Here is a 115,343-nt window from a genome sequence, read left to right on the forward strand (position 1 = left end):
TGACTTAGGTTTTTTTGTGTTTATTTTTATTTATCGAATGTTATAATCCATAAATTTAATAACGCTAAAGACGAAAAAAGAATGAAATAGAGACTGTTTAAAATAATAGCAATGATTTTTTGTGTTCCGGATTTTCCTAATGCCGCTAAAGTAATACTTAAAATAGGACACATTATTTCTATCATAAGTATATGTTTTAAATAATGAGATGCTATAAATAAGTATTCAATAATTACAACAATTACTGCGATAGAAAAAATAAATAGGATAATAGCGTAGTTCTTTCTTTCACGTTTATCCTCCTTAGAAATTAAATCGTTATAATAAAAGTTCTATTGATGTGTAGAATACAAGATTGTACATATTGTGATTTAAAACATACTGAAGTACTATATAAACGATTATAAGTAAATAGATCTCTAGAAATATATATTCTAATTCCCTTTTCTTCTTGCATATAGTTGCAATTCTTCTTTTGAATATAACTAAAACACGAACGTTATTGACTACTAATAAAAAAACATTCGATTATTTATTGACATCGTTTATGAAATATTGTTAATATAGCCATAGAAACAATAATATAAGACCTCATATAATCGCGGGGATATGGCCTGCAAGTCTCTACCTAACGACCGTTATTCGTTAGACTATGAGGGAAAGTCACTCGGTATTTTTCTATTCACAAGGGATACGTATGCCTGGGTAGAGCGCTTTCTCTCATAGTAAAAGAGAAACTGTTCTATTTCAGGCTTTTTTTATTTGAATCGGGGGGATTCTAATATGAAATCACTAGTTGGAGTCATAATGGGAAGTACATCAGACTGGGAAACAATGAAATATGCTTGTGACATTTTAGATGAATTAAATATACCGTATGAGAAAAAGGTTGTATCCGCTCATCGGACTCCGGATTATATGTTTGAATATGCAGAGACGGCTCGTGAACGTGGATTGAAAGTTATTATTGCTGGAGCTGGTGGAGCAGCACATTTACCAGGAATGGTTGCAGCGAAGACAAATCTTCCTGTAATTGGAGTTCCAGTTCAATCAAAAGCATTAAACGGCTTAGATTCATTATTATCCATCGTCCAAATGCCAGGAGGTGTTCCAGTTGCAACTGTTGCAATTGGTAAAGCCGGTTCAACGAATGCTGGATTACTTGCTGCACAAATACTTGGATCATTCCATGATGATATACATGATGCATTAGAATTGAGACGAGAAGCGATTGAAAAAGATGTGCGTGAAGGTAGTGAGCTAGTATGACGAGAATCATTTTACCTGGAAAAACAATCGGCATTATTGGAGGCGGCCAGCTAGGAAGAATGATGGCATTGGCAGCCAAGGAGATAGGATATAAAATTGCTGTTTTAGATCCTACAAAGCATTCACCATGTGCACAAGTTGCTGATATTGAAATTGTTGCACCGTATGACGATTTAAAGGCAATTCAGCATTTAGCAGAGATAAGTGATGTTGTCACATATGAATTTGAGAATATTGATTATAGATGTTTACAATGGCTTGAAAAACATGCTTACTTGCCACAAGGTAGTCAGTTGTTAAATAAAACGCAAAATCGTTTTACAGAAAAGAATGCAATTGAGAAGGCTGGGTTACCAGTAGCAACGTATAGATTAGTTCAAAATCAAAATCAGCTTACAGAAGCAATTGCTGAGTTATCATTCCCTTCCGTCTTAAAAACGGCGACAGGTGGATATGATGGGAAAGGGCAAGTTGTTTTAAGAAGTGAGGCTGATGTTGAGACAGCAAGAGATCTTGTGGATAAAGCAGAGTGTATTTTAGAGAAATGGGTGCCTTTTGAAAAAGAAGTATCCGTTATTGTGATTCGTAGTGTAAGTGGTGAAACGAAAGTATTTCCGGTAGCGGAAAATATTCATGTAAATAACATTTTGCATGAATCTATCGTTCCAGCTCGTATTACAGAAGAGCTTTCTCAAAAAGCAATTGCTTATGCAAAGGTACTTGCGGATGAATTAAAACTTGTGGGAACACTAGCTGTAGAGATGTTTGCTACAGCTAATGGTGAGATTTACATTAATGAATTAGCACCAAGACCTCACAATTCAGGACACTATACACAGGATGCATGTGAAACGAGCCAATTTGGTCAACATATTCGAGCAATCTGTAATTTACCTCTAGGAGAAACAAATTTGTTAAAACCAGTTGTCATGGTAAACATTTTAGGCGAACATATAGAAGGGGTCCTAAGACAAGTGAATAGATTAACCGGGTGCTATTTACACTTGTATGGAAAAGAAGAAGCAAAAGCACAGCGAAAAATGGGGCATGTTAATATTTTAAATGATAATATTGAAGTCGCTCTAGAAAAAGCGAAGAGTTTGCATATTTGGGACCATCAAGAACAACTGTTGGAGGGAAAAAGATGATTAGTCGTTATACACGCCCTGAAATGGGTGCGATTTGGACGGAAGAGAACAAATTTAAAGCGTGGTTAGAAGTTGAGATTTTAGCTTGTGAAGCATGGGCTGAGCTTGGCGATATTCCAAAAGAAGATGTTAAAAAAATTCGTGAACATGCATCATTTGATATTGATCGTATTTATGAAATTGAAAAAGAAACACGTCATGATGTAGTTGCATTCACTCGTGCTGTATCAGAAACGCCAGCACTAGGCGAAGAACGTAAATGGGTTCATTACGGTTTAACATCTACAGATGTAGTAGATACAGCATTATCTTACATCTTAAAACAAGCGAATGAAATTATATTAAAAGACTTAGAGAACTTTGTAAGCATTTTAGCTAACAAAGCGAAAGAGCATAAATACACAATCATGATGGGAAGAACACACGGTGTTCATGCAGAACCAACAACATTCGGTTTAAAACTTGGTCTTTGGTATGAAGAGATGAAACGTAACGTAGAGCGTTTCAAACAAGCTGCTGATACAGTTCGTGTTGGTAAACTATCTGGTGCGGTTGGTACATATGCAAATATCGATCCATTCGTAGAAAAATATGTTTGTGAAAATCTAGGATTAGAAGCAGCACCAATTTCAACACAAACATTGCAACGTGATCGTCACGCACACTACATGTCAACACTTGCATTAATCGCAACATCTATCGAAAAGATGGCAGTTGAGATTCGTGGCTTACAAAAGAGTGAAACACGTGAAGTTGAAGAAGCTTTCGCAAAAGGCCAAAAAGGTTCTTCTGCAATGCCACATAAGCGTAATCCAATTGGATCTGAAAATATGACTGGTTTAGCTCGTGTTATCCGCGGTTATATGATGACAGCTTATGAGAATGTTCCATTGTGGCATGAGCGTGACATTTCTCACTCTTCAGCAGAACGCGTAATTTTACCAGATGCTACAATCGCATTAAATTACATGTTAAATCGCTTTGGTAATATCGTTAAAAACTTAACTGTATACCCAGAGAATATGAAACGCAATATGACAAGAACATACGGCTTAATTTATTCTCAGCGCGTAATGCTTACACTAATCGACAAAGGTATGGTACGTGAAGAAGCTTATGATATCGTACAGCCTAAAGCGATGGAAGCTTGGGAAACACAAGTACAATTTAAAGAGCTTGTAGAAGCTGATGAGCGCATTACAAGCAAGTTAACACAAGAAGAAATTAATGAATGCTTCAACTATGAGCATCATATGCAACACGTTGATACAATCTTTGAACGCCTTGGATTAAACGAAGCGTAAAATTTCATATGGCACAGAATAGAGTCATTCTGTGCCATTCTTTATAAAAATATTATTCACATTTTTCAAACTACAGGGGGCTTGCGAAATGCAAAAGCTAGAATTGCTGTATGAAGGTAAGGCAAAAAGAATTTATCGTACAGAATCAGCAGATATGGTTTGGGTAGAGTACAAAGATAGTGCGACTGCTTTCAATGGGGAGAAAAAAGAGACGATTACAGGAAAAGGTCGTTTGAACAATGAAATTACAACTTTATTGTTCAGAAAGTTACAAGAAGTAGGAATTAAAACACATTTTGTTGAGAAGTTATCTGAAACAGAACAACTTGTTAAAAAAGTGAGTATTATTCCTTTAGAAGTTGTCACAAGAAATGTAATTGCAGGAAGTCTTTCAAAACGATTAGGAATGGAAGAGGGAACTGTACTTGCAGAACCAATCGTAGAATTTTACTTCAAAGATGATAATTTAGGAGATCCGCTTGTAACGGAAGATCATATTCGTGTATTAAACGTTGCATCGCCAGAGCAAGTAAGCGTATTACGAGATATGGCTCTACAAATCAATCAAGTGTTGATTGATCATTTCGCAAGCTGTCGTGTAAGATTAGTAGATTTCAAATTAGAGTTTGGTGTAACGGAAGAGGGAGAAATCATATTAGCGGATGAAATTTCACCAGATACTTGCCGTTTATGGGATGAAACGAGCAATGAGAAGTTTGATAAAGACGTATTCCGTCGCGATCTTGGAAATTTAACAGATGCTTATGAAGAGATTTTAAAACGTTTAGGGGGAATTTCACATGTATAAAGTTAAGGTATATGTAACATTAAGAGAAAGCGTATTAGATCCACAAGGAACAGCGGTAAAAGGAGCTCTTCATAGTCTTTCATTCACAGAAGTACAAGACGTTCGAATCGGAAAGTACATGGAACTAACAATTGATAAATCTGTATCTGACTTAGATAGCAAGGTAAAAGAAATGTGTGAAAAACTATTAGCGAACGTTGTAATGGAAGACTTCCGTTATGAAGTTGAGGAGGTTGTCGCACAGTGAAATTTGCCGTAATAGTATTTCCAGGTTCGAACTGTGATGTCGATATGTTCCATGCAATTAAAGATGAGCTTGGCGAAGAAGTAGATTACGTTTGGCACGATATAGAGAATTTAGATGAATATGATGCAATTTTACTACCAGGTGGATTCTCTTACGGTGACTACTTACGCTGCGGTGCTATTTCTCGCTTTGCTAATGCAATGAAAGCAGTACAAAAAGCTGCTGAGCAAGGAAAGCCGATTTTAGGTGTATGTAATGGATTCCAGATTCTTGTTGAATCAGGATTACTACCAGGAGCATTAATGAGAAACGAAAACTTAAAATTTATGTGTCGTACTGTTCAGTTGCGTGTTGAAAATAATGAAACGATGTTTACATCACAATATGAAAAAAATGAAGTAATCAATATTCCAATCGCTCATGGTGAGGGGAATTACTATTGTGACGAAGAGACTCTTAAACAATTAGAAGAGAATAATCAAATCGCATTCCGTTACGTAGAAAATCCTAACGGTAGCGTTTCAGATATTGCTGGTATTGTAAACGAAAAAGGAAATGTACTTGGTATGATGCCACATCCAGAGCGTGCTGTAGATGAATTACTTGGCGGTGCTGAAGGGTTAAAAGTCTTTCAATCTATCTTAAAACAGTGGAGGGAAACATATGTCGTTAATGCTTGAACCAAATCCAACACAAATTAAAGAAGAGCGTATATATGCGGAAATGGGGCTAACAGACGAAGAGTTTGCCATGGTTGAAAAGATTTTAGGTCGTCTGCCAAATTATACAGAAACAGGATTGTTCTCTGTAATGTGGTCTGAACATTGTAGTTATAAAAATTCAAAACCAGTTCTTCGTAAGTTTCCAACGACAGGTGAGCGCGTTCTGCAAGGACCTGGAGAAGGCGCTGGAATTGTAGATATCGGTGATAATCAAGCAGTTGTATTTAAAATGGAAAGTCATAACCATCCTTCAGCTATTGAACCATATCAAGGAGCAGCAACAGGTGTTGGTGGTATTATTCGTGACGTATTCTCTATGGGAGCACGTCCGGTAGCTCTATTAAACTCACTTCGTTTCGGTGAATTACAGTCACCACGTGTGAAATATTTATTCGAAGAAGTAGTAGCAGGAATTGCAGGATACGGTAACTGCATCGGTATTCCGACTGTTGGCGGCGAAGTACAATTTGATCCATGTTACGAAGGAAATCCACTTGTAAATGCAATGTGCGTAGGTTTGATTAACCACGAAGACATTAAAAAAGGGCAAGCGCACGGTGCTGGTAACACAGTAATGTACGTAGGAGCATCAACTGGTCGTGACGGTATTCACGGTGCAACATTCGCGTCGGAAGAACTATCTGAAAGCTCAGAAGCGAAACGTCCAGCGGTTCAAGTAGGGGATCCATTTATGGAAAAACTTCTTATTGAAGCGTGTTTAGAATTAATTCAATCTGATGCACTTGTTGGAATTCAAGATATGGGTGCGGCTGGTTTAACATCATCATCTGCAGAAATGGCAAGTAAAGCAGGAATGGGTATTGAAATGTACTTAGATGATGTACCACAACGTGAAACAGGAATGACACCATATGAAATGATGCTGTCTGAATCACAAGAGCGTATGTTAATTGTTGTGAAAAAAGGTAGAGAACAAGAAATAGTAGATTTATTTGAGAAGTATGGTCTCGCAGCGGTTACGATGGGGAAAGTAACGGAAGATAAAATGCTTCGTTTATTCCATAAAGGTGAAAAGGTAGCTGAAGTTCCAGCAGATGCTTTAGCAGAAGAAGCACCAATTTATCATAAACCATCAAAAGAAGCAGCATACTTTGCTGAATTCCAAGCAATGAAAATGGAAACGCCAAAAGTAGAAAATTATAAAGAAGCGTTATTCGCTCTATTACAGCAACCAACAATTGCAAGTAAAGAGTGGGTATACGATCAATACGATTATCAAGTTCGTACAAGCACAGTGGTTACACCAGGTTCAGATGCAGCAGTTGTACGTGTACGCGGTACAGAAAAAGGATTAGCAATGACGACAGATTGTAATTCTCGCTACATTTATCTAGATCCAGAAATGGGCGGTAAAATTGCAGTAGCAGAGGCAGCGCGTAATATCGTATGCTCTGGCGGTGAGCCACTTGCAATTACAGATTGCTTAAACTTCGGTAACCCAGAAAAACCAGAAATCTTCTGGCAAATTGAGAAATCAGTAGACGGTATGAGTGAAGCTTGTCGCACATTACAAACACCAGTTATCGGCGGAAACGTATCGATGTATAACGAACGTAGTGGCGAAGCTGTATATCCAACACCAACTGTTGGGATGGTCGGACTTGTACATGACTTAAAACATGTAACAACACAAGAGTTTAAGCAAGCTGGTGATTTAGTTTATATAATCGGTGAGACGAAAGCTGAGTTTGGCGGAAGTGAATTACAGAAAATGATTCACGGAAAAATTTTCGGTCAATCACCAAGTATCGATCTAGATGTAGAATTAAAACGCCAAAAACAAGTATTAGAAGCAATTCAAGCTGGTCTTGTTCAATCTGCACATGATGTTGCTGAGGGTGGTTTAGCAGTTGCAATTTCAGAAAGTGCAATTGGTGCTAACGGCTTAGGTGCTACTGTGAAATTAGATGGAGAAGCAACAGCAGCATTATTCGCTGAATCACAGTCTCGCTTCGTGATAACTGTAAAACGTGAAAATAAAGAGGTGTTTGAGAAAGCGGTAGAAGCAATCCAAGTTGGAGAAGTAACAAGTACAAATGAAGTAACAATTCATAATGAAGAAAATGAAGTATTACTTACAGCAAATGTAGATGAAATGAGAAAGGCTTGGAAAGGGGCAATCCCATGCTTGCTGAAATAAAGGGGTTAAACGAAGAATGTGGCGTTTTCGGAATTTGGGGGCATGAAAATGCAGCACAAGTTTCATACTACGGATTGCACAGTTTACAGCACCGTGGGCAAGAAGGCGCAGGCATTGTCGTAAATAATGGGGAAAAAATCGTCGGTCACAAGGGGTTAGGTTTAATATCAGAAGTGTTTTCAAGAGGTGAGTTAGAAGGATTAAATGGAAAATCAGCAATCGGACATGTACGATATGCAACAGCTGGTGGAAGTGAAGTTGCTAACGTTCAACCATTGTTGTTCCGTTTTTCCGATCATAGTATGGCGTTAGCTCATAACGGAAATTTAATTAACGCAAAAATGCTTCGTCGTGAATTAGAAGCAGAGGGAAGTATTTTTCAAACTAGTTCAGATACAGAAGTACTTTTACATCTTATTAAACGTAGTACGAAAGACTCTTTAATTGAAAGTGTAAAAGAGGCTCTAAATAAAGTGAAAGGTGCTTTTGCGTATCTTTTACTAACTGGAAATGAAATGATCGTTGCGTTAGATCCAAATGGATTCCGTCCGCTTTCAATTGGAAAGATGGGGGATGCTTACGTTGTAGCATCTGAAACATGTGCTTTTGATGTAGTAGGTGCAACATACATTCGCGATGTAGAACCTGGTGAATTACTTATCATTAATGATGAAGGAATTCACGTAGATCGTTTCACAAACGATGTAGAACATGCGATTTGTAGTATGGAATATATTTACTTTGCACGACCAGATTCTAATATTGCTGGTGTTAACGTTCATGCAGCGCGTAAAAATATGGGAAAACGTTTAGCAGCGGAAGCTCCTATTGAAGCGGATGTTGTTACTGGTGTACCAGACTCTAGTATTTCAGCTGCGATTGGCTATGCGGAGGCAACAGGCATTCCGTATGAATTAGGATTAATTAAAAATCGTTACGTTGGACGTACTTTTATCCAGCCTTCTCAAGAACTGCGTGAGCAAGGGGTTAAGATGAAGCTTTCCGCAGTAAGAGGTGTGGTTGAGGGGAAACGAGTTGTTATGATTGATGACTCTATCGTAAGAGGAACGACAAGTAAACGAATTGTTCGTATGCTTCGTGAGGCTGGAGCGACAGAAGTTCATGTAAGAATTGCTTCACCACCTCTGAAATATCCATGTTTCTATGGCATTGATATTCAAACGAGAAAAGAATTAATTGCAGCAAATAATACAGTAGAAGAAATCCGCGAAATGATCGGAGCAGATTCTTTAACATTTTTAAGCGAAGATGGATTAGTAGATGCAATTGGACGTCCATATGAAGGGAAATATGGCGGCCTATGCATGGCTTACTTTAATGGGGACTATCCAACAGCTCTTTATGATTATGAGCAAGAGCTTTTAGAAAGTATGAAATAAGAAAAGTGAAAAAAGCTTCTACTTCTTTTGCTGTAGAAGCTAGCTTTTTTCTTAAAACGGCCCGCCCTGGATGGGGAGAAATTAAAAGACGAGGTGTAAATAACGATGGCGAATGCATATAAGCAAGCAGGAGTAGATATTGAAGCTGGATATGAAGCGGTATCTCGCATGAAAAAACACGTACAAACAACTATGAGAAAAGAAGTACTAGGCGGTTTAGGCGGTTTTGGAGGTATGTTTGATCTATCAAAATTTGCATTAGAAGAACCTGTATTAGTATCTGGAACAGATGGCGTGGGAACAAAATTGATGCTCGCTTTTATGGCAGATAAACATGACACGATTGGTATTGATGCAGTAGCAATGTGTGTAAATGATATTGTTGTCCAAGGAGCAGAGCCGCTTTTCTTCCTTGATTATATTGCTTGTGGTAAAGCTGAACCTAGTAAAATTGAAAACATCGTCAAAGGTATATCAGAGGGCTGTCGCCAAGCTGGTTGTGCATTAATCGGTGGAGAAACAGCTGAAATGCCAGGAATGTATTCTACGGAAGAATATGATTTAGCTGGTTTTACAGTTGGGATTGTTGATAAAAAGAAAATTGTAACAGGTGAAAAGATTGAAGCTGGTCACGTGCTAATTGGCTTAGCATCTAGCGGTATTCATAGCAATGGTTACTCTTTAGTACGAAAAGTGTTACTAGAAGATGGAGAACTATCTTTAGAGCGTATTTATGGACGCTTAGAACTACCTCTTGGTGAAGAATTATTAAAACCAACGAAAATTTATGTCAAACCTATTTTAGAACTATTGAAGAAGCATGAAGTATACGGTATGGCGCATATTACAGGGGGCGGATTTATTGAAAATATCCCACGTATGTTGCCAGAAGGAATTGGTGCTGAGATTGAACTAGGATCTTGGAAAATTCAGCCGATCTTCCATTTACTTCAAGAAGTTGGGAAACTGGAAGAGAAAGAAATGTTCAATATTTTTAACATGGGTATTGGTATGGTAGTAGCAGTGAAGGAAGAAGATGCAAAAGATGTTGTCCGTCTTCTTGAAGAGCAAGGAGAAACGGCTCGTATTATTGGACGTACTGTACAAGGAGCTGGCGTTACTTTTAATGGGGGCAAAGCACTATGAGTAGATTAGCAGTTTTTGCTTCTGGAAGTGGATCTAACTTTCAATCTCTCGTTAATGCGGTAGAAGAAAAAAGATTGGATGCAGAAATTAGTTTATTAGTATGTGATAAACCAGAAGCACGTGCTGTTGGGCGAGCGCATTATCATCATATTCCGTGTTTCGCTTTTTCAGCGAAAGCATATGAGTCCAAAGAAGCGTTTGAAAAAGAGATATTAAAGAAGCTAGAAGAATATGAAATTGATTATATTATTTTAGCTGGATATATGCGTTTAATCGGGCCGACGTTACTAGAAGCATACGGCGGAAAGATTATTAATATTCATCCATCATTACTACCGAGCTTTCCGGGTAAAGATGCTGTCGGTCAAGCGTTAGAAGCAGGTGTGAAAGTAACTGGAGTAACAATTCATTATGTAGATGCAGGTATGGATACAGGGCCAATTATTGCGCAAGAAGCAGTGGTTGTTTCTGAAGGGGATACGAGAGAAAGCTTACAAAAGAAAATTCAGCAAGTTGAACATAAATTATACGTAAATACAGTGAATCAAATTGTTCAGTCTGTGAAAGAAGCAACTGTTAACTAACATACAACCAGGGGTGAAGGATAAATGAAAAAGCGTGCATTAGTAAGTGTTTCAGATAAAACAGGAGTAGTAGAATTTGTTAAAGGGTTACTAGAGCAAGGGATTGAAGTTATTTCAACAGGTGGTACGAAAAAGTTACTAGAAGAAAACGGCTTACAAGTAATTGGTATTTCTGAAGTAACTGGTTTCCCTGAAATTATGGATGGTCGTGTGAAAACTTTACATCCAAATATTCATGGTGGTCTATTAGCAGTTCGTGATAATGAAACACATGTAGCGCAAATGAATGAATTAGGTATTCAAGCAATTGATTTTGTTGTTGTTAACTTATACCCATTTAAAGAAACAATCGCTAAGCCTGATGTAACATTTGCTGATGCAATTGAAAATATTGATATCGGTGGCCCGACAATGATTCGCTCTGCTGCGAAAAATCATAAATTCGTATCTGTAATTGTAGATCCAGTAGATTATGATATTGTGTTAGCAGAACTGAAAGAGAACGGTGAAGTAGCAGAGGAAACGAAACGTAAACTAGCAGCGAAAGTATTCCGTCATACAGCAGCGTATGATGCGTTAATTTCTAACTACTTAACAGAGCAAATGGGTGAAGAAAGTCCAGAAACATTAACTGTGACATTTGAGAAAAAGCAAGACTTACGTTATGGCGAGAACCCACATCAAAAAGCAACTTTCTATAAAGCGCCATTCGCAGCAACTTCTTCTGTTGCATACGCAGAACAATTACACGGTAAAGAATTATCGTATAACAATATTAATGATGCAGACGCAGCGCTTAGCATCGTAAAAGAATTTACAGAACCAGCAGTAGTAGCAGTAAAACATATGAATCCATGTGGTGTTGGAGTAGGAACTAATATTCACGAAGCATATACTCGTGCTTATGAAGCAGATCCAGTATCAATCTTCGGCGGTATTATTGCAGCAAATCGTGAAATTGATAAAGCTACAGCAGAAAAGTTACATGAAATTTTCTTAGAAATTGTTATCGCACCTTCGTTCTCGCAAGAAGCTTTAGAAGTGTTGCAAAGTAAGAAGAACTTACGTTTATTAACTATAAATATTGAAAAAGCGACAAGTGCAAGCAAAAAACTAACTTCTGTACAAGGTGGACTTCTCGTTCAAGAGGAAGATACGTTATCATTAGATGAAAGTACAATTTCAATTCCAACGAAACGTGAACCTTCAGAGCAAGAATGGAAAGATTTAAAACTAGCTTGGAAAGTTGTAAAACATGTGAAATCAAATGCAATTGTTTTAGCGAAAGATGACATGACAATTGGTGTCGGTGCGGGACAGATGAACCGTGTAGGTTCTGCAAAAATCGCGATTACACAAGCTGGTGAAAAAGCACAAGGTAGCGCGCTTGCATCTGATGCTTTCTTCCCAATGCCAGATACATTAGAAGAAGCAGCAAAAGCGGGAATTACAGCAATCATTCAACCAGGCGGATCAATCCGTGATGAAGATTCTATTAAAGTGGCAGATACGTATGGGATTGCTATGGTGTTCACTGGCGTACGTCATTTCAAACACTAATAGAGGATGTTTAAAAAGTCCGGTCAAGATAACCTTCGCATGTCGTCGTTGCATCGCCAGTGCGGTACTCATGTAGGAAAGCTACACTCCGTGTCCTCCTGGCAAATGCGCCTAGACCTGCTCGGTGCTCTTGATCCTCCTTTTTAAACCTTTATTGAGATGGATGTTTAAAAAGTCCGGTTAAGATAACCTTTTATTGATATGAAAAAGCAAACTAGGAGCATAGCTTCTAGTTTGTACTTATTTAATTATTGGGGGATGAAATATGAATGTTTTACTAATTGGCCGCGGTGGGCGTGAGCATGCTTTAGCTTGGAAGTTTGCACAATCTGCAAAAGTGAAAAAGGTATATGTAGCACCAGGTAATGAAGGTATGCGAGATGTTGCAATACCAGTTGATATTGATGAAAATGATTTTGATGCATTAGTTTTATTTGCCAAAGAGAATAATATTGAGTTAACTTTCGTTGGACCAGAAATTCCACTTATGAATGGAATTGTTGATCGTTTTAAAGAAGAGGGACTTCGCGTATTTGGTCCGAATAAAGCGGCTGCTGTTATTGAAGGTAGTAAAGCTTTTACAAAAGAGCTTATGAAAAAGTATGATATTCCAACTGCGGCGTACGAAACTTTTACCGATTATGAAGAAGCAGTACAGTATATTCAAAAAGTTGGTGCACCAATCGTTATTAAAGCTGACGGATTAGCTGCTGGTAAAGGGGTAACGGTAGCAATGACGCTTGAAGAGGCATTACAGGCTGTGAAAGAAATGCTACAAGATGTGAAGTTCGGCGCGGCAAGTAAGAAGGTTGTTATTGAAGAGTTTTTAGATGGACAAGAATTTTCATTAATGGCATTTGTAAATGGAACAACTGTACATCCGATGGTAATCGCTCAGGACCATAAACGAGCTTTTGATGCTGATAAAGGCCCAAATACAGGCGGAATGGGTGCATATTCTCCAGTACCACAAATTCCAGAATCAGCAGTCCAAGAAGCGATTCAAACCGTATTACATCCAACTGCTCAAGCAATGCTCCAAGAAAATCGATCGTTTACAGGGATTTTATATGCAGGGCTTATTTTAACAAATGATGGTCCAAAGGTAATTGAATTTAATGCACGCTTTGGTGATCCTGAAACAGAAGTTGTATTACCTCGCTTAGAAAATGATTTAGTTGATGTATGTAACGCTGTATTAGATGAAAGTGAGTTAGTGTTAGAGTGGTCAGAGGAAGCAGTAATTGGTGTTGTACTCGCTTCAAAAGGATATCCAGAAGCGTATAAAAAAGGTGAAATTATTACAGGATTAGATCGTTTAGAAGATGCTATTGTCTTTCATTCAGGTACAGCGATGAAGCATGGGGATTTTGTAACAAATGGTGGCCGTGTACTATTTATTGCTTATAAAGCGAAAGACTTACAAGAAGCGAAAGATAGAGTGTATAAAGAAATCGCAAAGATTGAGAGCGATGGCTTATTTTATCGTAGTGATATAGGATATCGTGCGATTGGGCATGAGATTACGCGAAGCTAACATATGTTAGCTTCTTTTTTTATAGGAAATAGAGTATAGTACGTTGAATCTTTTCAAGAGATTATAAACTATTTGTATCTATATACACTTTTTCTCTACCTGCTTACATCTTATTTCTCCAATTAATAATAGTAGTATTGAGATGATTAACGTAAGAGCAGCGACAAGGAGTGGGAGGGAAAAACTTTGCATTTGCTCCGCAATAATACCTGTAAAGATTGGACCGATAATTTGGCCAATCCCATAAACACCTGTCGTATAACCAATGATTTTATTACTTTCATTCGGTCTTATTCGTTTTGCTTCTGTAGTTGTTAAAATTGTAATTCCGACGAATGTAGCACCTAGAAGGAATGCACTTAGAAATGCCCCAAAAAGGTTTGGAATAAGGAGTGGAGAAAGTACACTTATAATTTGTAACATATAGGCGGATGTAAGAGCTCGTGTTGGTCCGTACTTCCGAGCAACAGTGGACCAAAGGTAACTAGATGGGATGACAGCAATACCGACAATAATCCAGCTACAAGATGCATAGAAGGGTGATAGTGTAATTCTTTCTACAATGGTGACAAGGAAGGTCCCTGTAATGATATAGCCAAATCCTTCGAATCCGTAAGCTAAAATAAGCCAAAATAAATAGCTTTTTCTATGAGATGTAGCTTGTATAGTACTTTTTGGTTGCTGTATAGTATGTCTACTGTCCTCTCTTAACCATTTCCATACAAGGATAGCTAAACTAAAACTAATAATTCCTAACCCAATCCACGCACCTTGCCAATTCCAAATTGAGTTGAATAAAGGTGCGAAACTTCCAGAGAAAATAATGCCAATTCCAACACCGCTATAAATCATGCCACCTAGCATGACTTTATTACTTTGAAATAAATAATCTAAAACAATACTAGAGGCAAGAACAAATACAATTGCACTTGTGAAACCACCGATAAAGCGAAGGGGAAACCATAAAAAGATATAAGAGGTTAAGCCCATACAAAGAGTTGAAAGAACATTGAAGAATAAACAGTGGTGTAATATTTTTTCACGATTTTTTATCGTAATAAATCCAATAAAGAATGCCCCAAGTAAATAACCAAGATAATTACTGGACGCTAAATATCCAGCGAGGTCATCTTCTATATGGGCTTGTTTTTCCATAAAAGAAATAATCGGTGTGTAGGCGAACCGACTAATACCCATGACAGCTATTAAAGAACATATCCCAGCTATAATCATTTTCCATGTTTTTGTTTCTTTCATATAATCTCCCTTCTTGAAATATCTTCTAATATATATGATAGAGGAATATATATGGGGCGTAAAATACTGATTTTTTATATGTAATATCAAAATTAATGATATGAACGAAGGGATATGAACGAATGAACTTACAAGATTTTGTAGCTTTTTATATGGTCGCGCAGGAGAAAAGTATTTCAAGAGCAGCTATTCGGTTGAATTTTGTTCAATCAAACATAACAGCAAAAATAAAACGGCTAGAAGCTGAATATGAAACACAATTATTTTATAGGCATCGAGATGGAGTTACATTAACACCAGCCGGAGAAAAGTTGTTAACATACGCTGAAAAAATGATTCAATTATTAAATGAATCAAAAAGGCAAGTGAAACATACAGCGGAGCCTGGAGGAGTATTGAAAATTGGAGCGATGGAAACAGCAGCAGCTGTTAGATTGCCCACGATTTTAGCTAATTATCATATGCGCTATCCAGAAGTGGAAATTATGTTGCAAACGCACAATACGGAAGAATTAACGAAGAAGGTACTCTTATATGAAATAGAGGGGGCATTTGTAGCTGATTGTATAGCTGATCCAGCTTTAGAAAAGATAGAAGTATTCCAAGAGGAAATGATGTTACTTTCAAAGCGGAATGTTTTGTGGGATAACGGATATTCGGAATCGCAGTCTTTTATCGTTTTTCAATCAGGTTGTTTTTATAGAAAAGTTTTAGAAGAATGGTTACTATCTGAAGGGATTGTTCCAAAAAAAATAATGGAATTAAATTCTTTAGACGGTATTATTGGATGCGTAAAAGCTGGACTTGGGGTGTCTATGTTACCACGTGAAGTAGCAGAGCAATTTGATAGCCATAAAGAACTTATTCATACACCGTTAGTACATGAAAACAGGTTTATTCCGACTTATTTTATTTATCGGAAAGATAGTGTGAGAACAGCAGCGTTAAGCAAGTTTATTGATGACTTGCTTTGTATAAAAACAGCCCGCTGAAAATTCAGTGGGCTGTTTGTTCATGCATCTTTATCTTTCTTCAATTTTCCTTTTTGCTTTGCCATTTCTCGAAGTAAATACTCGATGTGTGCATTGACGCTACGAAACTCATCATTTGCCCATTTTTCGATGACTGCGTGTAATTCAGGATCAATACGTAATGGAAAGCTTTTCTTTTTAGCCATAATTACTTATAGCCCTTAGTATAGGCTTCCTGTATTAATAACTGGTTGCGCACCTTTATCTGAAACGATGGCAACTAATAGGTTGTTTACCATATTCGCTTTACGCTCGTCATCTAATTCAAGTACGCCTTCCTCATCTAACATATGGATTGAATCCTTCGCCATCTTCACAGCACCTTCAACAATCTCTTTTCTAGCAGCTAATACCGCTTTTGCTTGTTGACGTTGTAGCATCGCATGGGCAATTTCTGTTGCATAAGCTAAATGTGTTAAACGAGTTTCTAATACTTCTACGCCTGCGATTTCAAGGCGCGCTTCTAACTCACGCTTTAATTCTTCAGAGATTTCTTCAGTATTCCCGCGTAACGTAATGCAAGTTTCATCTTGGAAATTGTCATAAGGATATTTTGTTGCGACGTGGCGGATTGCTGTTTCACTTTGAATTTCTACAAATCGATCGTAATGTTCAACACCGAACATCGCTTTTGCAGAATCAACTACTTTATATACAATAACAGCTGCAATTTCAATCGGATTTCCCTCAACATCGTTTACTTTTAATTTCTTACTATTAAAGTTTTCAACACGTAACGAGACAGTTTGACGGAATGCGAATGGAATTGTTAAAAATAAACCATTTTGACGAATTGTTCCTAAATAATTACCAAAGAACGTAATAACTTTCGCTTGATTCGGTTGAACAATACCGATACCTGTAGCGAGAATTGCCGCTAATATAATAGTTAGTGCTGCTCCTACGAAAATTTCTTGTGCAAAGAAAAATACACCGATAGCAGCTAAAATCAAAATTCCAATAATACCGAGAAAACCATTTACATAAAATACTTGTTTTTCTTTCATATGATCGCCTCCTGATATAAAAATGATATCACTTTTATATCATTTTAAGCAAGGGGTATGCACCTAATTTTCTGAAATTTATTGATTGATATCTTTTATGTACATTTTAAAGTTAGAAATAAGAATATACGTTCTGTTTCGTGGTAAAATAAAGAAGACTTAACCGCCCACTGCAGCAGCTAAGTCCCTTTGAGAGCATCTTGCATCGTGACAAATGATTCAAAGCGGTTTTGCCAGGATTATTTCTTCAATCGCTGACTCAATCTCTTTGTCAGAAGCGTCATAACTTCCCTTTGACTTTGGCTTGTCATGAGCGGAAGTTTGATTCACTTCTTCTTTAGCATGTCCTTTTTCAGTAAAATTCATGCCAGGCATTTTAAATGCACCCATATTCATGTATTTTCCAAATTTCCACGCTTCAACAATAGGGCAGAAGCGAACAATTCCCTCTGCAACTTTCATTGCACCAATCCATAGAAAAATGTTAGACCAAGTGCACCACGGCTTGCGTACAAGTTTAGTTGCACTACATCCGAAGAGGACAAGCCCAAGTGTAATTCGAATTAGAGCGTTTATTGTCCCGATGTTTTGCTTCATTAGAAAAACACTCCTTTTTATGAAAATTGAAATAGTAAATACTACTTCTCTTATTAGTATCCCGTGTGATTTTTGGGATATGTAATCCAACATTTGACGTTGAAAAAGATGTTGGAATCGGCGTGTGTGTCAGTAGCTTTTTTTGTTATAATGAAAGAATGCATAAAAAGAAGGTGAAATTAAATTCTTCTTTTTGAAAAATATTTAATAGCTATTTTAAAAAATCAAGATAAAAACTAACTGTTATTTTAAACAGAACTATAGATATAACTAGAGAAAAGGAAGGGTGTTTTCATGTACGATATTTCCGGATGGAAACATGTATTTAAGCTTGATCCAAATAAGGAGTTAAGCGATGAATATTTAGAAATGATTTGTGAGTCTGGAACGGATGCTGTTATTGTAGGCGGAAGTGATGGAGTTACAATTGATAACGTATTACACATGCTAGTTAGCATTCGTAGATATGCAGTTCCTTGTGTATTAGAGGTTTCTGATGTAGAAGCAATTACACCAGGATTTGATTTTTATTACATCCCAAGTGTTTTAAATAGCCGAAAAGTAGAATGGGTAACAGGTGTTCATCATGAGGCATTGAAAGAATTTGGGGATATTATGGACTGGGACGAAATTTTTATGGAAGGGTATTGTGTTTTAAATCCCGAAGCGAAAGTAGCCCAGCTTACAGATGCGAAATGTGATTTAACAGAAGATGACGTTATTGCATATGCGCGTTTAGCAGACAAGTTATTACATTTACCGATATTTTATTTAGAATATAGCGGTACGTATGGAGATGTTGAACTTGTTAAAAATGTAAAAGCAGAATTGAAACAAGCCAAGTTATATTATGGCGGTGGTATTTCTAATGCAGAACAGGCGAAAGAAATGGCGCAATATGCTGATACAGTAGTTGTTGGAAATATTATTTATGATGATATAAAATCGGCGTTAAAAACAGTTAAAGCAGTAAAAGGAGAGTAGGTGCAGGCGTATATGAGTATGACAGATAAGTTATTAAACGGTTTAAATCCACAGCAACAAAAAGCAGTACAAACAACGAATGGACCACTGCTACTAATGGCAGGTGCAGGTAGTGGTAAGACACGCGTGTTAACACACCGTATTGCGTATTTGCTTGGTGAAAAAGGTGTAGCACCATGGAATGTACTAGCTATTACCTTCACAAATAAAGCAGCTCGTGAAATGCGCGAGCGTATTGATAAACTTGTGGGACCAGAAGCAGAAGATATTTGGATTTCGACGTTCCACTCTATGTGTGTACGTATTTTACGACGCGATATCGATCGTATTGGTATTAATCGTAACTTTACAATCTTAGATTCAGGTGATCAGCTAACTGTAGTCAAAAAAATTATGAAAGAGCGCAATATTGATCCGAAGAAATTTGAGCCGCGCTCTATTTTAGCGGGTATTAGTAATGCAAAAAATGAACTGTTATCTGCGGATAAATATGCAAAAAAAATTACAATGGCTGATCCATATGAAAAATTAACGAGCGATGTATACACAGAGTATCAAAAACGTCTTTTGAAAAATAATTCATTAGACTTTGATGATTTAATTATGACGACGATTCAGCTATTTGAACGTGTTCCAGAAGTATTAGAGTTTTATCAGCGTAAGTTCCAATATATTCATGTTGATGAGTATCAAGATACGAACAAAGCGCAATATCTTCTTGTTAAACATTTGGCAGCACGTTTTAAAAATCTTTGCGTTGTAGGTGACTCTGACCAGTCTATTTATCGCTGGCGTGGTGCAGATATTTCTAACATTTTGTCATTTGAAAAAGACTATGAGAATGCACAGGTAATTTTGTTAGAACAAAACTATCGTTCGTCACAAAATATTTTAAATGCAGCGAATGCTGTTATTGAAAAAAATACGAATCGTAAACCGAAGAAATTATGGACAGACAATCAAGTTGGAAGTAAAATCTCGTATTATCGTGCCGCAACTGAAAAGGACGAAGCATATTTTGTTGCGAAAAAAATTCGTGACGATCTTCAGATGGGGAAACGAAAATACACTGATTTTGCAGTGCTATATCGTACGAATGCTCAGTCTCGTATGGTCGAGGAGATTTTCCTTAAATCTAACATTCCGTACAAAATTGTCGGGGGAACTAAGTTCTACGACCGTAAAGAGATTAAAGATATTTTGGCGTACTTACGTTTAATCGGTAATCCAGATGATGAAATTAGTTTTGCACGTATTATTAACATGCCAAAGCGTGGTATTGGTGCGACTTCTATCGATAAAATTATTAATTATGGTGTGCAAAACGGAATTTCATTAACTGCTGTATTTGATGAGATTGAGCATGTTGGAGTAAGTGCAAAAATTACAAAGGCAGTAAAAGAATTCGCAAGTTTATTACACAACTGGGTAAATATGCAAGAGTATTTATCTGTTACAGAATTAGTAGAAGAAGTTATTGAAAAAACAGGCTATCGCGATATGTTGAAAAATGAGCGTTCTTTAGAAGCGGAAGGTCGTTTAGAAAACTTAGACGAATTCTTATCTGTTACGCAAACATTTGAATCTCAAAGTGAAGATAAGAGCCTTGTTGCATTCTTAACAGATTTAGCACTTGTTGCTGATATTGATCGTGTAGATGAAGACCCAACTGCTGGTGAAGAAGTTATTTTAATGACGATGCACTCAGCAAAAGGATTAGAGTTCCCGGTTGTCTTTATTGTTGGTTTAGAGGAAGGGATATTCCCTCATACTCGTTCTCTTATGGAAGAGGATGAAATGCAAGAAGAACGTCGTCTTGCTTATGTAGGTATTACTCGTGCAGAAGAAGAGTTATATTTATCTAATGCGCAAATGCGTACTTTATTTGGTAGAACAAGTATGAATGCTGCGTCTCGCTTCATTACAGAAATCCCGGCAGAACTAGTGGAATCATTAAATGAAACAGCGCCGAAGCGTGAAAATTCGTTTGGTGCAAAAAGCAGAACAGCAAGTAGCAGTAAAATGACAACGACAACCACAACACGCTCTCGTTCAGCTTTCGCGCGTCCAGCAGCGAAGACGACAGGCGGTGAGCAAATTGGCTGGGCAGTAGGCGATAAAGCTTCCCACCAAAAATGGGGAATCGGTACAGTTGTAAGTGTAAAAGGTGAAGGTGATGCAAAAGAATTAGATATTGCGTTCCCAAGCCCGATTGGTGTTAAACGTTTGTTAGCAAAATTTGCACCTGTGACGAAACAATAGAAAGGAATGAGGATATGTCAAAAGAGATAGCAAAAAAACGTATAGAAGAACTGCGTGATTTGTTAAATACATTTAATTATCAATATCACGTATTAGACAATCCTTCTGTTTCTGATGCGGAATATGACCGTGATATGCAGGAGCTTATAAAATTAGAAGCAGAGAACCCAGAGTTTATGAGTGAAGATTCTCCCTCCGTTCGCGTTGGGGGAACTATTCTTGATATATTTGAAAAAGTAACACATAAGTCACCAATGTTAAGTTTAGGGAATGCATTTAACGAAGGGGATTTGCGTGATTTCGACAGAAGAGTATGTCAAGGAATTGATGGTGCGAATGTAAGATATATATGTGAATTAAAAATTGACGGGCTTGCCGTTTCGCTTCATTATGAAAAAGGACGCTTCATTCAAGGGGCGACACGTGGTGATGGTGTAACGGGTGAAGATATTACTCAAAATTTAAAAACGATTAAAGCTATCCCACTTCGTTTAAATGAAGAAGTAACGTTAGAAGCACGAGGCGAAGCTTATATGCCGAAGCGTTCATTCGTTAAACTAAATGAAGAAAAAGAGCAAAATGGAGAAGATGTATTTGCGAATCCGCGTAATGCAGCAGCAGGTTCAATACGTCAACTTGATCCGAAAATTGCAGCGAAGCGTAACTTATCTATGTTTGTGTACGGTCTTGCGAATGTAGAAGAAAAAACAATTCCATCGCACAGTGAATCGCTTGATTTCTTAGGTGAACTCGGATTTAAGACAAATCCAAATCGCCGTACATGTGAAACAATCGAAGAGGTTATAGCTTATGTAGAAGAATGGCAAGAAAAACGTCCGCATCTTGATTATGAGATTGATGGAATCGTTATAAAAGTAGATGATGTTGCTCTTCAAGAAAGTCTAGGAACTACAGCGAAGAGTCCACGATGGGCGATTGCTTATAAATTCCCAGCTGAAGAAGTTGTAACGAGACTAACAGGCATTGAATTAAGTGTTGGCCGAACAGGGGTTGTAACGCCGACTGCAGAGCTAGAGCCAGTGAGAGTTGCTGGTACGATTGTTCGCCGTGCTTCTTTACATAACGAAGATTTGATTCGTGAAAAAGACATTCGAATTGGTGACTACGTTGTTGTGAAGAAGGCTGGAGATATTATTCCTGAAGTTGTGAACGTTATTTTTGATAAGCGTACTGGTGAAGAAGAAGAATACCGTATGCCAACGCATTGTCCAGCATGTGAGAGTGAACTTGTTCGTTTAGAAGAAGAAGTAGCACTTCGATGTATAAATCCGACTTGTCCGGCTCAAATTCGAGAGGGATTAATCCATTTCGTTTCAAGAAATGCGATGAATATTGATGGACTTGGAGAACGTGTCATTACACAACTCTTTGATGCAGATTATATTCGTACATTTGCTGATTTATATGCATTGACGAAAGAGCAATTATTACAGTTAGAACGTTTTGGTGAAAAATCAGCAACAAACTTAATACAAGCAATTGAAAATTCTAAAGAAAACTCGTTAGAGCGATTATTATTTGGTCTTGGAATTCGCCACGTTGGAGCGAAAGCAGCACGTACATTTGCAGAGCACTTTGAAACGATGGATGAGCTTGTAAAAGCAACAGAAGAAGAACTAAAAGCAATTAATGAAATTGGCGAAAAAATGGCTCAATCTGTTGTGACATATTTTGATAATGAAGATGTATTAGAATTATTACAGCAGTTTAAAGAGTATGGCGTGAATATGACATACAAAGGTATAAAAATTGCAGATTTACAAAATGTTGAATCTTACTTCGCAGGAAAAACGGTTGTTTTAACAGGTAAGCTAGAAGTTATGGGACGAAGTGAAGCGAAGAAGAAGATTGAGGCATTAGGTGGAAAAGTAACAGGAAGTGTTAGTAAGAGTACGGATTTGGTTGTTGCAGGTGAAGCAGCTGGTTCGAAATTAGCACAAGCGGAGAAACATAATGTTGAGGTTTGGAATGAAGAGAGGTTCTTACAAGAGCTAAATAAGTAAGAGGTGCAAACTTACCATGAAAAAAATAGCATTAGCGATATTAAGCCTGGGCCTACTTGTAAGTGGGTGTAGTGCAGGTGCCGACAAAGATGAAAAAGTGGCTGAGAAATCGGGGAAAGCAAAAGAACAATCAGTTGTTCCAAAATACGCTATTTCGGATGAATATTATAAGACGACTATTCCATTTGATGGTGGAAATGCACGTGGTTTAGTGGTGCAAGGGCTAAATAGTCGTCTTGATATAGATGAATTTGAAACAGGATTAATGCGAATTGCAAAAGAATCATTTAATACGAAAGATAATTTTTTAAAAGGCGGAAGTGCTCTAGATACTCAAGTGATACAGATGCTTGTTAAAAGAAAACGTACAGATGCTGAACAAAAGGAACTAGAGGACAAATTAAAAAAAGATGCAGTTAAATTTCCTAATATAGGATTAAACCCTGCGTTAGGAACGGGATCCGAATCACTAGAAGTGAAAAATAAAAAAAATCCAATATATATTTCAAATATTTTAGAGCATGATTATTATGTGAAAAAAGGCGATAACAGCGAGGAACGTGTTGGTATGGTAGTTGGATTAGCAATGAATTCTGTTCAATATTTTAACGAAGAGCATGGTTATCCACGTGAAGCTGCCATCCCGGATGAAAAGATGTTAGCTGAAGGGAAAAAAATGGCGCAAGAAATTTTGAAAGTCATACATCAAAAACAACCTGATACAAAAAATATTCCGATAACATTTGCGATTTATCGCCAAGCTCCAAAGTCTTCGCTCGTACCAGGTAACTTTGTTTCTTATGCAAATGTAGAAAAAGGTAGTGAAACGGTTGAAGATTGGAAACAAATTAATGAGAAATACTATTTGTTCCCATCAGAGCAAGCGAAAACAGATAATAAACGTGAAGATCTTGCAAGAGTATCCAACTTTAAGGCAAAACTAAGCGATTATTTCCAAGGCGACTATACAGCTGTTATTGGTACTGGTATGTATAGAGATGATGAATTAAGAGAAATGAAGCTTGATATTCCTGTCCAGTTTAATGGAAAAGCTGAAATAATTGGTTTTACACAATATGTGGCAGGGCTTGTTATGGAATACTTCCCGAATTATATGAAAGTACAAGTAACGATTAAATCTGTAGAACGCCCAGAAGCTATTATTATACGTGAAGCAAAACAAGATGAACCACTTGTGAAAATTTTAGATTAAATATGAAGGCTGTTCCTCTATGGAACAGCTTTTTTTCTTATGTAATTTTGTTATAATTTAAAATGTTGTAAATAATAGGGGTAAGGGGTAAAGTTCATGGAAGAATTAAGTTTTCAAGTCATTATTTTATTAATTGCATTCGGTTTTTTAGCAGCTTTCATTGATTCCGTTGTTGGAGGAGGAGGGTTAATTTCGCTTCCTGCGCTTATGTTTGTTGGCTTATCGCCGGCTTCAGCAATTGCAACGAATAAATTAGCGGCAACAATGGGGACGTTTACGAGTGCGATGTATTTCATTCGATCAGGAAAAGTTGATTTTAAAATTGTAGGAAAGTTAATCCCGTTAACTATTGTTGGAGCTGTTGCAGGTGCTTTAGTAGTAAAATTTATTCCATCGGATATTTTACGCCCATTAGTACTTGTAATGTTGGTATTTATTTCTATTTATATTATTGCAAAAAAGAATTGGGGAAGTGTGTCTACCTATAAGAAGATGACGCAAAGAAAAACATTAATATTTTTCTTTGTTATTTTAATGATAGGATTTTATGATGGATTTTTTGGACCAGGGACAGGGTCATTTTTAATTTTTGCATTTTTATTAATTGGTTTGGATTTTATTCAAGCGGCAGCATCTGGAAAACTTTTGAACTTTGTTAGTAATATTGTATCTTTAATTACTTTTTTATTTTTAGATATAATTCATTTTGAATACGGTATTATCATGGGATTATCAATGATCTTAGGTGCTTATTTTGGATCGAAGTTTGCGGTTCAAAAAGGCGTTGGATATGTAAGGACTTTATTTTTATTAGTTACTATATTATTGATTGGGAAAAATGTTTTGGAATATACTCATATTTTGTAGATTCATACGCATGTATGAATCTCTTTTTTTTATTATATTTTAAAAATTTATTAATTTTTAAAATATAAGTCTAGGAATATTTGAATAAATCTAAATTATCGTGTAGAATAATGTTGTAAAATGTAAACGTTTTTCTAAGGGGAGGCTAAAAAAATGGTAGTAGCATACAAACATGAGCCATTTACAGATTTTTCAGTGGAGGCTAACAAATTAGCGTTTGAAGAAGGTTTAAAGAAAGTAGAATCTTATCTTGGACAAGACTATCCATTAATTATTGGGGGAGAAAAAATTACTACAGAAGACAAAATTGTTTCTGTAAACCCTGCAAATAAAGAGGAACTTGTTGGTCGTGTTTCAAAAGCAAGCCGTGAGTTAGCTGAAAAAGCAATGCAAGTAGCGGATGAAACATTCCAAACTTGGAGAAAATCAAAGCCAGAAATGCGTGCAGACATTTTATTCCGTGCTGCAGCAATCGTTCGTCGCAGAAAACATGAATTCTCTGCTATTCTTGTAAAAGAAGCAGGTAAGCCATGGAATGAGGCAGATGCTGATACAGCAGAAGCAATCGACTTTATGGAATATTATGGTCGTCAAATGTTAAAATTAAAAGACGGTATTCCAGTAGAAAGCCGTCCAATTGAATATAATCGTTTCTCTTACATTCCATTAGGAGTAGGTGTTATCATTTCTCCTTGGAACTTCCCATTCGCAATTATGGCAGGTATGACAACAGCTGCTTTAGTTTCTGGTAACACAGTATTACTAAAACCAGCTAGTACAACTCCTGTAGTAGCAGCGAAATTTATGGAAGTATTAGAAGAAGCTGGCTTACCAGCTGGCGTAGTAAACTTCGTTCCAGGTAACGGTTCTGAAGTTGGTGACTACTTAGTAGATCATCCTCGTACACGTTTCGTAAGCTTCACGGGATCTCGTGATGTAGGTATCCGTATCTATGAGCGTGCAGCGAAAGTAAACCCAGGCCAAATTTGGTTAAAACGCGTTATCGCTGAAATGGGCGGTAAAGATACAATCGTTGTTGATAAAGAAGCAGATCTTGAATTAGCAGCTAAGTCTATCGTTGCATCAGCATTCGGATTCTCAGGACAAAAATGTTCTGCATGTTCTCGTGCAGTAATCCACGAAGATGTATACGATCACGTATTAAATCGTGCTGTTGAATTAACAAAAGAATTAACAGTTGCTAACCCAGCAGTATTAGGTACAAACATGGGTCCTGTTAATGACCAAGCTGCATTCGATAAAGTAATGAGCTATGTTGCAATTGGTAAAGAAGAAGGTAGAATCTTAGCAGGTGGCGAAGGAGACGATTCTAAAGGCTGGTTCATCCAACCAACAATCGTTGCTGATGTTGCAGAAGATGCTCGCTTAATGAAAGAAGAAATCTTCGGACCAGTAGTAGCATTCTGTAAAGCAAAAGACTTCGATCATGCACTTGCAATTGCAAACAATACGGAATACGGTTTAACAGGTGCTGTTATTACTAACAACCGTGACCATATTGAAAAAGCACGTGAAGACTTCCACGTTGGTAACTTATACTTCAACCGTGGATGTACTGGTGCAATCGTAGGTTACCAACCATTCGGTGGCTTTAACATGTCTGGTACAGACTCTAAAGCTGGTGGACCTGATTACTTAGCACTTCACATGCAAGCAAAAACTACTTCTGAAACTTTATAAGAAATAGTAGAGGAGCTCTTCACAAAATGTGAAGAGCTCCTTTTAAAATTGAAACCCCATATATTACCGTCGTTCGAAGAGAATGAGCTAAAACCTATTAATAGCGGGATAAACATGTAAACAGAAATAAAATAATGAGAAAAGTTGACGTATTAGTCATATTTTTTAGTATTCATTTTGAGAATTTCCTGTATAATACAATTTGAAAGAAAATCTATGGTTCGACAAGGAACACTCCTTTCGGTTTTGCTCACTGAAAGGAGTGTTTTTTATGTAGCTAAAAATTCTTTCGTGCTTATTACATTTGCATATACGCCATTTAAACTAGCTAAAATTGTATTGTGAATATAAACAGCTGGTATAGTAGCGTTCTTAAAAGAAAGGTCTTTTGTAGCACAAGCATCGTGTATAACGGTACATTGAAATCCAAAATCAAATGCAGCCCTTACTGTAGCATCAATACACATATGAGTCATCATCCCGCATACGACGACATGTTCAATGTCTAAACGCTGTAATTGCTCTAGAAGATTAGTTTCTCGGAAGCTATTTGGATAATGTTTGAGTATAACTGTTTCTTCTCTAAGTGGACGTACGCTTTCGTGAATATGTACACCTTCTGTATTAGGTAGGAAAAAAGTAGCGTTATCTTTTATAGCTACGTGTTGGATATGAAAAATAGGTTCGCTGTTTGTTCTAAAGTGTTGTAATAACTGATTAGCATATTCGCTTGCTTCTACTGGATTACGCAATTCCATCTTTCCATTTGGAAAATAATCGTTTTGAATATCGACGAGTAAAAGAGCTGTTTTCATATATTTATCTGCCTCCGAGTTTCATATTCAAATAAATTTATTCAATTTGTAGAGAGGATTCTCCTGTTTAAAAATATGAGGAAGAAGAATTTTAAATAACCTTGAAAGTTACTATTTTCTCATGAATTTTCATCTGAAAATTTTAATAAAGGAATAATTAATATTTTTCTAAAAAATGTATTGACTCTTATTATTCTGAGTTCTATAATGAGAATTAATTAAATGACAATTAAATCGATACATTCTTATCCAGAGAGGTGGAGGGACTGGCCCTATGATACCTCAGCAACGGGTTTTTTAATACCGTGCTAACTCCAGCAAGCCATATAAAGGCTTGGAAGATGAGAAGATGTGAACGAGTACATATAAGTGCTCTCCTTCTTATCTTTATGGTTGATAAGAAGGAGAGCACTTTTTATTTTACCTCGAAAGCTCTACTTCAAGTTTTTACAGCATATAGGAGGGGGAAAAATGATTTCTTTTAACAATGTAAGTAAAGTGTATGAATCAGCTGGGCAATCTGTTCATGCGGTGGAGGATGTAACATTATCAGTTGAGAAAGGCGAAATTTTTGGCATCATCGGTTTTAGTGGCGCTGGAAAGAGTACATTATTACGCTTAGTAAATATGTTAGAGAGACCAACGTCAGGAACGATTGCAATAGATGATAAAGATATTACATCATTATCGACAAAAGAATTACGCAAACTAAGACAAAGAATCGGAATGATTTTTCAAAGCTTTAATTTATTTAATTCAAGAACAGTGTTTGGGAATATTGCTTATCCATTAAAGTTAGCGAAATTGCCAAAGAACGAGATAAAGGAACGAGTGAATGAACTGCTGAAGTTTGTAGGGTTAGAAGATAAAGCAAACTATTATCCAGAACAGCTATCAGGGGGACAAAAGCAACGTGTTGGTATTGCTAGAGCACTTGCGACATCGCCAGATATTCTTATATGTGATGAGGCAACATCAGCCTTAGATCCAGAAACGACGACAGAAATTCTAAACTTATTAAAGAAAGTAAATCGAGAATACAATTTAACAATTCTTCTTATTACACATGAAATGCATGTTGTGAAAGAAATTTGTCACCGTGTAGCTGTAATGGAGAAGGGAAAAGTTATTGAAGAAGGAAAACTGTTCGATGTTTTCACGCAACCAAAAACAAAGACGACTCAAAACTTTGTACGTTCTGTTATTAATGATCATTTACCAGAAAGTGTTCTAGCGAAAATTCAAAATGGTGGTCAAATTTATCGTCTAACATTTACTGGTGAGGAGACGGGACAGCCGGTACTATCATATATCGCAAAAAACTATAACGTCGATGTAAATGTACTGTACGGAAATATTATTGAACTTCAAAATGTGCTATTTGGAAATCTGCTTGTAGAATTGCAAGGTGAGCAGAGGGAAATTCAAAAAGCATTGCAACATCTAAGACTGCAAGTGCAGCTGAAGGAGGTAGAAGCTCATGCGAGTTGATTGGAGTATATTTTGGCCGCGCATACTAGATGCGACGGGGGATACCCTCTTAATGGTAATTGTAACCCTTATATTCGCTACAATTCTGGGTATACCTCTAGGTTTACTTTTATATGTAACGAGAAAAGGAAACTTTTTAGAAAATAAATGGGTCTTTTCTATTCTTAACATCATAATTAATACAATTCGTCCGGTACCATTCATTATCTTTTTAGTAGCGTTAAGTCCACTAACGAGAAGCGTTATTGGAACGACGATTGGAACAGCAGCAGCAATTTTCCCGATGACGTTAGTCGCATCAATTGGTATTGCTAGAATGGTTGAAACAAATCTTGTTTCCGTTCCGAAAGGAGTAATTGAGGCAGCACAAGCAATGGGCGCCTCGCCAATTAGAATCGTTTTTGAAATCCTTGTACCAGAAGCGTTAGCACCATTAATCTTAGGTGTCACATTTATGACAGTTGGTTTAATTGAATTTTCTGCAGTTGCTGGGCTTGTCGGTGGTGGCGGTCTTGGTGACTTGGCAATGACATATGGTTATCAACGTTTTGATACATCAGTTATGTTTGTAACGGTTGTTTTACTTATTATTCTCGTACAGATAGCTCAAAATTTAGGAAACTACTTTGCGAAAGTCTTGTTACGTAGATCATAAAAAGGAAGAGAGGAAAAGAAAATGAAGAAAATTTTAGCATTTGCATTATCAGCGATTGTAGCAGTCTCAGCATTAAGTGGCTGCTCAAGTGGAGACACGGGTGCAGGAGCGAAAGAAAAAGTAGTTCGCGTCGGTGTAACTGGAACGGATGGAGACGCTTGGGAAATTTTGAAGAAAAAAGCTGAAAAAGAAGGGATTAAGATTAAACTGGTGGAGTTCTCTGATTATACAACTCCAAATAAAGCTTTAGCTGATGGAGATATTGAATTAAACTCATTTCAGCATATTGCTTTCTTAGAGCAATTTAAAAAAGAGCATAAGTTAGATATTACAGCTGTTGGTACAACACAAATTGCGCCAATGGGTTTATACTCTGAAAAATATAAGAAGGCAAATGAAATTCCAGATGGTTCAGAAATTGCAATTCCAAACGATCCAACGAACCAAGCACGTGCATTAAAACTTCTTGATGCAGCTGGAGTATTAAAGCTTAAAAAAGATTTTGGCTTATTTGGAGATCCAAGCGGCATTGCTGAAAATCCGAAGAAATTAAAAATTACACCGGTTATCGCACAGCAAACACCTCGTGTGTTAAAAGATGTAGCGGCATCAGTTATTAATAACGGTGTTGCTGGTCAAGCTGGATTAGATCCAGCGAAGGATCCTATTTTCTTAGAAGATCCAAAGAATGAAAATGCGAAGCCATATATTAATATTTTTGCAGCTCGTACGAAAGATAAAGATGATCCAACACTGAAAAAAGTAATTGAACTATACCATTCAAAAGAAGTAACAGATGCAATTAAGAAAGAAACAAATGATGGTTCAATTTCAGTTGATCTTTCACTTGAGGAGCTTGAAAAAATCGTAAAATAATGATTGAGTTTAATGGACTAACAGAAGGAACCCCTCCGCTGTTAGTTCGTTCAACATATAATCTACTTAACAAACGAATCCTAATTCTGTACCTTCCAATTTTGTATAACGTAGAATCCAATGTTTGTTAAGTAGAGTAATGGACCAGGAGTTTTCCTGGTCTTTTTTTATGAATGAAAGTAGCTAGCGAACAGTAAGGTAATCCAAATTATAATGGGATAAGAAAATAAGCTGAAAAGGATTGTAATTACGAATTGCTTTTGATGAATTAAGTGTTTTTTTGATAAAAAAAAGAAAATAGCAAAGAGAGTAATGAAAAATGCTGATATTACGCCGGGGTTATAGGAGCGATAAATGAAAAACAAAATAATATGTTGAACAGAGTTAAAGAAGATGGCCCCTTGTATAAAAATAATCCAGCATATAGAAGACAAGAAGTTAAGTTGATATAGAAAGACGATAAGTAATACAAAGATTGTTAATACGGAAATGGCAATGAAAAATTGTTGGCTAGTTATAAGACGGATTGAAAATTGATTAGCAAGATATTGTGGCATTTGGAAAGCTTCTTCAAGGTTATGAATGAAAAATAATAAGGGAATGATCCAGAGTATAGTAGTGGAATGCTTTTTCATCAACTTACATCACTCCAATAAAGTATAGAAAGCCTAAAAAAGGCCCTCTATACAGAGATAGTTATTCAATTATGATATTTTTTAAATTAACTTCATGATGATCTCGTTCTTTCGGATAAGCAGCTAGTTCCTCTTGTAAAATATTTAATATTTGCTTAGCTGATTGCTGGATTGGATTAGGTAGCTCTTCTAATATATGCATCCCGACTTTTACTTTTGTACGAATTACCCTTCGTAGTAATTCCTCATGCATGTACTACACCTCCAAACCGAATATTTAGTACATCTTCTTCAAATTTTGCTCCTTGAATAGAAAGGTGTGTTAATGTTTTTGGTAACGTGATGTTCCGTTTAACAGAACCCGCTCGAATAATAAGTTCATCACCTTTTTGATTTAAGGAAAGTTCACTTTTGTTTGAGAAGGGAATAGAAAGAATGAAAATATAATCATCGCCATCCTTTTTTACATATTGTGTGCGCCCGTTAAATTTCACTTCAGTAGGACAATGATCAGTTTTAAATAAAGCATCGCCTACACGCTCTAACATAGGTAAACCAACAACTTCTTGTTCAAACATTGGAGCTTCGTAAATAGGAAGTGGATCAAAACTATTTTGAATTAATGTTTTATATTTCTTTTGTGTATCTTTCCATGCTTGAAAATAAGGATCGGTGACGGTGTTAGGGATGACGCGATTAATCATAATGGCATCTACGTTATAATCGTATAAATTTAAATAAGTAAAGCTACGCTGAGCTTCTTTAATGACCATTTTTTCAGGATTTACAACGATGCGGATACTTGTTACTTCTCGGTTTGATAAAATATCTCTCATTTCTCCGAGCTGTTCAAGTGTATTTGTTAATTCGTCCATAATATCGTCGGTTGGAAGAGGGACACCAAGGAGTGGTTGAGCTACAGGACGAACGACTTTTAAAACTTTTCTTTTAATAGGAAACAATTTTTCCATCCACCAGCCGAGCATGTCTGGAAAACTTAGCATTGCTAATGTTTCTCCTGTTGGAGCGCAATCAATGATGATAACATCATATGTGTTTTGTTTATAATAATCGAGTACGCGAAGTAAGCTAATTAAATCTTCCATACCAGGAAACATCGTTAATTCTTCTGTTGTAATATCATCAGCTGCTTTGGAAGTGAATAGTAAGGTAATGTATTTCTGTAACTTTCCCCAACCTTTTTCCATTTCATAAATCGTATTAATTTCTTGTGCCCATAAATTTTCACGGATTTCTAATGGCTCAGAAGATAACTTTATACCAAATGAATCTCCTAAACTATGAGCAGGATCTGTACTCATTACTAAAGTTTTTAATCCTTGCTTCGCACTTTGAAGTGCTGTTGCTGCTGAAATGCTAGTTTTTCCTACGCCGCCTTTACCTGTATACAAGATAATTCTCATCATTCATATCCCCCTTGTTTCGAATGTCGAATATTACGAGTATCGAAGTAAATGGTTGAATAAAAACCCAGATAGGGTTTTATTCAATCGGAATGTTTTTCATTTTAGGTGTAGAAACCTTTTCTTCTGTTTTTTGCTGTGAGGTAGCAATTTGATTCATAATCTTTTGGAAGATTTGTAGTAAGAATGCTTTTTCTTCTTCTGACAATGCTTCTGTCACTAAGCTAAAGTAATGGGCTGCATTTTGTTTTACTTCTTGAACGAGCATTACGCCGGTTTCTGTTAACCGAATTAATACAATACGTCGGTCGTTTTCATCACGGTAGCGTTCAATATATCCCTTTTTTACAAGGCGATTTACAACGCCCGTCGTTGTACTCATCGGTATATCAAGAAGATCAGCAATTTTTGTCATTGTAATCTCTGTATTTCGTTCCATCCAAAGTAAACAAAATACTTCTGTTTTGGAAAGTGTTAAATCAAGGCTTACCCATTCTTCAGGATAGAAAAGTTTCTTGGCGTTATCTAGCAGTAAGTCTAAAAAATGTTCATATTGCAACAATTAATTCCACTCCCGTATATTTCGAGGTTCGTAATATTTATTTTTATTTTATGCAGAATAGAAATAAATGTCAATCATTTTAATTGTTTTTTCAGATTAGGCAGAAAACTTTCTTTAAAATAGTATTCTTTTATGATAGATTTATAAATATAAAACTAGAATTTACATAAAAATCCATCATGGTAAATATACTTATCTATAATGGGTATACAGCTAACGAGGGGGAGAACGATGAGAAGACGTAATACGCAAGCGTTCACGTTTTTAGCATGGACTTCATTTGTTTGTGCGCTTTCAGGTATGCTAATTGGGATTTATACGTTAGATGAAACGCTTAGTGTAAAAGGATACTATTTAATTGGAACATTATTTTTAACGATGTCTTGTTTTGTATTACAAAAAACAATTCGTGATAATGAAGAAGATAACGAGAGATTTCCGAAAAATAAACCGTTAGATAAAGAGTAAATTGTAAAGAAAGGCATTTGCCTTTCTTTTTTTATGTAAAAATGGCGTAAGTACTCTGTGTTGACTTGCTTGAAGTACTGAAAATTTGGTATCATCAATAGTATTGTAGATTGAACGATATATTATGGAGGTGGCCTAGCCGTGTCAAGAATTTCCGTTGAGAATGTAAAGCACGTAGCACATTTAGCACGTCTTGCAATTACTGATCAAGAAGCAGAAAAATTTCAAAAACAACTAGATGCAATTGTTACATTTGCAGAACAGTTAAATGAATTAGATACAACAGATGTAAAACCAACAACTCATGTATTAACTATGAAAAATGTTATGCGTGAAGATGTACCAGAAAAAGGTTTACCAGTCGAAGAAGTATTAAAAAATGCACCGGATCACAAAGATAATCAAATCCGTGTTCCAGCAGTATTAGAATAGAGGAGGGGAATTTCGATGTCATTATTTGATCATTCAGTATCAGAGTTACATAAGAAGTTAAACAACAAAGAAATTTCCGTTACGGATTTAGTAGAAGAATCTTACAAACGTATTGCGGATGTTGAAGATAACGTAAAAGCTTTTCTTACATTAGATGAAGAAAATGCACGCGCAAAAGCGAAAGAATTAGATGCAAAAATCGGCGCTGAAGATAATGGTTTATTATTCGGTATGCCAATTGGTGTAAAAGATAACATTGTAACTAACGGTCTTCGTACAACTTGTGCGAGCAAAATGTTAGCAAACTTCGATCCAATTTATGATGCGACAGTTGTGCAAAAGCTAAAAGCTGCTGACACAATTACAATCGGTAAATTAAACATGGACGAGTTCGCAATGGGTTCTTCAAATGAAAACTCAGGATTCTACGCTACGAAAAACCCATGGAACTTAGATTACGTTCCAGGCGGATCTAGTGGTGGTTCTGCAGCAGCTGTAGCAGCAGGAGAAGTACTATTCTCTCTAGGTTCTGATACGGGTGGTTCTATCCGTCAGCCAGCTGCATATTGCGGTGTTGTAGGTTTAAAACCAACTTACGGACGCGTATCTCGTTACGGATTAGTAGCATTCGCATCTTCACTTGACCAAATCGGACCGATTACACGTACAGTAGAAGACAATGCATACTTATTACAAGCTATTTCAGGTATTGACCGCATGGATGCAACTTCTGCAAACGTTGAAGTTGGAAACTATTTAGCTGGTTTAACAGGCGATGTTAAAGGTTTACGCATTGCTGTACCGAAAGAATACTTAGGCGAAGGTGTTGGCGAAGAAGCTCGTGAGTCAGTACTAGCTGCTTTAAAAGTATTAGAAGGTATGGGCGCAACTTGGGAGGAAGTATCTCTTCCACACTCTAAATACGCTCTAGCAACGTATTACTTACTATCTTCTTCTGAAGCATCTGCTAACCTTTCACGCTTTGATGGCGTGCGTTACGGTGTTCGTTCTGATAATGTAAATAACTTATTAGATCTTTACAAAAACACACGTAGTGAAGGTTTCGGTGATGAAGTTAAACGTCGTATTATGCTTGGTACATTTGCTCTTAGCTCTGGTTACTATGATGCATATTACAAAAAAGCACAACAAGTACGTACATTAATTAAGAACGACTTTGAAAATGTATTTGCTAACTATGATGTTATTATTGGACCAACAACACCAACTCCGGCATTTAAAGTGGGAGAAAAAGTTGACGATCCAATGACAATGTATGCAAATGACATTTTAACAATCCCAGTAAACTTAGCGGGTGTTCCAGCGATTTCAGTTCCATGTGGATTCGGTACTAACAACATGCCACTTGGTCTACAAATCATTGGTAAACACTTCGATGAAGCGACAATTTACCGCGTTGCACATGCGTTTGAGCAAGCAACAGACTATCATACAAAAAAAGCAAGTCTGTAAGGAGGCGAGCATAGATGAATTTAGAAACAATTATTGGTTTAGAGGTTCACGTTGAGTTAAAAACAAATTCGAAAATTTTCTCTGCGAGTCCAACAGAATTCGGAGCGGAGCCAAATACACAAACAAGTGTAATTGACTTAGGATACCCAGGGGTACTTCCTACTTTAAATAAAGAAGCAGTTAACTTTGCAATGAAAGCTGCAATGGCATTAAACTGTGAAATCGCAACGGAAACGAAGTTTGACCGTAAAAACTATTTCTATCCAGATAACCCGAAAGCTTACCAAATCTCTCAATTTGATAAGCCAATTGGTGAAAATGGTTGGATTGAAATCGAAGTAGACGGTAAAAAGAAACGTATCGGTATTACACGTCTTCATTTAGAAGAAGATGCTGGTAAATCAACGCATACAGCTGATGGTTCATTAGTAGACTACAACCGTCAAGGTATGCCTTTAATCGAGATCGTATCTGAGCCAGATATGCGTACGCCAGAAGAAGCATATGCATACTTAGAGAAGTTAAAATCAATCATTCAATATACTGGTGTATCTGATTGTAAGATGGAAGAAGGTTCCTTGCGTTGTGATGCGAACATTTCTCTTCGTCCAGTTGGACAAGAAAAGTTCGGTACAAAAGCGGAACTGAAAAACTTAAATTCATTCACTTACGTACAAAAAGGTCTTGAGCATGAGCAAGTGCGCCAAGAAAAAGAATTGTTATCTGGTGGCATCATCCAACAAGAAACACGTCGTTATGATGAAGCAACGAAGAAAACAATCTTAATGCGTGTGAAAGAAGGATCTGACGATTACCGTTACTTCCCAGAGCCAGACTTAGTTGAACTTTACATCGATGATGAGTGGAAAGAAGCAGTTCGAGCTTCTATTCCAGAACTTCCAGATGCACGTAAAGCTCGCTACGTTGCAGAACTAGGCTTACCAGCTTATGATGCACACGTGTTAACATTAACGAAAGAGATGTCTGATTTCTTTGAAGCAACTGTTGCAGACGGTGCTGATGCGAAATTAACATCGAACTGGTTAATGGGTGAAGTACTTGCATACTTAAACAAACAACAAAAAGAATTAAAAGACGTTGCATTAACGCCTGCTGGTTTATCTAAAATGGTTCAATTAATTGAAAAAGGTACAATTTCTTCTAAAATCGCGAAGAAAGTATTTAATGAATTAATTGAAAAAGGTGGAGACCCAGAAGAAATCGTTAAAGCGAAAGGTCTTGTTCAAATTTCTGACGAGGGTACACTTCGTAAAGTTGTAACAGAAATTCTTGATAATAATGAGCAATCTATCGAAGACTTTAAAAACGGTAAAGACCGTGCAATTGGCTTCTTAGTTGGTCAAATTATGAAAGCTACAAAAGGACAAGCAAATCCACCGCTTGTTAACAAAATCTTACTTGAAGAGATTAATAAGCGATAATAGTAGTGACTTTTAAAGATTAAGCAGAAAAACACCCGTACATGGGTGTTTTTCTAGGTTAATCAAACGTTTGTTTAAATGAGACAAAATCGTTTAAACAAACGTTTGATTAACTGTCAAAAGTGGAAAAATGTTTGTATAGCAACTATGGTATGATAGTTGCAAAAAGGTGGGAATAATGATAAATCTAAACATAGAGGTTTTTTTCATCTCATGAAATAATAGATAGTTATTATTCGTTATATGCAAATTTTTATGGAAGAATGGATAGAAATAAAGTGAAACTTTAATCAGTAGGAGGTTCATCCAACACTGATTATGAGCCCTCACCAATCGGGCATTTACTGCCCGCAAATAGCGGGATAAATTTTTTGGTCAAATAAAAAAACCATTGAAATGAATATTTACTTTTGATGGACTACACGAATCGGGTTCTTACTGCCTGTTTGAGCGGGATAAAAGAAGGATAGCAAGATGAGAGGAGGTAGGCATGGGAATACTGAATAGAAGTTCAGTATGTTCTTTTTCGATACATAAAGAAATTTCCTGTGCTAATAAATGATGAAGCGAGCAAGAATTATTTATAATCCTACTTCTGGGCGTGAGCTATTTAAGAAGAGCTTACCAGAAGTATTACAAAAATTAGAACAAGCTGGCTATGAGACATCTTGTCATGCGACAACGGGTCCTGGAGACGCTACTGTGGCGGCGAGGCAAGCTGCGGATCGTAAGTTTGATGTTGTTATTGCGGCTGGTGGCGACGGTACGTTAAATGAAGTAGTAAACGGTTTAGTTGGGCATGAATTCCGTCCGAAATTTGGAATTATTCCAGTTGGAACGACAAATGACTTTGCACGTGCGATTGGTGTACCTCGTTCTATTGAAGAGGCAGCAGATATTATTTGCGAAGGAAAAACAGTGCCATTAGACCTTGGTAGAGCGAACGATACATATTTTATTAACATCGCTGGTGGCGGTCGTATTACAGAATTAACATACGAGGTACCGAGTAAGTTAAAGACAGTATTAGGACAACTTGCTTATTACCTAAAAGGTATCGAGATGTTACCATCATTACATCCAACATATGTTGAAATTGAGTATGATGGAAAATTACTACAAGAAGAAATTACGATGTTTTTAATTACGAATACTCGTTCAGTAGGTGGATTTGAAAAGGTAGCACCGTATGCATCTATTAACGATGGGTTATTTGACCTATTAGTACTGAAAAAAGGTTCTATCGCTGATTTGATTAAAGCAGCAACACAAGCACAACGTGGTGAACATATTAACAATCCAAAAGTGTTATATACACAAGCGAACCGAATTAAAGTACATTCACCAGATAAACTAATGATTAATTTAGATGGTGAGTATGGTGGAGATGCACCGATGGAATTCGAAAATATATATCATTGTTTAGAACTATTTGTTCCTGAACATCAAGAGGATGCCCTGTAAAGGCATCCTTTTTTACTTTGTTAAAATGAATTGTAAATTGGGAGTTAGTTTGATTTTTATGGTATTTTTACAATTCTTTTATTTTACATCCATATTTTATTGATACACTGGAGGAGATAAGAAACGAGAGGTAGGATGCTATGGAGAAGGTAAAAGCAATACTATTTGATAAAGATGGGACATTAATGGATTTTCATTCAATCTGGATAAAAGTAGCTGAAGAACTTGTAGCTGAATGTATAAGTTTATATCATTTACCAAGTGCAATAGGGCAGACCTTATTAGAAGAGATTGGTGTAGAGGGAGCATTTGTTAATCCGAGGAGTGCAATAGCTGCTGGAACAAGCCTTGATGTAGCGAAGGGGCTTTGTAATTATATTGAGTCTGCTAGAGAAGAAGAGATGCATCAGTGGGTAAGTGAGAAGTTATTTTCCCTTATGTATGAGCATCGTTCGCATATGAAAATGACAGCGGATTTACCGAAAGTGTTACAGGCATTAAAAGATAAAGGATTTATATTAGGGGTTGTCACGGCGGATGATTTCGCACCAACAGAATTATTTTTAAAACAATATAAGTTGGAGAACTTTTTTGATTATATTATAGCCTCGGATACATTCCTTGCGCAAAAACCAGATAAAAAGATTATAGAAGTGTTTTGTGAGAAATTTAATTTAGAATCATGTGAGGTTGCGGTTGTTGGAGATACGCCAACTGATTTACATTTAGCTAAAAATGGCGATTGCTATGCAATTGGGGTGCTATCTGGTACGGGAGACCGTCCAACATTAGAACCACTTGCTGATTTAGTGTTAGATTCTGTTGGAGAGTTTATTTCTCAATCGGGTGAGTTTTTCTGGGAGAAAGAAAAGTCTAATGTGTAAGGAAAATAAGTCTATAAAGACTCTTAATGAGTCTTTATAGACTTATTTTTTATGACTGGATACAAAGAATATAGGATAAATGCTAGAAAAGAAAGTTGGCATATATTTTGCAATAAGAAGAGAAAACAATGTAAAGAAAAGGATGGGGTACGCAATGAACACAAAAAAATTTGCTAAAGTAAATGAACAAATTCCAGGACCGAAAGCGGCATCTTTATTAGAACGCCGTCAAAATATAGTACCAAAAGGAGTAAGTAACGGCATCCCAACGTTTGTACAATCTGCAAATAGTGCTCTTGTAACAGATGTTGATGGCAATCAGTACATTGATTTTGCAGGAGCAATCGGGACAATTAACGTAGGACATTGTCATCCAACGGTTAAAGAAGCGCTCCATAAACAAGTCGATCAATACATTCATACTGGATTTAATGTCATGATGTATGAGCCATATATTGAATTAGCAGAAAAGCTTGCGGCATTGGCACCAGGAAGTTTCGATAAGCAAGTCCTGTTTTTAAATAGTGGTGCAGAAGCAGTTGAGAACGCGGTGAAGATCGCTCGTAAATATACGAAGAGATCTGGTATTATTGCATTTTCTAAAGGCTTCCACGGGCGTACATTAATGACAATGACGATGACAAGTAAAGTGAAGCCATATAAATTTGGGTTTGGTCCATTTGCTCCAGAAGTATATAAAGCGCCATTTCCATACGAATACCGTCGCCCAGAGGGATTAACGGAAGAGCAGTATGATGATTTTATTATTGAAGAGTTTAAGAACTTCTTCATATCGGAAGTAGCACCAGAAACAATTGCAGCTGTTGTAATGGAACCTGTTCAAGGGGAAGGTGGATTTATCGTCCCAAGTAAGAAATTTGTTCAAGAAGTACGCCGCATTTGTTCAGAGAACGGCATCTTATTTGTAGCGGATGAAATACAAACAGGCTTTAGTCGTACAGGAAAATATTTTGCAATTGATCACTATGATGTCGTTCCAGATTTAATTACAGTGTCTAAATCATTAGGGGCTGGTGTACCGATAAGTGGTGTCATTGGACGTAAAGAAATTATGAATGAATCTGCACCAGGTGAACTTGGTGGAACGTATGCAGGAAGTCCATTAGGATGTGCAGCTGCATTAGCTGTTCTCGATGTAATAGAAAATGAGAAATTAAATGATAGAGCGATAGAATTAGGAAAAGTCGTAATGAACCGATTCGAAGAGATGAAAAATAAATATCATTGCATCGGTGATGTGCGTGGGTTAGGAGCAATGTGTGCATTTGAGGTCGTTCAAGATCGTAAGACGAAAGCACCTGACAAAACGTTAACGGCTAATCTATGTGCAGAAGCAAATAAGCGTGGGTTACTTTTATTATCAGCAGGAACGTATGGAAATGTTATCCGTGTGTTAATGCCTTTAGTTATTACAGATGAGCAACTTGAAGAAGGTTTAACAATAATTGAAGAATCATTGCAAGCTTGTTATGAGCAAACGAACATCGCTCGCGTTTAAAAACGGAAGTATAAATAGCAAACATTCTAGCTGACTCTATATTAAATGCAGAAAATTCACTTTATAATAAAGATAGTGAAGTGGATCGATGGATTTGAAGTTAGGGGTGGCTAGGATGGTTGCAGAAAAGGAACGAGTGTTAATGGATTTAAAAGATGTATTTGAATATGCGTTTGACGAAATTTTTGTTACAGATGAGCAAGGGATCGTTGTGCGTGTAAATAGTACATGTGAAAGGCACTACCAACTAGCTGCAGAAGAGTTAGTTGGTAAGCATGTAAAAGAACTACAAAAGGATGGAATCTTTTATCCATCAGCGACATTAGAAGTGATTGAAAAAAAGAGGCCAATTGAACTCGTTCAAACTACAAAATCAGGAGAGTATTTACACGTTCGTACAAGGCCTGTTTTTGATGATGAGGGAAATTTAAGAAGAGTGATTAGTTATTCTCGCGACCTTACTGAACTCTATCAATTACGTCAAAAGGTAGAGGAAATGGATAATCAGCTAAAAACATATAAAAAAGAATTAAGAGAAACATATGAGCATGAAGGACTTATTTTTAAAAGTCTAGCTATGCAAAAAATAGTCGATACAATCAAAAAAGTATCTGTAGTGGATAGTACTGTTCTCGTTTTAGGCGAGACTGGAGTAGGAAAAAGTCGATTAGTACGCCATTTACATGAAGTGAGTCATCGGAAGAATGAAAGTTTCTATGAAATTAATTGTGCGGCATTACCAACTAATTTAATTGAATCGGAGCTCTTTGGATATTCAGGTGGATCTTTTACAGGTGCGAATCGTGAAGGGAAAAAGGGACTATTAGAATCCGCGCATAAAGGAACTCTTTTTTTAGATGAAATCGGTGAAATGCCGATTGAAATTCAAGCGAAGCTTTTGCAAGTATTGCAAGAAAAAACATTTCGTCCTATAGGCGGAAGAGAATTAAAAAAAGTAGATGTTCGAATTGTGGCGGCAACAAATAGAGATTTAAGCGAGATGGTGAAACAAGGAACATTTCGGAAAGATTTATACTATCGTCTGAATGTCATTCCAATTGTAATTCCCCCGCTTAGGGAGAGAACAGAAGATATTTTACCGCTTATTTATCATTACTTGCAGCACTTTAATAAAAAGTACGGACGTGATGTGAAACTAGCACCGGGTACATTACAAATGTTTGTCGGATATCCGTGGGAAGGAAACAATAGAGAGATAGAGAATGTAATTGAGAGAATTGTTATTACTGTCGATGATGTTGTAACGGTAGAGGATTTGCCACTCTCTATGCAAGAGGCTGCAGTTGAACAATCGGGGCAAAGCCTTTATAAAATGCTGGAAGAGGTAGAGAGAAATATTATTCTTAAAGCGTATAAAACGTATGGATCAAGTTATAAAGTGGCTGAGTTTTTGCAAATTAGTCAATCTGCTGCTACTAGGAAAATTAAGAAGTTCATAGAGGAGGAAGAAAACATTGGATAAAAAGGCGACTTTCGTAAGTATAGATAAAAAGGCGATGTATATAAATGGTGAGTGGATTACACTACAAGAACAAATTGAAGTAAATAATCCTGCGACGAAGGAAATATTTGCAACTGTACCAAAAGGCGGAGTAACAGAGGCAAAGCAAGCTGTTGATGCTGCGCATGAAGCTTTTAAAACGTGGTCTAAGTTAACGGCAGCAGATCGTGCCACGAAGTTAAAAAAGTGGTTTACGCTTATTGATGAAAATAAAGAAGAGATCGCAGCGATTATGACGAAGGAACAAGGAAAGCCGTTTGCAGAAGCGCTTGGTGAAGTAAATTATGCAAACAGTTTTGTTGAATGGTATGCAGAAGAGGGGAAACGCGTATACGGTGAAATGATTCCTGCTTCTCATCCGAATAAGCGCATTTTAGTTATGAAGCAACCAGTTGGCGTTATGGCAGCTATTACACCTTGGAACTTCCCAGCTGCTATGATTACGAGAAAGGTAGCCCCAGCGCTTGCAGCAGGCTGTACAGCCGTTGTGAAACCGGCAAGTCAAACGCCATTAACTGCATTGAAATTAGCTGAATTAGCCCATGAAGCAGATATTCCAAAGGGTGTAATCAATATCGTAACAGGTAGTGCAAAAGCAATTGCTGATACATGGATGGAAGATGGTCGCGTTCGAAAAGTGTCCTTTACAGGGTCAACGGAAATCGGGAAAGAGTTAATGGCTAGTGCGGCGCAAACGATGAAAAAAGTTTCGCTTGAGTTAGGGGGACACGCTCCGTTTATCGTAATGAATGATGCAGATTTAGATAAAGCAGTAGAAGCGGTGATTGGTTCGAAATTCCGTAATGCAGGACAAACGTGTATATGTACAAACCGAGTATTCGTTCAAGAAGAAGTATACGAAGTATTTGTAGAGAAGTTCCAAAAGGCAGTAGGGCAGTTGAAAGTAGGAGACGGTTTCGGTGACGGAACGACTGTCGGGCCACTTATTGATGAGAATGCAGTTTCAAAAGTACAAGAACATATTGAAGATGCTATTCAAAAAGGTGGAACAGTTTTATATGGTGGTCAAAAGGTCGCAGAGTTAGAGGGACATTTCATTCAACCGACTGTAATTGGGTTGGCAAATGATACGATGCTTTGTATGAATGAAGAAACATTTGGGCCAGTGGCACCAGTTGCGAAATTTAAAACAGTTGATGAAGTAATTGAACGTGCAAATAATACACCATACGGTTTAGCTGCGTATATTTTCACGAAAGACATTAGCCAAGCATTCCAAATTAGTGAAGCGCTAGAGTACGGTATTATTGGTCTAAACGATGGTCTTCCATCAGTTGCACAAGCACCATTCGGTGGATTTAAAGAAAGTGGTATCGGCCGTGAAGGAGGCCATTTTGGCATCGAGGAATATTTAGAAATTAAATATATTTCATTAGGACTATAAGTAGTATACTAGAATCTCTATAAGGTAACAGAGAAGGAGATTCTAGTATGGTATATTGGCTATTATTACTTGTTACAATTATTTTTGAAGTAGCTGGAACAATCGCAATGAAACTATCAAATGGTTTAACAAAGCTCGTTCCAAGTGTACTTATTTTCGTATTTTATGGAATTTGTTTCAGCGTGTTTGCTATCGTCGTTAAAAAGATTCATTTAAGTATTGCTTATGCCATTTGGTCTGGCGTTGGAACGTTACTTATTACAATCATTAGTGTTTACTTTTTTAAAGAGCATATTAGCTTATTCCAAGCATTTTGTATTCTCTTTATTGTTTTGGGTGTCATTGGGCTTAAGGTTTCATCGGCATCATGAAAGCTATCTTTTGTAGAAGATAGCTTTTTTCTATTTGTGCAGTTAGCAATTAATACGACAAAATATGACAAGAAAGAGTAAAGCGTTTTGTTATGATACATATGAAATATTGTCTTATGTGGAGGAAAGAGTATGTTAAAAAAGGTGAGTCAAATTGTTTTAATTTTTGGCATAGCTTTTAGTTTAAGTGCTTGCACTGAGACTAAAGATAGTAATGAAAGTAAACAAGAAGATGTTCAAGATAAAGTGTATAAAATAGGGGAGACAGTAGACGTAGATGGTTTGCAAGTAACTATCGATTCAGTTGAATTAGGATATCCGGATTATGATGAGGATAAAAAGAAAGAAGAGATTTTGGGGGTTGTTTTCAAAGTGGAAAATAATAGTGAAAAGGAAATACCTTTTGCATTTTATGAATTTGAGATTACCGATAAGAAAGGTACAAGATTTAAAGAATATAATAACCCTGATAGCTTTATTAGTAAAAAGTTAGCACCAGATGAAAAAATCCAAGATATCATGCTATTTGATGTAGCGAAAGAAAATACGTATATCGCTACGTATAGACCGGAGTTTACGCGTGAAAATAGAACGATAAAATTTGAATTGAAACCAAATAAATAAAAAACACATTGGATTATCCAATGTGTTTCTTATGGTAATTAATTTAAAACGCCCAGTTACCTTTACGGAAGATAGGCTCATGTCTGCCATCAGCTGTAATACCATCGATATCAAGCTCAGCGGATCCAATCATGAAGTCGTTGTGTGTAATACTAGCGTTTGCGCCGTTTTCAGCAAGTTCTTCTTTAGACATTGTTTTTCCGCCAACTAAGTTAAATGCATAAGCATTTCCGATTGCAAGGTGGCAAGATGCATTTTCGTCAAATAGTGTATTGTAGAATAAAACATTTGTGTTTGAAATTGGTGAGTCATGAGGTACTAAAGCTACTTCTCCTAAGAAGTGAGAACCTTCATCTGTTTCTACTAAATGTTTTAAAGCTTCTTTACCAGCTTCAGCTTTATAGTCTACGATACGTCCGTTTTCAAATGTTAACGTGAAATTATCGATAATATTACCTGCAAATACTAACGGTTTTGTACTAGAAACTTGGCCGTTTACACCTGTTTTAAGTGGCATTGTAAATACTTCTTCAGTTGGAATATTAGCCATAAATGGTACGTTCTTTTCATTTAAGCTACCAGCACCAGCCCATACATGTTTTTCTGGAAGTTCGATTGTTAAATCTGTTCCAGGACCTGTATAGTGAAGAGCTTTATAATGCTTTTCGTTTAAGTAATCCACTTTTGTATGTAATGTTTCATCATGTTCTTTCCATGCTTCTACAGGATTTTCTAAATCAGCGCGAGTAGCTTTGAAAATAGCATCCCATAACTTTGCTTCTTGTTCTTCTGGCGCTACGTCAGGGAATACTTTCGCAGCCCATTCTTTCGTAGGAACAGAAATTACACACCAGCTTACTTTATCGGCTTGTACGTAATCACGGTATACTTTCATCGCTTCTCCAGCTACTTTATGAGCTGTTGCGATACGTGTTGCTTCTACACCTTTTAATAAATCAGGGTTTTCTGCATAGATAGACATAAATGCAGCGCCTTCTTTTGCTAATTCTTCACGAGCATGTGCTTTCCAAGAAGGGAATTCAGAGAAAGCTTCTTCAGGAGCTAGATCGAACTTTAAGCGTGTTAACGTCTCATCATTCCAATCCACATATACGTGTTTTGCACCAGATTTATATGCTTTCTCTGTAACGAGGCGTACAAATTGTACAGCTTCAAGAGGTGCACTAATTGATAAAGTTTGTCCAGGTTGAATATTAACACCAACATTAACTGCAAGAGCAGCATATTTCTCTAACGTTTGTTCAAATGACATATGTATAATCTCCTTTAATTTGAAAGATTTCTTACTATATATAATACAAGAAAATTCTAAAAATATATATAAATATAAAGTAAAAAGAGAGCTCAAAATGTATTGAGCTCTTACATTTACTTAATTGAAGAAGCAAACTGCTCTACAGTCGTTGTATGGTGTATACGAACGCGCTTCATCTTTAACAATTCATCAGGTTCACCCTTCGTAATGAATTGCCCAGGCTTTGTCGTCGTCGCAAATTGATAATACTTCTTCGTTTCTGCAACAACCTTATCATCTACATGACCGAATGGATAAGCAATCGCGATAACAGGCTTACCTGTTATTTTTTCTAGCTTTTCTTTTGAACCTTTTAACTCTTCCTCATAGTTTGTAATTTTCGGCAAGTCTGCATGTGTTGCAGTATGAGATTGCACCGAGAAAATGCCGGAATCAACCATTTCTTTTATTTCAGAAGTAGACAATGCTCCTTCTACATCAACGTTATCAACAATCATATATTCTGTTGCTGCCGGTTTAAAAGTATCATCTTTTAGCTTTTGTAAAACGCGAAATGCATTCATATTATTTTTCATACCGTCATCAAATGTAACGAAAATCGGCTTATTTACTTTATTTATATCGCCCCAGCGTTCAAACGTTAACAGCGTATAACCATTGTCCTTTAAATGTTTCATTTGTGCTTCAAAGTTAGCTGGTGATACGAATAAGTCTTTAATACCTTGACCATGATAATCATCAATTGCGTGATACATAAGAACAGGAACCTTTTGTTCGAAAGTAATAGTAGATTTCGTAAGCGGGATTGTTTTCCCAGCTTCTTTCATTCCTGTTGCTTCAATTTGGAACTCACCGCGTTTTCCTTCAAATTCCTTTATATCAAAAGGAAGTGTGAATTGTTTCTCTTTTTCTTTAGAAGAAAAAGATTTAGCACTTTCCTTGCCATCAGCTGTGCGCCAAATTTTATATTGTACTTCATTTAAAGAATCTTTTATGTCTGTAATATGAATACTTGTGTTTGTAGATTCGTGTGTAACTGCATTATATGAGATTTTACCTTGTTTTTGCACAGTCTCTTCTTGTTTCTTAATCCCTTGAGCCGTTTTCTCTTTTTTAGGTTCTGGACTTACATTGTTAGTATTACAGCCTGCTAGAATGGCAGACGTACATAAAGCAATTGCTGCGTATTTTCTCATGAAAATCACCTTCTATTGTGTAGTATGTTGCATATTGACATTAAAATCCCCACCGCTATAAGAGTGGTGGGGATATACCCTTGTTCATCATATCATTTGAAGAAAATGAGGGGAATATGATTTTTAGGAGGCTATTAAGGTAATAGATTAGTGACTTTGAATAGATGTATTTTTTTGTTTCTTATGAGAATTAATAATAATATAACCGACTACAAAGATAAGAGGAATAACGAAGACATAGATAGGCATTCCCCATACATAATAGCTTTTCAGCGTTAAGACTAGTAAATGTAAGAAATCGAAAATTGCGTGGGCTTTCATAATATCCTCCAATGGTTTTTTTGAAAATTATAACATTTTAAACTTGTTATTTGTATAATTTGGAAAGTGATTTAAGCTAATTTTAAAGTAAGAAGAAGACTTATTAATATGCAATTTTGCATACAGATATGGATTTTATTAAAATATAAAGATTTTATACTATAATAAAAACCGCTATAAAACTAAGTAAGAATAATGTATGGAGTGGAGAATAGAAATGAAATATAAAAAAATAATATATATCTTTTTCATATCACTATTTATAGTTGGTTGCCAAAGTGAAGTGAGTAAAGCGAATAGTGTGGAAGAGTATATTCCATCGCATCTTATGAATGCGGAAGTGACGGCGGATATTATGACACTAGAGATGGATCGTGATACACGTAAAAAAGTAGAGGTTATTACTAAAAAGATGAGTGATCATGTGAAGAATGATAAAGAGTGGTACGTAAACTACATATCAGGGCATATAGATAAACAGGTGAAGCCGTATCATCCTAACTTTGGTATTACAGAAGAAGAATATCACTTTTTTAGAAACGCCGTTGAGAATAGTAGTTTATCTAATACAAGTGATGGAAAACTTCAATTTAAGCAAAAAAGTAACCATGAAATTGAAATTGTTTCAAGTAGAAACCTAGAACTATTCCAGCATCTAGTAATTGATACAGAGAAGAATATAATAAAAACTTCTTTTGGAGAATGTCAGTATGTTGGAGAAATAAAGCCATCTTCAGAAAAAAGAATATTAGGTCGAGTGAATGGAAAACAATGGATGTTACAAAAAGGAAATTTAATCTATTTATTCTCTTTAGGAAAGCTTGAAGGAGAAGATAAATCTGTTATGGTTATTTCAGTAAAAGGCATACACGAAGGAAAACTTATTAGTAACGAGGAAGTAGTCGAATTCCGTTCGATTTCATAAAGAATCAAAAAAATCACCTTACTCGTTAAAGTAAGGTGATTTTTTATTAAATAAACAATCCAGCGATTGTCGCAGATAAAATAGAAGCAAGTGTTGATGCAAATAGCATTTTCCAACCAAATTTAGAAACAACGCTTCCTTGTTTTTCAGAAAGGGCACGGATTGTACCAACGATTGCACCAATTTGGCTAATACTTGCGAAGCTAATTAAGAATACTGTAACGATTCCAACTGTACGTGGAGCTAATGTTGTAGCTGTGTCTTTTAAATCAAGGATTGCTACAAACTCATTTAAAACAATCTTCGTACCCATAATACCACCAGCTGGGATAATATCTTGAGTTGGAATACCCATTAAGAATGCGAATGGAGAAAGTACGTAACCGAAGATTTGTTGTAAAGTAACAGCATGTCCCATTGCGCCTGAAGCTGCACTAATTACGTAGTTTACAACTTCCATCACACCGATAAAGGCGATCATTAATGCGGCAACGATACCAGCGACTTTTAAACCATCAAGCGCACCGTTAATCATTGCGCCGATAAAGCTGTCTCCGAATAGAGTTCTATCAAATTTCTGAATCACTTCATCTTCTTTTTTCGTATCAACTGGTGTTAATAACGAACAAACGATTAAGCTTGAGAATAAATTTAGCGGAAGAGCTGCTAGCACGTATTTTGCATCTAACATCATTACGTATGATGCTGTAACAGAAGCAGAAACGGAGCTCATCGCAGAACAACAAATGATAAACATACGGTTTTTATTGAAATGCTGTAAATCGTTTTTAATAACGATTAACGCTTCACTTGAACCGAAGAATACAGAGTTTACTGCATGGAATGACTCAACGCGTGGCAAACCAGTAATTTTTGAAATTGCACCGCCGACAACACGAACGATGAATGGTAAAACACCTAAATAACTAAAGATTGAAAGTAGTGCTGAGAAAAATACGATAATTAATAATACGTTTAAGAAAAAGACAAAATCTCTGTGAATTCCATTAAAGAGAAAATCGACACCTGTCGTACCAAGTTTAATTAGTTTGTTGAAAACTTTACTAATGAAAATAATGATTTGTTGACCAACCTTTGTAGCAAACATAAACCAACCGATTAAAATTTGGAAACCAATCATAATTGCAATTGCACGGAAGTTGATTTTACTTTTGTTGTTTGACAAAGCAAAACATAAACCTAACACGGCAAGAATACCGATAATGCTCATTACATATTGCATGTAGTTGCCCCTTTCAGAAGTTCGTATAAAGTTTGTACATAAAACGCTCGTTATATTACTAAAAATAAAAGAACGAGGTTTTATGTCATACGTAAGATGTCTGACCTTTTAGAAAAATAAAAAAAGACCCATATGGATTCACTTTCATCTATGAGAGAAAGCTAATCAATATGAGTCCTTTTTTGCGCATAGGCTAATATTCATTAGTTTTCCCCATAGTCCAGCAATTTAAGGTTGCCGGGTAGAAACTCTCGATCCATATTATCAAGTATATATGAGGTAACATCGTCCGTATTAAATTAGTAGTAGCGTAACATTAACAGAGAAGTATCGTCAATAGCTTTTTTTCTTCCAATAGAAAAAGACCATATAAGTATGATAAAATGTAACGCAGTGTTATGAAAAAGAGAGGTCGGAAAATGAGTACTAAAATGACGCCACCAGTTGAGAAAAACGAGTTTATAGATGTAGTATTTGAAGATTTAACACATGATGGTGCCGGTGTTGCGAAAGTAAAGGGCTATCCTATTTTCGTTAAAAACGGATTACCAGGTGAAGAAGCGCAAATTAAAATTATTAAAGTGAAGAAAAACTTCGCATTTGGTCGTTTAATGAAGCTTCATACAGAAAGTCCATATCGTAAAGATGCAGAATGCCCAGTATATAACCAGTGCGGCGGTTGTCAGCTTCAGCATTTAACTTATGGAGGACAGTTACAAGCGAAAGAAAAACAAGTACGTGACGTTATGCAGCGTATCGGAGGACTAGGTGATGTTCCTGTTCATCCTGTACTTGGCATGAAGAATCCGTGGGTATACCGTAATAAAGCACAAGTACCAATCGGAGAACGTGAAGGCGGACTTGTAGCTGGTTTTTATCGCCAAGGAACGCATGATATCATTAATATGGAATCATGCTTAATTCAGGCAGAAGAAAACGATACATTAATCCAAGAAGTAAAACGTATTTGTGAAAAGCACGGTATCACTGCGTACAACGAAGAGCGTAACAAAGGAACACTTCGTCACGTAATGGCTCGTTACGGACAAGTAACAGGGGAAATTATGCTTGTCTTCATTACGCGTACAGCAGAATTGCCGAACAAAAAAGCAATCATTGAAGAAATTGCAGCGAAATTCCCAGAAGTAAAATCGATTGTTCAAAACGTAAATACGAAGCGTACGAATGTAATTTTCGGAGACAAAACTACAGTACTGTACGGATCAGAATATATTTATGACTTTATCGGTGACATTAAATTTGCGATTTCAGCACGTTCATTCTATCAAGTAAATCCAGAACAAACGAAAGTGCTATACGATAAAACGTTAGAATACGCAAAATTAAATGGTAACGAAACTGTAATCGATGCCTATTGCGGAATCGGATCAATCTCGTTATTCCTAGCGCAAAAAGCGAAAAAAGTGTACGGCGTTGAAATCGTCCCAGAAGCAATCGAAGACGCAAAACGAAACGCAGCACTAAACAACATGACAAACGCTGAATTCGGCGTAGGAGAAGCAGAAGTAGTCATTCCAAAATGGTACAAAGAAGGCGTAATCGCCGATACAATGGTCGTAGATCCACCGCGTAAAGGCTGTGATGAAGCATTACTAAACACAATCATCGACATGAAACCAAAACGCGTCGTATACGTATCGTGTAACCCAGCAACATTAGCACGTGATTTAAAAGTACTAGAAGAAGGCGGATATAAAACACAGGAAGTACAACCTGTTGATATGTTCCCGCATACGACGCATGTGGAGTGTGTGGCTTGGCTTAAGCTAGTATAATAGGAAAGCAGTTGATATAGAAAAAATCTATACCACCTGCTTTTTGGTTTACAAAAATACCATTCATAAGCGATTTTAGTTAAAATAAATATTGCTGATTTTCACAAATTATAAATTGAGATTTTGAAATTGTATTCATAGTGAGAGGATTTGAATTTGAAATGATAGATAATTTTTGGCGTGAATTACCACGACCATTTTTCGTACTTGCACCAATGGAAGATGTGACAGACGTTGTTTTCCGTCACGTAGTAAGTGAAGCAGGTCGTCCGGACGTATTCTTCACAGAGTTTACAAACTCGGATAGCTATTGCCATCCAGAAGGTATGAAAAGTGTACGTGGCCGTTTGATTTTTACAGAAGATGAACAGCCAATGGTGGCACATATTTGGGGAGATAATCCTGAATATTTCCGTCAAATGAGTATTGGTATGGCAGAACTAGGATTTAAAGGCATCGATATTAATATGGGTTGCCCAGTACCGAATGTAGCATCAAGAGGGAAAGGTAGTGGCCTTATTCTACGTCCAGACGTTGCAGCAGAACTTATCCAAGCAGCAAAAGCGGGCGGACTACCTGTCAGTGTAAAAACAAGACTTGGCTTTAAAGAGTTAAGCGAGTGGGAAGATTGGTTAACGCACATTTTCAAACAAGATATTGCAAACCTTTCTATTCATTTACGCACAAGAGAAGAAATGAGCCAAGTAGATGCGCACTGGGAACTAATTCCAGAAATAAAAAAATTACGTGACCGTATTGCGCCAAATACGTTAATAACAATCAATGGAGACATCCTTGATCGTAAAATGGGACTGGAACTTGCTGAAAAATACGGCATTGATGGCGTAATGATCGGACGAGGCATCTTCAAAAATCCATTTGCGTTTGAAAAAGAGCCAAGGGAACATAGCAGTAAAGAACATCTAGATCTTTTAAGACTACAACTTGATTTACAAGATCAATATGCAGAAGTACTGCCACGCTCAATCACAGGACTTCATCGCTTCTTTAAAATTTATGTAAAAGGCTTCCCTGGAGCTGCTGAATTGAGAAATCAATTGATGAGTACGAAGTCGACCGATGAGGTGCGTGGGTTGTTGGATAAGTTTGAGGATAGTGTTGGTATGGCTCAGGATAGTGAGACGGTTTAACGCTCTGAAGATAGAGGGAAATGGACTGTATTAATTTGTGGGTAGTTATTTTATTTAGTTTTGAGTTTTTTTGTGAATGTAACTTTTTTTGTTGATACAGTCTGCTTGCTGAAAAAAGAAGTCTTTGAGAATATAATGAACTAACGAATACTCGTAAGGAGAAAAATGACAAGAGCTGGAGTAGAGTACATTAGGCTCTATCGAGGTATGAAATGTAATCTGAATAATAGACAGAAATAAAAAATCTCTTTATTTGAGCATGGCCATCAAGTTAAGAAAATGTATGATTTTTATCTAAATAGGACCTCCTTACATGCAGAGTGCATGTAAGGAGGTCCTATTTTATGTTCAAATTAATTAATTTAACAGCGGGAAAATTAAATCTGAATTTCCGATTATAAAAATATTGTTTTTCGACTTCTTTCGACATAATTTATAAAGTTAATTATTTAGTATTGGTATGAAGATCTTTTGAATAATAGTTATTTTTAAATATTCGATAATAATTTTAGAGTACTGTGGAATTTTCTTCTGATTTGAAGATTTTTTCTTATAGGAGCTACCAGAATTTTTTTATTTTAATTGGAGGGAAATTATGAAGAAAGTATTAATAGCTTTACTTACAGCAGGATTAATTACATCGGGTTGTCAAAAATCAACAGAATCAGTACCAACAAAAGAAGTAAGCCAAAATGTTAAGCAAGATGAGAAGAAAATTATGACGAATGAGAGCAATGATATTTCGACTTCAAATTTAAGTGGAATAGCAATGTACCTAAAAAAAAACTATCGACTTGAAGATTTAGAGAGAACGCTTTCATCTCCGAGAACAAAAGAGGAAACTAGATGGTTATATGTAGATAATTATGCTAAATATACATTTGAAAGTGATGGGAAAATTATTAATCATATTAAGATTGAATTATTAGAGCCAAAAGATTTGAAGTATAAGGATGCCTTCAAATTATTAGGTCTTGATATTATGTTAGGTACTAAAATTGAATCAGAAGGCACTGAGGCGGAAGGGTATGCAAAATATGATGTTCGAGGAAATGATGCGGAAAGTGTGCAGATTGAGAAGTTTTCAGGAACTGGGGGCGGTAGCATATCTGTAAGTGTGGATGGGGCTTTCAAAAATAAAGAAGGTACTGTTTGGTTGGATTGTGACCGGGATGGTAATGTGAAATTTATTGAAATGAATTATAAGGGTAAGGCGGTAGGAAATGAAACAAGTGTTGCTAACGAGAAATTAGAACCCTTTGATGCAGAGGCAGGATCGGAAGTAGGAAAGAATATTGCAAATATAAAAGTTTATGATACGAAGGATTTACTTATTGAACAAACCGGATTAGCCCCATTTTTATTTCAAGCAACGCTGTATGATAATCCAAATATGTATTATACAGCTGATTTTCCGATAAAAGTTCGAGTTGATAATAAGTCTACGGTAGAAGAAGCTGTGAAAATCGGAAATGAAATTAACAATTTAGTGGTAAGTGCTGTAAATAAAAAGTTTCCACATAAAAATTTTAGAGTCAAAACGTACATTTATCATACAGAATTGGATTCATCAGGTAATTTTAATGCTACTACATCAAAAAAATTGAAAATAATAGAAAATTAATATGTGAAACTTTGGGGATTTGATTTTAATAATAGGGCAGGGAGAAATAAAATAATGAATTGTACAGCATGTAATAAGAAATTATTGAAAACAAATAAGTACTGTACTAGTTGTGGTACAGAGAGAATAAATTTGGATGAATCAGAAGAACTATTTGATAATGGAGAATTCCATAACGATATTACGCCCCAAAATAGAAATGATAAAAACATAAAATTAATAAGAATTGCAAAAAAATCTCCTTGGTACGTGTGGATAATTGGGATTGTGTTTATAGTTATATTAGTTAACGTTCTAATTCAAAATAATAGTCCACAAGAAACAGTAAAAGGCTTTTTTAAAGCTCTTGAATCAAGAGATTTAAACAAAGCAGGTGAGTATATACATCCGAGTCTCCCTTGGGATGTAGAAGCTGGAAAACGTATTGGAATTCCAAAAAATGCGTCAATAGATATATTGAATATAGAAGAAAGAAAAGTTGGAGATAGAGCAAAATTAAAAGTTACGATAGATATCTCTCCAAAACCTTTATACGGCCCTAATCCTGACAATATTACTATTGATTTGAAGAAAGTTGACGGAAAGTGGCTAATTTATGATATGCAATAGTCTCCTATATGGATAAAATTCATCGAAACCCATAAACTCTAGTTTGTATAGAAGAAATATAATAATGTAAGAGACGAGCAGTGTATTTGAGGAATCAATGCACTGCTTTTATAGTTAACAAATATAAAATAGAATGTAGATCTAATGAACTAAGAAAAAATGAACCGAAAAGTTACTGTAACCCTTCTATAGAATCAAATTATTGCTTGGATTGTAGTATAGCCTCTATAATCATAAATTTGGTTAAGACTACAAAACCTCCCCCTAAAATGTTAAAGTAGTAACTTAACGACATTAATTTACACATGCTAAAAGCATTACTATAATCAACATTTCAGGAGGAAACCCAATGGCAATGAGCAACAACGATATATTAAAAAGAGTAAGATACGCTTTAGATATAAAAGACATAGATATGGTAGAAATCTTTAAACTTGGCGGGATGGAAGTAACGAAAGAAGACGTAGTTGATATGCTTACAAAAATAAAGAGGGCTCCTCAACATGAAGCTGAAAATGATGAGGTAGCTGAAGATGAGTACGTATTAACATGCGATATGATGATGTTAGAGGCATTTTTAAATGGATTTATTACTTTAAAAAGAGGAAAGCAAGATCCGAAACCAGGGCAGCCTGCACCTGTACAGAGCAAGGAGAGTGCCAATAACCTTCTTCTAAAGAAAATGAAAATCGCACTATCTTTAACGAGTGAGGATGTACTTGATATATTAGATAGCGTAGGCGTTACGGTAACAAAAGGAGAGTTAGGCGCTCTATTAAGAAAAAAAGGCCATAAAAATTACAAAGAGTGCGGCGATAGATACGCAAGGAATTTCATTAAGGGATTAGGTGTAAAGTATAGAGGATAATAAGCTTGCTAAAGCAGTAAATGATATAATAGATAGAGTAGGACGTTCGTATCCTACTCTTTTTTATTTGTAAAATAATATGCTAGGTGATGAAATGGTACATACATATTTAGGTGAGACAATTAATTTTCATATAACTTATAAGAAGAAAAAGTCCGTGCGTCTTTTTGTGGATTCGTATGGAAATGTGGAAGTACAGGCTTCGAAAGGGACACCTGTTGAATACTTAGTCCAGTTGCTAGAGGAAAAGTGGGATTGGATTCAGACAACCCGTAAGGAAATGGCGGAGCGAGCGCGTGGACCACAGGAAAAGGATTACGATCAAGGAGAAGGCTTTTTGTATTTAGGGAATACGTATCCGATACAGATTTCCCAAGATGCAAGCATTGAGCAAGACAATGCAATTTTTGAAGGGGATAAGTTACATATTTATGTGAAAGAGCTTAAGGATGAGAAAATACAACAAGCTTTAAAACGATTTTATTATAAGCAGTGTAAAACTTTAGTAGAGAAGAGTATTAAAGCGCATCAAAGTAACTTTAAGACAAAACCACGTTCTATTCGTATTACAGATAGTAGTCGTACTTGGGGTACTTGCGATTCGAATTTACAACTAACATTCAATTGGAAGCTAGCAATGGCACCACAGCGAGTAATTGACTATGTAGTTGTTCATGAAATGTGTCATATGGTTCATTTAAATCATGATCGATCTTTTTGGCGTCTTGTCGGGAAGATAATGCCTGATTATAAAGAAATGGAGAATTGGTTAGCGTTATCTAGTTGGAAGATGACGGTTTAGGAAGGGATATCGATTTTTGTCTGTAAATCGATATTTCTTGTCGAATCGTTGATATATTGTGAGTTTTGATAGATATATTTTAAAAATCGTTGGTATATTGTAAGTTATGATAGATATATTCGAAAAATCGTTGATATAATTTCATTTACCACAGGATTGTTCAACAAATTGAAAAGAGAAGAGGTCACAGCAGACATCTCCTCTTTTCGAGTATATAGATTATCGCCCAAACTTCACAATGAAAGTATCTGCTGTTTTCTCCATCTCATACCCACGATACCCCTCCGAAAGCAAAGCCTGCTGTCCACTAGCATCACTCATTAGAATAATTTGAACATCCGTCCAATCGCTTTCTTTATCTCCGCGCAATTTCTTCACAAAAACATATCGCAGACTACCACCATACTTCTCCTTCAGCGCAGCAATCTCCATCCCTTGCGCAAATTTATCCTTCAAACTTGGAATGTTAAAAGGAGCAACGGTGCAGCATACGTAATCATATTTGCTGTCTTCTTTTTGTAATTCTTCCATAATGACTTTCGCTAATATTTTTTGCATCCCATTTCCTCGGCAGTTCGGATGAACGTTTGAGATTTCTTGATAGATGACGCGGTGCAGTTCACTTTCTGATAGACCAATATCAAGCCCTAAATGTTCATCGTCGATAGGAGGGACGAGTAGAGCGCGAAATGCGATGAGTTTGTTTTCGATAAAAGCACCGATCATCATGCCGTTTCCTTCTAGAATGTATTGAAATTCTTCTTGTGAGAGTGGTTGTAAACGACTTTTATCTTCTAGTGCTTCAACTACGATGTTTTGTAGTGATAAAATTTGTTCGATGTGCTCTAGTGATAGTAATGTAACGTGAAATGATTCGTTATTTTGTTTTAATGTTCCTTCGTATAGAACCGTCATATGATAGTCCTCCTTTAGCGTACAACGTCTTGAAAGACGGTTAGTTCTTGTAGTGTATCTTCATTTATTTCAATGCCCAGTCCGGGCTTTTCGTTTAAGCGAATGAATGGTATATCGTAATGTAAGTTTCCGATGTCTTTCGTGAATTTTAATGGTCCCGTTAGCTCTACGCTCGTAATGATTTTCTTTGAGAAAGCGACATGGAATCCTGCGGAAGAGGCAACAGATGATTCGACCATTGATCCCACTTGGCATTCAATGCCGGCCATTTCAGCTTGATGAGCGAGCTTTACAGCTGGATATATGCCACCGCATTTCATTAGTTTTATATTCACTTTATCAGCAGCTTCTAATTTAATAATTTGGCGCATTTCACGAGAACTTTTTAGTCCTTCATCAATCATAAGCGGGAGGTCTGTCTTAGAACGGATATGAGCCATGGCATCAATATCGTCCGCGATAACAGGTTGTTCAATCCAGTCAATGTTTAAATGTCCTAATGAACGCAGTGCTGTTAATGTGTTTGCGCTATTTTTCCAGCCTTGGTTTACATCAACGCGAATAGCGATGTCATTTCCTACACGTTCTCGTACAGCTTCAATACGTTTCACATCTTCTTTTACATTCGTACCAACTTTCATTTTGAAAGATTGGTAACCTTTTTGAATCATAGAAGCAGCTTCTTCAGCCATATCTTCAGGATCGGCAATACTTAAAACGTGAGTGACATGGAATTCTTCATGATAGCGCCCGCCAATTAATTGATATACAGGTTGATTTAGTTTTTTGCCCATTATATCAAAACAGGCAATATCAATTGCAGCTTTCGCTGTTGGAACACCGTAAATTGTATTGTCCATCATGTCGTGTATTTTTTCGATATTCATTGGATTTTTCCCAATTAGAGCAGGGGCTAGCGTATGTTTTAAAGTATGGAAAGTACTTTCCCACGATTCACCTGTGACGTGATCATCAGCAACGCCTTCACCGTAACCGATAATACCTTCATCTGTTTCCATTTTGACGATAATAGAGGGCATATCAGAATAAGAGCCATAACTAATAACAAACGGATTGCGAAGCGGTAAACGAATTGCGTAAAGATGAATAGCTGTAATTTTCATTGAATAGAAACCCCTTCCTGTTTACAATAGTTTTATACATTTGATATAGTTGACGTTAAATAGTCGTTAATTAATGATAAGGAGTTAGAGAAAATTATGATAAAAATTGCAGTTGTCGGTTCAAAGGAATTTATGGACAACCTTTTTCCTATTGCTCAAAAATTAGAAGGAATAGAAATTGATCCATATATTTACCTTCATCCGGCGGAATCTTCTGAACTATTAAAGTGTCTAAAGCCTTGTGATGTCATTTTTTTCTCAGGTGCTTTACCTTATTATATGGCAAAAGAAATAAGAGAACAATTACGAATTCCAAGTACATACTTACAGCAAGACGAGACAACTGTCGCATCTTCAATTCTTTCTATCATGTATCATCAAAGTATTCAACCACATAACATTTCCATCGATTTAGTAGACCGCTCGTTTATTACAAATGTGTTCCATGATATCGGTATAAAAGAAAGTCCGCAAGTGTTGGATTATGAAAATATGCTGTGGAGTAAAGATGAGATAAATAGAGTTATCGATTTTCATGTAGCTAAATATCAATGTGGAGAAGCTCATTTAGCTTTAACTAGTATTCACGCTGTTTACGACGAGCTTCAAAAAATAGGTGTTCCTTCAGAGCGCATGATTGATCCAACACAATCCATTATACATGGGCTAAAAGATGCAAAAATAAAAGCTGAGTTAGCAAAAAGCTATTCAGCTACTGTTGGTGCTTGTATTATTTCTTCCTTAGAATTACGAGCGAGTTTGCTTGAAAAACTAGATGTGATTTCAAAAGAACTACGTGGTTCATTTAAACAAGTGGATGAACTGACATGCATTTTGTATACAACTCGTGGTGATATCGAATCAATTATTAAAACAAATGCGATAGATAACTTGTTTGCGAGCGTAGAAGGAACGATAGCTATTGGATTTGGTTATGGGAAAACCGTGAAAGAAGCGGAGCAAAATGCAAAAATTGCTCAAAGTTTTGCAAAGAACAATCCAATAGATCGTTGTTTTTATATACTAACAAGTGATAAAGATTTGTTTGGTCCGTTCCCGAAAGAACAGAGAGTACAAAGTTTGAAAAATGATAATCCGGAACTAATGAAAATAGCGAAGGAAACAAAGCTTAGTCCGGCCAACTTGTCAAAAATCATTCAATTTAGTCAATCGCACCCGTCATTGAAGTTTACAGCAGCTGACCTTTCTGAGTACTTACAAGTGACTCGAAGATCGACAGAAAGGTTGTTAAAGAAATTAGTTGATTACGGGTATGCTCATATTTGCGGCGAGGAAATGCCCTATCAACAAGGGCGACCTCGCGCACTATATGAACTGAATTTACCGCTATTTTTAAGCTTCTAGTTGAGCTTTTTGTTTCTTTAGTAGTTCTGCTTTTTCAATGTCTGATAGTTTTACAATTGTGAAGCCTGTTATACCATAAATGATTGAGATAATAGGTACGATGAAATTCAAAATAGCATAAGGAGCATATTCAAATGCACCTACGCCAAGTGTTGCGAGAATAAATACACCGCACGTATTCCAAGGAACGAAGACAGAAGTTAATGTTCCACCATCTTCTAATGCTCTGGATAAGTTTTTTGAATGTAGTCCTTTTTCCGTGTATGCATTTGCGTACATTCTTGAAGGGACAACAATTGAAATATATTGTTCAGAGCAAGTAAGGTTTGTTGCAAAACAAGATGCGATAGTAGAAGCGATAAGCCCTTTTGCTGATTTCGCTAACTTTAAAATTTGATTTACAATTGAGCGAAGAATACCTGTATGTTCTAATACTCCTCCGAAAGTCATAGCGACAATTGTCATAGAGACTGTATTCATCATTGAATCTAAGCCACCGCGGTTAAATAGTTCGTCTACTAGCTTGTTTCCAGTGTCTATAACAAATCCAGCTTGGAGTGCACCGACAGATGCTGAGACAGAACCACCTTGAATAAAGACTTGTGATAAGAATCCTAAAATAATACCGACGAGAATCGCTGGTATAGCAGGGACTTTTTTAGCGACCAATACCATAACGACTACGGGTATAATGAGTAGGAAAGGCGAGATAACAAAGTTTTGTTGCAATACTTGTAACGTTTGATCGATGCTCTTCGCATCAATATTGTTAGCGCCGAAGCTTCTTCCTAAGAGAGCGTAGACGATAAGAGTAATAATTAAACCTGGAACTGTAGTAAATAACATATGACGAATGTGTGCGAATAAATCTGTATTTGTTAATCCTGCGGCTAAGTTAGTTGTATCTGAAAGCGGTGACATTTTATCACCAAAATAAGAGCCTGAAATAATGGCACCAGCAACCATTGGAGCTGGGATTCCCATACTTAGGCCAATTCCCATTCCAGCAACACCAATTGTTCCCATTGTAGACCAAGAGCTACCAATTGCTAATGCAACGATAGAACAAATGACGGTAATGGAAACTAAAAATAGTGATGGAGTTAAAAGTTTTAAACCGTAATAAATCATCGTTGCGACGATTCCACCGCCAATCCAAGCACCAATTGTTAAGCCGACAAGAATAATAATGACGATAGCGGGTAATGCAAGACGAATCCCTTTATACATTGCTTCTTCAAGATCATTCCATTTGTAACCGTAACGCCAAGCGACAATAGAAGCAACGGTTGTACCGATAATAAGTGGAACGTGAGGGGTTTGTTTTAATACAACAATTGTAACCATCATAACTGCAACGGTAATGATAATAGGGATAAGCGCTATTCCAAAAGGTATTTCTTTTTTCATAAAGTTCCTCCTTGTTACGTATGTTTGTTTGTATTTTTAGAATTGTCGTAAAATAGACGTTTATTAGGTTATGATAACTAAAAGTTTATGTAAGCGTCAACATAAAAAACAGAAAATAAGGAATGTTCTAGTTGTTTGTTTAGTTTGTAATATAGGTGAGGAGTAAGCTTTTTAAGTATTTAAAAATAAACAATTGACTTTTTTCTTAAAATTCAATATGTTCATAAAAACATCTGTTTTTCATAAATATAATTAACCCGAATCGTTTGTAATGTGGGAAGGAGACTGGAACGTTGAAAACATTAGAACTACAAGAGCGCTTAACGGAGATTTTTCAGCATTTACACGAAAACCCTGAAGTAAGTTGGAAAGAATATGAAACGACAGCGTATATTACTGACTTTTTAAAAGAAGAAGGAATTTCATATAGAACATTTGATGATTGTCCAGGTGTAATTGCTGAGATTGGAGGCGGGAATCCAGTTATTGCGATTCGTGCTGATATGGATGCACTTTGGCAAGAAGTAAATGGAGAATTTAAAGCGAACCATTCATGTGGCCATGATGCTCATATGACCATTGTAATGGGACTTATTTTACAATTGAAAAATATGAGATGGAAAAGTGGTACGGTTAGATTTATTTTTCAGCCGGCAGAAGAGAAGGGTAATGGTGCTTTGAAGATGGTGGAGAAAGGTGCTGTAGATGATGCTGATTTCTTATTTGGCGTTCATCTAAGACCGATTGAAGAACTATCTTTGAAACAAGCAGCCCCATCTATTCGTCATGGAGCAGCAGGATTTTTAGAGGGTATGATTCATGGGGAGGATGCACACGGGGCAAGACCACACCAAGGTGTGAATGCAATTGATGTCATTTCCATGATTAATATCGGTTTGAAAAATATTTGGCTGCCACCGCAAAGTTCTTATTCAGTAAAAATGACGAGATGCCAAGCTGGTGGTGATAATTTAAATATTATTCCGGGAAATGGTCATTTCAGTTTAGATGTAAGAGCAGAGAGTAATATACTATTAGAAGAATTAAAGAAAAAGATTGAGCATGTAATAGAATCAGCTGCATCGATGGGGTCGAAAACTTCATACGAATGGATGGATCTTGCACCAGGAGCAGAGGTTTCCGAAGAAGCAGAGCGCTTTATGCGTAAAGGTATTCTCGAAGTGTATGGGGAAGAGAGATGCACAGGGCCTCTCTATACGACAGGAAGCGATGATTTCCATTACTATACAGTGAAAAGACCACATTTAAAAGCTGTCATGCTTGGACTAGGAGCAGACCTACAACCTGGATTACACCATCCGTATATGAGGTTTGATCATAGTTGTATTATGGATGGGGTAGAAATATTGAAACAAACTGTATTGAAAGTGTTAGAAGACAGGGGCTAGAGAGCTCCTGTTTTTTTGTCGTGAATTGTCAGCAAATCGATATATTTTGAGTTATGATAGATATATTGAGAAAATCGTTGATATATTTGAAGTTACGATAGATATATTAAGAAAATCGTTAATATAATTTCACATACCTATTAATTTGATGAAAAATGAGCCTCCAGTACATGGTGTATAATAATAAGTACCATTTTTTAATAGGAGAAAACGAATGAACGAACAATATTACGATGCAGTTTTACATATAAAAACAGTCGGTGAGCAAAAAGGGTTTAACAAGTCTATGCATTATCACCGCTATGAACCGACGCCGTATAGCGGGTTAGATGAGTTATTGAATCAATATGAGATACGAAGTAGCGACCGAATTGTAGACTTTGGGTGCGGAAAAGGGCGATTAAACTTTTATATGCATCATAAATGTGGTGCTTCAGCAGTTGGAATTGAAATGAATGAAGAGTTTTATAAAGAAGCAATGGATAATCGAGATCGTTATGCACGAAAGGCACGAAACAGTAAGGGGAAAATTCAATTCCAATGTTGTTTAGCGCAGGAATATGAGATTGATCCACGCGATAACCGTTTTTATTTCTTTAATCCATTTTCTGTACAAGTGTTTATGAATGTAGTAAATAACATTTTGCTTTCGGTAGAAGAATTGGAGAGAGAAGTGGATATTATTTTATATTATCCCTCTGAGGACTATATTTTCTTCTTAGAAAATCAGACTGCGTTTGAGCTGAAGAAAGAAGTTAGATTGTCAGGTGCTTATGAGAGGAATGGGAATGAGAGGTTTTTAGTTTATACATTAGGGTAATAAAAAACAGGTGCCAAGGCACCTGTTTTTTTATTAGTTACGGATTAAGTAATCAAATGCACCTAAAGCTGCGTTTGCACCTGAACCCATAGAGATGATGATTTGTTTGTACGGATTATTTGTACAGTCACCTGCAGCAAACACTCCTGGTACGTTTGTAGCGCCGTGCTTGTCTGTTACGATTTCACCGCGAACGCGTTCAACTGTTTCGCCTAACCAGTCTGTGTTTGGCACAAGACCGATTTGTACGAATACACCTTGTAATTCAACGTGATGAACTTCTTCAGTTTCACGATCGATGTAAGAAATACCGTTTACTTTATCAGTACCAGTGATTTCTTTCGTTTGAACGTTTTTCAGAACAGTTACGTTTGGTAAGCTGTTAAGACGTTCTTGTAATACAGCATCAGCTTTTAATTCTGGCATGAATTCAAGAACAGTTACGTGCTTAACGATACCTGCTAAGTCGATAGCCGCTTCAATACCAGAGTTACCTCCGCCGATAACTGCTACGTCTTTTCCAGTGAATAATGGACCGTCACAGTGTGGGCAGTATGCTACACCTTTATTTTTGAACTCAGCTTCACCTGGTACGCCAACATTACGCCAGCGAGCACCTGTAGAAACGATTACGCTCTTACTTTTCAGAATGGCGCCGTTTTCAAGTTCCACTTCAATAAGTTCTTTTTTCTCTAAACGTTTCGCACGTTGTAGATTCATTACATCGATGTCGTATTCTTTTACGTGCTCTTCAAGGCTTGCTACTAGCTTAGGACCTTCAGTCTTTTTCACGCTGATGAAGTTCTCAATGCCCATAGTATCCATTACTTGACCACCGAAGCGCTCAGCAACGATACCAGTGCGGATGCCTTTACGTGCTGCGTAAATTGCTGCACTTGCACCAGCAGGGCCGCCACCAACAACAAGAACATCGTATGGATCTTTATCAGAAAGCTCTGATGCATCTGGACCGTTACCCATTTTAGCTAAAATTTCTTCAAGTGTCATACGACCGCTTCCGAAAGATTCGCCGTTTAGGTAAACAGTTGGTACTGCCATGATGTCTTTGCTTTCTACTTCCTCTTTGAATGCAGCGCCATCAATCATAGTATGTGTAATACTAGAGTTAAGAACGCTCATTACGTTAAGAGCTTGTACAACATCAGGACAGTTATGACAACTTAGGCTGATATAAGATTCAAAATGATATTCGCCTTGAATGTTTTTAATTTGATCGATTAATTTTTGTTCAATTTTTGGAGCGCGTCCACTTACTTGTAGTAAAGCTAACACTAATGATGTAAATTCGTGTCCTAATGGAATACCAGCGAATACGACACCAGTGTCTTCACCAGGGCGGTTTACGCTAAAGCTTGGTGTTCTCTCTAATTCAACTTTTTCTACTGTAATCTTAGATGACATAGTAGCTAATTCGTCTACTAGAGCTAACATATCTTTAGATACGTTATCGTCTCCTGCGCTTACTTTAAGTAAAATATCGTTCTCCATTAACTGAAGGTATTGGGATAGTTGTGTTTTTATATCTGCATCTAGTATCATTTTGATCGAACTCCTTAGATTTTGCCTACAAGGTCAAGGCTTGGTTTAAGTGTTGCAGAACCCTCTTGCCATTTAGCTGGGCAAACTTCACCTGGGTTGTTACGTACGTATTGAGCAGCTTTAATTTTGTTAACAAGAATGCTTGCGTCACGGCCGATACCGTCAGCATTGATTTCCATAGATTGGATAACGCCGTCTGGATCGATGATGAATGTACCACGAGCAGCAAGACCTTCTTCTTCCATTAAAACGTTGAAGTTTGTAGTGATTGTGCGAGTTGGGTCACCAATCATGATGTACTCGATTTTGCCGATAGTTTCTGAGCTATCATGCCATGCTTTGTGAGTGAAGTGAGTGTCTGTAGATACAGAGTATACTTCAACGCCTAAGTCTTTTAGAGTTGCGTATTGGTTTTGTAAGTCTTCAAGTTCAGTTGGGCAAACGAATGTGAAGTCAGCTGGGTAGAAACAAACTACACTCCATTTTCCTTTTAAACTTTCGTCAGTAACTTGGATAAATTCTCCATTATGGTAAGCATTAGCTTTAAACGGTTTTACTTCTGTGCCGATTAATAACATGTTAAAATTCCTCCTAAATGTTGGTTTTGAGCATCAAAAAATAGTGTGCTCATAAAATATATTTTTTAATTAACTATAATAATTCTAATTCGATATTAATTATCATATAGAAGTGGTTATTTTGTCAAGCGAATAAACCAACTTTATTCCGATTTAATTAATATTTATTCTCAATTAAGGCTATCACGGAATAGAAAGGTAATTTTAAGTCTATAAATTTTAGATGAGTGTTTGAAAAGTTTAATGTGTATGTTAGAGATAGTGTGTAAGTTTAATGTCTTAGGAAGGAAATATTTCTTAGAAGTTGTAGTTTTGAAAAGGAACTGCTTACTTCTATTTTACAAAGAATTTTGTGATAAATAAAATAAAATGAATCGGAAATTTTTTGAACAATTTTTGTCATCTCAAATATATAATTAGGAAGTATATTACGATGATAGTTAGAAACATTGACTCAAAGTGCTAACAAGATATAATAAAACCTAGATATACCTTTCAAAAAGAAGAATACATATTTATAGGATGAAAAAATTCAACCTATTATTTTTTATAGCTTTTAGAAAACGCTTACAATTAGTGTGGAGGGGAAACCATGTCTAAGTTCACGAAGTATTTTTTAATGGAAGCTAAAGATGTGATTGCATATGTGAAAGAGAAATTATCTAAGTTTGAACATGCAAAGGGGTTACAGTGTGAAGAAATAGGTGATGGCAATTTAAATTATGTGTTCCGCGTTTGGGATGAAAAAGAGAACATGTCTGTTATCGTAAAGCAAGCTGGGGATACAGCTCGCATTTCAGATGAGTTTAAGTTGTCGACGAATCGTATTCGTATAGAATCAGATGTTTTGCAGTTAGAGGATGAGTTAGCACCTGGACTTGTTCCTAAGGTGTATTTATTTGATAGTGTGATGAATTGTTGCGTAATGGAAGATTTATCGGATCACACAATATTACGTACAGCACTTATAAATCATCAAATATTTCCGCAGCTTGCTGACGACTTAACTACTTTTATGGTAAATACACTTTTATTAACATCTGATGTTGTAATGAATCATAAAGAGAAGAAGGAACTTGTGAAGAATTATATAAATCCTGAATTATGTGAGATTACAGAGGACCTCGTATATTCAGAACCATTTACAAATCATAATAAGCGTAATGAGTTATTTCCTTTAAATGAGGGATGGATTAGGGAGCATATTTATAGTGATAAAGAGCTTCGTATGGAAGTAGCGAAACGTAAATTTTCTTTTATGACGAATGCACAGGCATTGCTTCATGGTGATTTACATACTGGTTCTGTTTTTGTAAGAGATGATTCTACAAAGGTTATTGATCCTGAGTTTGCTTTTTATGGACCTATGGGATATGACGTTGGGAATGTAATGGCGAATTTAATGTTTGCTTGGGTGAATGCAGATGCAACGATGCCACCTGGAGCTGAGAAAGATACGTATATGGATTGGTTACAAACTACGATGGTAGAGGTAATTGATTTATTTAAGAAGAAGTTTTTAGATGCTTGGGATATTCATGTGACCGAGATTATGGCGAAGGAAGAAGGCTTTAACGAAGTATATTTACAATCTGTATTAGAGGATACAGCTGCAGTGACAGGTCTTGAATTAATCCGCCGTATTGTTGGATTAGCGAAAGTAAAAGATATTACTTGTATTGAGAATGAGGAAGCACGTGCTAGAGCGGAGCGAATTTGTCTTAAAGTAGCGAAGAGTTTTATTTTACGAGCGAATCAATATAGAACGGGTACAAGTTTTGTAGAAACGTTAAAAAAACAGTCAATGCACTACGCGGAGTAAGGGGAGAATATGATGGAAGAGCAATTAATACCAATTCAGTGGAAAGATGATGCTTTAGTTTTGTTAGATCAAACGTTATTACCGAATGAAATTGTCTATGAATCATTTAAAACAGCTGAAAGTGTGTGGGATGCCATTCAAGTAATGAAAGTACGAGGTGCACCAGCGATTGGTGTTTCAGCAGCTTATGGAGTGTATTTAGGGGTAAAGGAATTTGCTGAAAGTACGGAAGAAGGATTTATGGATGAAGTAAGAAAGGTATGCACATACTTGGCGACATCAAGACCGACTGCAGTAAATTTATTTTGGGCACTTGAAAGAATGGAAAGTGTAGCGGCAGATAATATTCATTTATCAATCTCACAGTTGAAAGATAGATTACTAGAAGAGGCAAAAGAAATTCATAGAGAAGATGAAGAAATTAACCGTCAAATTGGAGAACATGCATTAACATTATTCCATGATGGAATGGGAGTATTAACACATTGTAATGCTGGTGCGTTAGCGACGACTAAGTATGGTACTGCGACGGCTCCAATGTACTTAGCAAAAGAAAAAGGATGGGACTTAAAAATCTTTTCGGATGAAACACGTCCAAGATTACAAGGGTCAACGTTAACGGCATTAGAACTACAGCGAGCGGGAATTGATGTTACTGTCATTACGGATAATATGGCGGCTATGGTCATGTCACAAGGGAAGATTGACGCTGTAATTGTTGGATGCGACCGTGTGGCAGCGAACGGTGATATAGCAAATAAAATTGGAACATTAGGCGTATCTATTTTAGCGAAATACTACAACATTCCGTTTTATGTAGCAGCGCCAACGCCGACAATCGACTTGAAAACACCGACAGGAAAAGAAATTCCCATCGAGGAAAGAGATGCTTCTGAAGTGATTAATCGCTTTGGACAATATTCAGCTCCGAAAGAAAGTAAAGTATATAATCCAGCATTTGATGTTACTCCACATGAAAATGTAACAGCGATTATTACAGAAAAAGGGATTGTAAAGGCACCGTTTACGGAGAATTTAAAAAAGCTATTTCAATAAGTAGATAAATATAAAAGTCAGTCATCATAAGCTTCATACTTAGGGGGATGTATATGTTATTACAAAAAGAAAGAGAAGAAATTGTAGCGTATGGAAAGAAAATGATTTCTAGTGGTTTAACAAAGGGGACGGGCGGTAATATTAGTATCTTTAATCGTGAACAAGGTCTTGTTGCGATTAGTCCAAGTGGTTTAGATTATTATGAAACAAAGCCTGAAGATGTGGTTATATTAAACTTAGATGGTGAAGTAGTAGAAGGAGAGAGAAAACCATCAAGTGAATTAGATATGCACCTTATTTACTATAGGAAGCGTGAAGATATAAATGCGCTTGTGCATACACATTCTCCTTACGCGAAGACGATTGCGTCATTAGGATGGGAGCTTCCGGCTGTGTCGTATTTAATTGCTTTCGCAGGACCGAATGTGCGCTGTGCACCGTATGAAACATTTGGTACGAAGCAATTAGCAGAGGCTGCTTTTGAAGGCATGATTGATCGCCGTGCTGTTTTACTTGCGAATCACGGTTTAATTGCAGGTGCAAATAATATAAAAATGGCATTTACTGTTGCGGAAGAAATTGAGTTTTGTGCACAAATTTATTATCAAACGAAAAGCGTCGGAGAACCGAAGTTATTGCCAGAAGATGAGATGGAGAATTTGGCGAAGAAGTTTGAAGGATATGGGCAGCAGTAGAATGAAACAAAGACACCCTCAAGAAAAGATCTTGAGGGTGTCTTTTAAGCTTTTTTAAGCAACAAATACATAAAGTAAGGTGCACCAATTAAAGCAACGACAATACCTGCTGGAATGCCATTAGGATCAACGATATTTCGCCCGATTGTGTCTGCTAGTAGTAATAACCATCCGCCAATTAAAACGGCGATAGGCATGAATATTTGATGCCTTGGACCTACTAAAGATTTTGCGATGTGAGGAGCCATTAATCCGATAAAGCTAATTCCTCCTGTTACGGAAACAGCTGCAGCTGCAAGTGCAACGGCTGCAACTAATAAGTACCTGCGTTCTTTTTCAATTTCAATTCCAACGCCGATTGCGACTGGTTCGTTTAATGCTAAGATGTTTAATCGATTTGCTTTATAGAAAATAAACGGAATGAATACGATTAACCATGGGAGCATTGCTAAAACGAAGATCCAGTCATCTCCCCAAATATTTCCGGCAATCCATTTTGAAATAAAGTCTACTTTCATACGATCCGCGGATGAAATAAGGACAATCATCGTTCCAGATAGTGCAAATGCAAAACCGATACCGGTTAATGTTAATCGCACCGGCTGAAGTCCAGTTGATTTACTATATGAAAATACGTAAATTAGAACAGCTGTCAGAAATGCCCCAATAAATCCAACGACAGGTAGTAAGTAAAGAAATGAACCTACGTCTATTGGAAAGTATAAAAAGAAAATAGCAACAGCAACACCAGCCCCAGAGTTAATACCAAGAATACCAGGTTCAGCTAAATCATTTCGGGTAATTCCTTGCAGAATAGCCCCTGATAAAGCGAGAGCCATACCAGCTAATAATGTAATGACAATTCTAGGTAGTCTTAAAGAGTATAAAACGAACTCCTCTTTAAAAGTCCCTTGCCCCATTAATGTTGGGAGTAGTCGATCATAAGATAAAGATGCTGAACCAAGTCCCATTCCAATTACAATGGTTGTGATGATTACTATAAGTAAAGCGAGTATAATGAGACGCTGTTTTCTTAAAATAGATTGCATCATGAGAATGTTTTTCCTCCTTTACGTACAATGAATAGGAAGAATGGTAATCCTACAATCGCGACAATTGCCGCAACTGGTGTTTCGTACGGAGCGTTAATAGTACGTCCGATTGTATCTGCAAGTAGCATAAAGGAAGCTCCAGCAATTGCTGACATCGGTATAACAAATCGGTAATCTGGACCGACAATTGGGCGTACCATGTGAGGTACCATTAAACCGATAAATGCCATATTTCCAACAAGCGCTACAGATGCACCTGCAAGTAAGATAATAATGATAAATAAAATAGTTTTAATAACAATAATTTTTTGACCTAGTCCAATAGCCACTTCCTCACTGAAACTAAGAACTGTCAATTTTTTTGCTAGTAAGATAGCGATAAAGATACTAATTGAAATGACTGGAATAATAATTTTTAATTGGCTCCAAGTTGTTCCAATTACGCCCCCAGCAGTCCAAAGTGATACATCTTGTGAAATTTTAAAGTAAATGCCAATTCCTTCTGAAATTGCGAGTAGAAATGCTGAAACTGCAGCGCCCGCTAATACAATTCGAAGAGGAGAAAGGCCGCCTTTTTTCACCATACCAATTCCAAATACCATAATTGCGCCAATTGCAGCACCGATAAAGCAAGCTAACGTTAAGTAAAGATAGCTGATGGAAGGATTGAAAGCAAGTGTTAGTGCAAGCGCAGCATTTGCTCCACCAGATAGCCCTAATAATCCAGGGTCCGCAAGTGGATTTCGTGTTAATCCTTGCATAATTGCTCCAGAAACGGCTAATCCAGCTCCTACAAAAATAGCAGCAACTTCACGTGGTAAACGTATTTCTCGAATAATAGATATTTTGTCTCCTTTAGCGGAGGAAGTGAGTGCTAACCATACATCTTTTATCGAAGTATCTGCAGCACCTAATACCATTGCAACCATAAAAATAAGAAAGAATGCAATTAAGCTTAAAATTAGTTTGTATGTAAAAGCTATAGAACGTGGATTATCATGATCTTTTGTCATTCGTTTCACATCTTTTCTGTTCATAGAATAAAGGAAGAGGAATTCTTAAATTAAGAATTCCTCATGTTTGTATTATTTACCAAGAAAGCTCTTCTTGAAGAAGTCTAGTTGGAAATCTAATGTAAGTGGATCATTGAAATAGAATTCCATCATGTTTGCTTCATATACACGATTATTTTTTACTGCTGGGATGTTTTTATATGATTCTGTCTCTTGGAATGAGTTATCAGTATCTTTGTTTTTACTTACGATTAAGTAATCACCAGCAAATTCAGGTAATACCTCAGTAGATAATGCGTAATAACCTTCTTTTAATGCTTTTTCTTTTACTTTTTCAGGCATTTTTAATTTCATTTCTTGGTACAGAATTTCTGTTCCGCGGCCCCAGTTCTCGCCGTATACATAAAGCTGTTTGTTGAAGTTTTCTACAACAGAAACTGTTGCATCTTCACCGATTTTTGCTTTAATTTCTTTACCAGCTTCTTGTGCACGTTTCTTGAAGTCATCAACCCAAGTTTTTGCTTCTTTTTCTTTGTTTAATAACTTACCAATTTCTAAATGCTGTGTTAAGTAATCAACTTTTCCGTAAGTGTATGTTACAGTAGGAGCGATTTTCTTTAACTTATCGACATTTTTAACATTTGATAAACCAATGATTAAATCTGGATTTAGTTCAGCGATTTTTTCAACATTTTCATCTGATACTTCAGCAACATCTTTAAGTTTACTATCAAAACGTGGGTTTTGTTTAGACCATGAATCTACCCCAACAAGATTTACACCTAATGACATTACGTTACCAGCGAATGATGATAGTACAACAACGCGTTTTGGATTTGCAGGAACTTCTACTTTACCATTTTCAGATTGGTATGTAATTGTTTCTGATTTACTACCTTTTGCATCGTTCTTTTTGTCTGTAGAGCCATTGCTACAAGCACTCATAACAAGAACGAAAAGAACTGTTAGTGAAATAAATAACTTTTTCATCGTCTTTCTCCTTTAACATAGATGATATGTGTATACAATAATTTGTTTAACTGCAATCTTTTTGAAAGAGTAGTGGTAAAGCAAAATGATTTATTAAAAATCTTGAATATGAGATTTTATAATATAGTATTAACCATATTAATAAAATAAGATGTAATCTCAAATTTGCTAATTATTAACAAAATGATAATGATTATCACTATTGATTCTTTAAATAATATAATTTTATATAGGTGTATTGTCAATAGTAATTTTGATTGTAAATTTTGCGGAAACAGGTTATATTTTATTGAGAATGATAATCAATGATTAATAGCTGAGGAGTGAGCACGAATGAATCGAGAAGAATTGTTTGATGTAACCGTGATAGGCGGAGGACCTGCAGGGCTTTATTCAGCTTTTTATAGTGGACTCAGAGAAATGAAAACAAAAATAATAGAATTTCAACCACATTTAGGTGGAAAAATACATGTGTATCCGGAAAAAATGATTTGGGATGTAGGAGGACTATTGCCAGTTACAGGTGATAAGTTAATTGAACAACTTGTACAGCAAGGGTTAACATTTAAGCCGGAAGTTGTATTAGATACAAAAGTAGAATCGATTATTCGTAATCAAGATGGTACTTTTACATTAAAAACAAGTACTGGCGAAGAACACTTTTCAAAAACAGTTATCGTCGCAACAGGAAGTGGTATATTGAAACCGCAAAAGTTATCTATTGAAGGTGCTGAGCGATTTGAAGTATCGAATTTAAATTATACAGTTAAATCTTTAAAGCGTTTCAAAGGTAAAACAGTTATTATTTCCGGTGGAGGCAATTCTGCTGTTGATTGGGCAAATGAATTGGAACCAATTGCGAAAAAAGTGTATGTAACCTATAGAAAAGAAGAATTATCTGGTCATGAAGCACAAGTAAAACAACTTATGAACAGCTCAGCGGAGTGTTTCTTTAATACATCGATTACAAAATTAATTGCTGGTGATAATCATGAAGCGATCGAATATGTAGAATTAACAAATCATGAAACAGGTGAGGTTTCTCACTTACCTATTGATGAAGTTATTATTAATCATGGATATGAACGCGACATTACATTATTAGAAAATAGTGAGTTAGACGTTGCAATTATAGATAATTATTATATTGCAGGTAATGCAAATAGTGAGTCTTCAGTAGATGGATTATATGCTGCTGGAGATATTTTAAAGCACGAAGGGAAACTACACTTAATTGCAGGTGCATTCCAAGATGCTGGAAATGCTGTGAATAAAGCAAAACAATTTATCCAACCAGATGCAAGTGAGTACGGAATGGTTTCTTCTCATAATGAAGTATTTAAGAAGAGAAATCGCGAACTGATTAAGCAGATGATGAAATAATAAGGAACAAGTATCCCCCCACGTATTTCTCTATTCAAGTGAATGAGAGATGTACGTGGGGGTTTTCCTGTTTACTATATTTTCTATCATTATAATGACACCGGTTTCATCAGTTCATATGATATGAACATTTTATTGGTAAAGCATCCTAGAAAACAATTTAGCTATGTTTTGCTTACACAGAACATGGCTAAATTACGCTGTCCCTTTAGCGCGTTTATTAGGAAATGGCATATTTAGTATAGAAGCAATATACTGTTTTCCGTGTTTTCGAGCCAATGATTCTAATATTTGACGGACGCGTTTTGTAAGATGACCTTGTTTTTGGATGGCTTCACAATATGCGTCATAGAAGGCATATTTAGCCCAAAGGAAATCATCTTGTTGGAATAAGAAATGATTTTTGTACCATTCACCAATTGTATGATAACAATTGTTTTCATGTATTGCTGTGCTTTGAGAAAGAAAACGATCAGATAAAGATACATTCAAATGAGAAATTGTGTTTTCTGTTTCAACTTGTAGTGTTTTTTCTAACATTGTAATGATGTGACGAGTAGCCATATGTTAACTCTCCTTTGTGTAAATGGGTAATACCATTCTATATTTAAAAAATTCTTACTATATAATACTATACAATATATGGAATGCATCTACCTGCTTTTTGAACTGCATTTACAAAATCTTTTTTATTTGTTTACAAAAATAAAGTAAAGTAAGATACAGTATAGATGAAAAAATAATAAAGGAATGAACGCATTGTATATAACAGTAGAAGAGACTGCGGAGTATTTGAATTTACCAAAATCGTATATTGAAGAGTTAATTCAGCAAAAGAAAATTCGTGCGCTATTCGATGGAGAGCAATATTTAGTAAATAAAGAACAATTCAATACGCATTTAGAACAAATGGAGAAATATAAGCAGTTAGTGGAAGAAATATTAAACGAACCAATTCCAGAAGATATGGATGTTAAAGACGAAGACTAAACTTTGGGAAATCCCGTATGAAGATATGCAGAAATGTATCTTCATACGGGATTTTTTGTCTAAAGGTATCGAAAGCCTAATGGGCATGCAGAATTCCTTATGTTTTTGATAGGTAGTAGTCTACCATGTTAAAAGCATATTTTTTTCTAGCTAGGACAAACATAGAGAACGTAACCTGTACAGATACATATACTATCAGTGCAAAAGCTTATAAATTAATGGAAGGGGTTTTCTCGTGAGTTTATTTCATTGTGATTTTCTGAAAGACTTAATTGGATCTTTTGTGAGAGTAAACAGGGGTGGTCCAGAATCTCAAAAAGGGACAATAATATCAGTATGTCCGGACTACTTCGTATTGAAGAATGAAAAAGGTGAGCTTTATTACTATCAACTTAGCCATCTGAAAAGTATTACGAAAAATGCAAAAGACTGTGGATCAAGTGATTGCGATTGGGAAGATTGCGAATGTGCAGACGACTTTGAAGCACTACTTCTAAGCTTCAAATATTGCTGGGTGAAAATTAATCGCGGTGGTCCAGAGAAAGTGGAAGGAATTTTACAAGATGTTTCTTGTGACTTCGTTACATTAATTGTAAAAGAAGAAGTTATATTAATTGCAATAAAGCATATTAAAAGTGTTAACTATAATGCATTAGCATGCGGAGAGAGCGATGAGAGCGACGATAGTAACAGTAAGGACAGTAGTAGTGATAATTCAGGTCGAGCTCGCGCACAAAGACAGTCAAGAAGAGGAAGATAATAAGAAAGGAGGATACAAATTTGGAAAGTATATTATGCTGTGAACAAATTAAAGGCTTAGTCGGTGAGACTGTAAAAGTAAATCTTCGTGGACCAGAGAGTCGAGTGGGGGTACTTGTATCGTTAGGAAGAGATTACCTTACATTACAACTTCCTCTTGGTGAATTAGTATATTACCAATTGAAACATGTGAAGAGTCTAGTTAAGAAAGTGAAAGAAAGTAAATGTGGCGATGGCTATGTTTCATGTTTCTGCTCTGATGATGATACTTTCGTCGATGTATTACGTGACTTGAAGTATAAGTGGGTAAAGATTAACCGTGGCGGCCCAGAGTGTGTAGAAGGCCTATTAAGTGAAGTGCATGAAGAATGTATTACGCTAGTAAACGGTGAGGAAGTTATTTATATCATTAATTATCATATTAAGAGTGTGAGTCAAGTAGTGAAATGTAAAAAGAATGAAGATGAATAATGTTTAATAAATAAGAGGGGCATTATGAGGGAAAGAGAAGAACAATTTCTTATTTCGATAGTATGAAAAGGAATTACTTACTATTAAGACAGAACATTGCCCTGATTATTTTTTTGAAAAGGAAGATAGGGAAGCTGAAATTCATAGGAAGGAGGATATAGATGAATGAGTTAAACAAAAGTATTGGGGAAAATATATATGTTAAATTAATCGGTGAAAAAAGGTTTAAAGGTATATTAATAGACGTAGGAAATGACATTATTGTTCTTTACAATGGACAAGACTATGTATATATATCTTTATATCATGTACAATACTATAAATTTTTAAGACCACATGACGAAGACATACTAAAACCAGATGTTGATTCTGTAATTAAGAGGGAATCCCCTTCAATTTCTTTGAGAAAAGTATTAAGTACTTCTAAAGGGATTTTTACAGAAGTTTATGTAGCAGGAAATGCTCCAATACATGGTTATGTTACAAGTGTGATGAACGACTATATTGTTTTTTATAGTCCGGTTTATAAAACGGTATATATATCTTTAAAGCATTTAAAATGGTTAATTCCGTATAAAGAAAACCAAGTACCGTATGCCCTCAATAAAAATGAACTCCCCGTAAATCCGTTAAATATTACATTAGCTAGAACATTTGAAGAACAGCTTATTAAAATGACTGGGAAAATTATGGTGTTTGATTTAGGTGAGGAGTCCAATAAAATTGGAAAAATGGCGAAAATTGATGAAGGTCATATTGAAATATCAAAAGCACGTGATGCAAAAATGTATGTGAATATTCAACATGTAAAATCCGTCCATTGTCCGTAGATTAGTTGGAAGGGCTGACTTTTTCTTTTATATGCAGAAGAAAAGGTCGAGCCTATTTGTTTAGCCCGATTTGAATATGAGGGGAAAATGAATTGAATATAAATATATTATAGTGGAATCTTGTTTTGAAGAATTTGTACTAATTTATAAAGAAATGTGTACGAGCTATCTTTTTATGTATTCAATTTATTTTTTGAGGAGGAGCTGCTCAACTAATTTATTAAAGGGGTTTTGTTTGTGGAGCAGTTTCCGAATTCGTTATCAATTACATTGCTTGGTAGTGCTGGTGGAGCAGCAAAAGCAGTTTTAGCAATTTTAAATCAAGCGATAGCAAATGAAAAAGATCCAATTTATGAAGTATTAAAGAATGCCAAATTTCATTTGGTGGATATAAAACAAAAAGATAGGACTTATTATGATGAGTTGTTTTCGAATTTGAAAAGTCAATTATATTTATATGAAATAAATCTTCAAAATGTAGTGGAATTTAAACAACATTTAAAAGAAAAAAGAACGAGTGTTGTGATTGATGTTTCAGGGGCAGATACAATTAGAGTATTAAGCTGCTGTAATGAACTAGGAATTTGTTATATTAACTCAGCCTTGGAAAATGAGGCAGTAGATCAGGACGATAGCTTAATCGGCTTTCAGCTTACGGAAAGATATACAAGGTTTGAGAAGGAGAAAGAGAAATTTACAAATACAAAAGCGATTATAGGTTCAGGTATGAATCCAGGTGTTGTTCAATGGATGGTTGTTGAGCTTATGAAGGAACGACCAAATGAAAGGCCAAGAGCATGTTATATTGTAGAACATGACACATCATTTTTGAATGATACAGCACTTATAAAGCCACATACACTTTATGCTTCATGGGCAGTAGAGCGATTTTTAGATGAAGCGATCTGGAGTTATCCGATGTATATGAGTCATCATCGTCCTCTTTACTTTTATGAAGATGTATATGCTTCAGAGTATAAAGTGAAGTTAGGAGAAAAAGAATTCTATGGTTGTTTAATGCCACATGAGGAAGTATTAATTTTAGGGAAAAACTTCAATATGGAAGTTGGTTTTCTTTACCGAATTAATGAGTATACAACAAATATAATTAGACAGAACTTAGATCAAGTAGAAGATTTATGGAACTGGAATCGTAAAGTGTTTAATCCAGCGGAAGAAGAGGTTGCTGGAGAGGACTTGGTCGGTGTGTTACTCGTTTATGAAAATAGTGAGACATATATGTATAATGTGATGAATAGTAGCCAAGTTTTTCGTAAATATAAAACGAATGCAACGTATTTTCAGGTAGGGTGCGGGATTTATGCGGGCTTGTCCAGTTTACTTTTAGATCAATTTGAACAAGGTGCTTATTACGTCGAGGAGTTGTTATTAAATACAGAAAGTAAGTACGGTGAGTATTTAAATTTATATATGAAGGATTTTGTAATAGGGCATAATAATTTTACAGATGGATTGTTACATGACAGGGTAAGATGGATGTAAGTTGTTACCAAAAGGAAGGAGAGATCTCCTTCCTTTCATTATTATAAGGTTAAATATTGCCCTGAAAGCAATTTCATACTTATACTTTAAGGAGATAACAATGAAAGTTTTTTGTATCGATCAAGGGGAGTTTTTATATGAATAAATACAAGAGCTTGATTTATGAAGAAAGAAGAGCCTTAAAGGTATTTATATTATTATTTTATATTATATTCTTTTTATATGACGCTATATATTATTTTGTATATCCTGCTATGAATATTAATGGAACAGCGGTAGGGTGGCCAGAAGGTAGTCTTGGGATAGGTGTGCCTATATTTGTAATAGCATTATTTCCTATTTCTATATATCTTCAAAAAAGAGGGTATGTATATTCTGTAAAATATTTATTTTTATTTGGGTACATGTTTATCAATCTTGTGAATAATTTAATGATTTATTTGCGAACGGATAGACCTTTTGAACATGGTAGTATGGTAGAAATGTTATTAATTTTATTTGCCCCAGTTTTCGTGAATAGAAAATACTTTTATTTAGTTTCCTTTAGTGTAATTGGAAAGTACGTATTTTTCACATTGCTATTACAAGATTTAAAAGTGGTAATTCCACTTGTTTTATGTATATTCTATTTCATTATTTCACATTCTTTATTAAAACGATTTCAATCTTATGTAAGAACAGTGGTTGAAATGATGAACAATATGAAAGAGACGGAAAATTTAGCTGTGATTGGGACTATGTCTACAACAATTGCCCATGAAATTCGAAATCCGCTAACAGCGTTAAAAGGGTTTACGCAAATGCAAAAAGAAAGAAATCCAACTGATACGATGAGCTACGACATTATGCTACAAGAAATTGAAAGGGTTAATGGATTTGTTAGTGAATTGATGTTGTTAGGAAAACCAAAGCCAACAAATTATGAAAGGTGTAATATACGAGACATCCTTCTATATGTTGTGCATCTAATGGAAAGTTATGCAATGCAATATAGAGTTAAATGTCATATACAAGTAGATGGGAATTTACCGGCTATAAACGGTGATGATAAGCAATTAAAACAAGTGTTATTAAATATCATTAAAAATGGAATAGAATCAATGCCAGAGGGCGGAGAAATTCATATCCGTGCATATCAAAAAACGCAAGGACATTTGTGTATTTCTGTTGAAGACCAAGGATTTGGTATAGAGAATGAGAAATTAGAAAAAATTGGCAAGGCATTTTACACAACAAAGGAGACTGGTACAGGACTTGGATTAATGATTACATATAAAATTATTAAGGAACATCAAGGGAGTATCACAATCCAAAGTAGTCTAGGAGTAGGAACGAAAGTAGAAATTTTTCTGCCGACCGTTTAATGTATTGGGAGAAAAGATTTTTCAGAAAAGTGTTCTTGTTGTGTAAATATAAACATTTTATAAAATGTTTCAAGAAGGGTTTTTTTTATAAAATACTTCGTTTATAATGGAGGAAAATATCGACATGAGATTGATTACTCATGTAACGGTTCAGTAGTGTTATGAAAAGATAAGAAGGGGGTGCACGCGCATCCTTTTTTCTATGCAGATATTATGAAAGAGGTGGTATGATGGAATTAACATTAAATTCGACTGTATGTTTACACACGATTCAATTTCGAAAAGAGCAAAAGAATTATATTGTAAAAGATACAATTACAGGAGAAAAATATGAAATGCCGCCACTTTGGATTGATGCATTGGCAATGATGCGTGACGGTTTTTTATTGGGAGAAATTGAGGAGAAATTAAAAGAAGAGTATCCATCCGAAGAAGTGAATATGTTAGCATTCACGAGGCAACTGTTAGAACTAGAACTTGTTGAAATGGTAGATGGAGAAGAGATAGCTTGCACAAAGAAGAAAGAGATAGATTGTTTAGCTTGGGTGCGTCCTCGTGTGGAACAATTCTTTCTTAATTTAAATAGAAAATATAGAAGCAAAGACCAATAGTGGCCTTTGCTTTTTTTATAGGCTGTGTTTAAAAAATAACAGCAAATGCTCTTGCGAAAGCACCGTCACTATTTTTAATTTTTAAAGGTGCTGCTGAGAAAAAGAAACGTTTTGTTTCAATAGCATCTAGATTTGTTAAGTTTTCAATTAAGTAAATATTATTCCCTAGTAATATGTGATGAATCGGTGATGTTTCTGTTGTGACTTCATCAGGAGAAATGAAATCTAAACCGATAGATTTTACTTTTAATTGAACTAATTCTTCAGCTAATTCTTCAGAAAGATAAAAAGCTTCTTTCTCATACGCCTCTGTGTTCCATTTAGTAGATAGATTGGAATGGAAAATAACAATATCTCCTTCTTTTATATCAGCATCGTGCAGTACTTCTTTAGGTAGTTTTCGTTCTTGTACATGAGTTACATCAATAAGAACAGCTTCACCTACAAATTGATCCAGCGGTAATTGATCGATGGTCGTTGCGCCTGAAATAAAATGCGCAGAAGCATCACAATGCGTGCCAACATGAACGACAGAATGAAAATCTGTAACTTGATAGCCTGATTCTTCAACACTTGTAACAGCTTCTAGTTGTATTTTAGGTGTTCCAGGAAATTGAGACATATTATTTTCAAATGTTTGCGATAAATCAATTACTTTCATTTTACATACCTCCAATATATGTTTTTCAAATAATAAAAAGCTCACCCTTCAATATCAAGAAAGGTGAGCTTTACATGCTAGTTGAGTTTTATCTTCCAAAATGCAATGCATTTTGCAGGAATTAGCACCTATTCAGTTTGTATAAACTGAGGTTGCTGGGCTTCAAAGGGCCGGTCCCTCTGCCTCTCTTGATAAAGAAGTATTCAGTTTTTTTGAAAACGGAATTTTCCGATAGTTAAATTGTGATTCATTTCCTTTTTTCGTGCAATACAAAATAGGTATTCACCCAAATAAAGCTGCTCGCATATTGTAGCTTATGTAAATAGAATGCTGCGAAGGAGTGAGTGCAGTGACAGGAAATGTATTAAATTATTATGCTGGTGGTAATACAGCTAGGGGATTTCACAATTTATACGAAGAGAATTTAAAAGGATTAGACAGATTATTTATCTTAAAGGGTGGCCCAGGAACGGGAAAATCTTCTTTAATAAAGGCAATAGGTCGTGAATGGATTGAAAAAGGATATGATATTGAATTGTTACATTGTTCTTCTGATAATAAATCGGTTGATGGTGTAATTATCCCAAAATTAAAAGTAGGAATTGTTGATGGGACATCGCCGCATGTTATTGAGCCAAAAATGCCAGGAGTTGTTGAAGAGTATATAAATTTAGGAATTGCTTGGGACTCAGATAAACTAAGAAAGCAGAAGTTAGAAATTGAAAGATTTGTTTCAGAAGCAAGCAAAGCTTTTCAGTCTGCTTACGCACGTTTTAAAGAGGCATTGGTTATACATGATGAGTGGGAGAAGATATATATTGATAATATAGATTTTAATAAAGCAAATGAACTAACCAATCAGCTAATCCAGAAATTATTTGCAGATAAAAGCGGGAGACAATCGCTTGTAAAACATCGTTTTTTAGGAGCTGCTACACCGAAAGGAGCAGTTGATTTTGTTCCTAATTTAACAGAAGGATTACCACATCGTTATTTTATAAAAGGGCGCCCAGGCTCTGGAAAATCAACGATGCTCAAAAAGTTAGCTAAGGCAGCTGAGGAAAAAGGGTTTGAAGTTGAAGTATATCATTGCGGATTTGACCCGAATAGTCTTGATATGGTTATCGTAAGAGAATTAGGATTTGCAATTTTTGATAGCACCGCACCACATGAATATTTTCCAAGTCGCGAGGGTGATGAAATTATTGATATGTATGCCCTTATTGTTACGCCAGGGACGGATGAGAAATATGCGAAGGAAATTCGTGATGTCTCCATTCAATATAAAGCAAAAATGAATGAGGCGATGTCTTTCTTAGCGAAAGCAAAATCGGTTCGTGATAAATTAGAACGAATTTATATTGCTGCTATGGATTTTTCAATAGTAGATGCATATAAAGAGGAGATTCAAAAAGAGTTTGAACGAATTGCTACTACTGTAATCGAAAAGCAACAATAGACGTTTCATCAGGCTGTCAGTAATTTCTGACAGTTTTTTTGGTATGTAGTAAAATTAGTATTGTATTTGTCGAATTTCCAAGGAAATAATCAAAAAATGGAGGTGTTATGCAATGAGAGAGAAAATCGAGTTGGAGTTAGAAAGAATTGAAAAAGAGAATGATGTGAAAATTTTATTTGCGGTAGAATCAGGGAGTCGTGCTTGGGGTTTTCCATCGAAAGATAGCGATTATGATGTTAGGTTTGTTTATATACATCCGGTAGAATGGTATTTATCAATTCATGACAAACGAGATGTAATTGAATATCCAATTAGTGATGATTTAGATATAAGTGGTTGGGATATTAAAAAGGCGTTGCAACTATTCGCGAAGTCGAATCCTGCTTTACTTGAGTGGATTCGATCACCAATTTTTTATTCGAAAAACTCTAATTTTCCAGAACTACTTCAACAGATGAGTGAGAAGAATTTTGATCCAAAAGCAACGATATATCATTATTTACATATGGCGTCGAAAAATTATCGTGAATTTTTGCAAGGTGAGAATGTAAAGCTGAAAAAGTACTTTTATGTATTACGTCCCATTTTAGCTTGTAAGTGGCTAGAAGAGAAAACGACTTTACCTCCTGTAGAATTTGACCGATTGATTACAGAATTATCATTAGAACGTAGCGTATTAGATGAAATTGAAAAGTTGTTAATAAAGAAAAAAGCAGGTACTGAATTAGATGTTGGATTGAAAATTAAGGAGCTAAATCAATTTTTAGAAGAACAAATTCATTACTATCAGGAATATGTAAAAGGAATTGAAAAGGGATCAGGAATCGATATTGAGAGTTTAAATACATTGTTTCGAGATATGTTGTTTGAAGCATATGAAAAAGAGCACAAGTAAGTTTGTGCCCTTTTTATTTTGTAGGAATGAAGAAAACAGATATAGCTGCGATAAGACCTGCAAAGGAGAATAAGTAAAAATTCCATGCTAAGTCATATTGCATTGTCATAATAATACCGACGAGAATTGGGCCAGCAATTGCACCAACTCGGCCAAGCCCCAGTCCCCAGCCTAAGGAGGTAGCTCGGATATGTGATGGGAAGTATTGTGTTACATATGCATTTAATATTTGAGTAATACCGACTGATCCAATACCAGCAAGGCCAATTAAAAGATAAATGATTGTAACAGATGGTTTGATTGTTAATAGTCCGATACATATGGCTGCCATAAGATAAGAGATGCTAATAACAATTTTTGCTCCTATACGATCAGCAATTGCTCCAGCGAATAATGCGCCGATAGCTGCGGTAATATTTAGCATAAGTAGAAATGACAGACTAGACCCAAGAGGATATCCTGCCTGGCGCATCATCTGTGGTAACCAAGTGTTTAAACCGTATATTAAAAACATTCCCATTATATAAGTGATCCAAAAAAGTAGCGTTGCTTTTATGTATTCTTTTGAGAATAAAGTAAAAAATCCATTTTTCTTTCGTATAGTAGATGGGTCTTGATGAGTTTTATCTTTTACATGAAATTCAATTTGAAAACGATTAAGAATTTGGTTCACTTCTTCTTGGCGATTACGTGATAATAAAAATTGAATGGACTCAGGTAAATAGCGAATAATGAAAGGAATGAAGAGTAGTGGAATCATTCCGATACCAAACATAATTCTCCATCCGAAATCTTCTAACATAAGCATGGACAAAATAGCACCTAACACGATACCTAAAGGATAGCCAGTAAACATAAGAGCATAAATAAAAGATTGCCTTTTTGGGGGTGAATATTCAACAGTGAGTGCTGAAGCCGTAGGGATAACACCGCCTAATCCGATTCCTCCTATAAATCGAGATAATCCAAATAACTCAGGAGAAGGAGCGATAGCCGCTAAACCCATTGTGATAGAAAAAAGTGCTAAACAGCATATAAGCGTCCATTTACGCCCAATTAGATCTGTAATCGTTCCAACTAGAATAGCCCCAATAAACATTCCAAATAAAGCATAGCTTGCAATTGTACCAGCGTGCGCTGGTGATAGCGCCCAGCTTTTGTCTTCTAGGAGCTTTGGTAGAACGGCACCGTAAATACCTAAATCATATCCATCAGCTAAAATGGCTAGCCAACAAATAAAAACAACAAGTTTTGTAATAGAGCTTGGAAAGATAGTTTCTGTAGATTCTAGATGAGGTGGAGCTGAAGGTTGCATAATATTCACCCCTTTTAATTTGTAGATGAATATATTATTTTATTTAATGTTAATATTTTCCTCCTTGTGTCGAATTTTATCTGAAAAGGGTTTATAGCAAATAAAGAAGTTCAACAGTAATTCTGTTGAACTTCTTTATTTGTTTACTCATTATCAACTCGTTTTAACGGTTGATCTGCTGGGCCTTCAAGAACGTCTCCCTCAATTGAAAAACGAGAACCATGGCAAGGGCAATCCCAAGTACAATCACCATTATTCCATTCAACTTCACAGCCTAGATGTGTACAAGTTGTATCGACGATATGTAATTTTCCTTCTTTGTCCTTATAAGCACCTGCTCGTTTACCGTTAACATGTACGACAGATCCTTCACCAACTTCGAGATCTTCTGGCTTACGTAATGCGGTTTCAATCTTTCCTGCAATTAAATGTTTCGCAACATCAATGTTTTGGGAGAGGAACGTTTTTATATCTGGATTTGCATGGAAGCGTGATGGTGCATACAGTTCTTTATAGGGACTGTGAACTTTTAGGATGGAGTCCTTCAGTAGGTGAGCGGCAGCAGTTCCAGTTGTCATTCCCCATTTGCGATATCCAGTTGCAACAAATATATTTGGATTTCTTTCGTTAATATGTCCGATATAAGGAAGCTTATCTAGAGTAATTAAATCTTGTGCTGACCATCTATAAGGAACTTCATCTATTCCAAAAGTGGCTTCAGCAAAAGAATAGAGTGCTTCATAATGAAGCATCGTATTTATTCCCTGACCTGTTTTATGACTCTCTCCGCCAACCAAAATTAATTTTTCTCCATTGTTTGTTATATAGCGTAAGGAGCGCTTTGGATCATCAATACTTAAATACATGCCACCTGGATACTCCGTTTTTGCTTTTATTGCAAGAGCGTAGGAGCGTTCTGCGTACATTCGCGTAAAGAAAAAGCTATTCGCATCATAAAAAGGAAAATGTGAACAAGAGACGACATATTCACAAGTGATATGATGGCCCTCTTTTGTAATTATTTGTGGATAATCGCCCTTTTCCACATCCATAGCTGTTGTTTGTTCGTAGACCTTTCCGCCCATCTCCACAAACTTTTCTAAAAGTGTTTTTAAATAAAGAAGGGGATGGAATTGTGCTTGATTTTTCATTACAAGCGCAGATTGTACTGGAATAGGAATCGATAGAGATTGAACATAGTCACAAGGTATATTTAATTTTTGATAAGCTTCATATTCTTTCGATAAATTTCTTAATCCGTTATCAGTAGTTGTATATAAATATGAATCTTCATTTGAGAAATTACAGTCGATTTTATATGTTTGAACAGTTTTATTTATGAATTGTAGAGCCTTATTATTTGATTCATAGTAAAGCCGGGCCTTTTCTACACCGAAATGATTTATTAATTCATCATAAATAAGATCATGTTGTGCTGTTACTTTCGCTGTTGTATGCCCAGTCGTTCCGTTTAAAATACGACCAGAATCAATTAAAACAACATCGATGCCTTCTTTTGCAAGTAAATAGGCAGTAGTAATACCTGTAATACCAGCACCGATAATAGCAACTTTCGTCTTTATATTTTCGGATAAACGAGGGAAAGTAGGAAACTGAGTAGATTCAATCCAATAAGATAGTGGCAGTTGTGGAAATGTATCACTTGTCATTGCGGAAACCTCCTGATTTTAGAACAATTTTCCTTTTAATATTTCCATATTATATGAAATTCATGTGTGTTGTTTTAGAGGAAGTCTATTTTTATTAAAAGAGGGTATAAATTATTTTAATATAATTAATGAGGTGGGGCATTATGAAGAAGTAGGATTTATATAAAACTAAATTCAAATGATTCTGTTTGTTGATTACATAGAGAGTTATTGAATGAGATAGAGTCTATGCCGTTTAAGAAAATGTCTAAATATAGTGGGTAAATCCTTATGGAATCTATACATTTTCTTTAGTGAAATAAAGTATGATTATAAAAATATAACCACCTTTTATTACTAGGTCATAAAAGGTGTTGACAATATAGAAATTCTATTGTTATGATTCATCATGTGGAAAGGTTGATAGAGAGTAAAAAGAGAAATGTTTTTCATTGATAATAAAAGCGAAAAATAAGTGACGATAGAGTGAGTATATTTTCCTTATAATAGATGCTTTTTGGATCATCTAGTAAAATCAATCTGGAAGCAAGAATTAATATATGTAAGTTGCGCAAGGCGCGGCATAAGAAAGGAGCAAAAGGATGAAGGAGCTTCATACGTTTGGGTGGTATGCAGCACGTGTATCACCACATTTGCCGAAAAAAGCATTTAAACCAGTGCCTACTCGTTTATTTGGTGGACTGGCTTATTTGCTTGTGGCATTGGCGGGGTTAATAGCGATTGGTGTATTTGAATTGAATGTGTGGGCGAATCTAGGAATTGCAATTGTTCTTGGATTATGTTTTGCTTCACTTGGATTTTTAGGGCATGAAATTTTACATGGAACTGTTGTAAGAAAGGCATGGCTTCGTGACTTCTTAGGCGCGATTGCATTTATGCCATTATCAACAGGGCCAAAGCTTTGGAGAAAGTGGCATAATGCAACGCACCATGTTCATACACAGCATGAAGAGAATGATCCAGATGCATGGCCGACACTTGAGAAACTTAAGAAGAGTAAGTTTTTGAGTTGGGTATATCGTATGCCCCTTCATGTACGTTCATTCTTTAGTTTTCTGTCACTAACAATTCAATTTACATTGCATTCGACTCGAATGTTCTTTCATTTTATAAAAGAATTTAAGTCATCCAATCAAAAATCTGTATGGCTTCAACTTCTTTTACCTTGGACAGTTTGGATTAGTTTATTGTTTATTATGGGACCAGGAAAATGGTTATTTGCATATGTCATTCCGTTGTTAATTGCTAACTTTATTGTAATGGCATATATCGCAACAAATCACCGCTTAAATCCAATTGTTCCAGTAAATGATCCATTAGCAAACTGTTTATCAGTAACAGTGCCGCGCTGGGTAGACGTTTTACATTTCAACTTCTCATATCATACAGAACATCATCTGTTTCCTGCTATGAGTTCAAAATACTATCCGTTAGTAAAAGAGAAGATTAAAGAAATGTGGCCGGAACGCTATCACGAAATGCCGATGACAAAAGCATTGGCAGCACTTTGGAATACACCACGTGTGTATTATCACGGAAGTGAATTAGTTGATCCGCATAGAGAGCATTTCTATGGTTCTTTAGGAAATGGACTAGATCCTCATAATATTTCATATCGTGAGGAACATATAGAAGAAAAAGAGAGTATTAAAAAAGTAAATCAGTAAAAATAGATGTATTTTATAGCAAAAAAGCAAGCTCTTAGTGAGCTTGCTTTTTTGCTATAAAGAAACTTCTTTCTTGTTTTTTCTGCTCACTTGGACAGAGTTTGTTTCTTTTCGCTGTAATCGTTTTTCTAAAAGATTAACAAAATAAGTAAATAGAAGAACAATTACGAGGTAGTATACACCAACAATCATGTAAGTATCTAATTGTTGGAAGTTACCTGCTGCAATTGATAAACCTGATCCCCATAATTCGGACAGTCCTACGTAAGCAACAAGTGAAGAGTCTTTTAATCCGATAATAAATTGGTTTCCTAGAGGAGGAAGAGACAGACGAAATGCTTGTGGTAATATAATTCGTCGCATAGCTAAAGGATAAGGCATGCCTAAAGAGCGAGCTGCTTCTAATTGTCCCCGGTCAACGGATTGAATAGATCCACGGAAAATTTCCGTAACATATGCACCGTTATGAATTGCTAAAGCGATTGCTCCTGCCCAAAAAGGGGTAAAAACAACAACGGATGTAATCCCAAAATAGAGAATAGCGATTTGAACAATTAAAGGTGTACCACGAATAATAGCAATATAGATATGAGCAATGCTATTTAAAACTTTGTTATTCGAGATTCGAAAGAAAGCAAATAATAATCCAATTAATGAACCGAGTACTAGGGAGGTTAATGTTAATTGTAATGTGACAATAGTAGCCTTTAAGAGTGTGGGATAGGTAGAGATAAAAATTTCAAACATGCGTTTCACCTCATATTGTATAGATTTTAGTAGAGAATGAAATGCCCCACATAAAATGAAAATTTAATCAGTGGGGCACTGTTTATGAAACTTTTGAATGGCTAACTTACTTCGTTTTTTCCTCTTCACCGAGAATATTACGCCCGAACCATTTTTTACTGATTTTTTCATACGTACCATCTTTAATGATTTCATCTAACGCTTTATTTACTTTCTCAACCATTTCTTTATCATCTTTGCGAATAGCAATTCCCATTTCATCAAGATTTAATGGTTTTCCAGCTTCTTTTATATTCGATTTTCCTTCTTTTATCATACGTAGACCAACCATTTGATCCGTAATTACTGCATCAACACGCCCAGGCTCTAAATCCATAAGAGCAGTAATATCACTGTCATATTCTGTGATTTGATCTGTATATTTTGCAACAAGATTTTTAAAGGTACTAGCTTTTACAACACCAATTTTCTTACCTTTTAAATCTTCTGGAGAAGAGATAGCGGTATTCTTTTTAGCCACAAAAATTTGGGCGCCAGACCGATAGTACGGATTTGAGAAACTAACAGCTTTTAAGCGCTCCTCTGTAATTGCCATACTACCCAGTATTACATCATATTTCTTCGCTTGAAGGCCTTGAATTAGCGTTTCCCATGGGTTTGTAACTGGCGTAGCCTTCATGTTCATCTTTTTAGCAAGAGCTTCACCGATTTCTACATCAAAGCCGACAAGTTTGCCGTCATTTTCTTTATAGTTAAAAGGTTTGTATAATCCACTCATCGCATAGCGAAATTCTTTTTCACCATTTGATGAAGTAGTAGAGCTTTCTTTGCTACAAGCTCCTAGTATGAAAGATGTACATAGTGTAATGCTAGCAACAATGGTTAATAGTTTCCTTTTCATAAAACCCCTCCTATATATTGATCATACGGATGGTTTTTTAGTATGTTATTGAAATATTTTATTTGGATGATTAGTTGTGCACCGTATGAATGTATTCCTTTTCGTTTGAAACAGAAGTTACATTATAAAACGTTGCGTAAAAATTGTTTTGCCCGTTCATGTGATGGAGCTGAAAAGAATTGTGCTGGCGGAGCATCTTCTACAATCTTTCCATCATCCATAAAGATGACGCGATCAGCTACATCTCTTGCGAAATTCATTTCATGAGTAACAATAACCATTGTCATCCCTTCTTCAGCAAGTTCTTTCATAACTTGCAATACTTCTCCAACAAGTTCAGGGTCTAAAGCTGAGGTAGGCTCATCAAATAGCATAATCTTAGGGCTCATTGCAAGAGCTCGTGCAATGGCAATGCGCTGTTTTTGACCACCTGAAAGAAGATGAGGAGTTACATCCGCTTTATCTTGAAGGCCGACTTTTTGGAGAAGTTGATTTCCAATATCCTTTGCATTTGCTTTCTCTAATTTTTTTACGTGAATAGGTGCTTCTATGATGTTTTCTAGTGAGGTCATATGAGGAAAGAGGTTAAAGTGCTGAAAAACCATACCGACATTTTCACGGACTTTATTTAAATTTGAATGCTTTGGATCAATTCGCTCACCTTGTAAGTGAATTTCGCCTTCATCGTACATTTCTAAAAAGTTAAGACAGCGAAGTAATGTACTTTTACCAGAACCACTGGCACCAATTAAAACAACAACTTCTTTTTCTTTTACTTCTAAATCAATTCCTTTTAACACATCAAGTGAACCGAATGATTTTACTAGATTTCGAACTTGAATCATACAAAACCCCCAGTTAAAAATATATTTTGCAAATGTTGCCCCTTATTTCTGTTATTAGTCATAAATTGTCAGAATCCTTTATTTTTTCGTGCAATTTGATATTCAAAGAAATAATAATTTTTAAAATCCCTATATCCTTCTATAATGAAAATATGGATAATGATATATAGGTAGTATTTATATTGCTTATAAAAAGGGGGAAAGGGAAGATGGAAAAAGAAAGGAAAACATTTTCTTTTGGATTACGTACACAACTTATGCTATTCACTACAGTTTTAGCTTTCATTACATATTCAACAAGTATATTTTTTATTTACGTGATATACGATTATTTTCAAAGTTATGTAAGTCAAACTGTATATAATATTCTTGTTATGTTATTAGGGGTAGTATGGTCTGGGATTTTAGCATATGGAGCAGCCGTATTTTTAATTAAACCGCTTCGAAAGTTAGAGGAGGCGGCAAGAAAAGCAGCTGATGGTGATATTCGTGAAGATGTTCCATTACCGAAGACAGATGATGAAATTAAATCTTTAAGTGTTGCATTTAATATGATGTTAGGAAACTTAAGGGTCATGGTAAAAAATATTGATACAACATTTTCTTATACAAACAATCAAGTACAGCAGATTAGAAAACAAACAGGAGAAGCAACGAGACAAGCGCAAGGTGTATCTGAGACTCTTGCAGAGATTTCTTCAGGCGCTGAGCAATCAGCAGCATCAATTCAAGCAATTGTTTCTGCTGTTGATACAACGACGTCTATTGCAAGTGAAGTAGAAGAAAAAGCGAAGCAGTCTGATACGTTGTCTTCAGAAATGGTTCAAGCTTTAGGGCATAGTACTCGTGTCTTTACGTCTTTAATTCAAGGTATTCAAACATTGGCAAAAGAAAATGAAGATTCAATGCAAAATGTACAGAAGTTAGAAGAACGAATGAAACAAGTAGAACATATTGTGTCTGTTGTGAGTGCGATTGCTAGCCAAACGAATTTATTAGCACTAAATGCTTCTATTGAGGCAGCTCGCGCAGGAGAGCATGGAAGAGGTTTTGCGGTTGTTGCGGAAGAAGTACGTAAACTTGCTGATGAAAGTGATCATTCTGCAAGAAACATATCTCAGTTATTACGGAATATGCAAGATGAAGTACAACAAGTTGCAATGAAAATGACAGAACAAGTGAAAATAGCTAAAGAAGAGGCGAAACGTGGGGAAGCTACGGAATTAATTTTAAAAGAAATGTCATCAAGTGTTATGGAAGTAGCCGATGCAACTCAGCAAATTAGTAGTTATATGAATGAACAAGTGAGCCACATTCATCAAACAGGAGCACAAACAAAAGCTGTAGCAGCAATTGCTGAAGAAACGTCAGCTGGTTCGCAAGAAGTGGCGCGTGTGACGCTACAACAGTCTAAAAATATGATAGTAATCGATCAATTATTAAAAGATTTAGAGAAGCAAGCAACTGATTTGAAACAAACAATTGAACGATTTTCAATGTAAAAGGAAGAACAGAATGCTGTTCTTCTCTTTTTTATTTAGTTTGATTTAATATTTACAGTTAAACTATGAACGTTTCCGCAACATTCTTTTCTCTCCCTTTCGGATGAAAATTATAGCGAGCTATAATATTAAAAGGGGTGTCTTTTATGAAAAAAGAAAAAAGACAACGGTTAATTAAACAATTTGTAAAGGAGTATGAAATAGATAAGCAAGAAAGATTAGTAGAATTGTTAGCAAAAAAAGATGTATTAGTAACACAAGCTACGGTTTCTCGCGATATTCGTGAGTTAAACTTAACGAAGGTACCTTCTCAAGAAGGATTAATGATATATAAAGTTTTCTCAGAAGAGCATTTACAAACTGATATAAAGTTAAAGAAAAAATTACGAGAAGTTGTTGTGAAAATTGATTGTGTAGATCAATTAATGGTTATTAAAACATTACCTGGTAATGCACATGTTATTGGTGTTTTATTTGATGAGTTAGATTGGAAAGAAAAAATAGGATGTATATGTGGAAATGATACATGCCTTATAATTTCACAGTCGAAATCAGATAGGGAGATTATAGAAGAAAGATTAAATTTAATTATTTAGATGTAAAAATCCTGTTTTTAATAAAATTAAAAACAGGATTTTTGTTTAAATACGGAAGTTGAATATTCAACATATATGCGTAATATATGTGTTTTTTATTGAAAAAGCGAGAGAGTTTGTTATAAAAATACAAATTCGTATGATTTTAAAAAAATAACTTGTTTAATATTTCACAATGATAATGTGGATGCTTTCACAAAGATGAAAGTGCAGAGCATTTATTATGTACTTGTAAGACATCAAACATATTTAAAAGGAGGTACAACAAATGAAACATCCGATACATGTTACTTCAGAAATTGGGGAATTACAAACGGTTTTATTAAAACGACCGGGTAAAGAAGTGGAAAACTTGACGCCAGATTATTTGCAGCAATTATTATTTGATGATATTCCATACTTACCAATTATTCAAAAAGAGCATGATTATTTTGCACAAACGTTACGCAATCGGGGTGTTGAAGTTCTTTATTTAGAAAAATTAGCCGCTGAGGCGTTAGTAGATAAAAAACTTCGAGAAGAATTTGTTGATCGTATTTTAAAAGAAGGACAGGCTGACGTAAATGTTGCACATCAAACTTTAAAAGAATATTTACTTTCCTTTTCAAATGAAGAATTAATTCAAAAAATTATGGGCGGTGTACGGAAAAACGAAATTGAAACAAGTAAGAAGACACATTTATATGAATTAATGGAAGATCATTATCCGTTTTACTTAGATCCAATGCCTAATTTATATTTTACTCGTGATCCAGCAGCTAGCGTGGGCGATGGCTTAACGATAAATAAGATGAGAGAACCAGCGCGTAGACGTGAATCATTATTCATGGAGTACATCATTAAATATCACCCAAGATTTGCAAAACATAATGTACCAATCTGGTTAGATCGTGATTATAAATTTCCAATTGAAGGTGGCGACGAGCTAATTTTAAATGAAGAAACAATTGCGATTGGAGTGTCTGCTCGTACTTCAGCTAAAGCAATTGAACGTTTAGCTAAAAATCTCTTTAGCCGACAAAATAAAATTAAGAAAGTGTTAGCAATAGAAATTCCAAAATGCCGAGCATTTATGCATTTAGATACAGTATTTACAATGGTTGATTATGACAAGTTTACAATTCATCCAGCCATTCAAGGGCCAAAAGGGAATATGAATATTTATATTTTAGAAAAAGGATCAGATGAGGAAACTCTTAAAATTACACATCGTACTTCTTTAATGGAAGCATTAAAAGAGGTATTAGGCTTAAGTGAATTAGTTCTTATTCCATGTGGAGGAGGAGATGTAATTGCTTCTGCTCGTGAACAATGGAATGATGGCTCGAACACATTAGCAATCGCACCAGGTGTAGTTGTTACATATGATCGCAACTATGTATCCAATACGTTATTACGGGAGCACGGTATAGAAGTAATTGAAGTGCTAAGTTCGGAATTATCTCGTGGTCGTGGGGGTCCACGTTGCATGAGTATGCCAATTGTTCGTAAAGATATTTAGTATAAATAACGGAGAAAGTAGGGATGAAGTATGTTAATGACTAGACCAAATTTAAAAGGAAGAAGCTTTCTAGCAGAAAAAGATTTTACACAAGAAGAATTGTTATATTTTCTAGATTTGGCAGCAGAATTAAAAGAGAAAAAGAAAAATGGTATCCCGCATCATTATTTAGAAGATAAGAATGTAGCGCTCTTATTTGAAAAAACCTCCACTCGTACGCGCTGTGCATTTACAGTAGCATGTACAGATTTAGGGGCGAATCCTGAATATTTAGGGAAAGGTGATATTCAGCTTGGGAAAAAAGAATCCGTAGAGGATACAGCAAAAGTGTTAGGGCGTATGTTTGACGGAATTGAGTTTCGTGGATTTAATCATGAGACTGTAGAATCTTTAGCACAAAATTCTGGTGTGCCAGTTTGGAATGGATTAACAGACATGTGGCATCCAACACAAACACTAGCAGATTTATTAACAATTAGAGAACATGTAGGGAAGTTGAAAAATGTGAAGCTCGTTTACGTTGGAGATGGACGAAATAATGTTGCTAATAGCTTACTAGTTGGTGGAGCAATCGTTGGAATGGATGTACGTATTTGCACACCAGAATCTTTATGGCCTGCACAAGAAGTAATTGATTTAGCAAAAAAATATAATGAACAGGTAATGATAACAAGTAATGTGGAAGAAGCTGTTGCGAATGCAGATGTAATTTATACAGATGTATGGGTGTCTATGGGGGAAGAAGAAAAATTTGCTGAACGTGTCGAGTTATTGAGACCTTATCAAGTAAATATGAAAATGATTAAAGAAACAGGGAATGAAAACGTGATTTTCTTACATTGTTTACCTGCATTTCATGATGTTGAAACGATGTATGGCGAAGAAGTTTACGAGAAATATGGGTTGAAAGAAATGGAGGTAACTGACGAAGTATTCCGCAGTAAACATTCAAAAGTATTTGATCAAGCTGAAAATAGAATGCATACAATTAAAGCGGTTATGGCAGCTACTTTAGGAAACATGGAGTAAAGAAGAAAGGGAGTCTTCCTTTCTTCTTTCTCCTCCTTTAGACACTATCATTCACTATTGCTTTTGTATTGTTATTGCAATTAAAGAGAGGTGAGTGGAATGGGTGAAGATAAGAAATTAGGGTTGTTTACACTAACGGCTCTTGTAGTTGGGTCTATGATTGGCGGTGGAGCCTTTAATTTAGCGAGTGATATGGCAAAAGGTGCTGGTGCTGGAGCCATTATTATTGGCTGGGTTATAACAGGAATTGGGATGATTGCACTTGGATTATCTTTTCAAAATCTAACTGTAAAACGGCCAGATTTAGATGGTGGTATTTTTAGCTATGCAAAAGCAGGATTTGGTAATTTTATGGGATTTAATAGTGCGTGGGGATACTGGCTATCTGCTTGGCTTGGGAATGTAGCTTACGGTACATTATTATTTTCTTCATTAGGATATTTCTTCCCGATCTTTGAAGGCGGTCAAAATGTAGAATCCATTATTGGTGCAAGCGTATTATTGTGGTGTGTTCACATGTTAATTTTACGTGGAGTTCAATCAGCAGCACTTGTGAATTTAGTAACTACAATCGCAAAATTAGTACCTGTATTTGTATTTATTGTCATAGGAATCTTCGCGTTTCATATTGATACATTCTTAGATGGATTTTGGGGGCAAACTGGTTCTTTTTCATGGGGAGCAGTTGGTAGCCAAGTTAAAAGTACAATGCTTGTAACTCTATGGGTATTTATTGGGGTAGAAGGGGCGGTTGTTTTATCCAGTCGAGCAAAAAATAGAAGTGATGTAGGGAAAGCAACGGTTATTGGCTTAATTGGTACACTCATCATTTACATTTTAATCACATTATTGTCTCTTGGACTTATGCAGCAAGCAGATATTGCTGGTTTGAAAAATCCAGCTATGGCTTATTTATTTGAAAGTGTTGTTGGAAAATGGGGTGCTATCTTTATAAATTTAGGTTTGGTCATCTCTGTATTAGGTGCTTGGTTAGGTTGGACTTTGCTCGCTTCTGAAATTCCATATTTAGCGGCTAAAGATGGAGTATTTCCAAAATGGTTCGCAAAAGAAAATAAAAATAAGGCTCCAGTAAATTCATTATGGATAACAAATGGTTTAATTCAAATATTCTTGTTAACATTCGTCGTTTCTGATCAGGCGTATAACTTTGCATTCTCTTTAGCATCTTCAGCCATTTTAATTCCATATGCTTTTTCAGCATTTTATCAACTGAAGCATAGCTTAAAATCTGAAGAAGTAGATCGAAATAAAAATATAATAATTGGTTTGATAGCAAGTATTTATGGTGTGTGGTTAGTTTATGCAGCTGGTTTAGAGTATTTATTATTAACAATGACTTTATATGCGCCAGGTATTTTTATTTTTTACAATGTTCAAAAGCAAAAGAGTTCGAAGCAAATATTTACTCGAGTGGAATTAGCATCATCCGTAGCAATTGGTGCTTTAGCATTCTTTGCTATTTATGGATTAATTACAGGCAGTATTACTTTATAAAGCGCTGTGAAAGCGAAATGAACTGGAGGGCTGAAATATGGCACGAAGAAAAATTGTAGTTGCACTAGGGGGAAATGCGATACAGTCTGGAGAAGCTACTGCGGGAGCGCAGCAAGAAGCGTTGGAAAAAACAGCGGAACAACTTGTGAAAATAATGGAAAATGATGTGGATATAGTAATTGCGCATGGAAATGGCCCACAAGTGGGGAATATTTTATTACAGCAAAAAGCTGCAGAAACGGAAAAGACACCTGCAATGCCATTAGATACTTGTGGGGCAATGAGCCAAGGGATGATTGGATATTGGATGGAAAATGCGATTGAAAAGGCATTAAAAAAACGGAATATACAAAAAGATGTAGCAACAGTTATAACGCGCGTTGTTGTGGATAAAAAAGATGAGGCATTTAAAAATCCAACTAAACCAATTGGTCCTTTTTATACAGAAGAAGAGGCCAGAAGATTAATGGATGAAACAAAAGCAGTGTTTAAAGAAGATGCTGGTAGAGGATGGAGACGTGTTGTTCCATCACCGAAGCCTGTAAGTATTCATGAACATAAAGTGATTAATTCTTTGGTGGAAGATGGAAACATAGTGATAGCTGTTGGCGGGGGTGGAATTCCAGTAATTGATTCCGAAGAAGGGTTAAAAGGAACTGAAGCGGTTATCGATAAAGATTTCGCTGCGCAGAAATTAGCAGAATTAGTAGATGCCGATACGCTCGTTATTTTAACTGCAGTTGATCATGTGTATGTAAATTATAATCAACCGAATCAAAAAAAATTAGAGCATGTCACAGTGAATCAATTAGAAGAATATATTGAAGAACAACAATTTGCTGCGGGAAGCATGCTTCCAAAAATTGAAGCTGCTATTAATTTTGTTAATACAAATCCAAAAAGAAAAACAATTATTACGTCTTTAGAAAAAGTATATGAAGCACTAGAAGAAAAAGCTGGTACTATTATTTCAAAACAGAATGTATGCATGTATGTTTAAATTATTATGTACGCTACTTAGTAGTAAAAAAAAGAATGAGGTTAATAACTTCATTCTTTTTATTTATTAATATTTTTTGTACTCATTGTTCATAAAGTTTTCATGATGAAATCTGAATATATAAGTTAATTATGATAAAATTCAAATTGAATACGCTTTCTTGATTTTTCGCTCCAACATACAGCAAGAGAGAGGGAATTTTATGAATAGACGGAACGTAGTGAAAGACTTAAAGCAGTTCGAATTATTTGCTCATTTAACAGAAAAAAAATTGAAAGGCTTAACAGAGTTTGTTTATTGGCGAACTTATAAAAAAGGTCAATTTTTATTTTTAGAAGGGGATTCAAGGGAAAGAATTTACTTCATGTTAGATGGTTTTGTAAAGTTAGAGCGGGTTAATCAAAATGGGAACTTATTATACGATGACTATGTAAAGCGGTATTCTATTTTTCCTTATGGTGGTATGTTTACAGACAGAGGATATAACTATACAGCAGAAGCAATGACGGATGTGGAGGTATATTATATTCCAACGGTAATCTTTGAAGATATGGTAAAATCCAGCAGAACGCAATTGATGTACGTTGTTCAGCAATTATCATCTATATTAAAATTGAATGAAAATCGAGTGCAAAATATTACAATTCCTAATGCACAAGATCGTGTTATCCAAACGTTAAATTATTTAATGCAGGATTTAGGAGAACAGAGTGGGGAAAAGATTGTAATTTCATGTCCACTTACAACAATTGAAATATCCAAAATATCTGGAACATCTCGAGAGACAGTTAGCAGCGTATTAAAACAATTAAAAAATGATAGCATTGTTACAATTTTAGATAAAAAAATTACAATACACAATCCAACATATTTTGAAGAAATCTCAATGTGAAAATTGTATATTGATTTTTTAATTCATAATGTATATTAATAAGGTTCTTTATATATTTATAAGGAACTTTTTTACGTTATCCTCTATAAAAAGATTGTATAGTATGGTAATAATAGCTAAAATCGATAATAAAAAACAAAGTGAAGGGGAGAAAGAATGATTCGTATTGAGTATGATCGATTAGTAGCTATTTGTTACAGTATAGGGGTTTTGTTATTATTAAAAATTCCAAATGATAATGAATTAATTGGGGAAAAACTATTCAATGTCTATAAGGTTCCGATACATACGTATGTTTATATGGATTATAAAGTCTCAAATATATTGATTGTTTCTTTCATACTACATGTAATTGCATTTATATTATTTTTAAAATGGCTAGGAAAAAAGGAGTCTAGTACATTTAGAAAAATGAATAAGATAAAAGTAGTAGGCATTAGTATTTTGATTGTAATGATGCCGTTTATTTTAAATACAATCCTCCAGACATTGAATAAAACATGGTACTATGCAGGAAAAACAGGGGTAGAAGCAATAGAATATAAAAAAGAAGATAGCCAGTGTAGAATGGAGGAAAATGGAGATAATATCCAACCGAAGTGCATTGTTACTTTAAAAAATTATCGTAATCATTCACAAGCATTAAAAGTTGTTTTATATGATAATGCAAACGAGAATTCAAAAAGCTATCCAGTACCGAAACCAGTCTATTTACAAAAACATGAGACAAAGCAATTCGAATTTCAAGTTCCTGTTTCTTATAATAGAGGTATGGAAAAAGATAAAGTACCAAATATTAAATTACATTCATTGCATGAAAATGATACGAAATACAATTAATCTGTAAGTAAAAGTTTATGAGTAGGAGCAATAATTTGAAACGATATAGAAAATCAACTTGAATCATCCAACATACTGTGAGGTAACGGTATATTGGATGATTTTTTTATGTTATCCTCTTTTTCACGTATGAAAAGGAGGAATACTTTGGTGGAAATGAAAAACATCACAAGGATCATACATAGTTTTTACTTTACGCAATCTGTGAAAGTTAGAGCCATAATAACTAGTTTGCCAATTTTTAATGTCGATATCGGGCCAGTTCACATAGTCACCTAGTGTATAAGGATCTAAGCTTTCTCGTAAATCTTTAACCCAGCGTATATTTCGATTTTCTTCATCATCGCATTTCCAAGAGGTAATGTATTCTTGGGCAATAATTGCTTTACGATGAAAATAAGCCGTTTCATTCGGCGAAATATTTTCAACAGCACCTATGAGCGATTGATGCCAAATACTAGCATCTTTATTTGGGGCATGAGAAAGAAAGTATTGCATGAGTTGAATGCCTTTAAGGGGAATAGGTTTATAGACATAGGAACCAGAGCGCTTGAAATTTTCAGGGATGTTACCGCCATTAAAAAATTCGACAGCCTTTATATAAGGAACTTCTTCTATAAAGAGAGAGGGGCTGCCAGTTTCAAGAAGAGGGGATAATAGGGAATGGAGTTCAGAGGGAGAACCGACAAACTCGCCTTGTGCTTCGATTTTATTTCGTTGCTTGGCGAATAATTCGATCGATGAAGTGAGACGTTCATCTATATAAGGTGCCCAGTTTTGCCACGCTTGAAATGCAGCAATAAAGTCTTCCCATTCCCATGTAATTGAGAAAATTGATACATTTTTTACGGGGTGGACTCGAAAAGTTAAGGAAGTGATAATTCCGAAGTTTCCACCACCGCCACCACGGCATGCCCAAAAAAGGTTAGAGTTTTCTTGTTCATTTGCACGAATGAGTTTTGCACCAAATTTTCCACACGCTTGTACCATTTCCACTTCCATTAATTGATCACATGTTAATCCAAATAAGCGTGAAAGCATACCAATACCACCGCCAAGTGCTAATCCAACAATTCCAACGCTTGCACTTGTACCAGCAGGAATTGTAACACCGTAATTCCAAAGTTCTTTATAAACAGTGCCAAGATTTGCACCAGCCTCAATTGTTGCTGTTAATTTCTCTGTATTAACAGTAATGCGATGCATTTCACTCACATCAATAATAAGTCCTCTATTTAAAAGAGAAAAATTTTCATAGCTATGACGTCCACTTCTTAACCGAAATGGTATATGACGTTCACGTGCCCATTTTAAGGCGTTACATACATCCTTGTTATTTTGACAAAAAACAATAATACAAGGGAGTTTTGGAATACTTAAATTTAAATTCATTCGGGCTACGTCGTAGTCAGGATCTGTGGGAACAACGATACGACCTGTTAATTTTGTTTGTTTCAATTTATTACTCCTTTCTAAAATAATCAGAGCTTTTTATTAATATATGAAAAATGTCTGTAATACGCGTGGACAAGGAGAGGTGGAGAATGAGATTTACCTTTGTGAGAAATAAATAAAGCATAAGAATAAAGAATCTACATAGAGTTCAATGAAAACAGTTGCAAACTGTTCATATTTTGTTATGATAGTGTTACGAAAACGTTTGCATAAAATTCCGATGGGATGCAAAAGGAGAGAATGACTATGAATAAGACATGGTGGAAAGAAGCGGTTGCTTATCAAATTTATCCACGAAGCTTTATGGATTCAAATGGTGATGGTATTGGAGATTTACAAGGTATTATTGCAAAACTGGATTATTTAAAAGATTTAGGTATAGATGTAATTTGGATTTGTCCAATGTATAAGTCACCTAATGATGATAATGGTTATGATATTAGTGATTATCAAGATATTATGGATGAGTTTGGTACAATGGCAGACTTTGATGCTTTACTAGATGAAGTTCATAAGCGTGATATGAAGCTTATTATTGATTTAGTTATTAATCATACGAGTGATGAACATCCATGGTTTATTGAATCACGTTCATCTAAAGATAATCCGAAGCGTGATTGGTATATTTGGCATGATGGTAAAGATGGTGCGGAGCCAAACAACTGGGAAAGTATTTTTAATGGTTCGGCATGGGAATATGATGAAGAAACAGAACAATATTATTTACATCTATTCTCACGTAAACAACCAGATTTGAACTGGGAGAATAAAGAAGTTCGCGAAGTACTATATGATACGGTTAATTGGTGGCTTGATAAAGGTATTGATGGTTTCCGCGTTGATGCGATCAGTCATATTAAAAAAGAAGAAGGCCTTAAGGATATGCCAAATCCAAAAGAGTTAAAATATGTGCCATCTTTTGATAAACATATGAATGTGAAAGGTATTCAACCTTTATTAGAAGAGCTAAAAGAAAATACATTCTCTAAGTACGATATTATGACTGTTGGTGAAGCAAATGGCGTTAAGATTGAAGATGCTGAGCTTTGGGTTGGAGAAGAGCAAGGTAAGTTCAATATGGTATTCCAGTTTGAACATTTAAGTTTATGGGATGCAGAGAAGAAGAAAGACCTTGATGTTGTAGGATTGAAAAAAGTATTAACGAAATGGCAAAAAGGATTAGAGAATAAAGGATGGAACGCTTTATATATTGAAAATCACGATAAACCACGTATCGTTTCAACATGGGGAGATGATAAACAATATTGGCGTGAAAGTGCAACAGCTCTAGGAGCGATGTATTTCTTTATGCACGGTACACCGTTTATTTATCAAGGACAAGAAATTGGTATGACAAATGTTCAGTTACCAAATATTGAAGATTACGATGATGTTGCAATTAAAAATTTATATCGCGAGAAAATCGCAGAGGGCGTACCACATCAAGATATGATGGAGATTATATGGGCTTCTTGCCGCGATAATTCACGTACACCTATGCAGTGGAATGATGAGATGAATGCTGGTTTCACAACAAGTACACCTTGGTTTAGCATGAATCCAAATTGCAAAGAAATTAATGTTGAAAAGCAAAAAAATGAAGAAAAGTCTATTTTCAATTTCTATAAGAAAATGATTGCCCTGAAAAAAGAGCACGATGTACTGAACTATGGTACGTACGATTTACTTTTAGAAGACGATCCACAAATTTATGCATATACACGTACGTTACAGGATGAAAAAGTCATTGTAATTAGTAATATCTCAAAAGAGGAAGCAGTGTATAATGAGGATTTATTTGCACTAGAACGCAAACGTTTGCTTTTAAATAACTATGAAGTTGCGGAACATGAAGAAGTAACAACAATTGCTTTAAAACCTTATGAAACAAGGGTTTATCGCATTTCATAATAAAAAAGGATGCTCTTTGAGCATCTTTTTTTATGAAAAAAAATAAATTTCTATTGCAAAGTGAAAACGCTTTTATTAAAATAGATTTATGAAAACGGTTGCGTAAAGATAAAAATAAAGTAACATAAGGGATCGTTTTCATAAAGGGAACAGAAATTATAATTTAAATCATTATGTTGTTATAAATAAAGGGGAGGAAGAACAGATGAAAATTACGTCTTTTGATTTTTGGCAAAAGTTCGGGAAAGCGTTATTAGTTGTTGTAGCCGTAATGCCAGCAGCTGGTTTAATGATTTCCATCGGTAAGTTAATTGGTATGTCTGCTGGGGATGTTAACGCAGTTCATACAATTGCTCGCGTAATGGAAGACATCGGTTGGGCAATCATTACAAATCTACACATCTTATTCGCAGTAGCAATTGGGGGATCTTGGGCGAAGGATCGTGCAGGTGGTGCATTTGCAGCGCTATTAGCATTCGTCTTAACAAACCGAATTACAGGAGCTATATTTGGCGTAAACGCTCAAATGTTAGCGGATTCAAAAGCGACAGTTTCTTCAGTAATAGCAGGAGATTTACTTGTAAAAGATTACTTTACTTCTGTACTTGGTGCACCAGCATTAAACATGGGAGTTTTCGTGGGGATTATCACAGGTTTCTTAGGAGCTAATCTATATAACAAATATTATAACTATAATAAACTGCCACAGGCATTAGCATTCTTTAATGGAAAACGATTTGTACCATTCGTTGTAATTCTTTGGTCTACAGTTACTGCGATTGTATTATCACTTCTATGGCCATTCATCCAAAGTGGGTTAAATGAATTTGGTCGCTGGATTGCAGCTTCAAAAGATAGTGCACCAGTTGTTGCACCGTTTGTATATGGAACGTTAGAGCGTTTATTATTACCATTTGGTTTACACCATATGTTAACGATTCCAATGAACTATACAGAGCTAGGCGGAACATATACGATGCTAACTGGTTCAAAAGTTGGACAAGTTGTAGCAGGACAAGATCCATTATGGCTTGCATGGATTACAGATTTAAATAATTTATTGGCAAATGGAGATACGAAGGCATATAACGATTTATTAAATAACGTTGTACCAGCTCGTTTCAAAGCTGGACAAGTTATCGGCTCAACAGCAGCGTTAATGGGGATTGCATTTGCGATGTTCCGTAACGTTGATAAAGAAAAGCGTGCAAAATATAAACCAATGTTTTTATCAGCAGCATTAGCAGTATTCTTAACAGGTGTAACAGAACCAATTGAATTCATGTTCATGTTTATTGCTCCAGTATTATATGTTGTATATGCTATTACAACAGGACTTGCATTCGCGTTAGCTGATTTAATTAACTTACGTGTTCATGCATTTGGATTCATTGAGTTAATTACTCGTACACCAATGATGGTTAACGCAGGTTTAACAAGAGACTTAATCAACTTTGTTATTGTTTCATTAGTGTTCTTCGGTCTTAACTTTACACTATTTAATTTCTTAATTAAAAAATTCAACTTACCAACACCAGGGCGTGCAGGTAACTATATTGATAATGAAGATGAGGCATCAGAAGGAACAGGAAATGTACAAGATGGTTCATTAGCAACAAAAGTTATCGATTTATTAGGTGGAAAAGAAAATATTGCTGACGTAGATGCTTGTATGACACGCTTACGTGTAACAGTAAAAGACTTAGATGTTGTTGCACCAGAAGCACAGTGGAAACAAAATGGTGCTTTAGGGCTTATTGTAAAAGATAAAGGTGTACAAGCGGTATATGGTCCGAAAGCTGACGTATTAAAGTCAGACATTCAAGATATGTTAGGTGCGTAATAATATGAAATTGCTAACTTTAAACTGTCATTCTTGGCAAGAAGAGAATCAAATAGAAAAGATACAATACCTTGCTAAAGTAATTCAAGAAGAAGAGTACGATGTCATCGCATTGCAAGAAGTAAGTCAGTCCATACAAGCTGAAAATGTATGCGGTAACAAGAAAGAAGATAATTTTGGACTTTTACTATTAGAAGAGTTAAAAGCGCTACATGTAAAAGATTACAATATTACTTGGGATTTCTCTCATATTGGTTATGACGTGTATGAAGAAGGGTTAGCGATTATAACGAAGCATAATATTATAAAAGAAGATACGTTCTTTATTTCAGAAAACGAGGATACAACGTATTGGAAAACGCGTAAAATTGTAAGTACAACAATTGCTTATAATGGTAAAGATATAACGTTTTACTCTTGCCATCTCGGTTGGTGGAATGATGAAGAAGAGTCATTCAAAGGTCAAGTTGATCGTTTGATGGGGCGTGTAGATAGTAATAAGCTCGCCTTCTTAATGGGGGATTTTAATAACAATGCTCGCTTGGAAGGCGAAGGTTATGAGTATATGATGCAAAAAGGGTTGTATGACACATATGAATTAGCAATAGAGAAGGATGAAGGAACGACTGTCCAAGGCGAGATTGCTGGTTGGGATGAAAATAAACATAATTTGCGAATCGATCTAATATTGTGTAACCAAAGTAAAAAAGTTCATTCTTCAAAAGTTATTTTTAATGGTACAAACAGAAATGTAATTTCAGATCATTTCGGTGTAGAGGTTCAATTGGATATATAATAGAAGAAATCCTCACAGAGAATAAAAGCTGTGAGGATTTTTTTTAGGAATACAAGTATTTCCAAGAGAAAATACTTGTATTTTTTATGACATTTCATATATATTTGTTATTATTGAATGTAAAACCGATTTGGTCATTTTGTATTCATACTTTGACTCACTTCGTTATATAATAAAGTAAGTGAAAGTTAATGGGAAAAAATAGTACGTTTTTGGTTAATACACGATGTAGAAAGTGATATAATTGCAAAATGTATGTATCATTTTCTAAAGAAGGAAAAATATATAATTAGGTGATAACTTCTATGAAACAGATTTGGCGTATTTATAAGACAGATTTACGGAATGTAGCCAAACATTGGGCTGCAATTGTTATTGTTTTAGGATTAATGATTTTACCATCGTTATATGCATGGTTTAACATTAAAGCTTCTTGGGATCCGTATGGAAATACAAAAGAGGTTCCCATTGCAGTTTCTAACCAAGATGCAGGTTCTAATTTAAGAGGGAAAGATATTAATATCGGGAAAGAGATTGTAGACTCCCTTAAGAAAAACAAAAATCTTGGCTGGAAATTTGTAGATGAGAAACAAGCAATTTACGGAGTTGAGCGTGGGGATTATTATGCAAGTATTACGATTCCAAAAGACTTCTCTGAAAAAATTGCAACTGTTCTGGATGAAAATCCTAAAAAACCAGAACTGGATTACTATGTGAATGAAAAAGTAAACGCGATTGCACCGAAGATTACAGCAAAAGGTGCATCAGGTATTACAGAAGAAATTAGTAAAAACTTTGTAAAAACAGCAAACGGTGAGATTTTTAAAATTTTCAATGATCTTGGAATCGATTTAGAAACAAACTTACCAAGTATCGAAAAAGTAAAAGATCTTGTATTTAAGTTAGAAGCGCAGTTCCCAGAAATGAATACACTCATGGATAAGGCGTTAGATGATGCAACTCGAGCAGAAGATGTTGTGAAAGTAGCGCAGAAAGATTTACCTGTTGTAGAGAGTGTAATAAATGATGGGCAGGAAGCGTTGGCGAATTTAGATAAGTTCTTTGCAAGACAAGATCAAACATTAAAAAATGCTCCAGGGACGATAAGAAATGATTTAGTGGCAGCAAAAGGCGTTATGGATAGTGCAGCTGCATTTACTGACTTTTTAATGAATCCAGGTGTAGAATTAAATATTCCTGATTTGTCTGGAATGAATGGATTACCTGAATTCCCAGCGAGACCAGATCTTTCTAAGTTGAATAGTGATGGGTATAAAGGGATAGCACAAAATATTAATCAAACAGTAAATAATGTTCTAAGCTCATCACGTGCAGGAACAGCTTATGCACAAAGTGTTATGGATGGATTGCAAAATGGAAGCGTTGATCCAGAGATAGCTAAGAAAAATATTTCGACTATATCTAATAATCTTCAAACGCATATTGACAATCTTTCTTATGTAATTGATGTTATGGCTCGTTTAGAGCAAGGGGCTCAAACTGAGTTTGGGCAAAATTTCTTTAAAACAAGAAAAGAGCATTTAACGGATATTAAGAATGGACAACAAGATTTAAATAATCGTTTTAAACGTTTAAACGATTTAATTAGCACAGGTCAGGAAGTTAAACAAGATGTGCGTGATGGAATTAATCAGAAATTAAATGAAACAAATGCTTTAATCGATCGAGCTGAAAAAGATTACAATGAAACGTTTGTAGCTGATTATAAAAAGGCAGTTAGCGCGGTAGATCAAGCTAAAGCTGATGCAAATCAAATATATGATAATGCAAAAGCAGATTATGATAAAGCAAAAAATAGCCTTGAAGGTGCAAAAGCAGATTTACAGAAAGCAAAAGAAGATGTACAAAATAGAGGTATTAACGGTTTAGATTCAACGAAAGTAGCTTTAAATAGCTTAAATGGTCAATTCCAATCTGGAATCGGTTTAATTGATGATATGATTCCAGTTCTAGAAAGTACAAATAAGGTTTTAGCGGATGTAAATAGTGATAAAAACCTTAATAATGGAATCGCAAAATTAAACAAAGCGAAAAGCAGCTTACAAAAAGGTGTAGAGGCAACGAATAAGGGAATTACACTTCTTAACAATGGCCAGAAACCTACAAAAGATGTAATTGAAAGTATTAACAACGCTGCGAAGGGCGGATCAGCTCAATTAACAGATGTATTATCGACGTATGATTCAGAAATTGTACCTAATTTCAATACAGCAATTGCTCGTACAAAAGAGATGTCGAAAAATACAACTCAAATTTTAAATGATGCAGACAAAAAGCTTCCAGATGTTAAAAAATTACTAGAAGATTCATCAAAAGGTTTAGTAGATGGTAAAAAGAAATTAGCAGACATTAAAGCTGAAATGCCAGCTACTGAGAAAAAGATTAAAGAATTAGCAGATAAAATTCGTGATTTTGAATCTGAAGAGGATTTAAAAGACATTATACGCTTATTGAAAAATGATGTTGAAAAGCAAAGTGATTACTTTGCGAATCCAGTAAATTTAAAAGAAAATAAATTATTTGCGATGCCGAACTACGGTTCAGCGATGTCACCATTCTATACAGTGCTTGCATTATGGGTAGGCGCATTATTAATGGTTTCATTATTAACGGTAGAAGTACACGAAGAGGGCGCGAATTATAAGAGCCATGAAATTTACTTCGGACGTTTATTAACATTCTTAACGATAGGTCTTTCACAAGCGTTTATCGTATCGATGGGAGATATATTCTTACTCGGTACGTACGTAGTCGATAAGTTCTGGTTTGTGTTATTTAGTTTATTTATTGGTGGAGTCTTCGTTTGTATCGTATACTCACTCGTTTCTATTTTCGGAAACGTTGGGAAATCGATGGCGATTATTTTACTTGTACTACAAGTAGCAGGATCGGGCGGAACATTCCCAATCCAAATGACACCAGCGTTCTTCCAAGCGATTTATCCGTTCTTACCATTCACATACGCAATTAGCGCAATTCGTGAAACAGTTGGTGGAATGCTTTGGGATATCGTAACGCGAGATTTACTTGTGTTAAGTGCTTTCGTAGTAGTTATGATTGTTGCTGCGTTATTACTGAAAACACCAATTAACAAATCAAGTGAAAAATTTGTTGAGAATGCAAAAGGAAGTAAAATCATTCACTAAAATAAAAGGTTCCTACCGATAGAGGTAGGAACCTTTTTGTTTAATCAAATTTTAATTTTTTTAATGCTTCCGCGAATGGGTTATTTAATGGTTCTTCTTCTTTTTTCTGTTGTTTCATATATTTTTGAACGTCGCGTTTATCGGCTTTGTTTCCAGATTCTTTTTTACGTCGCTCTTGGAATGTTGATAATTTCTCGCGATAGCCACATTTACATGCGAAAATTTGGCCTCCACCCTCACCACGTAATTCTAGTTTCTTTTTACATTGCGGACAGCGAGCATTTGTTGTACGAGATACATTTTTACGATGACCACATTCACGGTCTTGGCAAACGAGCATTTTCCCTTTTTTGCCGTTTACTTCTAGCATTGGTTTACCGCAATCTGGACAAGACTTCGTTGAAATGTTGTCATGTTTATATTTTTTATCACTCGATTTAATTTCAGAAACAATTTCTTTCGTATAGTTCTTCATTTCCGAAATGAATACTTCTTTTTTCAATTTACCTTTTGCGATAGCCTCAAGTTTTTGTTCCCATTCACCAGTTAGTGTAGGAGATTTTAATTCTTCTGGTACTAAATCAAGTAACTGGCGACCTTTTGAAGTAATGTGAATATCTTTACCACGTTTTTCAATTAAGAATGAATTGAATAGCTTGTCGATAATGTCTGCACGTGTCGCTACAGTACCTAATCCACCAGTCGATTTTAACGTATCAGCAAGTTGTTTATTTTGCGTATCCATATATTTTGTAGGATTCTCCATTGCTGAAAGTAAGGTTGCTTCATTAAAGCGTGCAGGTGCTTTCGTTTGACCTGATGTTTGCATAATTAACTTTACAGTTAATGTATCGCCTTTTTCAATGTGAGGTAGAATCTGCTCTTTTACGTCATCAGTTACATCATCGTCTTCAAATCGATTTTCGTATACTTCCTTCCAACCAGCATGTAAAATCGTTTTTCCGCGTGCAATGAATGTTTCACTACCAACTTTGGTACGTAATGTTAGTTGCTCGTATTCGAATGCTGGGAATAAAACAGCTAAGAAACGTTTTACAACTAAATCATAAATTTTGCGTTCTTTATCTGTGAATGCTGCGAAGTTAACGTATCCTTCTGTTGGAATAATCGCATGATGATCGCTTACTTTACTATCATCAACAAATGATTTGTTAGGTTTGATAGGCTTTTGTAATACTTTATGTGCGAAGGGACGGTATTCTCCAACACCACATGCTTTTAGACGTTCTGGAAGTGTTCCAACGATATCAGATGAAATGTAGCGTGAATCTGTACGAGGGTACGTTAGTACTTTATGCTGTTCATACAATTTTTGCATAATATTTAATGTCTCTTTAGCAGAGTAACCGAACTTTTTATTTGCATCACGTTGCAATTCAGTTAAATCGTAAAGACCAGGAGAGAATGACTTCTTCTGTTTCTTATCAATTTCCACAACAGTAGCATTTTGTTTATCTAAACTTTTTACAATACCATCGATTTTTTCTTTATTAAAACTACGGCTATTGCCATTTGCATCTTGCCAAGTAAGTTTGAGCTTCTCCATTGTTTGAGCTTCGATGCCGTAGTAAGTTTGAGCTTTGAAGTTCTTTATTTCATCCTCACGACTAGCAATCATAGCAACAGTAGGGGTTTGCACACGGCCGCAATTTAACTGGGCATTAAAGCGAGTCGTTAAAGCACGAGTTGCATTAAGACCGATATACCAGTCAGCTTCTGAACGTGCAACTGCTGAAGCGTATAAATTGTCATAGGCTTTACCTGGTTTTAAATTTGCAAAACCATCTTTAATTGCTTTATCGGTTACAGAAGAAATCCATAAACGTTTGATTGGTTTATTTAGCTTAACTTTATCGATAATCCAGCGTGCGACTAATTCCCCTTCACGTCCAGCGTCTGTTGCTACAATAATTTCATTTACATCTTTTCTAAGTAGCTGACTTTTTACAGCATTAAATTGTTTACCAGTTTGTTTAATAACCGTTAATTTCAAACGCTCAGGTAGCATCGGTAAATCTTCTAAATTCCACTTTTTATATTTCACATCATAACTTTCTGGATCTGCTAATGTAACGAGATGACCTAAAGCCCAAGTTACAATATATTTACTACCCTCAAGATAGCCGTTTCCTTTTTTATCACACTTCAGTACACGAGCAATATCTCGTGCAACGGAAGGTTTTTCAGCGATTACAACGCTTTTTGACATATTAAAAACATCCTTTCAAATTTCCATAAGTTAAATATAGCATACATCTTCTTGAGATTCAGTTTCGCTCCATATTTGATCGGTTTTTAGTGGGATGAACAAAACACTCACTGATTAAAGTTTCACTTGATTATGTTTATTGTTATATAGGTTGCTTCTATATGAAATAGAAAAGTAAAGAACTTGTTATTTTAGTAGAATAAGAGTAGACTTTGAAGTAGATGAATAATAAGCACATGGGAGTTTGTGGATGCAAACTGAGAGTATGACTAGTCCGTCATTGACCATTTGAACCTGTTGGATAATGCCAGCGTAGGGAGAGTGTAAAAGCACATGTTCAGGCACTTTGCGTACGCGCAAAGTGTCTTTTTGTGTATCTCCCATCATTATAGTTAGGAGATGAAAAGGATGAATATGAAAGAAATTAGTAAAGTAGTGGATTTGGTGAGAGAATCTAATCCGCTCGTTCATAATATTACAAATGTTGTTGTAACAAATTTTACTGCTAACGGTTTGTTGGCACTTGGAGCATCGCCTGTAATGGCGTATGCAAAAGAAGAAGTAGCAGAAATGGCTAGCATTGCTGGAGCGTTAGTATTAAATATGGGGACACTTCGTCCTGAAGAAGTAGAAGCGATGTTACTCGCGGGTAAATCAGCAAATGCGAACAATGTGCCAGTACTATTTGACCCAGTTGGTGCAGGAGCAACTTCGTATCGAACAGAAGTTGCGAGACATATTCCAGCCGAAATAGATTTAGCAATTATCCGCGGAAATGCGGCTGAAATAGCAAATGTTATTAATGAGAAATGGGAAATTAAAGGGGTAGACGCTGGTACTGGAAATGGCAATGTTGTAAGTATTGCAAGGCAGGCAGCAGATGAACTAAATACAGTTGCGGTCATTACTGGAAAAGAAGATGTTGTTACAGATGGAGAGAGAACTATTGTTATTCGAAATGGTCACCCTATTTTAACGAAAGTTACGGGAACAGGTTGTTTACTAACTTCTGTAATAGGAGCATTTGTAGCAGTGGAAAAAGATTATGTAAAAGCAGCAGTAGCCGCATTAACGTTTTATGGTGTAGCTTCGGAACTGGCAGCTGCTAAGGCGGTAGAAAAAGGGCCTGGTAGTTTCCAAATTGAATTTTTAAATCAATTAGCGAATACAACTTCAGGTGATATTGAGAAGTATGGGAAGATTGTGGAGTTAGAGTAAGAGGGAGTGAAAGAAATGGCACGCATTGAAATAGATAAAATGTCTAAGCTATTGCAAGTGTATTTTATTATGGGAAGTAATAACTGCACGAGGGATCCTTTAGCTGTATTGAAAGAAGCGTTAGATGGTGGAGTGACACTTTTTCAGTTTCGCGAGAAGGGGGAAGGTTCTTTAATCGGAGAAGATAGAGTGCGCTTTGCAAAAGAATTGCAGACGCTTTGTAAGGAATATAGTGTTCCTTTCATTGTAAATGATGATGTAGAATTAGCCATTGAATTAGATGCAGATGGTGTTCATGTTGGACAAGATGATGAAGGAATTACATCTGTTCGTGAAAAAATGGGAGATAAAATTATCGGCGTATCTGCTCATACAATTGAAGAAGCACGTTTTGCAATCGAAAATGGAGCGGATTATTTAGGGGTTGGTCCTATTTTCCCAACGAGTACGAAAAAAGATACGAAAGCGGTTCAAGGAACGAAAGGATTAGCTTATTTTAGAGAACAAGGAATTACAGTGCCAATCGTTGGTATTGGTGGGATTACAATTGAAAATACAGCGGCAGTTATAGAGGCGGGTGCGGACGGTGTTTCAGTTATTTCAGCAATTAGTTTAGCGGAATCTGCGTATGAAAGTACGAGAAAATTAGTTGAAGAAGTAAAGAGAAGTTTGTAGGGAAGGAAGTGTAGTATTTTAAGTGCTACATGAAGAAATAGACTGCCCGAAATTTAAACAAATATTTGATTAAAAAAGCACAAACCTTTTTAAATAAAGGTTTGTGCTTTTTCTTTAAAACATAATTGAAATTAAGAGCATTCCAATTCCGATAGAAGTAAATGTTGCAATTAGGCCCGGAATCATAAAACTATGATTTAATACGTATTTACCGATACCTGTTGTACCAGTACGGTCAAAGTTAATGGCAGCAACGATTGTTCCATAGTTTGGAATGAAGAAATATCCATTTACTGCAGGGAACATCGCAATCAGTAGCGCTGGTGGAATACCAAGAGATAGTCCAAGTGGCATTAAGGCACGAACTGTTGCTGCTTGGCTGTACAGTAAAATAGATAGAATGAATAGTGCGATAGCAAATAGCCAAGGTGCACTTGTTACTAAATGCTGAATCGATCCTTGAATCATATTTAAGTTTCCATTAAAGAAAGTATCTCCCATCCAAGCGATACCGAAAATAGCAACAACTGCTGTTGCTCCTGCTTTAAAGACGTTACCAGACACAATGCTTTCTACATTTGGTTTACAGAAAATAATAATAAGAGCCGCGATAGTTAACATAACCATCTCAATTGTGTTCGGCATGGAAAGACGGGCTAACTTCCCATCAACTATCCATCCTGGACGAAGTGCTTCAAATGAACCAAGAAGTACAACAAGGAAGGTTCCTACAAGGAAAAGGATAACTGATAATTTGGCGCCCTTTACACCTACAAATTCTTTTTTCTCTTCAAGCTTAGGAATCATTCCTTCTTTTAATCGTTTTAAGTATTCAGGGTCTTCATTTAATTCTTTTCCCATCTTACTAGCAACGAATGCTGCTAACATACAAGCAATGAAAGTAGAAGGAATACTCACTTTTAAAATATCTAATAAAGTGATTTTATAGTCAGCTAACATTGCTAAAAGAGCAACTGTGGCAGCTGAAATTGGGCTAGCTGTAATTGCTTGTTGAGAAGCGATTACGGCAATCGACATTGGGCGTTCCGGTCTAATCCCTGATTCACGAGAGACTTCTGCAATAACAGGAAGTACAGAATAGGCAACGTGACCAGTACCTGCACATAGTGTGAATAAATAAGTAACAATTGGAGCAAAAAAAGTAATACGCTTTGGATTTTTTCGTAATGCCTTTTCAGCTAGATGAACAAGATAGTCCATTCCTCCAGCAGCTTGCAAAGCACCAGCAGCAGTAATTACTGCCAAAATCATAAGCATTACATCGATAGGAGGCGCGGTCGGTTGTAAGTGGAAGACAAAAACGAGTATTGCCATACCAACTCCACCCATTACTCCTAAACCAACTCCGCCTAGGCGTGCACCAATAAAAATACAGAGTAACAAGGTAAGAAATTGTAGCCAAAACATGATAAACTACCTCCGAAATTCATTAGTTAAGATATATTCGAATAATTTAATTTGAATGAAAATTAAATAAATACCCGAAGAAATCCTTGTTATTTATACATTTTTTATTATATAACACAAAAAAAGTAACATTCACGTACTTTTTGAAATTATTTCGAAAAAGCAATGCGTTAAAAATTTGTATTTATATCTCTAAATAAGTAGACATTTTGATTTATATGTTGTAATCTTTGAAAGAGAATAAATTAATTCTCATAGAACTCCCATATCGTTCAACTCGTTCAGCGAGAAAGGCAAACTGATGGAAACATGAGGACGCAAAACTACAGGAGCTAAGGTCGAAAGGCTATGCTAGCCAGTTACCGGACGGATAGGGTTGGTCTTGGCCAATGCTTTTACATTGGCTTTTTTTTATTCTCGAATATATTGAGAATCATTTTCAAACAAAATATTCGTATATTTTGTTTTTTTGTTATGTTAATTAAGGAAGGTGGATATTAATGAAAAAATATTGGCATAAGTTATCGTTCCTTCAAAAGAACGTCTTATTAACCGTATTAGTTATTTTGACACTTGTTGGAAGTATGGGTGCGTTAAGTTTCAACATGTTTCAAAATAGTATGATGTCTTTATTTGAAAGGCAGTCTATTGAAACAGGAGAAATAGTATTGAAAAAATTGGATGTAGAATTAGTTAGAGACATGGCGAAAGATCCTACAGCCGAAAAAGTGAAAAAAGAAAAGTTAACAGAGAAATTAGATGAAGTGTCAAAAGAATTGAAAAGTGTTGGACAAACGTATGTTACAGGAGCAAAGCCGAATGAAAAGCGAGAATTACAACTCGTTGGTTTGACTACAGAGTTAACAAATGCGTTCCCTATAAAGCCGGGAGATTATTATGAACAACCCGCTCATTGGATGAAGGCATACGATAAAGTGATTGATACGAAAAAGGCCCAAATGACAGAAGTATATGAAGATGAAATAGGTTCGTGGGTGACAATATTAGAACCAATTACAGATGGAGAAAACAATATTGTTGCAATTATTGCGGCTGACTTAGATGCTTCCATTGTTCCTATTACAAAAGAGAAGTTTATGATACAGGGCTTACTCTTTATCGTTATTTCATTAGCGATTGCGACTATTACTCAATTCTTTATC

Annotated in this window: 102 protein-coding genes, 3 pseudogenes and 6 riboswitches (1 of these 111 running past the window's edge); of the genes and pseudogenes, 73 read left to right on the forward strand and 32 right to left on the reverse strand. The window is 35.8% G+C overall.

Going from position 1 to position 115,343, the window contains the following annotated elements; genetic code table 11:
- Positions 1–26: 26 nt before the first annotated feature.
- Positions 27–292: pseudogene (locus OXT04_RS29805) on the reverse strand (hypothetical protein).
- Between the two features lie 279 nt (positions 293–571).
- Positions 572–673: riboswitch (purine riboswitch) on the forward strand.
- Between the two features lie 110 nt (positions 674–783).
- Here OXT04_RS29805 and purE point away from each other — a divergent pair.
- The 12 genes from purE to purD all read left to right on the forward strand — a co-directional run bounded on the left by purE (position 784) and on the right by purD (position 13,886).
- Positions 784–1,269 carry a 5-(carboxyamino)imidazole ribonucleotide mutase gene (purE, locus tag OXT04_RS17330; protein WP_000839367.1) on the forward strand — a complete coding sequence of 162 codons (486 nt, stop codon included), beginning with the start codon at positions 784–786 and terminating at the stop codon, positions 1,267–1,269.
- A complete protein-coding gene (gene purK, locus OXT04_RS17335; protein ID WP_098907558.1) occupies positions 1,266–2,417 on the forward strand; it encodes a 5-(carboxyamino)imidazole ribonucleotide synthase in 1,152 nt (383 codons plus the stop codon). The genes purE and purK overlap by 4 nt, the downstream gene beginning before the upstream one ends.
- On the forward strand, positions 2,414–3,721 hold the full coding sequence (gene purB, locus OXT04_RS17340) for an adenylosuccinate lyase (RefSeq protein ID WP_000625682.1): 1,308 nt from the start codon (positions 2,414–2,416) through the stop codon (positions 3,719–3,721). Before purK ends, purB begins: the two co-directional genes overlap by 4 nt.
- An 88-nt stretch (positions 3,722–3,809) precedes the next feature.
- Positions 3,810–4,529, forward strand: coding sequence for a phosphoribosylaminoimidazolesuccinocarboxamide synthase (purC, locus tag OXT04_RS17345; RefSeq protein WP_001170549.1), 720 nt, complete (start codon positions 3,810–3,812; stop codon positions 4,527–4,529).
- Positions 4,522–4,776 (forward strand): phosphoribosylformylglycinamidine synthase subunit PurS, encoded by a 255-nt coding sequence (purS, locus tag OXT04_RS17350; protein WP_000278823.1) that lies wholly within the window; start codon positions 4,522–4,524, stop codon positions 4,774–4,776. The genes purC and purS overlap by 8 nt, the downstream gene beginning before the upstream one ends.
- Complete coding sequence (purQ, locus tag OXT04_RS17355; protein ID WP_267416277.1) at positions 4,773–5,456, forward strand: phosphoribosylformylglycinamidine synthase subunit PurQ; 684 nt, start codon at positions 4,773–4,775, stop codon at positions 5,454–5,456. The genes purS and purQ overlap by 4 nt, the downstream gene beginning before the upstream one ends.
- Positions 5,440–7,659, forward strand: a complete 2,220-nt coding sequence (purL, locus tag OXT04_RS17360; RefSeq protein ID WP_098251201.1) for a phosphoribosylformylglycinamidine synthase II — start codon at positions 5,440–5,442, stop codon at positions 7,657–7,659. The genes purQ and purL overlap by 17 nt, the downstream gene beginning before the upstream one ends.
- On the forward strand, positions 7,644–9,059 hold the full coding sequence (gene purF / locus OXT04_RS17365) for an amidophosphoribosyltransferase (RefSeq protein WP_000879026.1): 1,416 nt from the start codon (positions 7,644–7,646) through the stop codon (positions 9,057–9,059). Before purL ends, purF begins: the two co-directional genes overlap by 16 nt.
- Positions 9,060–9,164: 105 nt before the next feature.
- Entirely contained in the window at positions 9,165–10,205 is a 1,041-nt protein-coding gene (purM, locus tag OXT04_RS17370) for a phosphoribosylformylglycinamidine cyclo-ligase (protein WP_001262442.1), read from the forward strand.
- The gene (purN, locus tag OXT04_RS17375; RefSeq protein ID WP_000088577.1) at positions 10,202–10,789 is read left to right on the forward strand and encodes a phosphoribosylglycinamide formyltransferase; all 588 of its coding nucleotides are present in this window, start codon (positions 10,202–10,204) and stop codon (positions 10,787–10,789) included. Before purM ends, purN begins: the two co-directional genes overlap by 4 nt.
- A gap of 24 nt (positions 10,790–10,813) precedes the next feature.
- Positions 10,814–12,349 carry a bifunctional phosphoribosylaminoimidazolecarboxamide formyltransferase/IMP cyclohydrolase gene (gene purH / locus OXT04_RS17380; RefSeq protein ID WP_000745406.1) on the forward strand — a complete coding sequence of 512 codons (1,536 nt, stop codon included), beginning with the start codon at positions 10,814–10,816 and terminating at the stop codon, positions 12,347–12,349.
- Positions 12,350–12,614: 265 nt separating this feature from the next.
- Entirely contained in the window at positions 12,615–13,886 is a 1,272-nt protein-coding gene (purD, locus tag OXT04_RS17385; RefSeq protein ID WP_001101737.1) for a phosphoribosylamine--glycine ligase, read from the forward strand.
- A 78-nt stretch (positions 13,887–13,964) separates the two neighbouring features.
- Here the strand turns inward: purD and OXT04_RS17390 are convergent, their stop codons facing one another.
- The gene (locus OXT04_RS17390) at positions 13,965–15,143 is read right to left on the reverse strand and encodes a YbfB/YjiJ family MFS transporter (RefSeq protein WP_000665321.1); all 1,179 of its coding nucleotides are present in this window, start codon (positions 15,141–15,143) and stop codon (positions 13,965–13,967) included.
- 122 nt (positions 15,144–15,265) lie between these two features.
- On the opposite strand from OXT04_RS17390, the gene OXT04_RS17395 reads away from it, so the two are divergent.
- Positions 15,266–16,135 (forward strand): LysR family transcriptional regulator, encoded by an 870-nt coding sequence (locus tag OXT04_RS17395; RefSeq protein WP_053565396.1) that lies wholly within the window; start codon positions 15,266–15,268, stop codon positions 16,133–16,135.
- Positions 16,136–16,155: 20 nt separating this feature from the next.
- Here OXT04_RS17395 and OXT04_RS17400 read toward each other — a convergent pair whose 3' ends face one another.
- From OXT04_RS17400 to OXT04_RS17410, 3 genes are all read right to left on the reverse strand, one after another.
- Entirely contained in the window at positions 16,156–16,320 is a 165-nt protein-coding gene (locus tag OXT04_RS17400) for a type II toxin-antitoxin system antitoxin (protein ID WP_001085171.1), read from the reverse strand.
- A gap of 15 nt (positions 16,321–16,335) precedes the next feature.
- Entirely contained in the window at positions 16,336–17,181 is an 846-nt protein-coding gene (locus OXT04_RS17405; RefSeq protein ID WP_071714708.1) for an SPFH domain-containing protein, read from the reverse strand.
- 219 nt (positions 17,182–17,400) lie between these two features.
- A complete protein-coding gene (locus OXT04_RS17410; RefSeq protein ID WP_000812341.1) occupies positions 17,401–17,778 on the reverse strand; it encodes a YgaP family membrane protein in 378 nt (125 codons plus the stop codon).
- A gap of 294 nt (positions 17,779–18,072) precedes the next feature.
- Here OXT04_RS17410 and pcrB point away from each other — a divergent pair, with 294 nt between their 5' ends.
- From pcrB to pruA, 6 genes are all read left to right on the forward strand, one after another.
- Entirely contained in the window at positions 18,073–18,762 is a 690-nt protein-coding gene (gene pcrB / locus OXT04_RS17415) for a heptaprenylglyceryl phosphate synthase (protein ID WP_000272109.1), read from the forward strand.
- A 12-nt stretch (positions 18,763–18,774) separates the two neighbouring features.
- Entirely contained in the window at positions 18,775–21,024 is a 2,250-nt protein-coding gene (pcrA, locus tag OXT04_RS17420; protein WP_141505672.1) for a DNA helicase PcrA, read from the forward strand.
- 14 nt (positions 21,025–21,038) lie between these two features.
- Entirely contained in the window at positions 21,039–23,048 is a 2,010-nt protein-coding gene (gene ligA / locus OXT04_RS17425; protein ID WP_023520911.1) for an NAD-dependent DNA ligase LigA, read from the forward strand.
- A 16-nt stretch (positions 23,049–23,064) separates the two neighbouring features.
- Positions 23,065–24,261 carry a CamS family sex pheromone protein gene (locus OXT04_RS17430; RefSeq protein ID WP_000717010.1) on the forward strand — a complete coding sequence of 399 codons (1,197 nt, stop codon included), beginning with the start codon at positions 23,065–23,067 and terminating at the stop codon, positions 24,259–24,261.
- A 96-nt stretch (positions 24,262–24,357) separates the two neighbouring features.
- Positions 24,358–25,128, forward strand: coding sequence for a TSUP family transporter (locus OXT04_RS17435; RefSeq protein ID WP_267416296.1), 771 nt, complete (start codon positions 24,358–24,360; stop codon positions 25,126–25,128).
- Between the two features lie 153 nt (positions 25,129–25,281).
- Positions 25,282–26,829 (forward strand): L-glutamate gamma-semialdehyde dehydrogenase, encoded by a 1,548-nt coding sequence (pruA, locus tag OXT04_RS17440; protein ID WP_000259555.1) that lies wholly within the window; start codon positions 25,282–25,284, stop codon positions 26,827–26,829.
- A 269-nt stretch (positions 26,830–27,098) separates the two neighbouring features.
- On the opposite strand, the gene OXT04_RS17445 is transcribed toward pruA, so the two are convergent.
- Positions 27,099–27,644 carry a cysteine hydrolase family protein gene (locus OXT04_RS17445; RefSeq protein ID WP_097821980.1) on the reverse strand — a complete coding sequence of 182 codons (546 nt, stop codon included), beginning with the start codon at positions 27,642–27,644 and terminating at the stop codon, positions 27,099–27,101.
- Between the two features lie 242 nt (positions 27,645–27,886).
- A riboswitch (SAM riboswitch) is annotated at positions 27,887–27,992 on the forward strand.
- Positions 27,993–28,115: 123 nt separating this feature from the next.
- On the opposite strand from OXT04_RS17445, the gene OXT04_RS17450 reads away from it, so the two are divergent.
- The 3 genes from OXT04_RS17450 to OXT04_RS17460 are packed head-to-tail and all read left to right on the forward strand — an operon-like array spanning position 28,116 to position 30,666.
- Positions 28,116–29,135, forward strand: coding sequence for a methionine ABC transporter ATP-binding protein (locus OXT04_RS17450; RefSeq protein WP_000622973.1), 1,020 nt, complete (start codon positions 28,116–28,118; stop codon positions 29,133–29,135).
- Complete coding sequence (locus tag OXT04_RS17455; protein ID WP_001261865.1) at positions 29,125–29,790, forward strand: methionine ABC transporter permease; 666 nt, start codon at positions 29,125–29,127, stop codon at positions 29,788–29,790. The genes OXT04_RS17450 and OXT04_RS17455 overlap by 11 nt, the downstream gene beginning before the upstream one ends.
- A 21-nt stretch (positions 29,791–29,811) precedes the next feature.
- Positions 29,812–30,666: a MetQ/NlpA family ABC transporter substrate-binding protein gene (locus tag OXT04_RS17460; protein ID WP_267416305.1), complete on the forward strand. Its 855-nt coding sequence runs from the start codon at positions 29,812–29,814 to the stop codon at positions 30,664–30,666.
- A gap of 167 nt (positions 30,667–30,833) precedes the next feature.
- Here OXT04_RS17460 and OXT04_RS17465 read toward each other — a convergent pair whose 3' ends face one another.
- From OXT04_RS17465 to OXT04_RS17480, 4 genes are all read right to left on the reverse strand, one after another.
- On the reverse strand, positions 30,834–31,301 hold the full coding sequence (locus OXT04_RS17465; protein WP_072941042.1) for an HXXEE domain-containing protein: 468 nt from the start codon (positions 31,299–31,301) through the stop codon (positions 30,834–30,836).
- A gap of 61 nt (positions 31,302–31,362) precedes the next feature.
- Entirely contained in the window at positions 31,363–31,554 is a 192-nt protein-coding gene (locus OXT04_RS17470; protein ID WP_000544106.1) for a DUF3926 domain-containing protein, read from the reverse strand.
- The gene (locus tag OXT04_RS17475; RefSeq protein ID WP_083530686.1) at positions 31,547–32,728 is read right to left on the reverse strand and encodes an ArsA family ATPase; all 1,182 of its coding nucleotides are present in this window, start codon (positions 32,726–32,728) and stop codon (positions 31,547–31,549) included. Before OXT04_RS17475 ends, OXT04_RS17470 begins: the two co-directional genes overlap by 8 nt.
- Positions 32,729–32,804: 76 nt before the next feature.
- Positions 32,805–33,287 carry a MarR family winged helix-turn-helix transcriptional regulator gene (locus OXT04_RS17480; protein ID WP_267416314.1) on the reverse strand — a complete coding sequence of 161 codons (483 nt, stop codon included), beginning with the start codon at positions 33,285–33,287 and terminating at the stop codon, positions 32,805–32,807.
- Between the two features lie 231 nt (positions 33,288–33,518).
- Between OXT04_RS17480 and OXT04_RS17485 the strand changes: the two genes are divergently transcribed.
- From OXT04_RS17485 to OXT04_RS17535, 11 genes are all read left to right on the forward strand, one after another.
- The gene (locus OXT04_RS17485) at positions 33,519–33,755 is read left to right on the forward strand and encodes a YiaA/YiaB family inner membrane protein (protein WP_001254393.1); all 237 of its coding nucleotides are present in this window, start codon (positions 33,519–33,521) and stop codon (positions 33,753–33,755) included.
- Between the two features lie 141 nt (positions 33,756–33,896).
- Positions 33,897–34,187: an Asp-tRNA(Asn)/Glu-tRNA(Gln) amidotransferase subunit GatC gene (gatC, locus tag OXT04_RS17490; RefSeq protein ID WP_000086999.1), complete on the forward strand. Its 291-nt coding sequence runs from the start codon at positions 33,897–33,899 to the stop codon at positions 34,185–34,187.
- Between the two features lie 15 nt (positions 34,188–34,202).
- Positions 34,203–35,660, forward strand: a complete 1,458-nt coding sequence (gene gatA / locus OXT04_RS17495) for an Asp-tRNA(Asn)/Glu-tRNA(Gln) amidotransferase subunit GatA (protein ID WP_097821978.1) — start codon at positions 34,203–34,205, stop codon at positions 35,658–35,660.
- A gap of 14 nt (positions 35,661–35,674) precedes the next feature.
- The gene (gene gatB, locus OXT04_RS17500) at positions 35,675–37,102 is read left to right on the forward strand and encodes an Asp-tRNA(Asn)/Glu-tRNA(Gln) amidotransferase subunit GatB (protein WP_001047685.1); all 1,428 of its coding nucleotides are present in this window, start codon (positions 35,675–35,677) and stop codon (positions 37,100–37,102) included.
- Positions 37,103–37,660: 558 nt separating this feature from the next.
- The gene (locus OXT04_RS17505; RefSeq protein ID WP_000977679.1) at positions 37,661–38,566 is read left to right on the forward strand and encodes a diacylglycerol kinase; all 906 of its coding nucleotides are present in this window, start codon (positions 37,661–37,663) and stop codon (positions 38,564–38,566) included.
- 140 nt (positions 38,567–38,706) lie between these two features.
- A complete protein-coding gene (locus tag OXT04_RS17510) occupies positions 38,707–39,450 on the forward strand; it encodes an HAD family hydrolase (protein WP_267416323.1) in 744 nt (247 codons plus the stop codon).
- Between the two features lie 154 nt (positions 39,451–39,604).
- The gene (gene gabT / locus OXT04_RS17515) at positions 39,605–40,969 is read left to right on the forward strand and encodes a 4-aminobutyrate--2-oxoglutarate transaminase (RefSeq protein WP_267416325.1); all 1,365 of its coding nucleotides are present in this window, start codon (positions 39,605–39,607) and stop codon (positions 40,967–40,969) included.
- 115 nt (positions 40,970–41,084) lie between these two features.
- Positions 41,085–42,452, forward strand: a complete 1,368-nt coding sequence (locus OXT04_RS17520; protein WP_098509092.1) for a sigma-54 interaction domain-containing protein — start codon at positions 41,085–41,087, stop codon at positions 42,450–42,452.
- Complete coding sequence (gabD, locus tag OXT04_RS17525) at positions 42,445–43,896, forward strand: NADP-dependent succinate-semialdehyde dehydrogenase (RefSeq protein WP_000358137.1); 1,452 nt, start codon at positions 42,445–42,447, stop codon at positions 43,894–43,896. Before OXT04_RS17520 ends, gabD begins: the two co-directional genes overlap by 8 nt.
- Positions 43,897–43,943: 47 nt before the next feature.
- Entirely contained in the window at positions 43,944–44,267 is a 324-nt protein-coding gene (locus OXT04_RS17530) for a DMT family transporter (RefSeq protein ID WP_000263262.1), read from the forward strand.
- Between the two features lie 132 nt (positions 44,268–44,399).
- Entirely contained in the window at positions 44,400–44,891 is a 492-nt protein-coding gene (locus OXT04_RS17535; RefSeq protein WP_071714717.1) for a DUF4352 domain-containing protein, read from the forward strand.
- A gap of 43 nt (positions 44,892–44,934) precedes the next feature.
- Here OXT04_RS17535 and OXT04_RS17540 read toward each other — a convergent pair whose 3' ends face one another.
- The 3 genes from OXT04_RS17540 to OXT04_RS17550 form a co-directional block, all read right to left on the reverse strand.
- Positions 44,935–46,164 carry an aminopeptidase gene (locus OXT04_RS17540; RefSeq protein WP_267416328.1) on the reverse strand — a complete coding sequence of 410 codons (1,230 nt, stop codon included), beginning with the start codon at positions 46,162–46,164 and terminating at the stop codon, positions 44,935–44,937.
- A 116-nt stretch (positions 46,165–46,280) separates the two neighbouring features.
- Positions 46,281–47,363, reverse strand: a complete 1,083-nt coding sequence (locus OXT04_RS17545) for a polysaccharide deacetylase family protein (protein WP_001233714.1) — start codon at positions 47,361–47,363, stop codon at positions 46,281–46,283.
- A gap of 147 nt (positions 47,364–47,510) precedes the next feature.
- On the reverse strand, positions 47,511–47,684 hold the full coding sequence (locus OXT04_RS17550) for a hypothetical protein (protein ID WP_000643593.1): 174 nt from the start codon (positions 47,682–47,684) through the stop codon (positions 47,511–47,513).
- Positions 47,685–47,901: 217 nt separating this feature from the next.
- Here OXT04_RS17550 and OXT04_RS17555 point away from each other — a divergent pair, with 217 nt between their 5' ends.
- Positions 47,902–48,609: a hypothetical protein gene (locus OXT04_RS17555; RefSeq protein ID WP_000875603.1), complete on the forward strand. Its 708-nt coding sequence runs from the start codon at positions 47,902–47,904 to the stop codon at positions 48,607–48,609.
- Between the two features lie 46 nt (positions 48,610–48,655).
- Here OXT04_RS17555 and OXT04_RS17560 read toward each other — a convergent pair whose 3' ends face one another.
- Positions 48,656–49,852 (reverse strand): NupC/NupG family nucleoside CNT transporter, encoded by a 1,197-nt coding sequence (locus OXT04_RS17560; RefSeq protein WP_001200494.1) that lies wholly within the window; start codon positions 49,850–49,852, stop codon positions 48,656–48,658.
- 196 nt (positions 49,853–50,048) lie between these two features.
- Positions 50,049–50,150: riboswitch (purine riboswitch) on the reverse strand.
- 121 nt (positions 50,151–50,271) lie between these two features.
- On the opposite strand from OXT04_RS17560, the gene rlmD reads away from it, so the two are divergent.
- The 6 genes from rlmD to OXT04_RS17590 all read left to right on the forward strand — a co-directional run bounded on the left by rlmD (position 50,272) and on the right by OXT04_RS17590 (position 56,702).
- Entirely contained in the window at positions 50,272–51,648 is a 1,377-nt protein-coding gene (rlmD, locus tag OXT04_RS17565) for a 23S rRNA (uracil(1939)-C(5))-methyltransferase RlmD (protein WP_061660063.1), read from the forward strand.
- A 161-nt stretch (positions 51,649–51,809) separates the two neighbouring features.
- The gene (locus OXT04_RS17570; protein WP_078187437.1) at positions 51,810–52,799 is read left to right on the forward strand and encodes a tRNA dihydrouridine synthase; all 990 of its coding nucleotides are present in this window, start codon (positions 51,810–51,812) and stop codon (positions 52,797–52,799) included.
- A gap of 595 nt (positions 52,800–53,394) precedes the next feature.
- The gene (locus OXT04_RS17575; protein WP_000756600.1) at positions 53,395–54,423 is read left to right on the forward strand and encodes a hypothetical protein; all 1,029 of its coding nucleotides are present in this window, start codon (positions 53,395–53,397) and stop codon (positions 54,421–54,423) included.
- Between the two features lie 54 nt (positions 54,424–54,477).
- On the forward strand, positions 54,478–55,032 hold the full coding sequence (locus OXT04_RS17580) for a zinc ribbon domain-containing protein (protein ID WP_000995851.1): 555 nt from the start codon (positions 54,478–54,480) through the stop codon (positions 55,030–55,032).
- 349 nt (positions 55,033–55,381) lie between these two features.
- Entirely contained in the window at positions 55,382–55,900 is a 519-nt protein-coding gene (locus OXT04_RS17585) for a YehS family protein (protein WP_001251704.1), read from the forward strand.
- A 94-nt stretch (positions 55,901–55,994) separates the two neighbouring features.
- Positions 55,995–56,702, forward strand: coding sequence for a M48 family metallopeptidase (locus OXT04_RS17590; protein ID WP_267416344.1), 708 nt, complete (start codon positions 55,995–55,997; stop codon positions 56,700–56,702).
- 219 nt (positions 56,703–56,921) lie between these two features.
- On the opposite strand, the gene OXT04_RS17595 is transcribed toward OXT04_RS17590, so the two are convergent.
- Positions 56,922–57,617, reverse strand: a complete 696-nt coding sequence (locus OXT04_RS17595; RefSeq protein ID WP_016513318.1) for a hypothetical protein — start codon at positions 57,615–57,617, stop codon at positions 56,922–56,924.
- A gap of 14 nt (positions 57,618–57,631) precedes the next feature.
- Positions 57,632–58,741: a mandelate racemase/muconate lactonizing enzyme family protein gene (locus OXT04_RS17600; protein ID WP_016513317.1), complete on the reverse strand. Its 1,110-nt coding sequence runs from the start codon at positions 58,739–58,741 to the stop codon at positions 57,632–57,634.
- A 93-nt stretch (positions 58,742–58,834) separates the two neighbouring features.
- Here OXT04_RS17600 and OXT04_RS17605 point away from each other — a divergent pair, with 93 nt between their 5' ends.
- Complete coding sequence (locus OXT04_RS17605) at positions 58,835–60,106, forward strand: hypothetical protein (protein ID WP_043353419.1); 1,272 nt, start codon at positions 58,835–58,837, stop codon at positions 60,104–60,106.
- Here the strand turns inward: OXT04_RS17605 and nhaC are convergent.
- Entirely contained in the window at positions 60,095–61,516 is a 1,422-nt protein-coding gene (gene nhaC / locus OXT04_RS17610) for a Na+/H+ antiporter NhaC (protein ID WP_016513315.1), read from the reverse strand. The genes OXT04_RS17605 and nhaC overlap by 12 nt on opposite strands.
- A gap of 293 nt (positions 61,517–61,809) precedes the next feature.
- On the opposite strand from nhaC, the gene OXT04_RS17615 reads away from it, so the two are divergent.
- A complete protein-coding gene (locus OXT04_RS17615; protein WP_000853516.1) occupies positions 61,810–62,925 on the forward strand; it encodes a M20 peptidase aminoacylase family protein in 1,116 nt (371 codons plus the stop codon).
- Between the two features lie 214 nt (positions 62,926–63,139).
- On the forward strand, positions 63,140–63,745 hold the full coding sequence (locus tag OXT04_RS17620; protein ID WP_016513314.1) for an SAM-dependent methyltransferase: 606 nt from the start codon (positions 63,140–63,142) through the stop codon (positions 63,743–63,745).
- A 33-nt stretch (positions 63,746–63,778) separates the two neighbouring features.
- Here the strand turns inward: OXT04_RS17620 and ahpF are convergent, their stop codons facing one another.
- Both ahpF and ahpC read right to left on the reverse strand, forming a co-directional pair.
- Entirely contained in the window at positions 63,779–65,305 is a 1,527-nt protein-coding gene (gene ahpF / locus OXT04_RS17625; RefSeq protein WP_016513313.1) for an alkyl hydroperoxide reductase subunit F, read from the reverse strand.
- A 14-nt stretch (positions 65,306–65,319) separates the two neighbouring features.
- On the reverse strand, positions 65,320–65,883 hold the full coding sequence (ahpC, locus tag OXT04_RS17630; protein ID WP_000924420.1) for an alkyl hydroperoxide reductase subunit C: 564 nt from the start codon (positions 65,881–65,883) through the stop codon (positions 65,320–65,322).
- A 592-nt stretch (positions 65,884–66,475) separates the two neighbouring features.
- Between ahpC and mtnK the strand changes: the two genes are divergently transcribed.
- From mtnK to OXT04_RS17645, 3 genes are read left to right on the forward strand one after another with little or no spacing between them, the layout of a single operon-like run.
- Positions 66,476–67,705 carry an S-methyl-5-thioribose kinase gene (gene mtnK, locus OXT04_RS17635; RefSeq protein ID WP_267416348.1) on the forward strand — a complete coding sequence of 410 codons (1,230 nt, stop codon included), beginning with the start codon at positions 66,476–66,478 and terminating at the stop codon, positions 67,703–67,705.
- 9 nt (positions 67,706–67,714) lie between these two features.
- A complete protein-coding gene (mtnA, locus tag OXT04_RS17640) occupies positions 67,715–68,761 on the forward strand; it encodes an S-methyl-5-thioribose-1-phosphate isomerase (RefSeq protein WP_033693771.1) in 1,047 nt (348 codons plus the stop codon).
- A gap of 53 nt (positions 68,762–68,814) precedes the next feature.
- The gene (locus OXT04_RS17645) at positions 68,815–69,456 is read left to right on the forward strand and encodes an L-fuculose-phosphate aldolase (RefSeq protein WP_098570471.1); all 642 of its coding nucleotides are present in this window, start codon (positions 68,815–68,817) and stop codon (positions 69,454–69,456) included.
- 44 nt (positions 69,457–69,500) lie between these two features.
- Here OXT04_RS17645 and OXT04_RS17650 read toward each other — a convergent pair whose 3' ends face one another.
- Genes OXT04_RS17650 through OXT04_RS17660 form a run of 3 tightly spaced genes read right to left on the reverse strand, consistent with a single transcriptional unit; the run spans position 69,501 to position 72,511 of the window.
- On the reverse strand, positions 69,501–70,508 hold the full coding sequence (locus OXT04_RS17650; protein WP_098570472.1) for a FecCD family ABC transporter permease: 1,008 nt from the start codon (positions 70,506–70,508) through the stop codon (positions 69,501–69,503).
- The gene (locus tag OXT04_RS17655; RefSeq protein WP_002025239.1) at positions 70,505–71,545 is read right to left on the reverse strand and encodes a FecCD family ABC transporter permease; all 1,041 of its coding nucleotides are present in this window, start codon (positions 71,543–71,545) and stop codon (positions 70,505–70,507) included. The genes OXT04_RS17650 and OXT04_RS17655 overlap by 4 nt, the downstream gene beginning before the upstream one ends.
- 48 nt (positions 71,546–71,593) lie before the next feature.
- Positions 71,594–72,511, reverse strand: a complete 918-nt coding sequence (locus tag OXT04_RS17660; protein WP_000732579.1) for an iron-hydroxamate ABC transporter substrate-binding protein — start codon at positions 72,509–72,511, stop codon at positions 71,594–71,596.
- A 333-nt stretch (positions 72,512–72,844) separates the two neighbouring features.
- Between OXT04_RS17660 and OXT04_RS17665 the strand changes: the two genes are divergently transcribed.
- Positions 72,845–73,894, forward strand: coding sequence for an NAD(P)/FAD-dependent oxidoreductase (locus OXT04_RS17665; RefSeq protein ID WP_001078268.1), 1,050 nt, complete (start codon positions 72,845–72,847; stop codon positions 73,892–73,894).
- Positions 73,895–74,089: 195 nt separating this feature from the next.
- On the opposite strand, the gene OXT04_RS17670 is transcribed toward OXT04_RS17665, so the two are convergent.
- The gene (locus tag OXT04_RS17670) at positions 74,090–74,458 is read right to left on the reverse strand and encodes a hypothetical protein (RefSeq protein ID WP_000235476.1); all 369 of its coding nucleotides are present in this window, start codon (positions 74,456–74,458) and stop codon (positions 74,090–74,092) included.
- Positions 74,459–74,644: 186 nt separating this feature from the next.
- Here OXT04_RS17670 and OXT04_RS17675 point away from each other — a divergent pair, with 186 nt between their 5' ends.
- From OXT04_RS17675 to OXT04_RS17705, 7 genes are all read left to right on the forward strand, one after another.
- A complete protein-coding gene (locus OXT04_RS17675; RefSeq protein ID WP_001998970.1) occupies positions 74,645–74,884 on the forward strand; it encodes a helix-turn-helix domain-containing protein in 240 nt (79 codons plus the stop codon).
- Positions 74,885–75,119: 235 nt separating this feature from the next.
- On the forward strand, positions 75,120–75,644 hold the full coding sequence (locus tag OXT04_RS17680; protein WP_098570474.1) for a spore coat protein: 525 nt from the start codon (positions 75,120–75,122) through the stop codon (positions 75,642–75,644).
- 20 nt (positions 75,645–75,664) lie between these two features.
- Positions 75,665–76,114, forward strand: coding sequence for a spore coat protein (locus OXT04_RS17685; RefSeq protein ID WP_267416357.1), 450 nt, complete (start codon positions 75,665–75,667; stop codon positions 76,112–76,114).
- Positions 76,115–76,275: 161 nt separating this feature from the next.
- A complete protein-coding gene (locus tag OXT04_RS17690) occupies positions 76,276–76,944 on the forward strand; it encodes an LSm family protein (RefSeq protein ID WP_001004268.1) in 669 nt (222 codons plus the stop codon).
- 237 nt (positions 76,945–77,181) lie between these two features.
- Positions 77,182–78,447, forward strand: coding sequence for a hypothetical protein (locus tag OXT04_RS17695; RefSeq protein WP_000434728.1), 1,266 nt, complete (start codon positions 77,182–77,184; stop codon positions 78,445–78,447).
- A gap of 137 nt (positions 78,448–78,584) precedes the next feature.
- Positions 78,585–79,811 carry an ATP-binding protein gene (locus tag OXT04_RS17700; RefSeq protein ID WP_097821972.1) on the forward strand — a complete coding sequence of 409 codons (1,227 nt, stop codon included), beginning with the start codon at positions 78,585–78,587 and terminating at the stop codon, positions 79,809–79,811.
- A gap of 230 nt (positions 79,812–80,041) precedes the next feature.
- Complete coding sequence (locus OXT04_RS17705; RefSeq protein ID WP_000424116.1) at positions 80,042–80,422, forward strand: hypothetical protein; 381 nt, start codon at positions 80,042–80,044, stop codon at positions 80,420–80,422.
- 28 nt (positions 80,423–80,450) lie between these two features.
- Here the strand turns inward: OXT04_RS17705 and OXT04_RS17710 are convergent, their stop codons facing one another.
- Positions 80,451–81,083, reverse strand: a complete 633-nt coding sequence (locus OXT04_RS17710) for a cyclase family protein (protein ID WP_098570475.1) — start codon at positions 81,081–81,083, stop codon at positions 80,451–80,453.
- Between the two features lie 85 nt (positions 81,084–81,168).
- Positions 81,169–81,281, reverse strand: a riboswitch (SAM riboswitch).
- Positions 81,282–81,432: 151 nt separating this feature from the next.
- Between OXT04_RS17710 and OXT04_RS17715 the strand changes: the two genes are divergently transcribed.
- Positions 81,433–82,542 (forward strand): PRK06851 family protein, encoded by a 1,110-nt coding sequence (locus tag OXT04_RS17715; protein WP_000147467.1) that lies wholly within the window; start codon positions 81,433–81,435, stop codon positions 82,540–82,542.
- 112 nt (positions 82,543–82,654) lie between these two features.
- Positions 82,655–83,437 carry a nucleotidyltransferase domain-containing protein gene (locus OXT04_RS17720; RefSeq protein WP_097821971.1) on the forward strand — a complete coding sequence of 261 codons (783 nt, stop codon included), beginning with the start codon at positions 82,655–82,657 and terminating at the stop codon, positions 83,435–83,437.
- A 13-nt stretch (positions 83,438–83,450) separates the two neighbouring features.
- On the opposite strand, the gene OXT04_RS17725 is transcribed toward OXT04_RS17720, so the two are convergent.
- Positions 83,451–84,752, reverse strand: a complete 1,302-nt coding sequence (locus tag OXT04_RS17725) for an MFS transporter (RefSeq protein WP_065229683.1) — start codon at positions 84,750–84,752, stop codon at positions 83,451–83,453.
- 143 nt (positions 84,753–84,895) lie between these two features.
- Positions 84,896–86,422 carry an FAD-dependent oxidoreductase gene (locus OXT04_RS17730; protein ID WP_097996747.1) on the reverse strand — a complete coding sequence of 509 codons (1,527 nt, stop codon included), beginning with the start codon at positions 86,420–86,422 and terminating at the stop codon, positions 84,896–84,898.
- 581 nt (positions 86,423–87,003) lie between these two features.
- On the opposite strand from OXT04_RS17730, the gene desB reads away from it, so the two are divergent.
- Positions 87,004–88,089, forward strand: coding sequence for a Delta(10) desaturase DesB (desB, locus tag OXT04_RS17735; RefSeq protein ID WP_000661208.1), 1,086 nt, complete (start codon positions 87,004–87,006; stop codon positions 88,087–88,089).
- A 54-nt stretch (positions 88,090–88,143) separates the two neighbouring features.
- Here desB and OXT04_RS17740 read toward each other — a convergent pair whose 3' ends face one another.
- The 3 genes from OXT04_RS17740 to OXT04_RS17750 form a co-directional block, all read right to left on the reverse strand.
- Entirely contained in the window at positions 88,144–88,899 is a 756-nt protein-coding gene (locus tag OXT04_RS17740; protein ID WP_139062908.1) for an amino acid ABC transporter permease, read from the reverse strand.
- Between the two features lie 43 nt (positions 88,900–88,942).
- The gene (locus tag OXT04_RS17745) at positions 88,943–89,737 is read right to left on the reverse strand and encodes an ABC transporter substrate-binding protein (RefSeq protein ID WP_000823754.1); all 795 of its coding nucleotides are present in this window, start codon (positions 89,735–89,737) and stop codon (positions 88,943–88,945) included.
- A 122-nt stretch (positions 89,738–89,859) separates the two neighbouring features.
- Positions 89,860–90,582 (reverse strand): amino acid ABC transporter ATP-binding protein, encoded by a 723-nt coding sequence (locus OXT04_RS17750; RefSeq protein ID WP_000616921.1) that lies wholly within the window; start codon positions 90,580–90,582, stop codon positions 89,860–89,862.
- Between the two features lie 374 nt (positions 90,583–90,956).
- On the opposite strand from OXT04_RS17750, the pseudogene OXT04_RS30200 reads away from it, so the two are divergent.
- The 9 genes and pseudogenes from OXT04_RS30200 to OXT04_RS17790 all read left to right on the forward strand — a co-directional run.
- A pseudogene (locus tag OXT04_RS30200) lies at positions 90,957–91,142 on the forward strand (HAMP domain-containing protein); the annotation flags it as partial.
- Between the two features lie 369 nt (positions 91,143–91,511).
- Positions 91,512–92,084 (forward strand): annotated as a pseudogene (locus OXT04_RS30205) (methyl-accepting chemotaxis protein); the annotation flags it as partial.
- A gap of 146 nt (positions 92,085–92,230) precedes the next feature.
- On the forward strand, positions 92,231–92,680 hold the full coding sequence (gene argR / locus OXT04_RS17760; RefSeq protein WP_000711826.1) for an arginine repressor: 450 nt from the start codon (positions 92,231–92,233) through the stop codon (positions 92,678–92,680).
- A 268-nt stretch (positions 92,681–92,948) separates the two neighbouring features.
- Positions 92,949–94,181 carry an arginine deiminase gene (gene arcA / locus OXT04_RS17765; protein WP_000682331.1) on the forward strand — a complete coding sequence of 411 codons (1,233 nt, stop codon included), beginning with the start codon at positions 92,949–92,951 and terminating at the stop codon, positions 94,179–94,181.
- A 30-nt stretch (positions 94,182–94,211) separates the two neighbouring features.
- Entirely contained in the window at positions 94,212–95,210 is a 999-nt protein-coding gene (gene argF, locus OXT04_RS17770; RefSeq protein ID WP_000930283.1) for an ornithine carbamoyltransferase, read from the forward strand.
- 99 nt (positions 95,211–95,309) lie between these two features.
- Positions 95,310–96,725 carry an arginine-ornithine antiporter gene (gene arcD / locus OXT04_RS17775; protein ID WP_000503413.1) on the forward strand — a complete coding sequence of 472 codons (1,416 nt, stop codon included), beginning with the start codon at positions 95,310–95,312 and terminating at the stop codon, positions 96,723–96,725.
- A 37-nt stretch (positions 96,726–96,762) separates the two neighbouring features.
- Positions 96,763–97,725, forward strand: a complete 963-nt coding sequence (gene arcC, locus OXT04_RS17780) for a carbamate kinase (protein WP_000113953.1) — start codon at positions 96,763–96,765, stop codon at positions 97,723–97,725.
- Between the two features lie 202 nt (positions 97,726–97,927).
- Positions 97,928–98,617 (forward strand): Crp/Fnr family transcriptional regulator, encoded by a 690-nt coding sequence (locus OXT04_RS17785; protein WP_001081906.1) that lies wholly within the window; start codon positions 97,928–97,930, stop codon positions 98,615–98,617.
- 156 nt (positions 98,618–98,773) lie between these two features.
- Positions 98,774–99,457, forward strand: coding sequence for an ABC transporter permease (locus OXT04_RS17790; RefSeq protein ID WP_267416393.1), 684 nt, complete (start codon positions 98,774–98,776; stop codon positions 99,455–99,457).
- Between the two features lie 123 nt (positions 99,458–99,580).
- On the opposite strand, the gene OXT04_RS17795 is transcribed toward OXT04_RS17790, so the two are convergent.
- The gene (locus tag OXT04_RS17795) at positions 99,581–100,915 is read right to left on the reverse strand and encodes an FAD-binding oxidoreductase (RefSeq protein ID WP_097821967.1); all 1,335 of its coding nucleotides are present in this window, start codon (positions 100,913–100,915) and stop codon (positions 99,581–99,583) included.
- Positions 100,916–101,158: 243 nt separating this feature from the next.
- Here OXT04_RS17795 and OXT04_RS17800 point away from each other — a divergent pair, with 243 nt between their 5' ends.
- From OXT04_RS17800 to OXT04_RS17815, 4 genes are all read left to right on the forward strand, one after another.
- A complete protein-coding gene (locus OXT04_RS17800; RefSeq protein ID WP_097821966.1) occupies positions 101,159–102,823 on the forward strand; it encodes a glycoside hydrolase family 13 protein in 1,665 nt (554 codons plus the stop codon).
- A gap of 205 nt (positions 102,824–103,028) precedes the next feature.
- The gene (locus OXT04_RS17805; RefSeq protein ID WP_000705569.1) at positions 103,029–104,666 is read left to right on the forward strand and encodes a PTS transporter subunit IIBC; all 1,638 of its coding nucleotides are present in this window, start codon (positions 103,029–103,031) and stop codon (positions 104,664–104,666) included.
- A 4-nt stretch (positions 104,667–104,670) separates the two neighbouring features.
- A complete protein-coding gene (locus OXT04_RS17810; RefSeq protein ID WP_000771989.1) occupies positions 104,671–105,462 on the forward strand; it encodes an endonuclease/exonuclease/phosphatase family protein in 792 nt (263 codons plus the stop codon).
- Between the two features lie 305 nt (positions 105,463–105,767).
- Positions 105,768–108,629 carry a YhgE/Pip domain-containing protein gene (locus tag OXT04_RS17815; protein WP_097821965.1) on the forward strand — a complete coding sequence of 954 codons (2,862 nt, stop codon included), beginning with the start codon at positions 105,768–105,770 and terminating at the stop codon, positions 108,627–108,629.
- A gap of 40 nt (positions 108,630–108,669) precedes the next feature.
- Here OXT04_RS17815 and topB read toward each other — a convergent pair whose 3' ends face one another.
- Complete coding sequence (topB, locus tag OXT04_RS17820; RefSeq protein WP_097821964.1) at positions 108,670–110,859, reverse strand: DNA topoisomerase III; 2,190 nt, start codon at positions 110,857–110,859, stop codon at positions 108,670–108,672.
- A 226-nt stretch (positions 110,860–111,085) separates the two neighbouring features.
- A riboswitch (TPP riboswitch) is annotated at positions 111,086–111,195 on the forward strand.
- A 72-nt stretch (positions 111,196–111,267) separates the two neighbouring features.
- Here topB and thiM point away from each other — a divergent pair.
- Together thiM and thiE are read left to right on the forward strand one after the other, a co-directional pair.
- Positions 111,268–112,077, forward strand: a complete 810-nt coding sequence (gene thiM, locus OXT04_RS17825) for a hydroxyethylthiazole kinase (RefSeq protein WP_001056095.1) — start codon at positions 111,268–111,270, stop codon at positions 112,075–112,077.
- A gap of 15 nt (positions 112,078–112,092) precedes the next feature.
- A complete protein-coding gene (gene thiE / locus OXT04_RS17830) occupies positions 112,093–112,752 on the forward strand; it encodes a thiamine phosphate synthase (protein ID WP_000090967.1) in 660 nt (219 codons plus the stop codon).
- Between the two features lie 114 nt (positions 112,753–112,866).
- On the opposite strand, the gene OXT04_RS17835 is transcribed toward thiE, so the two are convergent.
- A complete protein-coding gene (locus OXT04_RS17835) occupies positions 112,867–114,180 on the reverse strand; it encodes an anaerobic C4-dicarboxylate transporter family protein (protein ID WP_000498704.1) in 1,314 nt (437 codons plus the stop codon).
- 282 nt (positions 114,181–114,462) lie between these two features.
- Positions 114,463–114,547, forward strand: a riboswitch (cyclic di-GMP riboswitch).
- Between the two features lie 133 nt (positions 114,548–114,680).
- Between OXT04_RS17835 and OXT04_RS17840 the strand changes: the two genes are divergently transcribed.
- Positions 114,681–115,343, forward strand: the 5' end (the start) of a protein-coding gene (locus OXT04_RS17840) for a methyl-accepting chemotaxis protein (RefSeq protein WP_267416410.1). Its footprint extends 1,080 nt past the window's final position; the window shows 663 of its 1,743 coding nt (coding positions 1–663); its start codon is at positions 114,681–114,683; the stop codon falls past the right edge of the window.

It is taken from the genome of Bacillus sp. GC_Bacil_1 (assembly GCF_026540675.1).
Lineage (GTDB): Bacteria > Bacillota > Bacilli > Bacillales > Bacillaceae_G > Bacillus_A > Bacillus_A cereus.

Bases quoted from the DNA above. Each gene is read 5' to 3' on its own strand.
- purE (WP_000839367.1), top strand. From the start codon at position 784: ATGAAATCACTAGTTGGAGTCATAATGGGAAGTACATCAGACTGGGAA.
- purK (WP_098907558.1), top strand. From the start codon at position 1,266: ATGACGAGAATCATTTTACCTGGAAAAACAATCGGCATTATTGGAGGC.
- purB (WP_000625682.1), top strand. From the start codon at position 2,414: ATGATTAGTCGTTATACACGCCCTGAAATGGGTGCGATTTGGACGGAA.
- purC (WP_001170549.1), top strand. From the start codon at position 3,810: ATGCAAAAGCTAGAATTGCTGTATGAAGGTAAGGCAAAAAGAATTTAT.
- purS (WP_000278823.1), top strand. From the start codon at position 4,522: ATGTATAAAGTTAAGGTATATGTAACATTAAGAGAAAGCGTATTAGAT.
- purL (WP_098251201.1), top strand. From the start codon at position 5,440: ATGTCGTTAATGCTTGAACCAAATCCAACACAAATTAAAGAAGAGCGT.
- purF (WP_000879026.1), top strand. From the start codon at position 7,644: ATGCTTGCTGAAATAAAGGGGTTAAACGAAGAATGTGGCGTTTTCGGA.
- purM (WP_001262442.1), top strand. From the start codon at position 9,165: ATGGCGAATGCATATAAGCAAGCAGGAGTAGATATTGAAGCTGGATAT.
- purN (WP_000088577.1), top strand. From the start codon at position 10,202: ATGAGTAGATTAGCAGTTTTTGCTTCTGGAAGTGGATCTAACTTTCAA.
- purH (WP_000745406.1), top strand. From the start codon at position 10,814: ATGAAAAAGCGTGCATTAGTAAGTGTTTCAGATAAAACAGGAGTAGTA.
- purD (WP_001101737.1), top strand. From the start codon at position 12,615: ATGAATGTTTTACTAATTGGCCGCGGTGGGCGTGAGCATGCTTTAGCT.
- OXT04_RS17390 (WP_000665321.1), bottom strand. From the start codon at position 15,143: ATGAAAGAAACAAAAACATGGAAAATGATTATAGCTGGGATATGTTCT.
- OXT04_RS17395 (WP_053565396.1), top strand. From the start codon at position 15,266: ATGAACTTACAAGATTTTGTAGCTTTTTATATGGTCGCGCAGGAGAAA.
- OXT04_RS17400 (WP_001085171.1), bottom strand. From the start codon at position 16,320: ATGGCTAAAAAGAAAAGCTTTCCATTACGTATTGATCCTGAATTACAC.
- OXT04_RS17405 (WP_071714708.1), bottom strand. From the start codon at position 17,181: ATGAAAGAAAAACAAGTATTTTATGTAAATGGTTTTCTCGGTATTATT.
- OXT04_RS17410 (WP_000812341.1), bottom strand. From the start codon at position 17,778: ATGAAGCAAAACATCGGGACAATAAACGCTCTAATTCGAATTACACTT.
- pcrB (WP_000272109.1), top strand. From the start codon at position 18,073: ATGTACGATATTTCCGGATGGAAACATGTATTTAAGCTTGATCCAAAT.
- pcrA (WP_141505672.1), top strand. From the start codon at position 18,775: ATGAGTATGACAGATAAGTTATTAAACGGTTTAAATCCACAGCAACAA.
- ligA (WP_023520911.1), top strand. From the start codon at position 21,039: ATGTCAAAAGAGATAGCAAAAAAACGTATAGAAGAACTGCGTGATTTG.
- OXT04_RS17430 (WP_000717010.1), top strand. From the start codon at position 23,065: ATGAAAAAAATAGCATTAGCGATATTAAGCCTGGGCCTACTTGTAAGT.
- OXT04_RS17435 (WP_267416296.1), top strand. From the start codon at position 24,358: ATGGAAGAATTAAGTTTTCAAGTCATTATTTTATTAATTGCATTCGGT.
- pruA (WP_000259555.1), top strand. From the start codon at position 25,282: ATGGTAGTAGCATACAAACATGAGCCATTTACAGATTTTTCAGTGGAG.
- OXT04_RS17445 (WP_097821980.1), bottom strand. From the start codon at position 27,644: ATGAAAACAGCTCTTTTACTCGTCGATATTCAAAACGATTATTTTCCA.
- OXT04_RS17450 (WP_000622973.1), top strand. From the start codon at position 28,116: ATGATTTCTTTTAACAATGTAAGTAAAGTGTATGAATCAGCTGGGCAA.
- OXT04_RS17455 (WP_001261865.1), top strand. From the start codon at position 29,125: ATGCGAGTTGATTGGAGTATATTTTGGCCGCGCATACTAGATGCGACG.
- OXT04_RS17460 (WP_267416305.1), top strand. From the start codon at position 29,812: ATGAAGAAAATTTTAGCATTTGCATTATCAGCGATTGTAGCAGTCTCA.
- OXT04_RS17465 (WP_072941042.1), bottom strand. From the start codon at position 31,301: ATGAAAAAGCATTCCACTACTATACTCTGGATCATTCCCTTATTATTT.
- OXT04_RS17470 (WP_000544106.1), bottom strand. From the start codon at position 31,554: ATGCATGAGGAATTACTACGAAGGGTAATTCGTACAAAAGTAAAAGTC.
- OXT04_RS17475 (WP_083530686.1), bottom strand. From the start codon at position 32,728: ATGATGAGAATTATCTTGTATACAGGTAAAGGCGGCGTAGGAAAAACT.
- OXT04_RS17485 (WP_001254393.1), top strand. From the start codon at position 33,519: ATGAGAAGACGTAATACGCAAGCGTTCACGTTTTTAGCATGGACTTCA.
- gatA (WP_097821978.1), top strand. From the start codon at position 34,203: ATGTCATTATTTGATCATTCAGTATCAGAGTTACATAAGAAGTTAAAC.
- gatB (WP_001047685.1), top strand. From the start codon at position 35,675: ATGAATTTAGAAACAATTATTGGTTTAGAGGTTCACGTTGAGTTAAAA.
- OXT04_RS17505 (WP_000977679.1), top strand. From the start codon at position 37,661: ATGATGAAGCGAGCAAGAATTATTTATAATCCTACTTCTGGGCGTGAG.
- OXT04_RS17510 (WP_267416323.1), top strand. From the start codon at position 38,707: ATGGAGAAGGTAAAAGCAATACTATTTGATAAAGATGGGACATTAATG.
- gabT (WP_267416325.1), top strand. From the start codon at position 39,605: ATGAACACAAAAAAATTTGCTAAAGTAAATGAACAAATTCCAGGACCG.
- OXT04_RS17520 (WP_098509092.1), top strand. From the start codon at position 41,085: ATGGTTGCAGAAAAGGAACGAGTGTTAATGGATTTAAAAGATGTATTT.
- OXT04_RS17530 (WP_000263262.1), top strand. From the start codon at position 43,944: ATGGTATATTGGCTATTATTACTTGTTACAATTATTTTTGAAGTAGCT.
- OXT04_RS17535 (WP_071714717.1), top strand. From the start codon at position 44,400: ATGTTAAAAAAGGTGAGTCAAATTGTTTTAATTTTTGGCATAGCTTTT.
- OXT04_RS17540 (WP_267416328.1), bottom strand. From the start codon at position 46,164: ATGTCATTTGAACAAACGTTAGAGAAATATGCTGCTCTTGCAGTTAAT.
- OXT04_RS17545 (WP_001233714.1), bottom strand. From the start codon at position 47,363: ATGAGAAAATACGCAGCAATTGCTTTATGTACGTCTGCCATTCTAGCA.
- OXT04_RS17550 (WP_000643593.1), bottom strand. From the start codon at position 47,684: ATGAAAGCCCACGCAATTTTCGATTTCTTACATTTACTAGTCTTAACG.
- OXT04_RS17555 (WP_000875603.1), top strand. From the start codon at position 47,902: ATGAAATATAAAAAAATAATATATATCTTTTTCATATCACTATTTATA.
- OXT04_RS17560 (WP_001200494.1), bottom strand. From the start codon at position 49,852: ATGCAATATGTAATGAGCATTATCGGTATTCTTGCCGTGTTAGGTTTA.
- rlmD (WP_061660063.1), top strand. From the start codon at position 50,272: ATGAGTACTAAAATGACGCCACCAGTTGAGAAAAACGAGTTTATAGAT.
- OXT04_RS17570 (WP_078187437.1), top strand. From the start codon at position 51,810: ATGATAGATAATTTTTGGCGTGAATTACCACGACCATTTTTCGTACTT.
- OXT04_RS17575 (WP_000756600.1), top strand. From the start codon at position 53,395: ATGAAGAAAGTATTAATAGCTTTACTTACAGCAGGATTAATTACATCG.
- OXT04_RS17580 (WP_000995851.1), top strand. From the start codon at position 54,478: ATGAATTGTACAGCATGTAATAAGAAATTATTGAAAACAAATAAGTAC.
- OXT04_RS17585 (WP_001251704.1), top strand. From the start codon at position 55,382: ATGGCAATGAGCAACAACGATATATTAAAAAGAGTAAGATACGCTTTA.
- OXT04_RS17590 (WP_267416344.1), top strand. From the start codon at position 55,995: ATGGTACATACATATTTAGGTGAGACAATTAATTTTCATATAACTTAT.
- OXT04_RS17595 (WP_016513318.1), bottom strand. From the start codon at position 57,617: ATGACGGTTCTATACGAAGGAACATTAAAACAAAATAACGAATCATTT.
- OXT04_RS17600 (WP_016513317.1), bottom strand. From the start codon at position 58,741: ATGAAAATTACAGCTATTCATCTTTACGCAATTCGTTTACCGCTTCGC.
- nhaC (WP_016513315.1), bottom strand. From the start codon at position 61,516: ATGAAAAAAGAAATACCTTTTGGAATAGCGCTTATCCCTATTATCATT.
- OXT04_RS17620 (WP_016513314.1), top strand. From the start codon at position 63,140: ATGAACGAACAATATTACGATGCAGTTTTACATATAAAAACAGTCGGT.
- ahpF (WP_016513313.1), bottom strand. From the start codon at position 65,305: ATGATACTAGATGCAGATATAAAAACACAACTATCCCAATACCTTCAG.
- ahpC (WP_000924420.1), bottom strand. From the start codon at position 65,883: ATGTTATTAATCGGCACAGAAGTAAAACCGTTTAAAGCTAATGCTTAC.
- mtnK (WP_267416348.1), top strand. From the start codon at position 66,476: ATGTCTAAGTTCACGAAGTATTTTTTAATGGAAGCTAAAGATGTGATT.
- mtnA (WP_033693771.1), top strand. From the start codon at position 67,715: ATGATGGAAGAGCAATTAATACCAATTCAGTGGAAAGATGATGCTTTA.
- OXT04_RS17645 (WP_098570471.1), top strand. From the start codon at position 68,815: ATGTTATTACAAAAAGAAAGAGAAGAAATTGTAGCGTATGGAAAGAAA.
- OXT04_RS17650 (WP_098570472.1), bottom strand. From the start codon at position 70,508: ATGATGCAATCTATTTTAAGAAAACAGCGTCTCATTATACTCGCTTTA.
- OXT04_RS17655 (WP_002025239.1), bottom strand. From the start codon at position 71,545: ATGAACAGAAAAGATGTGAAACGAATGACAAAAGATCATGATAATCCA.
- OXT04_RS17660 (WP_000732579.1), bottom strand. From the start codon at position 72,511: ATGAAAAAGTTATTTATTTCACTAACAGTTCTTTTCGTTCTTGTTATG.
- OXT04_RS17665 (WP_001078268.1), top strand. From the start codon at position 72,845: ATGAATCGAGAAGAATTGTTTGATGTAACCGTGATAGGCGGAGGACCT.
- OXT04_RS17670 (WP_000235476.1), bottom strand. From the start codon at position 74,458: ATGGCTACTCGTCACATCATTACAATGTTAGAAAAAACACTACAAGTT.
- OXT04_RS17675 (WP_001998970.1), top strand. From the start codon at position 74,645: ATGAACGCATTGTATATAACAGTAGAAGAGACTGCGGAGTATTTGAAT.
- OXT04_RS17690 (WP_001004268.1), top strand. From the start codon at position 76,276: ATGAATGAGTTAAACAAAAGTATTGGGGAAAATATATATGTTAAATTA.
- OXT04_RS17700 (WP_097821972.1), top strand. From the start codon at position 78,585: ATGAATAAATACAAGAGCTTGATTTATGAAGAAAGAAGAGCCTTAAAG.
- OXT04_RS17705 (WP_000424116.1), top strand. From the start codon at position 80,042: ATGGAATTAACATTAAATTCGACTGTATGTTTACACACGATTCAATTT.
- OXT04_RS17710 (WP_098570475.1), bottom strand. From the start codon at position 81,083: ATGAAAGTAATTGATTTATCGCAAACATTTGAAAATAATATGTCTCAA.
- OXT04_RS17720 (WP_097821971.1), top strand. From the start codon at position 82,655: ATGAGAGAGAAAATCGAGTTGGAGTTAGAAAGAATTGAAAAAGAGAAT.
- OXT04_RS17725 (WP_065229683.1), bottom strand. From the start codon at position 84,752: ATGCAACCTTCAGCTCCACCTCATCTAGAATCTACAGAAACTATCTTT.
- OXT04_RS17730 (WP_097996747.1), bottom strand. From the start codon at position 86,422: ATGACAAGTGATACATTTCCACAACTGCCACTATCTTATTGGATTGAA.
- desB (WP_000661208.1), top strand. From the start codon at position 87,004: ATGAAGGAGCTTCATACGTTTGGGTGGTATGCAGCACGTGTATCACCA.
- OXT04_RS17745 (WP_000823754.1), bottom strand. From the start codon at position 89,737: ATGAAAAGGAAACTATTAACCATTGTTGCTAGCATTACACTATGTACA.
- OXT04_RS17750 (WP_000616921.1), bottom strand. From the start codon at position 90,582: ATGATTCAAGTTCGAAATCTAGTAAAATCATTCGGTTCACTTGATGTG.
- argR (WP_000711826.1), top strand. From the start codon at position 92,231: ATGAAAAAAGAAAAAAGACAACGGTTAATTAAACAATTTGTAAAGGAG.
- arcA (WP_000682331.1), top strand. From the start codon at position 92,949: ATGAAACATCCGATACATGTTACTTCAGAAATTGGGGAATTACAAACG.
- argF (WP_000930283.1), top strand. From the start codon at position 94,212: ATGTTAATGACTAGACCAAATTTAAAAGGAAGAAGCTTTCTAGCAGAA.
- arcD (WP_000503413.1), top strand. From the start codon at position 95,310: ATGGGTGAAGATAAGAAATTAGGGTTGTTTACACTAACGGCTCTTGTA.
- arcC (WP_000113953.1), top strand. From the start codon at position 96,763: ATGGCACGAAGAAAAATTGTAGTTGCACTAGGGGGAAATGCGATACAG.
- OXT04_RS17785 (WP_001081906.1), top strand. From the start codon at position 97,928: ATGAATAGACGGAACGTAGTGAAAGACTTAAAGCAGTTCGAATTATTT.
- OXT04_RS17790 (WP_267416393.1), top strand. From the start codon at position 98,774: ATGATTCGTATTGAGTATGATCGATTAGTAGCTATTTGTTACAGTATA.
- OXT04_RS17800 (WP_097821966.1), top strand. From the start codon at position 101,159: ATGAATAAGACATGGTGGAAAGAAGCGGTTGCTTATCAAATTTATCCA.
- OXT04_RS17805 (WP_000705569.1), top strand. From the start codon at position 103,029: ATGAAAATTACGTCTTTTGATTTTTGGCAAAAGTTCGGGAAAGCGTTA.
- OXT04_RS17810 (WP_000771989.1), top strand. From the start codon at position 104,671: ATGAAATTGCTAACTTTAAACTGTCATTCTTGGCAAGAAGAGAATCAA.
- OXT04_RS17815 (WP_097821965.1), top strand. From the start codon at position 105,768: ATGAAACAGATTTGGCGTATTTATAAGACAGATTTACGGAATGTAGCC.
- topB (WP_097821964.1), bottom strand. From the start codon at position 110,859: ATGTCAAAAAGCGTTGTAATCGCTGAAAAACCTTCCGTTGCACGAGAT.
- thiM (WP_001056095.1), top strand. From the start codon at position 111,268: ATGAATATGAAAGAAATTAGTAAAGTAGTGGATTTGGTGAGAGAATCT.
- thiE (WP_000090967.1), top strand. From the start codon at position 112,093: ATGGCACGCATTGAAATAGATAAAATGTCTAAGCTATTGCAAGTGTAT.
- OXT04_RS17835 (WP_000498704.1), bottom strand. From the start codon at position 114,180: ATGTTTTGGCTACAATTTCTTACCTTGTTACTCTGTATTTTTATTGGT.